Source organism: Klebsiella sp. A52, from assembly GCF_018388785.1.
GTDB lineage: Bacteria > Pseudomonadota > Gammaproteobacteria > Enterobacterales > Enterobacteriaceae > Klebsiella > Klebsiella aerogenes.
In genome coordinates this window covers 1434960-1550302 of sequence record NZ_CP074437.1, presented here as the reverse complement: position 1 = coordinate 1550302, position 115343 = coordinate 1434960, and the positions used below count along the sequence as shown (strand labels likewise).

Genomic DNA, 115343 nt, shown 5'->3' with positions numbered 1-115343 from the left:
TTAAAGCCATCTCCGACACTATCTGCGTAATACGTGACGGTCAGCATATTGGCACCCGCGACGCCAGCGGAATGAACGAAGATGACATCATCACTATGATGGTCGGGCGCGAGCTCACGGCGCTGTATCCAAACGAACCCCATAGCCATGGCGAAGAAATCTTGCGTGTCGAGCATCTCACCGCATGGCACCCGGTAAACCGCCATATTAAGCGCGTCAACGACGTCTCATTTACCCTCCGCCGCGGCGAAATCCTCGGCATCGCCGGGTTAGTCGGCGCCGGGCGCACCGAAGCCGTACAGTGCCTGTTTGGCGTCTGGCCGGGGCGCTGGCAGGGAAGCATTTTTATCGATGGCCAACCGGTGACAATTAACAATTGCCAACAGGCGATTGCCCATGGCATCGCCATGGTACCGGAAGATCGCAAAAAAGACGGCATCGTGCCGGTGATGGCAGTCGGCAAGAACATCACTCTCGCGGCGTTAAACCAGTTCACCGGCCCGGTGAGCAGTCTCGACGACGCCGCAGAGCAGCACTGCATCCAGCAGTCGATTCAGCGGCTGAAAATTAAAACGTCATCGCCGGATCTGGCGATTGGCCGCCTGAGCGGCGGCAATCAACAAAAGGCGATTCTGGCCCGCTGCCTGCTGCTCAACCCGCGCATCTTGATCCTCGATGAACCAACCCGCGGCATCGATATCGGCGCGAAATACGAAATCTACAAGCTTATCAATCAACTGGTGCAGCAAGGCATCGCCGTCATCGTCATCTCATCCGAACTGCCTGAAGTGCTCGGGCTGAGCGATAGGGTACTGGTGATGCACGAAGGCAAGCTTAAGGCCGATTTACTTAATCAAGGTCTGACCCAGGAACAGGTGATGGAAGCCGCGCTGAGGAGCGAACGCCATGTCGAAAAACACGTCGTCTGAAATCAAACTCACCCCATCCGCCCCTGCCGCTTTTCCGGCGCTGAAAGGGCTTAATCTCCAGGTTTTCGTGATGATCGCCGCGATTATCGCCATTATGCTGTTTTTTACCTGGGTTACCGACGGCGCCTATTTGAGCGCACGTAATATTTCCAACCTCCTGCGGCAAACCGCCATCACCGGCATCCTCGCCGTCGGCATGGTGTTTGTGATCATTTCGGCGGAAATTGACCTCTCCGTCGGCTCGATGATGGGTCTGCTCGGCGGGGCGGCGGCGATTTTCGACGTCTGGCTCGGCTGGCCGCTACCGCTCACCATCCTCGTTACGTTGGTTATGGGGCTACTGCTCGGCGCGTGGAACGGATGGTGGGTCGCCTATCGTAAGGTGCCCTCTTTCATTGTGACCCTTGCCGGCATGCTGGCGTTTCGCGGAATTTTAATCGGCATTACCAACGGTACCACCGTCTCGCCCACCACGCCGGCAATGTCGCAAATCGGCCAAAGTTATTTACCGGACGGCATCGGCTTTGGAATCGGCGTTATTGGCATGGCGGCTTTTATCATCTGGCAATGGCGCGGACGGATGCGCCGACAGGCGTTAGGGCTGGCGACCACCAGTTCTGGCGGCGCCGTTGGTCGTCAGACCATCACCGCGGTTATTGTGCTGGGCGCTATCTGGCTGCTCAATGACTATCGCGGCGTACCGACGCCGGTGCTCATACTCGCCGCTCTGCTGCTGGCGGGCATGTTTATGGCGACCCGCACCGCTTTTGGCCGCCGCATCTATGCCATTGGCGGCAATCTGGAAGCGGCTCGCCTCTCCGGGATTAACGTCGAGCGCACCAAGCTTGCGGTCTTCGCCATTAACGGCCTGATGGTGGCCATCGCCGGGTTGATTCTCAGCTCGCGGCTGGGAGCAGGTTCGCCTTCCGCCGGCAACATCGCCGAACTGGACGCTATCGCCGCCTGCGTGATTGGCGGCACCAGTCTGGCGGGCGGCGTCGGCAGCGTTGCTGGCGCGGTGATGGGGGCATTTATTATGTCGGCGCTGGATAATGGCATGAGCATGATGGACGTCGCCACCTTCTGGCAATACATCGTCAAAGGCGCCATTTTACTGTTGGCGGTCTGGATGGATTCGGCTACCAAACGGAGAACATAACGGTATCACTATGAAAAATGCCCGAATAACTTGCGCCACCGCCAAACTTCGCAATAAGGCGCTTGAAATAATTCGGGCATTAGCCGGTATTGTATGACCGGGGTAAGAGCAGGAATATCATCTATGTTTGAAAAGCGTCACCGCATTACGCTGTTATTCAACGCCAACAAAGCCTATGACCGTCAGGTGGTTGAAGGCGTTGGCGAATATCTGCAGGCATCACAGCTGGAATGGGATATTTTTATCGAAGAGGATTTTCGCGCGCGTATCGAAAACATCAAAGAGTGGCTGGGTGATGGCGTGATCGCCGATTACGACGACCCGGAGATTGAAAAGCTACTGGCGGATGTCAAAGTGCCGATTATCGGCGTCGGCGGCTCCTACCATAAGCCAGAATGCTATCCGCCTGTTCACTATATCGCCACCGATAATGCCGCGCTGGTCGAAAGCGCATTCCTGCATCTGAAAGAAAAAGGCGTGAACCGCTTCGCCTTTTACGGGCTACCGACCTCCAGCGGCAAGCGCTGGGCGATGGAGCGCGAACACGCCTTCAGCCAGCTAGTCGCCAAAGAAAAATACCGTGGCGTGGTCTATCAGGGGCTGGAGACCGCGCCGGAGAACTGGCAGCATGCGCAAAATCGGCTCGCCGACTGGCTACAAACGCTGCCGCCGCAAACCGGCATTATCGCCGTGACCGATGCCCGGGCACGTCACGTCCTGCAGGCCTGTGAGCTGCTGCATATTCCGGTGCCGGAAAAATTATGCGTTATCGGTATCGATAACGAAGAATTGACCCGCTATCTCTCCCGCGTCGCGCTCTCTTCCGTGGCGCAAGGTACCCGGCAAATGGGCTACCAGGCGGCGAAACTACTGCACCGTTTAATGGAAAACGAAGCGCTGCCGCTGCAGCGCCTGCTGGTGCCGCCGATGCGCGTCATTGAGCGGCGTTCCACCGATTATCGCTCACTCACCGACCCTGCGGTGATTCAGGCGATGCATTACATCCGCAACCACGCCTGCAAAGGCATTAAGGTTGAGCAGGTGCTCGACGCCGTCGGTATTTCCCGCTCTAATCTGGAGAAACGCTTTAAAGAAGAGGTCGGCGAGACCATCCACACGGTGATCCACAGCGAAAAGCTGGAAAAAGCGCGCAGCCTGCTGGTCTCCACCACGCTATCGATAAACGAAATTTCGCAGATGTGCGGTTATCCGTCGCTGCAGTATTTCTATTCGGTGTTTAAGAAAGAGTACGACGTGACGCCAAAGGAATACCGCGGCCAGCACAGTGAAGTAATGATGTAGCGGGAAAGAAAAATGCCCGGGTTTACGCACCGGGCATTGATGATTACATATGAGCGGCAATTAAGCGCTGATTGTCCTGATACATGGCGAAGAGATAGTTGTTGTAGCTCGACCCTTTTGTCGAATATCCCTTCAGCTTGTGGATCATCGCGCTGGCAGTTACTTCCTGATCCGTCTTACGCAGCTGTGCGCGAGACTTACGGAAGGATGAATAAGCCGGGTGCGTATTCAGGTTTTTTACATAAGCCTGAACCGACTGCTCGACAGATTCAAACTGGGAGTAGCCTTTCATTGCACCGCGACAGTTACCGCCGCCACACTTCATACCAAACAGGTTGTTGTTCTCACGCGCCAGCTTCGAGGTGCCCCAACCGCTTTCCGCCGCCGCCATGGTTGCCACCATGCTGTTCGGAATAATGTCGACGCGCTCAAGCAGCGAGTTCCATGGTATATGGCGAGTATTGCCAGACCACTTCACTTTATAACGTGAGGCGATGTCTTTCAGGCGCGCCTGCTCGCTCGGCGACCAACGGCCGTCGTATTGCTTAGAGACAAGCCAGTTACGATCTGCCGTGATCGCTTGATTTTGCTTTGTAATGTAAGGCATAACCGTCCGGAGAAACGCTTTTTTCCTTGGTGTCCCGGAAGGGTATTTTCGCAAATCAGGAAGTGAACTGCTCTTTACACTATTGCGAGAATACTCTTGTTTACTGCTAACCTTGATACTACTGGGCTTCTTTACTTTCTTAACTACTGAGGCTTTATGACTCTTTGTTGCTGTGTGCGTTGTCGCCAACACACTACCTGAAAATATACAGGTAAGTAACATGAGTATCGCAGCCCCATATCGTCGCATGGGAATCGATATCATTAGGTCTCCTGGTCGGATTTACTCATTCCAACACCTTGTTTTTCGCAAAAAATCGATAGTTGAATCGCGAATAGTATCAAAAATACCCAGAGAGAGCATCAAGAGAAATAGTCCAATTCCGAATCGCTGTCATCTGAAATCGGTTTCTGCACCGTCGCGAAGGTGCAGAAATGCTATCTCCGTCTCATTTATAGCTCATTTTTTGAACTAAATCACTCACCCCTTTTCATCCTCCCCGCAAATTTAGCGGCAGGATGAGTTCAACCTTATGGCGCGCAGGCACACTGTGATAAAAACCGCTAACAGGACTCCAGCATGAAACTCGCTGCGCTCGCCTCGCTACTGCTGCCCGGGATGGCTTTTGCCGCCTGGACAACCGCTGACTTTCCCGCCTTCACTGAACAGGATGCAGGCCGCTTCACGACACAAAATGAGGTGACGAAGGGTACCCGCCCTTTGCGGATAAGTTTTGACCAACAGTGCTGGCAGCCTGCGGGGGCGATAAAACTCAATCAGATGCTATCGCTGGAACCTTGTCGGGATACGCCGCCGCAGTGGCGCGTGTTCCGCGACGGGCGCTATACGCTGGAAGTCGATACCCGCTCCGGTACGCCAACGCTGATGCTGTCGCTGGCGGAACAGGAAACAGCCAGCACGCAGCCGCTGGTGCGCCAGTGTCCGAAATGGGATGGTAAACCGTTAACGTTTGATGTCGGCCAGACGTTTGCCGAGGGAAGCCAGGTCCGCGATTTTTACAGCGGTAATATCGCTACGGTGAAAGCGGGCAAAATCACGCTGCGGCCCGCCGAAGGCAGTAATGGGCTCCTGCTGCTTGAAAAAGCGGATAGCGCCGCCAGCGCGGCGTTTAACTGGCATAACGCCACGATCTATTTTGTCCTGACCGATCGCTTCGTCAACGGCAATCCGGCCAACGACAACAGCTACGGGCGCCATAAAGACGGTATGCAGGAGATAGGCACCTTCCACGGCGGCGATTTACAGGGGCTGACCAGCAAGCTGGATTATCTTCAACAGCTTGGCGTCAACGCGCTGTGGATAAGCTCGCCGCTGGAGCAAATTCACGGCTGGGTTGGCGGCGGCGCCAAAGGCGACTTCCCCCACTACGCTTATCACGGTTACTACACCCAGGACTGGACCCGTCTTGACGCCAACATGGGTGACGAAGCCGATCTTCGGCAACTGGTCGATGAAGCCCATCGGCGCGGCATGCGCGTCCTGTTTGATATCGTCATGAATCACACCGGTTACGCCACGCTCGCCGATATGCAGGAATTTCACTTCGGTTCCTTGTACCTGAAAGGCGATGAACTGAAAAAAACACTTGGCGAGCGCTGGACCGACTGGAAACCGGCGCCGGGGCAAAGTTGGCATAGCTTCAATGACTATATCAACTTCAGCGATAAAGCGGGCTGGGAACAATGGTGGGGGAAAAAATGGATCCGCACCGATATCGGCGACTACGACAATCCAGGTTTCGACGATCTCACCATGTCGCTGGCGTTCCTGCCGGATCTGAAAACCGAATCGACGCTCCCTTCTGGCTTGCCAAATTTCTACCGTCACAAGCCGGATGCCGCCGCCAAAGAGATAGCCGGCTACACGCCGCGCGACTATCTGACCCACTGGCTTAGCCAATGGGTACGCGACTATGGGATTGACGGTTTCCGCGTCGATACTGCGAAACACGTCGAACTGGACGCCTGGCAGCAGCTCAAAACGCAGGCCACGGCCGCGCTGGCAGACTGGAAAAAAGCGAATCCGCAGAAAGCGCTGGATGACGCCCCATTCTGGATGACCGGCGAGGCCTGGGGCCACGGCGTGATGCAGAGCGACTACTATCGCCACGGTTTCGACGCGATGATTAATTTCGATTATCAGGATCAAGCGGCGAAAGCAGCAAACTGTCTCGCAAACATGGACGCCACCTGGCAGCAGATGGCGGACAAGCTGCAGGATTTCAACGTGCTGAGCTATCTCTCCTCGCACGATACCCGCCTGTTCCGCGAAGGCGGAAGCCGGGCGGCGGAACTGCTATTACTCGCGCCAGGCGCCGTACAACTCTTCTATGGCGATGAATCTTCACGTCCGTTCGGCCCCACGGGTTCCGACCCGCTGCAGGGTACCCGCTCCGATATGAACTGGCAGGATGTTGTCGGTAGCGCATCCGATAACGTCGCGCACTGGCAAAAAATCGCCCAATTCCGCGCCCGCCATCCGGCCATTGGTATGGGTAAACAACAGACGCTGATGCTAGAGCAGGGCTATGGTTTCGTGCGTGAAAGCAGCGCTGATAAAGTGATGGTTGTCTGGGCCGGACAGCAATAGCAGTCGCTTACTGGGCTCCTTGCCGCTGGCGGGAGCCTTTTCAGCACAAATTACTAATATCTCCCCTATTAGCAGAACAAAAAATAGATCGCTCCCTCCTGTGCCGATTTGCACCGCGTTGACGCTGGCGTTATGGTAATTCCCTTTCCAGAAGACCAACAGAATATCCGCGATGACATTTTCACTTTTCGGCGACAAATTCACCCGTCATTCAGGCATCACCCGCCTGATGGAAGACCTCAATGACGGCCTGCGCACACCGGGCGCGATCATGCTGGGCGGCGGCAACCCCGCGCAAATCCCGGAGATGAATGAATACTTCAATAGCCTGCTGGCCGATATGCTGGATAACGGCAAAGCCCTTGATGCGCTTTGCAATTATGATGGTCCGCAAGGGAAAAGCGAGCTTCTGACCTTGCTTGCGCAAATGCTGCGCGAAGAATTAGGCTGGGAGATCGAACCACAGAATATTGCTCTGACGAATGGCAGCCAGAGCGCATTTTTCTACTTATTTAACCTGTTTGCCGGCCGCCGTGCCGACGGCACCACCCGCAAGGTGCTGTTCCCGCTGACGCCGGAATATATCGGCTACGCCGATTCCGGGCTGGAAGAGGATCTGTTTGTCGCCACCCGCCCCAACATTGAACTGCTGCCGGAAGGCCAGTTCAAATATCACGTGGACTTCGAACACCTGCAGATCACCGAAGAGACGGGAATGATCTGCGTCTCCCGGCCAACCAACCCGACCGGTAACGTCATTACCGATGAAGAGCTCATCAAACTGGATGCTCTCGCTAACCAGCATGGCGTCCCGCTGGTTATTGATAACGCCTATGGCGTACCTTTCCCCGGCATTATCTTTAGCGAAGCGCGCCCGCTGTGGAACCCGAATATTGTGCTGTGCATGAGTTTATCCAAGCTCGGACTGCCGGGCACCCGCTGCGGCATCATCATCGCCAACGAAAAAATCATCACCGCGATCAGTAATATGAACGGCATTATCAGCCTCGCCCCGGGCGGAATTGGGCCGGCGATGATGTGCGAAATGATCAAGCGCAAGGACCTGCTGCGGTTGTCCGAAACGGTAATTAAACCGTTCTATTATCAGCGTGTTCAGGAAACTATCGCTACCATTCGCCGCTATTTGCCGGAAGAACGCTGCCTGATTCATAAACCGGAAGGGGCGATTTTCCTGTGGCTGTGGTTTAAGGATCTGCCGATCTCCACCGAGCTGCTGTATCAGCGCCTGAAGCAACGCGGCGTGCTGATGGTACCGGGCGATTACTTCTTCCCGGGGCTGGACAAGCCGTGGCCGCATACGCATCAGTGCATGCGCATGAACTACGTGCCGGACCCGGAGAAAATCGAGGCGGGGGTTAAAATTCTTGCCGAAGAGATTGAGCGCGCCTGGCAGGAGCAAGACGCCTGATGATGTTCCCGGCCATCGCTGGCCGGGAACATCCAGTTACATTGCCTGCGCCGCCCAACGACGGCGCTCGGCGCTTAATCTTTCCAGCTCGGCGGGCTCAATACAGCGCAGCGCCTGAGTCGGGCAGGCCGCTACGCACGCCGGCCCCGTTTGCCGGTGCGCGCACAGGTCGCACTTCAGCGCCTGCACGCCTTCGTCGGTCAACATGACCGTCATCGCCCCATAAGGGCACGCCACCATACAGCTTTTACAACCAATGCACAGCCGTTGATCGACTCGCCAGACGTCGCCCTCATGGCGTATTGCCCCTTCCGGGCAGACGTTCGCGCAAGGGGCATCTTCGCACTGACGACACAGCGTCGCCGTTGATAACTCATCGCTCTTCACTACCCGGATCCGCGGCGCAAAGCGTCTTGCAGAAACGGTAGAACAATCCTGCCCCTGCTGATGCGACACCACGCAGGCCACCTCGCAGGTTCGGCAGCCAATACACTTTTGTGCATCGGCGATAATAAACCGGTTCATCCTCAACTCCCTTCGGGATAAAAACGCAGCGTGCCAGAAAAACCCCGCTGCGCGCTTTGATCCTGAATGGAATCAGCTGCGTTTTAGGCAAATACCCAGCAAGATCTCGCCAGTTGCCTTAGCCTTCGCGAATAACAAACCCCAGCTCGCGGGAAATCGCCTCTGCCGTTTCACGCAATGGTTTAAGCAGATTTTTCTCACCAACCTGTTTCAGGCGCGAAGTCGACAGCGAAATCGAAATGGCGTAAGGCACGCGACCGTGAATATCGAATACCGGTACCGCCAGGCACGAGACGCCGAGTTCGTTCTCTTCGCGGTCCATCGCCATATTACGTTCGCGAATCTGCGCCAGCTCGTCGTTCATCGCCGGCAGGCCGGTAATGGTGTTACGGGTCAACGGCTGAATAATATCCTGATGGCTGTCCCAGTAGCTGGCAACGTAGTCAGGATGGCCGAACGCCATGTAGATCTTACCCATCGCCGAACAGTACAGCGGCATATGCTGGCCAATATAGGCGCGGGTACGCAGCATACCGGTAGTCGGCTCCAGCTTATAAATCAGAATCGCGTGGTCGTCCTCACGGCTGGAGAAGTTCACCGTCTCGCCGGTGGCGATGTTTAAAGCTTCAAGATGCGGCGCAGCGACATGAATAATATTCAGCGACGACAGCGCCTTTTGGCCCACGGCTATAAATTTGGTGGTCAGGCGGTAACTTCCGGCGGCAGGCGCCGGCGTAACGTAGCCACAGGACTGCAGGCCCTGCAACAACCGATGCACGGTACTTTTGTTCAGGCCCGCCAGTTCAGACAGATGCGCCAACGGACAACCGTTTGGATAGTTACTGAGGATCTCAATCAGCATTAACCCGCGAAATAGACTCTGGCTTCCAGCTGGCCTCTCTTTCTCTTGCGTCATTTCACTCTCTTTTGTGCCCATCGCTTCGGCTTCCTTTTTAATCGCGCTCTGATGGTAGCGCAAAGTGTGGTTCAGTTCACGATCTGAACCGAAAAAACACAACCAACTGATTTTAATGATTTTTAAAAATAGCATCTGCCGTTGATCTGTCAAAAATTGATCGTTATATTTGAAATCATATTTCGATATGTGAAACGTGAAGATAAAAAATCACTCAAATCCTAAGGGGAACACGGGAATGAAAGTAACTTTTGCGCAGCTAAAAGAGGCGTTCAATCGGGTATTACTCTCACGCGGTATTGCGGCGGAAACCGCCGACGCCTGCGCGGAAATGTTCGCCCGCACCACGGAATCCGGCGTCTACTCACACGGAGTGAATCGCTTTCCACGTTTTATTCAGCAACTGGATAACGGCGATATCATTCCGGATGCGAAACCTCAGCGCGTCACCAGCCTTGGCGCTATTGAGCAGTGGGATGCCCGGCGTTCGATTGGCAATCTGACGGCGAAAAAGATGATGGATCGCGCCATTGAATTGGCCTCCGACCACGGCATTGGCCTGGTGGCATTACGCAACGCCAACCACTGGATGCGCGGCGGCAGCTACGGCTGGCAGGCGGCGGAAAAAGGCTATATCGGCATTTGCTGGACCAACTCCATCGCCGTCATGCCGCCGTGGGGCGCGAAAGAGTGCCGCATTGGCACCAATCCGCTGATCGTGGCAATTCCCTCCACTCCCATCACAATGGTCGATATGTCGATGTCGATGTTCTCTTACGGCATGCTGGAGGTTAATCGCCTGGCTGGCCGCACGCTGCCGGTAGATGGCGGGTTTGATGATGACGGTAATTTGACGAAAGAACCCGGCGTGATTGAGAAAAATCGCCGTATCCTGCCGATGGGCTACTGGAAGGGTTCCGGTTTATCAATTGTGCTGGATATGATAGCCACTCTGCTTTCCAACGGTTCCTCCGTTGCTGAAGTCACCCAGGACAATAGCGACGAATATGGCGTATCGCAGATTTTCATCGCCATTGAAGTCGACAAGCTCATTGATGGCAAAACTCGCGATGCCAAACTACAGCGGATCATGGACTTTATCACCACCGCCGAACGCGCCGATGAAAATGTGGCGGTCCGCCTACCGGGCCACGAGTTTACGCGATTGCTGGAAGAAAACCGCCGTAATGGGATCACCGTCGACGACAGCGTATGGGCCAAAATTCAGGCTCTATAGGGGAAACCACTATGATCTTCGGCCATATTTCACAACCGAATCCGTGCCGTCTACCGGCAGCGATTGAAAAGGCGCTCGATTTTCTTCGGACTACCGATTTTCGCCACCACCCGCCCGGCGTCGTCGAAATTGAGGGTAAGAATATTTTTGCGCAGATCATCGATCTGACCACCCGCGCGGCGACAGAAAACCGTCCGGAGGTACATCGGCGTTATTTAGATATTCAATTTCTCGCTTCCGGTGAAGAAAAAATAGGTATCGCCATCGATAGCGGAAATAACCAGATCAGCGAATCGTTATTAGAACAGCGCGATATTATTTTTTATCACGATAGTCAACACGAATCGTTTATTGAAATGATACCCGGTAGCTATGCCATATTCTTTCCACAAGATGTGCATCGCCCTGGATGCATTAAAATGACTGCCACCCCTATTAGAAAAATAGTCATCAAGGTAGCTATCGATATTCTGTAAAAGAACTAATTATCTCATTAAATTTACAGGAGCACATAATGAACATTACTACCGGTTATATTATCGGTGCGTATCCCTGTGCCCCCTCATTTCACCAAAAGAGTGAAGAGGAAGAGAAGGAATTCTGGCGACAACTTGCCGATACTCCAGATATTCGTGGCATAGAACAGCCTTGTCTTGAGCATATCCATCCTTTAGGCGATGAGTGGCTGCTGCGCCATACGCCGGATAACTGGCAAATTGTGATTACCGCCATTATGGAAACCATGCGCCGCCGCGGAGAGAACGCGGGTTTCGGTCTGGCCTCCAGCGATGAACAACAGCGTGTAGCCTGCGTTGAATACTACCGCCACCTTCATCGCAAAATTAATAAAATCAACGGTATTCAACCCGGCAAAGTCACCGCACTTGAGTTACAGGCCGCGCCGCTGGCGGGAGATCAAAACATCACCCAGGCAACGGACGCCTTTTCCCGCTCGCTCAAAGAAATCGCCAGTTGGGACTGGCGCTGCGATCTGGTGCTGGAACACTGTGACGCGATGAATGGCCCGGCGCCGCGTAAAGGCTTTCTGCCCCTGGATAATGTACTGGAAGTTATTGCCGACTATGAGATAAGCGTGTGCATTAACTGGGCGCGCTCGGCCATTGAAGGCCGCGATACCGCGCTGCCGTTGGCCCATACCCGGCAGGTTAAACAGGCCGGTAAACTGGGCGCGCTGATGTTTTCCGGCACCACCCAAACAGGCGAATATGGCGAATGGCAGGATTTACACGCGCCGTTTGCCCCCTTCTGCCCGCAAAGCCTGATGACCGCGCAGCATGCCCGCGATATTTTCGCCTGCGCCGCCGGCGCATCGTTGCAGTTCGCCGGTATTAAATTACTGGAAATAGACGCGAATGCCGATGTTAACCACCGCATAGCCATTTTGCGTGACGGTATCACCCTATTAAAAAACGCATAAGAACAACTACGTTTTCATTGTCATAATATTTACTCTACGAGAATATTAATATGAACATGACCTCTCGCCCTACAGCAAAAGATATTCCACGCCAGCGTTGGCTGAGAATTATCCCACCGATTCTTATTGCCTGTATTATTTCCTATATGGACCGCGTTAATATCGCATTTGCGATGCCGGGCGGTATGGATGCCGAACTGGGTATTTCCGCCACCATGGCGGGGCTCGCTGGCGGTATTTTCTTTATTGGTTATTTATTCTTACAAGTCCCTGGCGGAAAAATTGCCGTACACGGCAGCGGCAAGAAATTTATCGGCTGGTCGCTGGTCGCCTGGGCCATTATTTCCGTACTGACCGGTTTAATCACCAATCAATACCAACTGCTGATCCTGCGCTTCTTATTAGGGGTGGCGGAAGGCGGCATGCTGCCGGTGGTGCTAACGATGATCAGCAACTGGTTCCCGGACGCTGAACGCGGTCGCGCCAACGCCATTGTGATTATGTTTGTGCCGATTGCCGGGATTATTACCGCCCCGCTGTCAGGCTGGATCATCACCGTTCTCGACTGGCGCTGGCTATTTATTATCGAAGGCTTGCTCTCGGTGGTCGTGCTGGCGCTGTGGGCATACACCGTTTATGACCGCCCGCAGGAAGCGCGCTGGATATCCGCAGCGGAAAAAACCTACCTGGTCGAAACGCTGGCGGCGGAACAAAAGGCGATTGCCGGAACTGAAGTCAAAAATGCCTCGCTCGGCGCGGTGCTCTCTGACAAAACCATGTGGCAGCTCATCGCCCTTAACTTCTTCTACCAAACCGGGATTTACGGTTACACCCTGTGGCTGCCGACCATTCTGAAAGAGCTGACCCATAGCAGCATGGGACAAGTCGGCGTGCTCGCCATCCTGCCCTACGTTGGCGCGATTGCCGGTATGTTCCTTTTCTCTTCGCTCTCCGATCGTACCGGCAAACGCAAGCTATTCGTCTGCCTGCCGCTGATCGGCTTCGCACTGTGCATGTTCCTCTCCGTGGCGTTGAAAAATCACATCTGGCTGGCCTATGCCGCGCTGGTTGGCTGCGGATTCTTCCTGCAATCCGCCGCAGGCGTGTTCTGGACCATACCGGCACGCCTGTTCAGCGCCGAAATGGCCGGCGGCGCCCGCGGGGTGATCAACGCTCTCGGTAACCTCGGCGGCTTCTGCGGTCCTTACGCCGTGGGCGTACTGATCACCCTCTACAGCAAAGATGCCGGCGTCTATTGCCTGGCTATCTCACTGGCGCTGGCGGCCCTGATGGCGCTGCTGCTGCCGGCAAAATGCGATGCCGGCGCAGCACCCGCAAAGACGATGACTCCGCGTAACCACGCAGCTTAAAACTGTCCCGGACGGCCAGGCGTCGTCCGGAAAAACTGGAAGACTAAGATGAGTGAAAAAGAGACCTTCTGGCTGGGTATCGATTGTGGCGGTACTTATCTAAAAGCCGGTTTATATAACAGCCAGGGCGTAGAGCGGCGTATCGAGCGCTGCCCTTTACGCACCCTCAGCGCGCAGCCGGGATACGCCGAGCGGGAAATGGATCTGCTCTGGCAACGCTGCCATGAAACCATCGCCAGGCTGCTCAGCGCCGCTAACGTCAATGGTAAGCAAATCAAGGGCATCGCTATCTCCGCGCAGGGCAAAGGGCTATTTCTACTTGATAAACAGGATCGCCCGTTAGGTAACGCGATGCTCTCCTCCGATCGTCGGGCGTTGGAAATCGTTCAACGCTGGCAGCAGGATGGCATCCCTGAGCGACTGTATCCCCTTACCCGCCAGACGCTGTGGACCGGCCATCCCGCTTCATTGCTGCGGTGGCTGAAAGAAAATGAACCGCAGCGCTATGGGCAAATCGGCTGCGTCATGATGGCCCATGATTATCTTCGCTGGCGTTTAACCGGGATGAAGGGCTGCGAAGAGAGCAACATTTCTGAGTCCAATCTCTACAACATGAACAGCGGGCAATACGACCCGCGCCTGACCCAGTGGTTAGGCATAAGTGAAATTGACGAGGCGCTACCGCCGATCGTCGGCTCTGCGGAAATATGCGGGGAAATCACCGCTCAGGCGGCCGCCGTTACCGGTCTGGCGGCGGGTACGCCCGTCGTCGGCGGTCTGTTTGATGTGGTTTCTACCGCGCTCTGCGCGGGCCTCAACGATGAATCAGTGCTCAATGCGGTGATGGGGACCTGGGCGGTCACCAGCGGGATCACCCACGGACTGCGTGAGCATGAGGCTCATCCTTACGTCTATGGCCGTTTCGTCAATGACGGTGAATACATCGTCCACGAAGCGAGCCCCACCTCTTCCGGCAATCTTGAATGGTTTACCGCGCAGTGGGGCGGGCTCTCATTTACCGAGATTAATGAGGCCGTCGCCAGCCTGCCAAAAGCGGGAAGCGAGCTCTTCTTTCTGCCGTTCCTTTACGGTAGCAACGCCGGCCTGGAGATGACCGGCGGTTTTTACGGCATGCAGGCCATGCACACCCGCGCGCATTTACTACAGGCGGTGTATGAAGGGGTGGTCTTCAGCCATATGACACATCTCAACCGCATGCGCGAGCGCTTTACCCAAGTCCAGGCTCTGCGCGTCACCGGCGGTCCGGCGCATTCCGAGGTATGGATGCAAATGCTGGCGGACGTCAGCGGTCTGCGCATCGAACTGCCGCAGGTTGAAGAGACCGGTTGTTTTGGCGCCGCGCTTGCCGCCCGCGTCGGTACCGGCGTCTATCGCCACTTCCGCGAGGCCCTGAGCAGCCTGCAGCATCCGGTACGAACCCTGCTGCCTGACATGACCGCGCACCGTCTTTATCAGCGTAAATACCGCCAATACCAGCAATTGATTAGCGCACTACAGGGCTATCACGCCCGCATTAAGGAGCACACATTATGAGCCGACCATTACTACAACTGGCGCTCGACCATACCAGCCTGGAAGCCGCCCAGCGCGATGTCGCCGTACTGCGCCATCACGTTGATATCGTGGAAGCGGGCACAATTCTGTGTCTGACGGAAGGACTCAACGCGGTAAAAGCCCTGCGCGCCCAGTGTCCGGATAAAATTATCGTCGCCGACTGGAAAGTCGCCGACGCTGGCGAAACGCTGGCCCAACAGGCCTTTGCCGCAGGCGCCAACTGGATGACCATTATCTGCGCCGCGCCGCTGGCGACCGTTGAGAAAGGCCATGCCGTCGCCCAGTCCTGCGGCGGCGATATTCAGATTGAACTCTTCGGTAACTGGACGCTGGATGACGCGCGCGACTGGTACCGCATCGGCGTCCGCCAGGCGATTTATCACCGCGGCCGCGATGCACAGGCCAGCGGCCAGCAGTGGGGCGACGCCGATCTGGCGCGTATGAAAGCGCTGTCGGATATCGGCCTGCAACTGTCTATTACCGGCGGCATCACACCGGCCGACTTACCGCTGTTTAGCGATATTGACGTCAAAGCGTTTATTGCCGGACGCGCGCTGGCGGGCGCGGCGCAGCCCGCGCAGGTTGCGAGTGATTTCCAAACCCAAATCAACGCCATCTGGGGAGAACAGCATGCGTAATCATCCCTTAGGCATCTATGAGAAAGCGCTGGCGAAAAATCTTAGCTGGCCAGAACGGCTGGTGCTGGCGAAAAGCTGCGGTTTTGATTTTGTCGAAATGTCGGTCGATGAAACCGACGAACGTCTGGCGCGCCTGGAGTGGAGCGCCACCCAGCGCGCCTCTCTGGTCGCGGCGATGCTGGAGACCGGGGTAGCCATTCCGTCAATGTGCCTGTCTGCCCATCGCCGCTTCCCGTTTGGCAGCCGCGATGAGCCAACCCGACTGCGGGCGCGCGAGATCATGACCAAAGCCATTCAGCTGGCTCGCGATTTAGGGATCCGCACCATCCAACTGGCAGGTTATGACGTCTACTACGAAGAACACGATGACGGCACGCAGCAGCGTTTTGCCGAAGGGCTGGCGTGGGCGGTCGAACAGGCGGCCGCGGCGCAGGTTATGCTGGCGGTCGAAATCATGGACACCGCGTTTATGAACTCCATCAGCAAATGGAAAAAGTGGGACGAGATGCTCGCCTCGCCGTGGTTCAGCGTCTATCCGGACGTCGGCAATCTGAGCGCCTGGGGCAACGACGTCAGCGCCGAGCTTAAACTGGGCATCGACCGCATCGCCGCTATCCATCTTAAAGACGCGCTACCCGTAACCGCACAATCGCCGGGGCAGTTTCGCGACGTCCCCTTCGGCGAGGGTTGTGTCGATTTTGTCGGCATCTTCAAAACGCTGCATGAGCTGAACTATCGCGGTTCATTCTTAATTGAGATGTGGACGGAAAAAGCCAAAGAGCCGGTACTGGAAATTATACAGGCGCGCCGCTGGATAGAAGCGCGGATGCAAGAAGGAGGTTTCACATGTTAGAACAATTGAAGTCTGAGGTATTAGCCGCCAACCTGGCGCTACCTGCGCATCAGCTAGTGACGTTCACCTGGGGCAACGTGAGCGCCGTCGATGAAACGGGCAAGCTGATGGTTATCAAGCCATCCGGGGTGGAGTACGACGTCATGCGCGCTGACGACATGGTGGTCGTCGATATCGCCAGCGGCCATGTGGTTGAAGGCGCTAAAAAGCCCTCCTCCGATACGCCAACCCATCTTGCGTTGTACCGCCGCTACCCGCAAATCGGCGGTATCGTTCACACCCACTCGCGCCACGCGACGATCTGGTCGCAGGCAGGGTTGGATTTACCGGCCTGGGGCACCACGCACGCGGATTATTTTTATGGCGCGATCCCCTGTACCCGCCTGATGACTGCCGATGAAATTAATGGTGAATATGAGTATCAGACCGGCGAGGTGATCGTTAAAACCTTTGAAGCGCGCGATCTCGATCCCATGCAGGTCCCGGCAGTGCTAGTGCATTCACACGGTCCGTTTGCGTGGGGTAAAAACGCCGCCGACGCCGTGCATAATGCCGTCGTCCTCGAAGAGTGCGCTTATATGGGGCTTTTTTCCCGTCAGCTCACGCCACAGCTGGCCGATATGCAGCAAGAACTGCTCGACAAACATTATCTGCGTAAGCACGGCGCGAATGCCTATTACGGGCAAAACTAACATCACCCGGCGGCGTATCGCCGCCGGGGAGTTTTTAGGATTACATCGCGGCACGGAAAATCGCCATGATTTCTTCGTGGGTCGCCTGAATCGGATTGGTTAAACCGCAGGCATCTTTCAGCGCGTTGCTGGCCAGTAGCGGAATATCCTCTTCTTTAACGTTCAGATCGCGCAGACCGGCCGGAATGCCGACTTTACGCGCCAGCTCGCGGATGGCCGCGATGCAGGCTTCCGCGCCCTGTTTGTCATTCAGCCCGGCAACGTTCACACCCATCGCCTGCGCGCAGTCACGCAGACGCGCGGCGGCGACGCTGCAGTTATACTCCTGCACGAATGGCAGCAGGACGGCGTTGCAGACGCCGTGCGGCAGATCGTAGAAGCCGCCCAGCTGGTGCGCCATCGCGTGGACATAGCCCAGCGACGCGTTGTTGAAGGCCATCCCGGCGAGGAACTGCGCATAGGCCATTGCTTCACGCGCCTGTTCATTACCGCCATCTTCCACTGCGTGAGTTAAATTCTGTGAAATCATGGTCATCGCTTTCAACGCGCAGGCATCGGTGATCGGCGTCGCCGCGATAGAAACATAGGCTTCGATAGCGTGAGTCAGCGCGTCCATACCGGTAGCGGCGGTCAGTGATTTCGGCATCCCCATCATCAGCGAAGAGTCGTTAACCGACAGAACCGGCGTCACGTGCTTATCGACAATCGCCATTTTGATGTGGCGATCGACATCGGTGATGATGCAGAAGCGGGTCATTTCAGAAGCCGTACCGGCGGTGGTATTGATAGCGATCATCGGCAGTTGCGGTTTTGCCGAACGGTCCACCCCTTCATAGTCACGGATGTTGCCGCCGTTTGCCGCGACCAGCGCGATCCCTTTCGCGCAATCGTGCGGCGAACCGCCGCCCAGAGAAATCACGCAGTCGCAGTTATTCTCTTTCAGCAGCGCCAGGCCGTTTTCGACGTTCAGAGTCGTCGGGTTCGGGTGCACGCCGTCATACACCACGCTGAAGATATCCCGTTCCTGCAACGCCTTTTGTACTTCACCCGCCATACCTAATTTATTCAGCATCGCGTCGGTGACGATTAATGCCCGACGATATCCGTATTGCTGGATAGTATTCATCGCTTCAGTAACAGAACCAGCGCCAATAACGTTTACTGGCGGAATATAAAAAGTCGATGCAGCCATGATGATTCCTTCATTTAGGTGAATATCATGGAAGGGTACGAGGATGTCGCAATAAAAAACATGACCTGAACGCCATTTTTGGCAAGAAATTGGATGAAAAACAGTACGTTAATATTTTCATTTTTAACGTACTGTTAAACATTACCGGCTTAATTTTTCATTTGCGTTATTATTCGCCGTTTTTATTTTCAGGGAATAACAGCGCGTCGCGGAGAAGATGATCGTTACCACGACGGCGGGTAAAGCCAATGCGGTCGAAATATTCAAGAATTTGAATCGCCAGTTTACGGCCAATATTTAGCGTATCGCGAAAATCCGCTGCGCAGGTGGAACCGCGCTGCAGATCCAGGCGGCGGATCAACTGCGCAAATTCAACGATGCGATCGTTGCGATAATAACGATCTTTTACGATCGCCGTAATCATCCCCTGCTGCGCCGCCTGCCGCAGCACCGCGCGCATCAACGACTCTTCGACGTTCAGATCGCGCGCCAGGTCGCGTACCCACCATGGCTCATCGGCGAAGAGCGGTTCCACGCGCTGCCAGATGGCCTGCTGCTCATCGGTAAACCCGGCTTTATGCTCCGGCAGGTGCAGCCAGCCGTGATGGCTTTGAATGACGCCGCTGCTGCGCATCTGTTCAATCAACAGCAGCACCAGCGCTTCATCTTCCATCGGCAGCGCAATTCGCCGCAGGCGTTCACGACCGGGCCCCGGCTCATCGCGATGCTGGTCGTGATAACGGGCCAGCGCGTCGAGCAGCTTTTTCTGCCAGCGGGCGGCCAGCGGCGCGCTAAGCAGACTGTTACCGGCCTGCAGGTAATCCGGACGGTTAATTAATGCCGTCAGGCCGTCGGCGCTCAGCTGCCGCGCCCAGGCAAACTCGTCAAGACGCACCGCATCACGCTGCAGATGAATATCCAACGCCTGCGCGTCGTCTCGCGCGGCGGCGAGCAAAGAGAGCCACTGCAGATATTCCGGTTTGCGTTTACCGCGGCGCGGCGGATTCAGCGTCACCACCCGCGCGCCAGCCAGCGTCAAACGGGCGGAGATATCGCGCAACACCAGGCGATCGTTATCCGCCAGCCACAGCGGGGTATCCAGCACCAGCTCGGCCAAATTGCCTTCCAGTAGCGAAACGCGGCCGGTGATATGGCTGGCGGCATGGTGGATGTGCAGCGACTGCCACTGGCTGAGCGGCGCGTGGCAGGTCAGCTCGACAATCGCCCGCTCGCAAGGTTCTGCGGGCTGCGCCGAGAGCAGCCAGTCGCCGCGGCTGAGATCCTCTTTTTGCGCGTCGCCGACGATGTTCAGCGCGATACGCTGCCCGGCCCGCGCCTGCTCAACCGGCTGATTTTGCGCATGCAGCCCGCGGACGCGCATGGGTTTATTGGCGCCGGTCAGCCAGAGGGTATCGCCGATTTTTACCTCGCCGGATAACGCCGTTCCGGTCACCACCAGCCCCGCGCCCTTGACGGTAAAGGCGCGATCCAGCGCCAGACGAAAACGCTGCTGTCGCGGATGCTCGCGCTCAGCCAGCTGAAGCAAATGGCTGCGCAGTTCGGCAATGCCGAGATTTTCCGTCGCCGCGGTGGCGAAGAAAGCAGCGGCGTCGAACCCCAGCTCGCTCAGCGTGGATTCCACCTGCGCCCGAACTTCGGCAACGCGCGCCGCTTCCACGCGGTCCGTTTTGGTCAACGCGACGGTTAACGTCGGTTTTCCCGTCAGCTGCAGAATCGCCAGATGCTCGCGGGTTTGCGCCATCACGCCGTCATCGCAGGCCACCACCAACAGCGCGTGATCGATCCCGCCCACGCCGGCCAGCATGTTGGACAAAAACTTTTCATGCCCCGGAACATCGATAAAACCCAACACCCGGCCATCGGGCTGCGGCCAATAGGCGTAGCCGAGATCGATAGTCATCCCGCGTGATTTCTCTTCCGGCAGGCGATCGGCGTTGACGCCGGTAATCGCCTGCAGCAGCGTGGTTTTGCCGTGGTCCACATGACCGGCGGTGGCAATAATCATCTCAATAACATCTCCATAAACCGGGGTTCATCTTCAAGACAGCGCAGATCCAGCCACAGACGGCCATCATAGATTCTGCCGATCGTCGGTATCGGTAAGGCGCGCCAGCGGGCGGCCAGCGCTTCCAGCTGGCTGCCGCGACCATCGCGCGGCGTAAAGGTTAACGCGGCGCTGGGCAGTCGGTCGACCGGCAACGACCCGCTGCCAATCTGCGACAAACACGCTTCAACGCGCACCTCAAAATCGCTATAGTGCGCCGCCAGCCCAGGCTGTATGCGTTCGCCCTGCTGGCGAATATCCTCGGCGCGGCGAGTTAGCAGGCGTAGCGTCGGCAGCTCGTCGGTCAGCGCTTCCGGATGCAAATACAGCCGCAGAGTCGCCTCCAGCGCCGCCAGGGTCATTTTATCCGCCCGCAGCGCGCGCTTAAGCGGATGACTCTGTAACTTCGCGATCAGCGACCTGTCGCCGACGATAATCCCCGCCTGCGGCCCGCCGAGCAGCTTATCGCCGGAAAAGCTCACCAGGTTCACGCCCGCGGCAATCAATTCCTGCGGCATTGGTTCTTTCGGTAAACCGTACTGGCTCAAATCCACCAGCGAGCCGCTGCCGAGATCGGCCACCACCGGTACGCCATATTCGCGGCCAATTTCCGCCAGTTCCGCTTCATCAATCGCTTTGGTAAAACCTTCAATGCTGTAGTTGCTGGTATGCACTTTCATCAGCAGGGCGGTCTGCTCATTGATAGCCTGACGATAATCTTTGGCGTGGGTGCGGTTAGTGGTGCCCACTTCATGCAGCAGACAGCCGGCCTGGCGCATGACGTCGGGGATGCGAAATGCGCCGCCGATCTCGACCAGTTCGCCGCGCGAGACCACCACTTCTTTCCCGCTGGCCGTCGCCGCCAGCATCAGCAGCACCGCCGCCGCGTTGTTATTGACGATACAGGCATCTTCCGCGCCGGTAATGCGGCACAGCAGATCGGCCAATGCCCGGTCGCGATGACCGCGTCCGGCATCATCGAGATCGTATTCCAGCGTGACCGGCGCGCGCATCGCCTGCGCTACCGCCTGTACCGCGGCTTCCGCCTGGATTGCGCGCCCCAGATTGGTGTGCAGCACGGTGCCCGTGAGGTTGAATACCGGACGCAGCGCGCTCTGCTGATTAAGATTCAGCCGGCTGGCGGTCTCTTGCGGCCAGTCGTCGCACCACTCTGGCAATGCCTGCGCCTGGCGGATATGCTCCCGCGCCTCATCCAACATCTGGCGCAGCAGCGCCACGATTTGCGAATGGCCATGACGATCGAGCAGTAAAGCAAAAGCGGGATCGCGAAGTAAACGATCAATGGCCGGAAGCCGGGTATAAAGCGCGCGAGTATCGGTAGACATGAGTGAACCTGACGATAAGTTATTTTCCCCCCTCCCGACGGGAGAGGGAGTCAACAATGAGTGGCGATTGTAACGCCTGCGCGAGGAAACTGTTACCTGCCTGGGTCAACTCCCTGGCGGTTCGGTACGCGCAAAACTGGCGCGCTGAAATAAGGTCTCGACCAGTTTGACCAGTTTTGGCCGCGTCGCGCACCATCCGGGAGCCACGCGACGGAAATTCAGATAAGCAATGGCGCAGGCGGCAGTAATGGTCGCCAGATTCAGTTCACCATTACGCAAGGTACCGTCGACGGCATACCCTTCCAACATATCAAGACCGCGGGCGATTTTTTCCCGCTGGCGGAGCAGCTCGGTTTCTGACTGCTGGGCCGCCGGACGCGCTTTTTCCCGCACCAGCGCGATCGCCGCCTCCATGAGGCCGTCAGATAAGGCTTCCAGCTGGCGTATCTTCAGCGCCGCCAGAGGTTCCGCGGGCAGCATCGCCGGCGCGACGTTAAGCAGTTCCAGATATTGCGCAATAATGGGCGAATCAAACCAGCACGCGCCGTCATCGGTCAGCAGCGCCGGGACTTTACCCAGCGGGTTGTACTGCGCCACGCCGTTGACGTCGTTATAGGGGAATTCGTTCACAAACTCGAAGGGAATCGCCTTTTCCAGCAAGATGACGGAAATTTTACGTACAAAAGGACTGGTATAGCTGCCGATAAGTTTCATTGCCTGCTCCTTTCGCCAACGAAAAGATCAGTATGGTTCAGGCGCAGGCAAATGGCAGGCGCGACGTTGTCTCAACCTGCCGCCGATCGCATTAATGATCGAGATAGAGGTAGTGCATCCAGCTGGTCATGCGCAGCAGCACTTTTCTCATCACCGACACGTGGGTGAAATGGTCGGAATAGACCGCTACCTGGGCGTAGATGCCGTCGGGCAGCGCATCGACTTGCGCATCGGGATCCAGTTCAATCGTCGCCAGCACGCCATCGGTACCCGGCGTGACGCTCAGCGACTGCAGCGATCCCTGCGCCTGGTAAGTCCCCCCCGGCACCACCGGCAATACGTTTACCAGTTTACCGTGGAATACCTGCCCTGGCAGTGCGTTAAACACCGCTTCGGCATCATCGCCGGCTTCCAGCCTGAGCAACGAATTCTGGCGGAACTGGGCGACAATCAGCCGTTTTTGTTGCGGAATAAAGACCATCACCGGGCGCAGCGGCAGCGACGCGGCGTAGGTTCCCGGGCGAATCAGTACCTGGGTAATGTAGCCATCGCTCGGCGCCCGGACGGTGGTCTGATCGAGATTATATTTCGCTTCCGCCAACTGCGCGCGCAGGCTCACCACCTGCGACTGTTCGCCATTCAGCGTGCTATCCAGCTGGCTCTGAATCTGCGCCTGCTCGGCGACGGAGGCTTTCACCAATGCATCCTGGGCAAGGTAGTTTTGCCGGGCATTATCGATATCGCTTTCCGAAAACGGGTTGACCCGCGCCTGGCTGCCTTTCAAATAGCGCTGATAATCTTTATACAGCCGGTCGCGCTCGGCGGAAACGCGCACGGTGTTCGCCTGCGCTTCCTGCAGTTGGGCTTTCAGGGTGTTGATACTGTGCAATGCGGTGACCAAATCGGCCTGCAGTCGGTCGACACGCGCCTGGTAGCGCGCCGGGTCGATAGTAAATAATACCTCGCCCTTTTTCACCCGCTGGTTGGCTTTATCGGTCACGCTGCTGACAATGCCGGTAACCTGCGGCGTAATAGGAATGGAAATAACCGCTTTCTGCGCCGTAAAAGTATAAGGGTGGTTATAGTTCATCAATAAAATAAGCGCGCTAACAATAAATACGCCGCCCAGGGCCGCGGTCGGGACCGTCCATTTATTTACCGGAATACGGAATATTTTAAATACCGACCACGCAATGGCCACGTACGTCAAAATGATCAACAGGTCCATGATTATTTCTCCGTCGAGGATGGCGGCGCTGTCGGCTGCAGATGCGCGATTTTATGTTCGAGTTCAGCGATACGCTGATTGAGCTGCGCCAGCTCGCTGTCGGCATCATCAGACCCTGCTTCATTCGGCTTATGCTGCATTCCCCAGCCGCGCTCCGGCTGATAGAGGGTGGCCCAGATCCATAAAAATGGCCATATTACGTGCAGCGTAAACAGGCTGACCCACCCCGCGACGTGAATTGCGTCAGAGTGCGGATGATTACGTTTCTTCGCAATCAGGTACGGAATATCGTGCAAAATAATAATCCCGTAAAAAATAACCAGAAAAACGAAGATCAGAACGCCCAGCGCAAAATAATTGAGAAACATAATTTCCTCGATTCACGCTAATAGATTATTGGAATTGTGAGCGACCACGAAGCGGCGCCTGGCTGACAATTTGAGCATAATTCACCGTATTCATTTCCGCCATCAGCGGCAAAAAATGTTCTTCATGCAGGCGAGTTGCAAAGTTACATCGTTGGCCGCTGGGGAAGACAGAACCTGCCGCAGATCACACATGACGGAATTGAGCGCAAAATATTTTGTGACGTATATCACAAACAAATAACAAAACAGCAAAGTTATAATGTGACAAACATCACATAAATATGCGATTTATGGCCTCCCATTACGTGTTGTTGTTTTTTTACACATCATTTTTGTGATTACGATCACTACATATAAGTACCAGCCCCCTATATTCATGTGATGCACATCACATAAAAAGTCACTTGCTGGACAGCTTAACGATTCAGTGCCAGATTTCGCACTATCAATCAGGGTCCGGCTACCTCTGCCGCCACATTAACAACAAACCTCGGGCGTTCAGCCTGCGCGATAAGCAAAACAGAAGAAGGGGTGTTTTATGTCATCCGATATCAAGATCAAAGTGCAAAGCTTTGGTCGTTTCCTCAGCAATATGGTGATGCCGAATATCGGCGCGTTTATCGCGTGGGGGATTATCACCGCGTTATTTATTCCAACAGGGTGGTTGCCGAACGAGACGCTGGCGAAGCTGGTCGGCCCGATGATCACCTATCTGCTGCCGCTGCTGATCGGTTATACCGGCGGTAAGCTGGTGGGCGGCGAACGCGGCGGCGTCGTCGGCGCTATCACCACCATGGGCGTTATCGTCGGCGCGGATATGCCGATGTTCCTCGGTTCGATGATCGCCGGTCCGCTCGGCGGCTACTGCATCAAGAAATTTGACGCCTGGGTAGACGGTAAGATCAAATCCGGTTTCGAAATGCTGGTGAATAACTTCTCCGCCGGTATCATCGGGATGATCCTTGCCATTCTGGCGTTCCTCGGCATTGGCCCGGCGGTTGAAGTGCTGTCAAAACTGCTGGCGGCCGGCGTTAACTTCATGGTGGCGCACGACATGCTGCCGCTGGCGTCTATCTTTGTTGAACCGGCGAAAATCCTGTTCCTCAATAACGCGATTAACCACGGTATCTTCTCGCCGCTGGGTATTCAGCAGTCCCATGAGCTTGGCAAATCCATCTTCTTCCTGATTGAAGCTAACCCGGGTCCGGGGATGGGCGTTCTGCTGGCGTACATGTTCTTTGGCCGCGGCAGCGCGAAGCAGTCTGCGGGTGGTGCGGCAATCATTCACTTCCTGGGCGGTATTCACGAAATTTACTTCCCGTACGTGCTGATGAACCCGCGTCTGATTCTGGCCGTTATCCTCGGCGGTATGACCGGCGTCTTCACCCTGACTATCCTTAACGGTGGCCTGGTTTCTCCGGCTTCCCCAGGCTCCATTCTGGCGGTACTGGCGATGACGCCAAAAGGTGCCTACTTCGCTAACATCGCGGCCATCATTGCGGCGATGGCGGTCTCCTTTATTGTCTCTGCTATCCTGCTGAAAACCAGCAAAGTGAAAGAAGAAGACGATATCGAAGCCGCAACCCGTCGCATGCACGACATGAAAGCCGAGTCCAAAGGCGCGGCGACGCCGCTGGCCGCGGGCGACGTGGCTAACGACCTGAGCCACGTGCGTAAAATCATCGTTGCCTGCGACGCCGGTATGGGTTCCAGCGCCATGGGCGCCGGGGTACTGCGTAAGAAGGTGCAGGATGCCGGACTGAGCAACATTTCGGTCACCAACAGCGCGATTAACAATCTGCCGCCGGATGTCGACCTGGTGATCACCCACCGCGACCTGACCGAGCGCGCCATGCGCCAGGTACCGCAGGCACAGCATATTTCGCTGACCAACTTCCTCGACAGCGGCCTGTACACCAGCCTGACCGAGCGTCTGGTTGCGGCGCAGCGCCACATCGACAACGAAGTAAAGGTCACCGATAGCCTGAAAGATAGCTTTGATAATGACGACAAAAACCTGTTCCAGCTGGGCGCGGATAATATCTTCCTGGGGCGTAAAGCGGCCACCAAAGAAGAGGCGATTCGCTTCGCCGGTGAACAACTGGTGAAAGGCGGATACGTTGAGCCGGAATACGTGCAGGCGATGCTCGAGCGCGAGAAGCTGACTTCGACCTATCTTGGCGAATCCATCGCCGTACCGCACGGTACCATCGAAGCGAAAGATCGGGTGCTGAAAACCGGCGTCGTCTTCTGCCAGTATCCGGAAGGCGTGCGCTTCGGCGAAGAAGAAGATGAAGTCGCGCGTCTGGTCATCGGTATCGCCGCTCGCAACAACGAACACATTCACGTTATCACCAGCCTTACCAACGCGCTGGATGATGAAACCGTGATTGAGCGGCTGGCGAAAACCACCAGCGTCGAAGAAGTCCTGTCGTTGCTGAATAAATAACCACAACGCTCCACGCCCTCTCCCTTTGGGAGAGGGTTGGGGTGAGGGAAAAGCCTCACCCCAGCCCTCTCAGGTAAAAACATTAATTGAAGGTTAATACTATGAAAGCATTACATTTTGGCGCAGGTAATATCGGACGTGGCTTCATTGGCAAACTGCTGGCTGACGCCGGTATCACCCTCACGTTCGCCGATGTCAATCAGGTGGTCCTTGACGCCCTGAATGCCCGTCATAGCTATCAGGTTCACGTAGTGGGCGAAAACGAACAGGTTGACACCGTCTCCGGCGTGAATGCCGTCAGCAGCATTGGCGATGAAGTGGTGGATCTGATCGCCGATGTCGACCTGGTGACCACCGCCGTCGGTCCCGTCGTTCTGGAGCGTATCGCTCCGGCCATCGCCAAAGGCCTGGTGAAACGCAAAGCGCAGGGTATTGAACGCCCGCTGAATATCATCGCCTGCGAAAACATGGTGCGCGGCACCACCCAGCTGAAAGGCCATGTGTTTAACGCGCTGGCGGAAGAAGATAAATCGTGGGTTGAAGCGCATATCGGCTTCGTCGATTCCGCCGTAGACCGTATAGTGCCGCCGTCGGCTTCCGCCACCAACGATCCGCTGGAAGTCACCGTTGAAACCTTCAGCGAATGGATTGTGGATAAAACCCAGTTTAAGGGCGAGCTGCCGAACATCCCAGGAATGGAATTAACCGATAACCTGATGGCATTTGTCGAACGTAAGCTATTCACCTTAAACACCGGGCATGCTATAACCGCCTACCTCGGGAAACTGGCGGGCCATCAAACGATTCGCGACGCGATTCTTGATGAGAACATTCGCGCCGTCGTAAAAGGCGCAATGGAAGAGAGCGGCGCGGTGCTGATCAAACGCTACAGCTTTGATGCGCAGAAACACGCGGCTTATATCCAGAAAATCCTTGGTCGCTTTGAGAACCCGTATCTGAAAGATGATGTGGAGCGCGTCGGCCGCCAGCCGCTGCGTAAACTGAGCGCGGGCGATCGTTTGATCAAGCCGCTGCTTGGCACGCTGGAATACGGCCTGCCGCATCGGAACCTGGTAAAAGGGATTGCCGCGGCTATGCATTTCCGCAGCGAAGACGATCCGCAGGCGCAGGAGCTGGCGGCGCTGATTAGCGAAAAAGGCCCACAGGCCGCGCTGGCGCAGATTTCCGGCCTGGATGCGGCAAGCGCGGTAGTGGCGGAAGCCGTTAACGACTACAACGCGGTAAAATGATGTACAACCTGGCGCGGCCGATGCCGCGCCCAATACCACTCCTGTCCGATATGCAGGCAATAATGGAAGAAACACAGGCATTTGAAAACCGCGTACTTGAGCGTTTAAATGCTGGTAAGACCGTAAGAAGTTTCCTGATAGCCGCCGTCGAACTCCTGACGGAGGCGGTCAATATTCTGGTACTTCAGGTATTCCGCAAAGACGATTACGCGGTGAAATACGCAGTGGAGCCATTGCTGGACGGCAGTGGGCCGCTGGGCGACCTTTCCGTACGCCTGAAGCTTATCTACGGCCTTGGGGTGATAAGCCGCGCCGAATACGAAGATGCCGAGCTATTGATGGCGCTGCGTGAAGAGCTCAATCATGACGGTAATGAGTACACTTTCACCGATGATGAAATTCTCGGGCCGTTAGGCGAACTGCACTGCGTCGCCGCGCTTCCGCCGACGCCGCTATTTGATGAGAGCGATAGGGAACTGCTGGCAATGCAGAAACTGCGCTACCAGCAGATGGTACGTTCAACGATGGTGTTGTCTCTGACTGAGCTGATTTCTCGAATCAGCTTAAAAAAAGCCTTCCAGAAATCAACGCTCTGACTCCGTTTCTTGCTGGTCGCACGTCGGCCGGTACAGCTGCCGGTAATACTCCAGACGACTCAGGAATAGCTCCTTTTTATCCTCAGGAATATCGCGCGGTATCCGCTGTAAACGCGGGCATTTTTTCAGATATTCCATAAACGCCTGGCTCGAGGCCATGAAATCTACCGTTTTATCGATGATACGTGGTACGCCGTCGCCGATTTTCGCCATCACGCTCTCCTCTGTTCAGGGGGATCTTATTAAGGATTGGCGAAAAAAAGGGAGCAAGTTGAGGAAAACGTGCGGAATAGCCGTCAGGCTTCACAAAAATGACAAACAGCTTAATTAAAACGACAATATCATTATTTTTCAAATAATTATAATATATCGGGTCTCATGCTTATGGCCGTATAGCCGCGAGTATTTCGATAAAAAACTATCAACAAAGGCCCGCCCGGCCCATACTATGTAACGTCGAAGCCCTTTTATTCACAGATAAAATTACCATGAAAGAAGTCGAAAAGAATGAAATCAAGCGTTTGAGCGACCGTCTCGACGCCATCCGCCACCAGCAGGCCGACCTGTCGCTGGTCGAAGCCGCCGATAAATACGCGGAGCTGGAAAAAGAAAAAGCGACCCTGGAAACGGAAATCGAACGTCTGCGTTCCGTCCAGTCGCAGAAGCTGAGCAAAGAAGCGCAGAAGCTGATGAGCATGCCGCATCGTCGCGCTATTACCAAGAAAGAGCAGGCCGATATGGGCAAGCTGAAGAAAAGCGTGCGCGGACTGGTTGTCGTCCACCCGATGACCGCGCTGGGCCGCGAAATGGGCCTCAAAGAGATGACCGGCTTCGCGAAGAGCGAGTTTTAATCTTTTGCCCGCTGTGAGTTCGTCGTCTATTACCCGGTAGCCCTACCGGGCCGTGAACTCACAGCCAATTTCTCCTTCCCCACCAAATTGGCCCAACCAATTATTTCTTAAACCGTCAATCGGTTCACATATCCATCACTTTGCATCACAAACGCGTTGCCATGCCATAACATTTGGTTAACCATCAATTGTCGTTAACCCTACAATCGCAATTTGGCTGGGCCAATTTTACAAACAGTGTGATCGGCAATGGGCGCAGACCCAACCTGACGCACTGGATGTGGCCCGATGGAGACCTGCATGAACCTCTGGCAACAAAATTACGATCCGGCTGGTAATATCTGGCTATCGAGCCTTATCGCCTCACTGCCGATTCTGTTTTTCTTTTTCGCCCTGATTAAGCTCAAGCTTAAAGGCTATATCGCCGCCACCTGGACCGTTGCCATCGCGCTGCTTGTCGCCCTGCTGTTCTACAAAATGCCGGTCGATCGCGCCTTATCGTCGGTGGTATACGGCTTCTTCTACGGCCTGTGGCCTATCGCGTGGATTATTATCGCCGCGGTCTTCGTCTATAAAATCTCGGTGAAGACCGGGCAGTTCGACATTATCCGCTCGTCGATTCTTTCGATTACGCCGGATCAGCGCCTGCAGATGCTGATTGTCGGCTTCTCCTTTGGCGCCTTCCTCGAAGGGGCCGCCGGTTTCGGCGCGCCGGTGGCGATTACCGCCGCGCTGCTGGTCGGGCTCGGCTTCAATCCGCTGTACGCCGCCGGGCTGTGCCTGATTGTTAACACCGCGCCGGTGGCTTTCGGCGCCATGGGGATCCCGATTCTGGTCGCCGGCCAGGTCACCGGCATCGATAGCTTCGCCATCGGTCAGATGGTTGGCCGTCAGCTGCCGTTCCTGACCATTATCGTGCTGTTCTGGATCATGGCGATTATGGACGGCTGGCGCGGGGTGAAAGAGACGTGGCCGGCGGTGATGGTCGCGGGTGGTTCGTTCGCCATCGCGCAGTACCTCAGCTCCAACTTCCTCGGCCCGGAACTGCCGGACATCATCTCTTCGCTGGTGTCGCTGGTATGCCTGACGCTGTTCCTCAAACGCTGGCAGCCGGTACGTATCTTCCGCTTTGGCGATATGGGCGCCGCGCAGGTTGATCAAACCCTGGCGCGCACGCATTACACCGCCGGTCAGGTCATTCGCGCCTGGTCGCCGTTCCTGTTCCTCACCGCTACCGTCACCCTGTGGAGCGTGCCGCCGTTTAAAGCGCTGTTTGCGCCGGGCGGGGCGATGTATGACTTCGTGGTTAATATTTCGGTACCGTTCCTCGACAAAATGGTCGCCCGTATGCCGCCGGTGGTGAGCGCCGCGACGCCATACGCCGCGGTGTATAAATTCGACTGGCTGTCGGCGACCGGCACCGCCATTCTGTTCGCCGCTATACTGTCTATCGTCTGGCTGCGTATGAAGCCGAAGGATGCGCTGACCACCTTCGCCGGGACGCTGAAAGAGCTGGCGCTGCCGATTTACTCCATCGGCATGGTGCTGGCGTTCGCCTTTATCTCGAACTACTCCGGGCTGTCATCGACGCTGGCGTTGGCGCTGGCGCATACCGGCCACGCGTTTACCTTCTTCTCGCCGTTCCTCGGCTGGCTGGGGGTTTTCCTGACCGGTTCGGATACCTCGTCTAACGCGCTATTCGCCGCGCTGCAGGCGACGGCAGCCCAGCAAATCGGCGTCTCCGATATTCTGCTGGTCGCCGCGAATACCACCGGTGGGGTGACGGGCAAGATGATTTCGCCACAGTCGATCGCCATTGCCTGCGCCGCGGTAGGCCTGGTGGGTAAAGAGTCGGACCTGTTCCGCTTTACCGTCAAGCACAGCCTGATATTCACCTGCATGGTGGGCCTGATTACCACCCTGCAGGCGTATGTCTTAACCTGGATGATTCCGTGAAAGTAATGCCAAAACGCCTGGCTGACGACGTCGCAAATCGCGTCCGGGCGCTGATAGAAGAACAACAGATGGAGGCGGGCATGCGTTTGCCCGCCGAGCGCCAGCTTGCCGTACAGCTCGGTGTTTCACGCAATTCGCTGCGTGAAGCGCTGGCGATGCTGGTCAACGAAGGGGTGCTACTTAGCCGTCGCGGCGGCGGCACCTTCGTGCGCTGGCAGCATGAGCCCTGGTCGGAGCAAAACATCGTCCAGCCGCTGAAAACGCTGCTCGCCGACGACCCCGACTACAGTTTTGATATTCTCGAAGCCCGCCACGCTATTGAAGCCAGCACCGCCTGGCATGCGGCGATGCGGGCCACCGACGCCGAAAAAGAAAAAATCCGCCTCTGTTTTGAAGCCACCCTCAGCGATGACCCGGATCTCGCCTCACAGGCGGATGTTCGCTTCCACCTGGCGATCGCTGAAGCCTCGCATAACGTGGTGCTGCTGCAAACCATGCGCGGTTTCTTCGAGCTTCTGCAATCCTCGGTGAAGCAGAGCCGCCAGCGCATGTATCTGGTGCCGCCGGTGTTCGCGCGTCTGACCGAACAACATCAGGCGGTGATGGAAGCGATCTTCGCCGGCGACGCGGAAGGCGCGCGCCAGGCGATGATGGCCCACCTCGGTTTTGTCCACGCCACCATTAAACGTTTTGATGAAGACCAGGCCCGCCAGGCGCGCATTACCCGCCTGCCCGGTGACCACAATGAAAATTCCAGGGAGAACTCGTGATGATTATTTCCGCCGCCAGCGACTATCGCGCCGCCGCACAGCGTATCCTGCCGCCGTTTCTGTTCCACTATATCGACGGCGGCGCCTACGCCGAACACACCCTGCGCCGTAACGTTGAAGACCTCTCCGACGTGGCGCTCCGCCAGCGCATTCTGCGCAATATGTCGGATTTGAGCCTGGAAACCACGTTATTCAACGAGAAGCTGTCAATGCCGACGGCGCTGGCGCCGGTCGGGCTATGTGGCATGTACGCGCGCCGCGGCGAAGTGCAGGCGGCGGGTGCGGCAGACGACAAAGGCATCCCGTTTACCCTCTCTACCGTTTCCGTTTGCCCGATTGAAGAGGTCGCCCCGACCATCAAACGCCCGATGTGGTTCCAGCTGTACGTCCTGCGCGATCGCGGATTTATGCGCAATGCGCTGGAGCGCGCTAAAGCCGCAGGCTGCTCCACGCTGGTCTTTACCGTGGATATGCCGACCCCCGGCGCGCGCTATCGCGACGCCCATTCTGGCATGAGCGGCCCAAACGCCGCCATGCGCCGCTACTGGCAGGCCGTCACTCATCCACAGTGGGCATGGGACGTCGGCCTCAACGGACGCCCGCACGATCTGGGTAATATCTCCGCCTATCTCGGCAAACCGACCGGTCTTGAGGATTACATCGGCTGGCTGGCGAATAATTTCGATCCGTCGATTTCATGGAAAGACCTGGAGTGGATCCGCGACTTCTGGGACGGCCCGATGGTGATCAAAGGGATCCTCGACCCGGAAGACGCCCGCGACGCGGTGCGCTTCGGCGCTGACGGCATTGTCGTCTCCAACCACGGCGGCCGCCAGCTTGACGGCGTGCTCTCTTCCGCCCGCGCCCTGCCCGCCATTGCCGATGCGGTTAAAGGCGACATCACTATTCTCGCCGACAGCGGCATCCGCAACGGTCTCGACGTGGTGCGGATGATCGCCCTTGGTGCCGACAGCGTGCTGCTGGGCCGCGCGTATCTGTACGCGCTGGCGACCCACGGCAAGCAGGGGGTGGCGAATCTGCTCAATCTTATCGAGAAAGAGATGAAAGTGGCGATGACGCTGACCGGGGCGAAATCCATCAGTGAAATCAGCCGCGATTCGCTGGTGCAGAATGCCGAAGCGCTGCAGACCTTTGATGCGCTCAAGCAGGGCAACGCCGCGTAATTCCCTCACTCTCCCCCTCTCCCAAAGGGAGAGTGGATCATCCGGCTGGCATCGGTTTTCTCCCTCTCCCAAAGGGAGAGTGGATCATCCGGCTGGCATCGGTTTCCCCCTCTCCCAAAGGGAGAGAGACCATCCGGCTGGCATCGGTTTTCCCCCTCTCCCAAAGGGAGAGAGACCGTCCGGCTGGCATCGGTTTCTCCCTCTCCCAAAGGGAGAGAGACCATCCGGCTGGCATCGGTTTTCCCCCTCTCCCAAAGGGAGAGAGACCATCCGGCTGGCATCGGTTTTCCCCCTCTCCCTCTGGGAGAGGGTCGGGGTGAGGGTTCGGCAAATATCTGCTATTCTGCCCCCCGCAATTAAGGGGGCAGTATGCTGAACATCGTGTTATTCGAACCAGAAATCCCGCCGAACACCGGCAATATCATCCGCCTGTGCGCCAACACCGGCTTCAATTTACATATCATTGAGCCAATGGGCTTTACCTGGGACGATAAACGCCTGAGACGCGCCGGGTTGGATTATCACGAGTTCACCGCCGTACAGCGCCACGCGGATTATGCGGCGTTTATCGCCAGCGCGAAGCCGCAGCGCCTGTTCGCCCTCACCACCAAAGGCACGCCCGCCCACAGCGCGGTAAGCTATCAGGATGGTGATTTCTTGATGTTTGGTCCGGAAACGCGCGGCCTGCCGGCCAGCATCCTCGATGCCCTACCGGCGGAGCAAAAGATCCGTATTCCAATGATGCCGGACAGTCGCAGCATGAACCTGTCAAACGCGGTGTCGGTGGTGGTGTATGAAGCCTGGCGCCAGTTGGGATACCCGGGCGCCGTGTTACGCAGCTAACCTGAGCGGTTCCCGGATTGCGGCGCGTTGCGCCTTATCCGGGCTACCTCTCTGAGCTTCGCGGCGGCAAATGGCAATAAATCAAATCCCGTCGCCGTACTCGAAGGTATGGTGGATGCCATTAAAATGCTGATCCATATCCATCGCCGGTTTGTCGCTCTCCGGCTTACCGACGATACGCGCCGGTACGCCTGCAGCGGTGGTATGCGGCGGCACAGGTTGCAGCACCACGGAACCGGCGCCAATCTTCGCCCCGCGCCCGACTTCGATATTGCCGAGGATCTTCGCCCCGGCGCCAATCATCACGCCTTCGCGAATTTTCGGGTGACGGTCGCCGCTGGTTTTGCCGGTACCGCCGAGGGTCACGGACTGCAGAATGGATACGTCGTCTTCAATCACCGCCGTTTCACCGACCACGATACCGGTGGCGTGGTCGAGCATGATCCCACGGCCAATCTTCGCCGCCGGATGGATATCGACCTGGAACGAGACGGAGACCTGGTTCTGCAGGAAAATAGCCAGCGCGCGGCGCCCCTGATTCCACAACCAGTGGCCGATGCGGTAGGCCTGCAGCGCATGGAAGCCTTTCAGGTACAACAGCGGCGTTGAGTATTTATCGACCGCAGGGTCGCGGGTACGTACCGCCTGGATATCACAGGCGGCGGAAGCGATCATCTCAGGGTCAGCGGCATAAGCCTCTTCCACTACTTCGCGAATGGCGATAGCGGGCATAATCGGCGAGGCCAGCTTATTCGCCAGCATATAGCTCAGGGCGCTGCCCAGATTTTCGTGCTTGAGTAGCGTTGCGTGGTAAAAACTGGCGAGCATCGGCTCACAGTCGGCCAAAGCCCGGGCTTCGGCTTTAATATTGTTCCAGACGATATCCAGTTCTTCACACGGCATTGCATACTCCAGACGGTAAGAATTATGACCGGTCAGTTCTTCGCTGACCGGGTCATACAGGTAACAGACTTTCCCTGCGGCTAGTTGGCGCTGCGTTCGTCCTTGCGTGCGCGACCCAATAAGGTCAATGCTGCCTCGCGCGCAATTTTTCCGCAATACAATACCTGATAAATTTCCTCGGTTATTGGCATTTCGACGCCTAAACGCTGCGCCAGAACGCGAACCTCTTTGGTATTGCGATAGCCTTCAACCACCTGGCCAATCTTGTCCTGCGCGCTTTGCACGTCCATGCCCTGTCCGAGCATCATGCCAAAACGGCGGTTTCGCGATTGGTTATCGGTACAAGTCAGTACCAGGTCGCCCAGCCCGGCCATGCCCATGAAGGTTTCCGGATCGGCGCCCAGCGCTGCCCCGAGACGGGACATTTCCACCAGACCACGGGTGATCAACGCCGTACGGGCATTCGCGCCAAAGCCGATACCGTCAGACATCCCGGCGCCGATGGCGATAACGTTTTTCACCGCGCCGCCCAGCTGCACGCCGATAAAGTCCGGGTTGATGTAGACGCGGAAGCTTTTACCGCAGTGCAGCAGGCGCTGAAGGTCTTCCGCAAACTGCGGATCCGTCGCCGCCAGAGAAATCGCCGTCGGCAGGCCGGCGGCCAGCTCTTTGGCGAAAGTCGGACCGGAGATGACCGCTAATGGGATGTCATCGCCCAGCGCTTCACGCGCCACGTCCTGCAGCAGACGGCCGGTTTCGGCCTCCAGACCTTTCGTCGCCCACACCAGACGCGCATCTGAACGCATCAGCGGTTTAATCTGGCGCAAAACCTGACCGAAGACGTGGCTCGGCACCACCACGAGGATATCGCGGCTGGCGGCCAGCGCCGTCGCTAAATCGCTCTCAAGGCGCAGCGTGTCCGGGAAGGGCACATCGGGAAGGAACGCGGCGTTGCAGCGATCGTGTTGCAGCGTCGCGATATGTTTCGGGTCATGGCCCCAGAGGACAACCTCGTGGCCATTTCTTGCCAGGGTGATGGCAAGAGCGGTGCCGTAAGAGCCGGCACCGATCACAGTCATTGCAGCATTAAGCGCGTTCATCAGGCATCCTGATGTTGTTCAGCACCTTCGCCAGCCTGCTGTTGCAGATAGTTCATAAACAGCGCGTCAAAGTTCACCGGCGCAAGGTTGAGTTGCGGGAAGGTGCCGCGGGAAACCAGGCTGGTAACGGTCTCGCGAGCGTACGGGAACAGAATGTTCGGGCAGTACGCGCCGAGGCAGTGCGCCATTTGGTTGCCATCGATGCCGTCGATGGAGAAGATGCCGCCCTGCTGTACTTCGCACAGGAATGCGGTTTCTTCGCCCAGCGATGCCGTTACGGTGACACGCAGCACCACTTCATAAACGCCTTCAGCCAGCTGGCTGGAAGCGGTATCCAGATCAAGTTTAACTTCCGGCTGCCAATCTTTCTGGAAAACCTGCGGCGCATTTGGCGCTTCGAAGGAAACGTCTTTGGTGTAGATGCGCTGAATCTGGAAAGTCATTTCGGTGCTGTTTTGTTCTGACATAGTAAAACCCTTTCGTGTTGTCCTTAAATACGCGGCCCCTGAATGGGGAAAACGTAAAAATTAGCGCAAGAGGGGATCAAGTCCACCACGTGAATCAAGCGCATACAAGTCGTCACAGCCGCCAATGTGCTGCGCATCAATAAAAATCTGCGGAACCGTCGTCCGGCCGCTGCGCTGGATCATCTCTTCACGCTTTGCGGCATCGCCATCGATAGGCAGTTCGTTGAACGTCACGCCCTTGCTGTTCAGCAGCGCTTTGGCGCGGATGCAGAACGGGCAGGTCGCTTTGGTATAGATCTCAATATTGGCCATGACTCACTCCTGTTTTTACCCCGAGGGATTTTACGCCGCAGAGGCTCCCCGCCGCCTGAGAGGTTATCGGGGGAACCGCTGCGCCATAACGACGCGGGGGTAAATTATTTGCCGCGTACCAGCGGAAGGTTCTCGCCGCTCCAGCCTGCGATGCCTTCTTTCAGTACAAAGACTTTTTCGAATCCGGCTTTATTCAGCAGGCTGGCAGGTTCTTGCGCCTGCATGCCGGACCCATCCACAACAATAATGGGTTGTGCTTTGTGTTTTTCCAACTCGCCGACGTTATTTGCTTTGATATCGGCAGGCAGCAGGTTGATAGCGCCGGCGATATGGCCTTTACGGAAGTCGTCACGCTGACGCAGGTCGACAACAACGGCTTCTTCTTTGTTGATAAGACGCGTCGCTTCACCACGGGTGATGACTTTAACTTTCGACATCAAGCCCTTAAAGGTGGTGAACAGTACCGCACCCAGCAGCGCGATCCACGCGATGCTCAGGACCGGGTGACGGCCGATGAATTGCATAATTTCTTGCATGGGGGGTTACAACTCCCGACTAAGTGATAAAAAAACCAGGCAAGGAGTATACCTGTGCATTGCGGCAAATACAGCCAGTGAGCGCGATGTAATGTATTTTCTGCGGCCCGTCACGAAAAAAAAGCCGACTTCGCCATCGGCTCTGGCGCCGTCCCTTCCCTTTCTTTGATCTTTTACGGTGATTTGATCGATTCAGCTGTAGTAAAATTACGCAAATTTTCTGTCTTTGAGCATGAGGTTGTCGCAATGTCGGTTACTAAAAAACCTATGGTACTGGTGATTCTGGATGGCTACGGCTACCGTGAAGACCAGCAGGATAACGCCATTTATAGCGCGAAAACGCCGGTAATGGACGCACTGTGGGCAAAACGTCCGCACACCCTGATTGACGCATCCGGTCTGGAAGTCGGGCTGCCTGACCGCCAGATGGGTAACTCCGAAGTGGGTCACGTAAACCTCGGCGCGGGTCGTATCGTGTATCAGGATCTGACCCGTCTGGACGTTGAAATCAAAGAACGCACCTTCTTCGCCAACCCGGTGCTGACCGGCGCGGTCGACAAAGCCGTCGCCGCAGGTAAAGCGGTACATATCATGGGCCTGATGTCGCCTGGCGGCGTTCACAGCCACGAAGACCATATCATGGCGATGGTAGAACTGGCCGCCGAGCGCGGCGCAGAGAAAATCTATCTGCACGCTTTCCTCGATGGCCGCGACACGCCGCCGCGCAGCGCTGAAGCGACGCTGGCTAAATTCGAAGCTAAATTCACCGCGCTGGGCAAAGGCCGTATTGCCTCTATCATTGGTCGCTACTACGCCATGGACCGCGACAACCGCTGGGATCGCGTTGAACAAGCCTATGACCTGATGACGCTGGCCAAAGGCGAATTCCAGGCCGACACCGCCGTGGCGGGCCTGCAGGCAGCCTATGCCCGTGACGAAAACGACGAGTTCGTCAAAGCGACCGTTATCCGCGCCGCCGGCCAGGCCGATGCCGCGATGGAAGACGGCGACGCGCTGATCTTCATGAACTTCCGCGCTGACCGCGCGCGCGAAATCACCCGCGCCTTCGTTAACGCCGACTTCGACGGCTTCGCGCGTAAGAAAGTCGTTAACCTCGACTTCGTGATGCTGACCGAATACGCCGCCGACATCAAAGTCGCTTGCGCATATCCACCAGCTTCACTGGTTAACACTTTCGGCGAGTGGATGGCGAAGCACGACAAAACCCAGCTGCGCATCTCCGAAACCGAGAAATATGCGCACGTGACCTTCTTCTTTAACGGCGGCGTAGAAGAGCCGTTCAAAGGCGAAGACCGTATTCTGATTAACTCGCCGAAGGTCGCCACTTACGACCTGCAGCCGGAAATGAGTTCCGCCGAGCTGACCGAGAAACTGGTTGCTGCCATCAAAGGCGGCCAGTATGACACCATTATCTGTAACTACCCGAACGGCGATATGGTTGGCCATACCGGGGTGATGGAAGCGGCGGTGAAAGCGGTTGAAGCGCTGGATCACTGCATCGAACAAGTGGCCGCGGCCGTTGAATCCGTCGGTGGTCAGCTGCTGATCACCGCCGACCACGGCAACGCCGAACAGATGCGCGATCCAGCGACCGGACAGGCGCACACCGCGCATACTAACCTGCCGGTTCCGCTGATCTACGTTGGCGACAAAACCGTGAAAGTGGCCGAAGGCGGCAAGCTTTCCGACATCGCGCCAACCATGCTGTCGCTGATGGGAATGGAAATCCCGCAAGAGATGACTGGCAAGCCGCTGTTCATCGTGGAATAATCCTTCCCCATGAGGGGAAAGGCGACTTATTCAAATACATGGATCGCAACGGCTGTTCGATCCGTTCTTTACGCCAGCGCGCTTAGCGCTGGCGTATTGCTGTGCGCCGCATCCGCTCACGCCGATGACCGCGACCAGCTGAAATCCATTCAGGCCGATATCGCCGCCAAACAGCGCGCGATTCAGCAACAGCAGCAGCAACGCTCCTCTCTGCTGGCCCAGCTAAAAGCGCAGGAAGAAGCGATCTCCGCCGCCGCGCGTAAGCTGCGTGAAACTCAGGATACCCTCAACCAGCTCAATAAGCAGATCGACGAGATGAACGCGTCTATCGCTAAGCTGGAGCGCCAGCGCGCCTCCCAGGAACGTAACCTCGCCGCGCAGCTTGATGCCGCCTTCCGCCAGGGGCCGCATACCGGCATGCAGATGATCCTCAGCGGCGAAGAGGGGCAGCGCAACCAGCGCCTGCAGGCCTATTTTGGTTACTTTAACCAGGCCCGTCAGGAGACTATCGCCCAGCTCAAGCAGACGCGCGAAGAAGTCGCGGTGCAGAAATCGATGCTGGAAGAAAAACAAAGCCAGCAGCAAACGCTGGTTTACGAGCAAAAAGCGCAGCAGGCCAAGCTTGAGCAGGCGCGCAACGAGCGTAAAAAGACGCTCTCCAGCCTCGAATCCTCCATTCAGAAAGGCCAACAGCAGCTCAGCGAACTGCGCGCTAACGAATCGCGCCTGCGCGGTCGCATCGCCCAGGCGGAAGCGGCAGCCAAAGCCCGCGCCGACCGCGAGGCTCGCGATGCCCAGGCGGTACGCGACCGTCAGCAGGAAGCCTCGCGCAAAGGCACCACCTATAAACCAACCGAAAGCGAACGTTCGCTGATGTCGCGAACCGGCGGCCTCGGCGCGCCGCGCGGGCAGGCCTTCTGGCCGGTTCGCGGAACAATTCTTCATCGTTATGGCGAACAGCTGCAAGGTGAACTACGTTGGAAAGGGATGGTTATCGCTGCGTCTGAAGGCACCGAAGTCAAAGCTATTGCCGATGGTCGGGTGATCCTCGCCGACTGGCTGCAGGGCTACGGGCTGGTGGTCGTCGTTGAACACGGCAAAGGCGACATGAGTCTTTACGGCTATAACCAAAGCGCGCTGGTCAGCGTCGGTACCCAGGTCCGCGCGGGCCAGGCTATCGCGCTGGTAGGCAGTAGCGGCGGTCAGGGTCGTCCGTCGCTCTATTTCGAAATTCGCCGCCAGGGTCAGGCGGTCAATCCACAGCCGTGGTTGGGAAGATAAGTTTTGCTCCAATTTCGCATGATTGCACTTGCTGTAGCCGGTTCACTGGCTATAGCTGCGCCGGTTTTCGCCGGTAAACTCTCTATCGTTATCGATGATTTCGGCTATCGTCCACAGACGGAAAATAAGGTGCTGGCGCTGCCGCCCACCATCTCCGTTGCCGTGCTGCCGAACGCCCCCCACGCCCGGGAAATGGCCACTAAAGCGCATAATCTGGGCCACGAAGTGCTGATCCACCTGCCGATGGCGCCGCTCAGCAAGCAACCGCTGGAAAAAGACACCCTGCGCCCGGATATGAGCAGCGATGAGATCGAACGTATTATTCGTGAGGCTTACGGGAAAGTGCCTTACGCCGTCGGGCTGAACAACCACATGGGTAGCGCCATGACCTCTAACCTGTTCGGCATGCAGAAGGTGATGCAGGCGCTGGAACGCTACAATCTCTATTTTCTCGATAGTGTGACCATCGGCAACACCCAGGCCATGCGCGCCGCCCAGGGGACCGGCGTGAAGGTGATTAAACGCAAAGTGTTTCTCGACGATACCCAGAACGAGGCGGACATCCGCACCCAGTTCAATCGCGCCATCGCGCTGGCGCGGCGTAACGGTTCGGCGATCGCCATTGGTCATCCACACCCTTCAACGGTGCGGGTACTACAGCAAATGGTTTATAACCTGCCGCCGGATATCACGCTGGTGCGCCCGAGCAGCCTGCTGAACGAACCGCAGGTCGATAACTCGACGCCGAACACGCCTGCGCAACCAAACGTGCCGCAGCAGCAGAAGCCGCGTAACCCGTTCCACGGCGTGAAGTACTGCAAACCGAAGCGTCCGCTGGAGCCGGTGAACGCCAGCCGCTTCTTTAGCATTCTCAGCGAAAGCATCAGCCAGAGCGCGCTGGTCCAGTATTACCAGCTTAAATGGCAGGGCTGGGATAGCCCCACCAACTAATCTTCATCAGGGATCCGTGCGCTTCTCCGTCACGGTTCCCTGCCGCTTCCCGTCGTGAGCATACCAGGCTTTAAAATACTTCATGAAGCTGTACAAGGTGGCATACAGTCCGGTGACAGCCCCCACCTTACCGCTACGCCACGCGCCGCTGAACAAATACCACTTAAAAAACGCGCCGATGGCGCTGATAATCCCGCGACTGAGCGACGGCCTGACCTTTTGCGCCTTCACCAGCCGGGTGGTATAGCTGTTGAGCTTGTTAAACACTTCATGCAGTGAATAGAAGGTATCGTGGCGGACAAAGCCCGGCAGCCTTATCGAGGTCAGATGGCCGACCACCTGATCGTCCACCGGCCGCTGGTTAAAGCTGGCACGCTGACGGTTGAACAGGCGTACCGGGTAATCCGGCGATGAGATGGGATAAATGGTGCGCACCTGCTCGCCAAGCACGAACCAGTAGCGCGGCAGACGCCACGCGCAGCTCGGATCCGGTTCCTCTCCCGCCTTAAGCGCCAGAATCGCCGCAACCACTTCTTCATCCAGAATTTCATCGCTATCCATACATAGCACCCAGTCATGGGTCGCCAGCGAGGTCGCATAGTTCATCTGCATGCCATGGGCGGCATAGGGGTGATGGTGAACCGTTATGCCAAACTGCTGACATATCTGCAGCGTTTCATCCGTACTGCCTGAATCAACGACAATAAACTCATCCGCCACCCGCAACAGCGGCGGCAAGACTTCCCGTAATAATCGGGCCGAATTACAGGTAAGCAAGCATACTGAGAGCTTAAACATAGGGTTTATGCGATTAAACGAAGAGTAAACCAACTGTATAAACGAATAGGCAAAAGATCGATGCGGAAATAGTGCGGTAGATGCGTATTATTTTAGAAATGTTATCCAAATCTAAATAAATCTACCTTGAGATAAATTTCATCACCTTGCCCGATACCATCGGGTGTCAGTTATCGGGATTGAGATGCCCTCTCCTTATGTACCCCCGTTTTTCACTCATACGGTCAGCTTTGCTGTCATCGTAAAGAGCGGCATAGATCCAGTATTTGTTAATAGTGCGTATTTTAACCACCACGTCATCAGCCATAACGGAATATGTATTATTCGCATTATCATCTGGCCATTCTTTGAATGAAAGCTGATTCCATTCACGCTGTAAATGATATGTCGTTAACCAGGGATAGCGCCCGTCCCCGCCGCAGGGGACCTGAGCATGCATATCGTCTATCCAGGATGCAGGTTTATTTCGCGCAGGAACAAAAGAAAGCAATACGGCGCTATAATTCTCACTGTTGCATTCGGTATACTGCGCGATATTATTAACCAGCAGACTGCCCTGCTGGTTAACGTACCACTCGCGAAATCTGATAAAATTTTCCGGGATATCACTAAAGTTCTGCCGAATAAACAGCAACTGTTCTTTCAGCGTTCCCTTAACATATATATTGATGACTTTTTTAAATTTCCCCTGGTCATCCAGCCAATAATAGCGAAATCCGAGGGCCGGAACATTAATGGTAGCATTATCGCTCCATTGCGCCTTCCAGTAGGCTTGCAGCACGCCATGTTCAAGCCTTTGCTCAGCAAGAATGTTAAAACTCATTAAAAGCAGCAACGCCGGTAAGATGATATTCTTCAATTGCCAAACACGATTGATGAAAATAGGGTATGCCATATATATCATCCTTGTTATATGAAGATATGGCAGAATATAAATAAAACCGGAGCCAGTTCAATAGCGATCGTAGTAATAACAAAAACTTTATTATTAATATATATGTTGGGAATATGCTGCCCATAATCCATGGGCAGCAAGAATGGTTATTATCGTCATCCTGACGATAATTCGCTTAATCCCAGCTCAGTACCACTTTACCAGACTGACCGGAACGCATCGCGTCAAAGCCTTTCTGGAAGTCATCAATACCGAAACGATGGGTGATAATCGGCGAAAGATCGAGGCCCGACTGGATCAGCGCCGCCATCTTATACCAGGTTTCAAACATTTCGCGGCCGTAAATCCCTTTGATAAACAGCCCCTTGAAGATGACCTTGGTCCAGTCGATAGACATATCCGACGGAGGAATACCCAGCATCGCAATACGTCCGCCGTGGTTCATGGTATCAAGCATGGTGCGGAACGCAGGCGGCGCGCCGGACATCTCCAGGCCCACGTCGAAGCCTTCGGTCATCCCCAGCTCCGCCATCACATCGTTAAGATTCTCTTTCGCCACGTTGACCGCGCGGGTGACGCCCATTTTACGCGCCAGTTCCAGGCGATATTCGTTAACATCGGTAATCACCACGTTACGCGCGCCAACATGTTTCGCCACCGCCGCGGCCATCACGCCAATCGGGCCGGCGCCGGAAACCAGCACGTCTTCACCGACCAGGTCGAAGGAGAGCGCGGTATGCACCGCATTACCGAACGGGTCGAAGATGGATGCCAGGTCGTCAGAGATATTGTCCGGGATTTTGAAAGCGTTGAAGGCCGGGATCACCAGATATTCAGCGAAACAGCCCGGGCGGTTTACCCCCACGCCGATGGTATTGCGGCACAGATGCGTGCGGCCGCCGCGACAGTTACGGCAGTGTCCGCAGGTGATGTGCCCTTCGCCGGAAACGCGATCGCCGAGCTTAAAGCCGCGCACTTCCTGACCGATACCCACGACTTCACCGACATACTCGTGACCCACCACCATCGGTACCGGGATGGTTTTCTGCGACCATTCATCCCAGTTATAGATGTGCACATCGGTACCGCAAATCGCGGTCTTACGGATTTTAATCAGCAGATCGTTATGGCCGACTTCCGGTTCCGGTACGTCGGTCATCCAGATGCCTTCTTCCGCTTTCAGTTTGGATAACGCTTTCATCTCACACCCTTATTAGGCGATGACGCCCAGTTGTTTGCCGATGCGGGTAAAGGCTTCTACCGCACGTTCAATTTGTTCAGGGGTATGCGCCGCCGACATCTGGGTGCGAATACGCGCCTGGCCTTTTGGAACCACCGGATAGAAGAAACCGGTGACGTAAATACCTTCTTTTTGCAATTCGCGCGCGAACTCCTGGGCGACGGTAGCTTCACCGAGCATCACCGGGATAATCGCGTGGTCGGCGCCTGCCAGGGTAAAGCCTGCGGCGGTCATTTTTTCGCGGAACAGGCGCGCGTTAGCCCACAGGCGATCGCGCAGTTCGCTGCCCGCTTCCACCATCTCCAGCACCTTGATGGAGGCGGCGACGATGGCCGGCGCCAGGGAGTTGGAGAACAGATACGGACGAGAACGCTGGCGCAGCCACTCAACGACTTCTTTGCGTGCAGCGGTGTAACCGCCTGACGCGCCGCCAAGCGCTTTACCCAACGTGCCGGTGATGATGTCGACGCGGCCCATCACGTCGCAATATTCATGGGAACCGCGGCCGTTTTCGCCGACAAAGCCCACAGCGTGAGAATCATCGACCATCACCAGCGCATCATATTTATCCGCCAGGTCGCAGACGCCTTTCAGGTTGGCGATCACGCCGTCCATCGAGAAAACGCCATCGGTGGCGATCAGCACGTGGCGAGCGCCGGCTTCGCGCGCTTCTTTCAGACGCGCTTCCAGCTCCTGCATGTCGTTGTTGGCATAGCGGAAACGCTTAGCTTTGCACAGGCGCACGCCGTCGATGATCGACGCGTGATTCAGGGCATCAGAGATAATGGCATCTTCCGGTCCCAGCAGCGTTTCAAACAGGCCGCCGTTGGCATCAAAGCAGGAGGAGTAGAGAATCGCGTCTTCCATACCGAGGAAATCCGCCAGCTTCTTCTCGAGCTGCTTATGCGTGTCCTGGGTACCGCAGATGAAGCGCACCGAGGCCATCCCGAAGCCGTGGCTGTCCATGCCGGATTTCGCCGCGGCAATCAGTTCCGGGTGGTTCGCCAGACCCAGATAGTTATTGGCGCAGAAGTTAATCACGTGGCTGTCGCCGACGGTGATGTCCGCCTGCTGAGCCGAAGTAATGATACGCTCTTCTTTAAACAACCCTTCCGCGCGCGCGGTATCCAGGTCATTGGTTAACTGTTTGTAGAAATCACCACGCATTGCAACTCTCCAGATTCGGCAAAATTTGGCACATATTACCCAAAGCTATACGTTGATACGAGATGATGCATGCCTGAATGAATAATTTGCAGCATAAATCACGCACGGCCAGCACCTTTTCGGCGAATGGCTGAAGCCTTTCGGATGTAGTGATATGATATGAGTATTCATGTCCGGATTGTTTCCGGGCTTTCTACTTCAAAGGTACAGTTATGATCATCGTAACCGGCGGCGCAGGCTTTATCGGCAGCAACATCGTTAAAGCCCTGAATGACAAAGGCATCACCGATATTCTGGTTGTAGACAATCTGAAAGACGGCACCAAATTCGTAAACCTGGTGGATCTGGACATCGCTGACTACATGGATAAAGAAGATTTTCTGATCCAGATTATGGCCGGCGAAGAGTTCGGCGAGATCGAAGCGGTATTCCATGAAGGCGCCTGCTCTTCCACGACCGAGTGGGACGGCAAGTATGTGATGGATAACAACTATCAGTACTCCAAAGAGGTGCTGCACTACTGTCTGGAGCGCGAAATCCCGTTCCTGTACGCCTCTTCTGCCGCCACCTACGGCGGGCGCACCAGCGACTTTATCGAATCACGCGAATTTGAAAAACCGCTGAACGTCTACGGCTACTCTAAATTCCTGTTCGACGAATACGTCCGTCAGATCCTGCCGGAAGCGGATTCGCAGATCGTCGGGTTCCGTTATTTCAACGTCTACGGACCGCGCGAAGGGCACAAAGGCAGCATGGCGAGCGTGGCCTTCCACCTCAATACCCAGCTGAATAATGGCGAAAGTCCGAAACTGTTCGAAGGCAGCGACGGCTTTAAACGCGACTTCGTCTATGTCGGCGACGTCGCCGCGGTAAACCTGTGGTTCTGGGAAAATGGCGTTTCCGGTATCTTCAACCTCGGTACCGGCCGCGCGGAATCCTTCCAGGCCGTCGCCGATGCGACCCTGGCGTACCATAAGAAAGGCAGCATTGAATACATCCCGTTCCCGGACAAACTGAAAGGCCGCTATCAGGCATTCACGCAGGCCGATCTGACTAACCTGCGTAAAGCGGGCTATGACAAACCGTTCAAAACCGTTGCCGAAGGCGTAACGGAATATATGGCCTGGCTAAACCGCGACGCGTAAGAAACAAGCATGAAAATATTGGTGATAGGCCCGTCTTGGGTGGGCGACATGATGATGTCGCAAAGTCTTTATCGTACGCTCAGGGCGCGCTATCCCCAGGCGATTATCGACGTGATGGCGCCGGCATGGTGCCGTCCGTTGTTATCGCGCATGCCGGAAGTCAACGAAGCGATCGCCATGCCGCTCGGCCACGGCGCGCTGGCTATCGGCGAGCGTCGTAAACTCGGCCACAGCCTGCGCGATCGTCGCTACGATCGCGCTTACGTGCTGCCGAACTCGTTTAAATCGGCATTAGTGCCTTTCTTCGCCAACATTCCGCTGCGCACCGGCTGGCGCGGCGAGATGCGCTACGGCCTGCTTAACGACGCCCGCGTGCTGGACAAAGACGCCTGGCCGCTGATGGTGGAGCGCTACGTGGCGCTGGCCTACGACAATGGCGTCATGCGCTGCGCTAAAGACCTTCCACAACCGCTGCTGTGGCCGCAGCTGCAGGTCAACGATGGCGAAAAATCACAGGCCTGCAACGCTTTTAATCTTTCGAACGATCGGCCGATTATCGGCTTCTGCCCCGGCGCGGAATTCGGCCCGGCCAAACGCTGGCCGCATTATCACTATGCCGCGCTGGCGAAAAAGCTCATTGACGATGGTTATCAGATAGCGCTCTTCGGCTCGGCGAAAGATAACGATGCCGGCAAAGAGATCATCGCCGCGCTCAGCAGCGAGCAGCAGGCCTGGTGCCGTAACCTGGCCGGCGAAACCCAACTGGAACAGGCCGTGATTCTGATTGCCGCCTGTCAGGCTGTGGTCAGCAACGATTCGGGGCTGATGCACGTCGCCGCCGCGCTGGATCGCCCGTTGGTGGCGCTGTACGGCCCGAGCAGCCCGGACTTTACCCCGCCGCTATCGCATAAAGCGCGGGTTATTCGCCTGATTAGCGGCTACCACAAGGTGCGCAAAGGCGATGCCGCTGAGGGCTATCATCAAAGCCTGATCGACATCACTCCAGAATGCGTCCTGCAAGAGCTGAACGAACTGTTAGCGGAAAAAACCGAGCACGAGGAAGCGTAACGGATGCGGGTATTGATCGTAAAAACCTCGTCCATGGGCGACGTGCTACACACGCTGCCCGCGCTAACCGACGCCGCGCAGGCCATCCCCGGTATCCGCTTTGACTGGGTGGTTGAAGAAGGCTTCGCGCAGATCCCTTCATGGCATGCCGCCGTCGAGCGGGTGATTCCGGTGGCGATTCGCCGCTGGCGCAAAGCCTGGTTTTCCGCGCCTATCAAAGCGGAAAGAAAGGCCTTTCGCGATGCCGTAAAGGCCGTCAACTACGATGCCATTATTGATGCGCAGGGGCTGGTGAAAAGCGCCGCGCTGGTAACTCGTCTGGCGCACGGCGTCAAACATGGCATGGACTGGCAGTCCGCCCGCGAGCCGCTGGCAAGCCTGTTTTATAACCGTCGCCACCATATTGCTGTCGAGCAGCACGCAGTAGAGCGCACGCGCGAACTGTTCGCCAAAAGCCTGGGCTATGCCAGGCCGCAAACGCAGGGTGATTACGCCATCGCAAGCCACTTTATTCGCCCTGACGCGCCTGTAGCAGAGCCGTATCTGGTCTTCCTGCACGCCACCACCCGCGATGATAAACACTGGCCGGAAGCGCGCTGGCAAGCGCTTCTGGATCTGCTGGCGGCTAGCGCCGTGCGTATTAAGCTGCCGTGGGGAGCACCGCACGAAGAGGCGCGGGCAAAACGGCTAGCGGAAGGGCGCGATAACGTCGATGTACTCCCGCGCATGAGCCTTGAGCAGGTTGCGCAGATTCTGGCTGGCGCACGCGGCGTAGTTTCCGTCGACACCGGGCTGAGCCATCTGACCGCGGCGCTCGATAAACCCAATTTCACGCTCTACGGCCCAACCGATCCGGGACTGATTGGCGGATATGGCAAAAACCAGCATATCGTCCGCCCGCCGTACGGTAGCAGCACCGGCGATATTACCGCTGAGCATGTTCAGCAACTGTTGCAAGCACAGGGATTGGTTTAATGGGATCGCTATTCAAGCAAATTTATCGCTATACCCGCCCGCGCGCCTACCGCCACAATGAAAACCTGTGGCCGTGGGTAAAGATCCGCCGGGCGGAAAGCGGTGAAATTTGTGCCTTACAATACAAGGGCGAATCGGTACCGCTGTGTAGCCTAAGTGAATTAAAAGACGCTTTCTCCGGGCCAATGCTGCTCACCGCGACCGGTCCATCGATCAACGATGTCGATTTTTCAATTATCCCGTCATCGTTGCCGGTAATGGGCGTCAACGGCGCTTACTTTCTCGAAGGAAAGGTAGGGTTTTCTCTGTATCTGATCGTTGATATGGAGTTTTTTGACCGTAAACCCGAGGTTATCGCCGGTATTGTCAGCAATCCACGGATCCTCTTTTTTACCACTACCCACGGTATTGCCAAAATCATTGAGCGCATCGGGCTCAACAATATTCAGTGTCGACTCGCCCTGATTGAAGATGCCTGTTATAAGATTTACCAGCCAAAGATCCCCGGTAACGATATCGCGACGGTCTTTAGCCGCTCCCCAAGTGCGCTCCTGCACCAAAACTTAAGCCATATTGGTTTCTCAACCGATATTCGCAAAGGGATATTTGACGCGGGAACGGTGGCTTACTGGGCGCTGCAGATTATCGCCTGGCTGGGATTCAACAGAATTATTATTGCCGGTCTGGATATGAATAATTTTGAGCAACCGCGATTTTATGAAAACGGTGAGAATAAGCTTCCCTCATATCTCGCCGATAAAGTAGATGGTATGGTTTTCCCAGCCTTTGAACTCGCCAGCCGTCATTTACAGGCAAAGGGTATTACGGTAATTAATCTTTCCCTTAATAGCGCAATTCCTGAACAGGTATTTCCTAAAATGCCGTTATCTCAAGCGCTACATGAAGTGGCCTGAACGGCCACTTCATCACTCCATCACGATTCTTCCGCAGATTTTTCCGGCGATAACGCCGTGAAAACGGCTAACGCCACAATAAACATAATGATAAATCTGTCGTGGATAAACAGAGTATCGACGCAGCCAAAAAGAATCACCGGCGCGCCAATAAACGCCAATGCACATTTCAGCGTCGCCTTTCTGTAAACATAGAGCAGCATCGCGCCATACAATGCCAGCAGGAAGAGGCCGCCAATAACGCCCTGTAGCGACATGGTTTCGATCAAATCATTATGAAGATGATAAACAATGTTGCGTAACCCCTCGGGATTCCCCTGCTCTTTCTCATACATCAATTGCGAGAGGATCTGGAAACGCTGCTGCGAGCTTACGCCACCGGGATGAGCAATAATTTCATAGATCCCGGTATGCCACATACTGAGCCGGGAACCCATCGAGGTATTGTTATCGCTTTGATAGTCCGAGATCTCAGTGACCGCTTCACTCGCCCGATCTTTCAGCGAGGGAAACGCCAACTCAATCACTGCCAGGCCAGCAACCAACAGCATCAGGCACGCCAGCGCTGATTTTTTCTTCGACATCACGTTACCGGTCAGTAGGGCATAGAGCAGTACCGCCGGATAAATAAGCAGCGCCGAGCGAGTTTCAGTCAGAAAAATAATCCACAGCGAGAAAAATATCACACCGCTGGCAATATAGTTGCGATAGCGGATATTGACGCAAGCTAAAGCATATAGCGTCAATAACGAGTATATCGTATAAAGATAGGCGCTTAAGGTTGCGGAGTTATCGATTCTCAGGCGATCGCCGGAAACAAAAAAATGATAATGTAAAGCGTATAGCGTCAATACTGAAAAGCCCGCGACTAATGCGTAACTCAAGCTTTTGCCATATTGTATTGCTGTTGTCCTTAATACCGCAGGCAAGAGTAACATCATCACAGCGCCGATCATCAAATAAGCGCCTGAGCGAGGATAGCTAACATCAGCCATATAAATTTCAGCCGGATTACCCGGAAAGCGATATGACCAAATAAGCTGTGAAGCTCCTAACATCAATAGCGTCAGAGAAAGAAACATCTCCTCTTTTTTAATAGTAAGACGTTTTCTGTTAATTACCGCATAAATTAAGGTAATAACCGAAGACAGGTAAAAGAGATTTCTACCCATAATTTTCTCCGGCATCACAAAAACACATGACAATATTGCCAGAAGCAATATTGTCACTGGCGACATCACTTTACTCATAAATAATTAAGCTTTCTCAAATGGTGGCACCCAAGCTTCACCGCAGTCCCAAGGGCGTGGTTTTCCATGGAAACAGACAATTCGCGTCCCCGCAGGCACGGTGCCATCACCGGTGGCATGTTCATTCTTCTTCTTATGAATGACATGCTTTTTATAGCTAACGATCTGTCCGGGTAAAATGTCCTGCCAGATAGCGGCGTGTGGATAGATTTTGCTGATAAACTCCTGGTCACCACCGCTCTGATAGCGCGTCATGAATAGTTCCGGATAGCGCTTAAAAGCTTCCCAGACCTTGTACTTTTCCTCATGCGGAACGCGCATGATAGCGGAGTTTTTGGTTTTCTGCGGAAAGAAAAAATCACTCAGCATGGTCAGCTGTTTATTTGCCAGAATATCACTAATATCACCGACAACGACGACATCTAAATCGAGATAAAAAATATCTTCGGCAACCGAATCCGGATTAAACATCTCGATTTTTGACCACCAGCCAGGCAAATCTTCAGTTAGTTTAATGGTGTTAACGCCAGGAATAGTTAAATCGGTAAAGCACACTTTCTCGATGTCTGCTGGCAATTGTTTGTATAACCACTGCACATGGCTTTGGTTATAATCACCGCCAGAGCGTAGTACGGTTGCTATCTTCATAAAACCTCAGTATATTAATAATTCAGGCGTTAATTATTCATTCGACTGATGATATTACACCAGATTAACGCCGCACCTCTATCAGTAATGATTGTTTTATGTAAGATTTCTCTTGAAATTATAATATTCTGCTAAAGACATTCCGCGGACCTGCGGCGCAAGCCAGCTAAAGAACGCTTCCAGATCGGCATATAAACGTTCAATATCTTGTTCATTCTTAAAGGTCGGGCTACCGCCTGGCATATACTCCGATGAATGCAGCATATACTCAACATAATCATTACCCTGCGCCAGCGTCTGCTGAACTACTTTTTTCATGGTCTCGACGTTACCGCCCATCGGACGCAGCCAGTGTACGGACGGCGAACGGACTTTGCCGCGTAGCCTATCGTAGCCTTGCTTAACGCTATTCATCCATGCTGAGTGTTTGTATTGAATGCTCATAGGCACTTCCAGCAGCGGGGAATGACCTTCGCGACTGATATCATTTTCATCAAGAAAATAAGCATGTTGCGGGAAGCGACGATAATCCGTACCGCCATCGCCCTGCGGCGCGCCTTTAGCGGTTTTCCAGTTCACCCGCGGCGTCACCGAGCAATCCACCTGATAACCGTACTCCACCAGCAGGCGCGCGTAGCGCTCGTCAAACGCCCAGCGCCCGGCGCGATGGCTCACCATTTTGGTCTGGAAGGTATCTTCCAGTAGATGGGTCATATAGTCGACCTTCTCACGCATGGCGGCATCGCTGTACTCGATGAGATAAGGCTTATGACGCCAGTCATCCGCGGTCAGCGGCTCGGTCGGCGGACTGTTCCAGGCATGCAGATGCATACCGATTTCCGCCGTGCCGCGCGCGATGACATCTTTAGCAAACTCGATATAAAAAGGGTCGATGGCCATTTCATAATTGGTCAAATAGACCGGTTTGAAGCCATACTTTTCGCAAAGCTGCTGAAAACGCGGAAGATAGCGCGCATTCTCCGTGGTGATGCTGTCATGTTTTTGCCAGAGGTTGTCACCCTCTGTATCAATCGTGATGAGAAATGCGGGATTGTGCACGAAAACGTCCTCAGGCCATACGTATCGGTCCATGGTAGAGCAATACAACGCTTCTCTCAATCTGCACGATCCCCTAGAATCGGAACCCTTATCCTGGATGAAGAACAGAGTATGACGCCTGAAACCCTCTCCCCCGGCCAGCAGAACCCGGCGCGGATCCTGGTCATTAAGCTGCGCCATCATGGCGACATGTTGCTGATCACCCCGCTGATAAACGCGCTCAAACAGCAATATCCCGCCGCTCGCGTCGATGTACTGCTGTATGCTGAAACCCGCGACATGTTGGCGGCGAATCCGGAGATTAACCAGATTTACGCGATCGATCGCAGCTGGAAAAAGCAGGGCAAGCGGCATCAGCTTAAGATGGAATGGCAGCTCATCCGCAATCTGCGCCAGCAGCGCTACGACATGGTGCTCAACCTTGCCGATCAATGGCCCAGCGCGATCATCAGCAAATTAACCGGCGCGCCGACGCGCATCGGTTTCGATTTCCCTAAGCGCCGTCATCCGTTCTGGCGCTACTGCCACACCGCGCTTGCTTCTACCCAGCAGCACAATCAGCTGCATACGGTGCAGCAAAACCTCTCTATTCTGGCGCCGCTGGGGCTTGAGATAAACGATGCGCCGGCGCGGATGGGCTACAGCGAATCTGACTGGACGACCAGCCGTTCGCTGCTGCCGGACGGCTTCCAGGAGAACTACATCGTTATTCAACCGACTTCGCGCTGGTTCTTTAAATGCTGGCGCGAAGAGCGCATGAGCGCGCTGATTAATGCGCTGTCAGCAGAAGGCTACGCGGTGGTGCTTACCTCTGGCCCTGACGCCAAAGAAAAGCAGATGGTAGAGAACATCATCAGCGGCTGCCCGCAGGCGCGACTGCACTCATTAGCCGGTCAGTTGACGCTCCGCCAGCTGGCGGCGGTTATCGATCACGCCCGCCTGTTTATCGGCGTAGATTCGGTGCCGATGCATATGGCGGCAGCGCTGGGTACGCCGCTCGTCGCGCTATTTGGCCCGTCGAAACTGACCTTCTGGCGGCCGTGGCAGGCGAAAGGCGAGGTTATCTGGGCCGGCGACTTCGGCCCGCTGCCCGACCCTGACGACATCAACACCAACACCGAAGAACGCTATCTTGATTTAATCCCTACCGACGCGGTTATCGCGGCGGCGAAAAAGGTACTGGCATGAGTAAATTCCGGCTGGCTCTGGTACGGCAAAAGTATCGCCCCGACGGCGGCGCGGAGCGCTTTGTCTCCCGCGCGCTGGAAGCCCTCGACAGCAGTAATCTGGAACTGAACGTCATCACCCGCGAGTGGCAAGGGCCTGTCAAACCGGACTGGCATATTCACATCTGCAACCCGCGCAAATGGGGGCGCATCAGCCGTGAACGCGGTTTCGCCAACGCCGCGCGCGCGCTCTGGCAGAGTGAATCATTCGACCTGGTGCAAAGCCATGAGCGTATTCCGGGTTGCGATCTATACCGCGCAGGCGACGGCGTTCATCGCCGCTGGCTGCAACAGCGCTCGCGCATTTTACCGGCCTGGAAAAGCCGCCTGCTGTTCGCCGACCGCTATCACCGTTATGTGATGCAGGCGGAACGCGAGATGTATCAGGACGCGCACCTGCGTGGGGTGATTTGCAACGCGGAGATGATCAAGCAGGAAATTATCGAAGACTTCGGCCTGCCGGCGGATAAAATCCACGTCATCTATAACGCTATTGATAACCAACGTTTTCTGCCGCCAGGCGAAGAGACCTTTGCCGCATTACGCGCTAAATGGCAGTTGCCGCTACAGGCAAGCTGCCTGATTTATGTTGGCTCCGGCTTTGAACGAAAAGGGCTGGATGCGGCAATCCGCGCCATCGCCCCCACCGACCGTTATCTGTTGGTGGTCGGCAAAGACAAAGAACAGAACCGCTATCAACAGCTGGCAAAATCGCTGAACTGCGAAGATCGCGTGCGTTTCTTCGGCATGCAGTCCGAAACGCTGCCGTTCTATCAGATGGCCGACGGACTGCTGCTGCCGACGCTGTATGATCCATTCCCGAATGTAATTCTGGAAGCGATGGCCTGCGGCCTGCCGGTTATCACCACCACCGGCTGCGGCGGCGCAGAGTTCATCGTCGAAGGCAGCAATGGCTACGTCTGCGACGCGCTGGATATCGCCGCGTTACAGCAGGCGGTCATGGCGCTGCCCGCGCGCGCGCTGGGTTCGGCTGAAGGCGCACGCGCCCGCGAACGAATTATGGACTGCAACAGCGAGCGACTGTCGACGCAGCTGCTTTCTCTCTATCAGGATCTGGTGAAATAACGATGCGCATATTGTTTGTTATCGATGGCCTGCCGGGCGGCGGCGCGGAGAAAGTCGTGCTCACGCTGGCGGAACATTTTCTCAGCCAGGGCGAACAGGTATCGCTGTTTTCGCTGCGCGACGTCTGCGATTATCCGCTGCCGGAAGGGCTCGATTATCAGGTGATTGCCGACCGCTGCCGCAAACCGTGGCGCAAGCTAACGGAACTCTCCCGCCGCGCGCGCCAGCTTGATCGCGCGATTGAACAAGCAGAACAGCATGGTCGCTTCGATCTGGTACTGTCGAATCTGCACAAAACCGATCGCATCGTCGCCCGCAGCCGGGCATTGCAGGATCGCAACGTCTGGTTCTGTCTGCACGGCGTTTTCTCTACCTCTTATCTTGGCCATCGCAGCGGTTTTGACCGCTGGATGAAGCAGCAAAAAATCAAGCGCGTATACCAGGGGCGCAACGTGGTGACCGTTTCCGATGCGGTTGGAAAGGATTTGGTCGAGCAGTTCGCACTGCGCCCGGCACAGCTTAAAACCATCTATAACCCGTTCGATATCGCCGCCATTCACGCGGCGGCTGAGGAGCCGGCCGATATTCCTCAAGGGGACTATATTATCCACGTCGGCCGCTTCCATCCCGGTAAGCGCCATGACCGGCTGATTGAAGCCTACGCGCAAAGCGGTATCGAGGCGCCGCTGGTGCTGCTCGGGCAGGGCAAACCGGAGCAGGAACAGCGGCTTCGTCAACTGGCGCAGCAGCTGCAGGTCGGCGATCGGGTGCTGTTTAAAGGCTTTCAGCCCAACCCGCTGCCGTGGATTAAACATGCGCGAATGCTAACGCTCAGCTCCGACAGCGAAGGGTTTGGCAACGTCATTGTTGAAGCGCTACTGCTGAATACGCCGGTTGCCAGCACCCGCTGTCCTGGCGGGGTAAGCGAGATCCTCAGCGGCGAACTGTCCCGCGGTCTGGCCGATCTCAACAGTTCTGCGCTAGCCCAGACGATGCAAAGCATTTACCATAGCCCGCCGGCCATTGATTCCGCCGCGCTGGAAAAATTCAGCGTAGAGTCGATTTGCCAACAGTACCGTCAGCTGCGCAGCGCCTGACGTCGTTTTTTAACCAGGATCGAATGAGTTATGAGTCAAACGCCTTTATTGAGCATCGTGGCCGCCGTGTATAACGGTGAAAAATTCCTTGCGCAATTCTTTGAATGCCTCGAACAACAGCAGTTGGCAAGCTATGAGCTGATCCTGGTGAACGACGGTTCTACCGACGGTAGCCTGGCGGTTATCGACCAATGGAAAGACAGGCTGCAGAACGTCACCGTGCTGGAGCAGGAGAATCAGGGCGTCTCGGTGGCGCGTAATACCGGTATGGCGGCGGCAAGCGGTAAATACCTCGCCTTCCCGGACATTGACGATAAGTTCTATCCCGGCATGTACCGCACGCTGTTGGAAATGGCCGAGAAGGGCAATCTCGATGTCGCGACCTGTAATGGCCGCTATGTGTACGAAAGCCGCGACGATATTCACCCGATTTTCCCGCCGGAGCGCCTGCAGTCTACTGGCGTCCTGCCGGGTTACGTCTGGCTAAAGCAGGCGCTCGACTCGCGTAAGTTTCTGCACGTCACCTGGCTGAACATCTATCGCCGCGATTTTATCAACCAGCACCATTTCCACTTTGAGCCGGGCCTGCGCCATCAGGATATTCCCTGGACGACGGAAGCGTTGCTGGCAGCCGAACGCGTGCAGTACACCAGCGAGCAATTTTACGACTATTACATTCACTCGGAATCGGTCTCGCATAAGCCGGACAACGACGATACGCTGATGCGCTCAGCGCGCCATTATATGAAGATCCTCGAGATGCTCAGCGCCATCAACCAACGCTATCCGGACAAGGTACGGCACATTTCCGCCTGCCGCTGGCAGATAGCCAAAGAGGGGTTGGGGATTATTCATACCTTCGACTGCATGAAAGATGAGTCGAAAAAGCATATTATCATCAAAGAATTCTTCGAACGCGGCATCTGGCGCCTGATCTGGAGTAACGCCTGCACGTTCCGTTTACGCTGGCGTCTGGGACGCCGCTATTTGCGCATCAAGCGCTATCTCAACGCCGCATAGGTCGAAATCCCTCGGTTTCCGCCAAAGAGATAGCTTTACGCGGGTTAAATGCTTAGAATTTGCCCGCAAAAAACCTAAAACGGATAAATAGTTTGGAATTGCTTTATACCACCCTACTCTACCTCATTCAGCCGCTGGTGTGGCTGCGACTGCTGCTGCGCAGCCGTAAGGCCCCGGCATACCGTAAACGCTGGGCTGAACGTTATGGCTTCTGTCAAAACAAGGTAGTGCCGGATGGCATTCTGCTGCACTCCGTCTCCGTCGGTGAAACGCTGGCGGCAATCCCGCTGGTGCGCGCGCTACGCCATCGTTATCCATCACTGCCGATCACCGTCACGACCATGACGCCGACCGGTTCTGAACGCGCCATGTCCGCTTTCGGCAAAGATGTTCACCACGTCTATCTGCCGTATGACCTCCCCTGCGCCATGAACCGTTTCCTCAACAGCGTGCAGCCGAAACTGGTCATTGTAATGGAAACCGAGCTGTGGCCGAACATGGTCGCCGCGCTGCACAAACGTAAAATTCCGCTGGTTATTGCTAACGCACGGCTGTCAGAACGTTCCGCGAAAGGCTATGCCAAACTCGGCGGTTTTATGCGCCGCCTGCTCAGCCGTATCACGCTTATCGCCGCGCAAAATGAAGAAGACGGCAACCGCTTCCTCGCGCTCGGTCTCAAACGTAACCAACTGGCGGTCACCGGCAGCCTGAAATTCGATATCTCCGTCACCCCGGAACTGGCGGCGCGCGCCGTTACCCTGCGTCGCCAGTGGGCGCCGCACCGTAAAGTGTGGATAGCCACCAGTACTCACGACGGCGAAGAACAGATCATCCTGCAGGCGCATAAAAAACTGCTGGAAACCTTCCCCGACCTGCTGCTTATCCTCGTGCCGCGCCATCCGGAACGCTTCGGCGACGCCCGCGACATGGTGCAAAAAGCCGGGATGAGCTTCACCATGCGCAGCACCGGTGAAATTCCGTCTAACAGCACCCAGGTGGTGATTGGCGATACTATGGGCGAACTGATGCTGCTCTACGGCATTGCCGACCTGGCGTTCGTCGGCGGCAGCCTGGTTGAACGCGGCGGACACAATCCGCTCGAACCCGCCGCCCATGCTATTCCGGTGCTGATGGGTCCGCACACCTTCAACTTTAAAGATATCTGCGCCAAGCTGCAGCAGGACGATGGTCTGATCACCGTCACGGACGCCGACTCGCTGGTCAGAGAAGTTTCTACCCTGCTGACCGACGAAGATTATCGACTGTGGTACGGCCGCCACGCGGTGGAAGTGCTGCATCAAAACCAGGGCGCGCTGTCGCGTCTGCTACAGTTACTGCAACCCTACCTGCCGCAGCGGAGCCACTAATGTCGACCCGACTCTCCGTCGTGATGATCGCCAAAAACGCCGCCGACCTGCTCGCCGATTGCCTGGCGTCGGTAAGCTGGGCGGATGAAGTGGTGGTGCTGGACTCCGGCAGTACCGACAATACCGTCGAACTGGCCCGTAGCCTGGGCGCCCAGGTCTATAGCAACACCGACTGGCAAGGCTACGGCATTCAGCGCCAGCGCGCGCAAGATTACGCCACTCACGACTGGGTGCTGATGATTGATACCGACGAGCGCGTTACGCCTGAGTTGAAAGAGTCTATCCTCAAGGTACTGGATGCGCCGCAGCGCGGCGTTATCTACAGCATCGCCCGGCGTAACTACTTCCTCGGGCGCTTTATGCGCCACAGCGGCTGGTATCCCGATCGGGTGATGCGCCTGTACGAACGCGCGCGTTACCGCTATAACGATAATCTGGTGCATGAATCTCTGGATAGCCTTGGGGCCGAAGTGGTGCCGCTCAGCGGCGATCTGCTGCACCTGACCTGCCGCGACTTCTCCGGCTTCCAGCAGAAACAGCTGGCGTATGCCGCAGCCTGGGCGCTTGAGCGTCATCAGAAGGGCAAGAAGACCTCGATGGCGGGGATTTTCAGCCATACGCTGGGCGCCTTCGTCAAAACGCTGCTGCTGCGCGGCGGCGTACTGGATGGAAAACAGGGTTGGCTGCTGGCGGTAGTCAATGCGCAATACACGTTTAATAAATACACCGAGCTGTGGGCACTCAGCCGCGGCTACTCGGAGAAAGTGTAATTATGGGCACAAAAGCGATCTATCCGGGCACCTTTGACCCTATCACCAACGGCCATATCGATATCGTCACCCGCGCGGCGGGTATGTTTGATAAGGTTTTGCTGGCCATCGCCGCCAGCCCGAGCAAAAAACCGATGTTCAGCCTCGATGAACGAATTGCGCTGGCGGAGCAGGCAACGGCGCATCTGGTCAACGTTGAGGTGATTGGCTTTAGCGATTTGATGGCCAATTTCGCCCGCGCGCAGCAGGCCAATATTCTCATTCGCGGCCTGCGGGCAGTGGCGGATTTCGAATATGAAATGCAGCTGGCGCACATGAACCGCCATCTGATGCCCACCCTGGAAAGCGTGTTCCTGATGCCGTGCAAAGAGTGGTCGTTTATCTCTTCATCGCTGGTTAAGGAAGTGGCGCGCCACCAGGGCGATGTCTCCCACTTCCTGCCGCCTAACGTGCATCAGGCCTTGTTAAATAAGCTGAAGTAGTATGTCCTTCCCCCGCTCGCGCTACGCTTAGCGGGGCTACCAGCTTACCCGGACTGGCATAATCCCCAACCCTCTCCACTACTTCTGACACTGGCGGCAATAAAAGGTCGCTCGCTGCGCGTGTTTGCTGGCGATAATCGGCGTACCGCAGATCCGGCACGGCTCGCCTTTGCGGCCATAAACCTGCAGCTCCTGGGCGAAATATCCCGGTTTGCCGTCGCTTTGCAGGAAATCCTTCAGCGTCGTTCCACCTTGCTCAATTGAGCGTAGCAGCACCAGCTTAATCATCTTCACTAACCACTCGCATTCTTGATGCGAGAGCGACGAGGCCAGCCGATCGGGATGGATCCCGGCGGAAAACAGCGATTCGCTGGCGTAGATATTCCCCACGCCCACCACCAACTTGTTATCCATCAGCCAGGGTTTGATGGCGGTTTTCTTCTTCGCGCAACGCTGCTGGAGATAGTCGGCGTTGAATTCATCGCTTAGCGGCTCCGGGCCGAGATGCGCCAGCACCGGATGACCATCCAGCTCTTTAGTCCATAACCAGGCGCCGAAGCGGCGAGGATCGGTATAGCGCAGCACTTTACCGTTACTCAGCACCAGGTCGACGTGGTCGTGTTTTTCAGCCGGCTGCTCTTCACTGAGGATACGCAGGCTACCGGACATGCCAAGATGAATAATGATCCAGCCGTGGCGCAGCTCCAGCAGCAGATATTTGGCGCGTCGGCGCACGCTCAGCACCGGTTCATCGCTCAGGCGATAAATCTCTTCGGATACCGGCCAACGCAGGCGCCCGTTGCGTACTACGGCGTGCAGGATGTTAGCGCCTACCAGATGCGGCTCAATGCCGCGACGGCTGGTTTCGACTTCAGGTAATTCAGGCATTTTTTCCTCTTAACCACACAGTTTCGGGTGACAGGGAGGCAGCGGGAAGAGAGGCCGGAAGGCTTAATAAAGCAAGCGGCCAGGCTGTACGCGTGCAGCCAACGCACCTGTGCTCGAAGGGTGAAGCATAAAACAAAAAACCCCGCCGGAGCGGGGTTTTAGTACAAGGAGACTAAAATTATTTGATTTTAGCTTCTTTGTAGATAACGTGCTGACGTACAACCGGATCGTACTTTTTCAGTTCCATTTTTTCCGGTTTGGTACGCTTGTTCTTCGTGGTGGTATAGAAGTGACCAGTACCAGCGGAAGAAACCAGCTTGATTTTCTCACGAATACCTTTAGCCATGATTTATTTCCTCTAAGTACTTAGTACTTTTCGCCACGGGCACGCAGTTCAGACAGAACTGTATCGATGCCTTTCTTATCGATTACACGCATACCTTTAGCAGATACGCGCAGGGTGACAAAACGCTTCTCGCTCTCAACCCAGAAACGGTGAGAGTGCAGGTTCGGCAGGAAACGGCGTTTAGTCGCGTTCAGTGCGTGGGAACGGTTGTTACCGGTCACCGGACGCTTGCCAGTAACTTGGCAGACTCGGGACATGTCTATTCTCCAAAAATCAAATTAGCTCGAGCTTCGTATGGGGTATTGGCGCCTCGTCAGGCTTTACAGCCCGGTCATCGCATAGTTCTATTGAACTCTCGATTGCCAGGCCCAAATGCCAAACCCGAGATTCTCAAAGGTGGCGTAGTATACGCTGACTCGGCGGTGTGCTCAAGTCCCGAACAGACAAAGATCCCGATAGATCGCATGATCGGGGCTAAATCCAGCCACGTTCGGCAAAAGAGACGTACGCGCCGCGGCCAATAATCAGATGATCAAGCACGCGTATCTCCATGAATCTACAACATTTAACCACCCTGTCGGTCATCAACTTATCCGACTTACTCGGTTCAGGACTACCTGAAGGATGATTATGGGCAAGGATCACCGCGGCGGCGTTCACTTTGATTGCTTCGCGTACAATTTCTCGCGGATGCACCTCTACGTGGCTAAGAGTACCAGAAAAAAGGCGGCTATGTTTCAATACCCGGTTCTGATTATCTAAAAAGATCGCCATAAAGATCTCCCGCTCTTCATCGGCGAGCTGGCTTTGTAAAAATTCTCGCGTCATGAGCGGCGTCACCAGCGACGGTTCCTCTCTCATCCGCAAGCTAAAATAGCGCCGCGCCAGTTCGGCAATGCCTTTGAGTTGCGCATATTTCGCAATGCCGATACCGTCGATATCGGCAAATTGTTCTATCTCAGCCGACAACAGCCCGTACAGCGAACCGAAGCGCTGTAGCAAGCTATGTGAAAAAGCCAGCACATCCTGGGTACGCGTGCCGGTACGCAAAAACAACGCCAGCAGCTCAACGTCGCTCAATGTTTCAATGCCGTCGCGCAGCATTTTTTCCCGCGGCATCAATGATTCCTGTATATCCATTACCCTGTCTCCTTACCCGTCCATCCCCCATCCTGGCATAGCCTTTCCGCGCTGCCGACCGGTGATTTCAAGGTCTGCGTAGACCCTCGCAAAGTGAATACCCGGCATACGCACGATGCCACAGGGATTGTGATAAGATGCGCGGATTCTGGTGTATTTCAACAGGACAAAATCATGATGAGTCTGGCTGGTAAAAAGATCGTTCTTGGCGTGAGCGGCGGCATCGCCGCCTATAAAACGCCAGAACTGGTGCGCCGACTGCGAGAACGCGGCGCCGATGTACGCGTCGCCATGACGGAAGCCGCCAAGGCCTTTATTACCCCGTTGAGCCTGCAGGCGGTTTCCGGTTATCCGGTCTCCGATAGCCTGCTGGATCCGGCTGCCGAAGCGGCAATGGGCCATATTGAACTGGGCAAGTGGGCCGATCTGGTTATCCTTGCCCCGGCAACCGCCGATTTAATCGCCCGCGTCGCCGCCGGTATGGCGAACGATCTGGTCTCCACGATTTGCCTGGCTACGCCCTCGCCGGTGGCCGTCGTCCCGGCGATGAACCAACAGATGTATCGCGCCGCCGCCACCCAGCACAACCTTGCCACTATTGCCTCACGCGGCCTATTGGTATGGGGCCCGGATAGCGGCAGCCAGGCCTGCGGCGACGTTGGCCCGGGCCGCATGCTCGATCCGCTCACTATCGTGGAGATGGCGGCGCAGCATTTCTCGCCTGTCAAAGATTTGCAACATCTCAACATCATGATTACCGCGGGCCCAACCCGCGAGCCGCTGGATCCGGTGCGCTACATCACCAACCATAGCTCCGGCAAAATGGGCTTCGCGATTGCCGCCGCCGCCGCACAACGCGGTGCGAACGTCACGCTGGTTAGCGGCCCGGTGTCGCTGCCGACGCCGCCGTTTGTGCAGCGCATCGATGTTGGCACCGCGCTGGAAATGGAAGCGGCGGTGCAGAATGGCGTGCAACAGCAGCATATTTTCATCGGCTGCGCCGCCGTTGCCGACTACCGCGCAGCGATTGTCGCCGACGAGAAAATCAAAAAACAAGGTGATGAATTAACAATAAAAATGGTTAAAAATCCGGACATCGTCGCCGGGGTGGCCGCACTAAAAAATCACCGCCCGTACGTTGTTGGATTTGCCGCCGAAACAAATAATGTGGAAGAATACGCCCGGCAAAAACGTGCCCGCAAAAATCTCGACCTGATTTGCGCCAATGATGTTTCTCAGCAAAATCAAGGTTTTAATAGCGATAACAACGCATTACACCTTTTCTGGCAGGATGGGGATAAGCGCTTACCACTTGAGCGCAAGGAATTCCTGGGCCAATTATTACTCGACGAGATCGTTACCCGTTATGATGAAAAAAATCGACGTTAAGATTCTGGACCCGCGTGTTGGCAAGCAGTTCCCATTGCCGACTTATGCCACCTCCGGCTCGGCCGGACTTGACCTGCGCGCCTGTCTTGACGACGCCGTAGAGCTGGCGCCGGGCGCAACCACCCTGTTGCCGACTGGCCTTGCGATTCATATCGCCGATCCGTCTCTGGCGGCGGTGATTCTGCCGCGTTCTGGTCTGGGCCATAAACATGGCGTCGTGCTGGGCAACCTGGTCGGCCTTATCGACTCCGACTACCAGGGGCAGCTGATGGTGTCCGTGTGGAACCGCGGCCAGCAGAGCTTTACTATCGAGCCGGGCGAGCGCATCGCGCAGATGGTCTTTGTGCCGGTGGTACAGGCGGAATTTAATCTGGTGGAAGAGTTTGACGCCACCGACCGCGGCGAAGGCGGCTTCGGCCACTCAGGGCGCAAATAAGCCCGGCTATACGGAACCCGCATCCCAAAGCGCATAATGCAATAACATCACCGCAAACTAAGGTTTGCGGTCGCTTTGTGGATGCCTGCCTGACAAGTGCTTATTTTCAGGGGTATTTTAAAACATGGCAGAAAAACAAACTGCGAAAAGGAATCGTCGCGAAGAAATACTTCAATCTCTGGCGCTGATGCTTGAATCCAGCGATGGTAGTCAACGTATTACCACGGCGAAGCTGGCGGCCTCCGTCGGTGTTTCCGAAGCGGCGTTATACCGTCATTTTCCCAGTAAAACCCGCATGTTTGACAGCCTGATCGAGTTCATTGAAGACAGTCTGATTACGCGCATCAATTTGATTTTGAAAGATGAAAAGGACACCACGGCTCGTCTGCGCCTGATTGTTCTGCTGATTCTTGGGTTTGGCGAGCGTAATCCTGGGCTGACGCGTATCCTCACCGGCCACGCCTTAATGTTCGAACAGGACCGTCTGCAGGGTCGTATCAACCAGCTATTTGAACGTATCGAAGTTCAATTGCGTCAGGTGATGCGTGAAAAGAAAATGCGTGAGGGAGAGGGCTACACCCTCGACGAGACGCTACTGGCAAGCCAGCTGCTGGCATTTTGCGAAGGCATGCTGTCGCGTTTTGTGCGTAGCGAGTTCAAGTACCGCCCAACGGATGATTTCGATGCCCGCTGGCCGCTGGTCGCGGCGCAACTGCAGTAAAGCTCTATATGCAGCCGCAAGGCTGCATGGCTCATCATTCACCTTCTCAGCGTGCTCTGGGGCAGCCGCTGGCTGCCGGGCTCATCTTCAGACGCCGTAGGCTTCGCGGTAAGCGCGTACCGATGCCAAATGCTCAGCCATCTCAGGCTTTTCTTCCAGATAGGCGATAAGATCTTTCAGGGTGACGATAGAAATCACTTTGCAGCCGTAATCACGTTCCACTTCCTGAATCGCGGAGATCTCGCCGCGACCACGCTCCTGGCGGTCAAGCGAGATGAGCACGCCAGCCAGTTCAGCGCCGTTAGCCTGAATAATTTCCATTGATTCACGAATTGCGGTACCGGCGGTAATCACGTCGTCCACCAGCATCACGCGGCCCTGGAGCGGGCTACCGACCAGGTTGCCGCCTTCACCGTGGGTCTTGGCTTCTTTACGGTTGAAGCAGTACGGCAGGTCGCGATCATGATGCTCAGCCAGCGCGACGGCGGTAGTGGTGGCGATAGGGATACCTTTATAGGCCGGGCCGAACAGCAGGTCGAATTCGATCCCGGAATCCACCAGCGCCTCGGCGTAGAAACGGCCCAGCAGAGCCAGATCGCGCCCGGTATTAAACAGGCCGGCGTTGAAGAAATAGGGGCTTTTACGCCCGGATTTCAGCGTAAATTCGCCAAACTTAAGAACCTGCTTGCTAAGCGCAAACTCAATAAACTGGCGCTGATACGGCTTCATGGATTCGCTCCTTTTAGTACTGTCATCATTGTCGGACTACGCGCCCTATCCTTCGCAGGTGTCATGAGGGATAAAGCGCAAAAAAAAGGCGACTTCTCAGTCGCCTTAATCATTAATTTTCTAACGCCGCTTTCTGCGTCGTAATAATGGATTCGATTCCCCCTCGCGCTAACGCCAGGAGAGTGAGGAGCTCTTCATGGGTGAACGGCTCGCCTTCCGCCGTGCCCTGCACCTCAATAATGCGGCCGTCTTCGGTCATTACCACATTCATATCGGTTTCCGCGGCGGAATCTTCCACGTACTCCAGATCGCAGATGGCTTCACCATTAACGATACCAACGGAAACGGCGGCTACCATCCCCTTCATCGGGTTGGTTTTCAGTTTACCGGCAGCAACCAGCTTGTTCAGCGCATCGGCCAGCGCAACGCAGGCGCCGGTAATGGACGCGGTACGGGTACCGCCATCGGCCTGCAGCACGTCGCAATCGAGCGTAATGGTGAACTCGCCCAGCGCTTTCAGATCCACCGCGGCGCGCAGCGCGCGAGCGATCAGACGCTGAATTTCCATAGTGCGGCCGCCCTGCTTGCCTTTTGCGGCTTCGCGAGCGTTACGGGTATGGGTGGAGCGCGGCAGCATGCCATATTCGGCGGTGATCCAGCCCTGGCCCTGACCTTTCAGGAAGCGCGGCACGCCTTCGTCGATAGAGGCAGTGCACAGCACTTTGGTGTCGCCAAATTCGACCAGCACGGAGCCTTCAGCATGTTTTGTATAGTTACGGGTCAGGGTTACTGGACGCACCTGATTAGCGCTACGGCCTGCTGGACGCATGATTACTCTCCGGCTTGAAACGAATGTGGCTGCGCATTATACACAAATTCGGCCAAGTTGCATCGCGACGACGCGCGCCTGCCAATGTGGATAATGCGCGCTTATTCCTATCCTGAAAGGGCCTCGAAAGCTATAATCCTCCCCACTCTCCTTAAAAAACAGGAACGTCTATGATCCGCAGTATGACCGCCTATGCCCGGCGTGAAATCAAGGGTGACTGGGGTAGCGCCGCGTGGGAACTGCGCTCGGTAAACCAACGCTATCTGGAAACCTACTTCCGCCTGCCGGAACAGTTCCGGAGCCTGGAGCCCGTGGTTCGCGAGCGCATCCGCGCTCGCCTGACTCGCGGCAAAATCGAATGTACCCTGCGTTTTGAGCAGGATCCCAGCGCCCAGGGTGAGCTGATTCTTAACGAAAACCTGGCCAAGCAGCTGGTTAACGCCGCTAACTGGGTAAAAATGCAGAGCGATGAAGGCGAAATCAATCCGGTTGATATCCTGCGCTGGCCTGGCGTTATGGCCGCTCAGGAGCAAGACCTTGATGCCATCGCCGCTGAAATCCTCAACGCCCTGAATGGCGCGCTGGACGATTTTATCGTCGCTCGCGAGACCGAAGGCCAGGCATTGAAAACGCTGATCGAACAGCGTCTGGAAGGCGTCAGCGCCGAAGTCAGCAAAGTCCGCGCCCATATGCCGGAAATCCTGCAGTGGCAGCGCGAGCGCCTGGTCGCCAAGCTTGAAGACGCCGAAGTGCAGCTGGAAAACAACCGTCTCGAGCAAGAGCTGGTATTAATGGCGCAGCGTATCGACGTCGCCGAAGAGCTCGATCGCCTGGAAGCGCACGTTAAAGAGACCTACAACATTCTGAAGAAGAAAGAAGCCGTGGGTCGCCGCCTCGACTTCATGATGCAGGAATTCAACCGCGAGTCGAACACTCTGGCCTCCAAATCCATTAATGCCGAAGTGACCAATTCAGCGATTGAGCTGAAGGTGCTGATCGAGCAGATGCGCGAGCAGATCCAGAATATCGAGTAATCTCTTCCCCGGCTGGCCTGCCCCCGCGGGCCAGCATTACTTTTTCTTATTCATTTTTGAAAAGTAAAAGCCAAATCCCCCACAGTGATTGACCATATCAATCATTCAGCATTAGCTTTTTTCATGAAAATCAGCTCACTTTAGAAAAACTCAATCGTGATCTGTCGCACAAATCGCTACCCTTTGCCCATCATTGTGGGGGATTTATGCTGCTTCATGTTCTTTATCTGATTGGTATTACGGCGGAAGCGATGACCGGCGCCTTAGCGGCCGGGCGTCGCCGGATGGACACTTTTGGGGTGATTATTATCGCTACCGCCACCGCGCTCGGCGGGGGATCCGTGCGTGATATCCTGCTCGGCCATTATCCGCTCGGTTGGGTGAAGCACCCGGAATACGTCATCATTGTGGCGGTTGCCGCCGTTCTCACTACCATCGCCGCGCCGGTAATGCCGCACCTGCGCCGCCTGTTTCTGGTGCTGGATGCCCTGGGCCTGATTGTATTCTCGATTATTGGCGCGCAAATCGCGCTGGATATGGGCGAAGGACCGATAATCGCGTCTATTGCCGCCGTGATCACCGGCGTCTTTGGCGGCGTGCTGCGCGATATGTTCTGTAAACGTATCCCGCTGGTGTTTCAGAAAGAACTGTACGCTGGCATCTCTTTTGCCGCCGCGGTGCTCTATATCGCCTTACAGCACTACGTCAGCAGCCACGACGTCGTGGTCATCGCCACGCTGCTCTTCGGCTTTACCGCGCGTATGCTCGCCCTGCGCTGGAAGCTCGGCCTGCCGGTCTTCTACTACAAGCACGACGCACATTGATTCCTCAAAAACCCGGGATATGTTGCCCGTTGAGCCACTGCGCCAGCGCGGCAATATCCGGGTTTTGCAAAAAGGCGACCAGCTGACGCGCCCTTTCCTGCCCCACCCCCGGTAATTGCCGCCACTGGGACTCATTGCGCTCCTGCAATTGCTGCCAGTTTTCTGACGCAACGCTCGCTTGCGCGGACTGAGGTATCGGTACCCCCAGCGCCAGCACCCAACGAATAAACGGCTGCTCGCGGGTCAAATTGAACTGATGCCACAGCCGCAGGCCACGCTTGCTGGTAATGCCTGGCACGCTCTGTAGTTGTTCAGGCGTCAAAGCCAGCCATGAAAACAGATGTGCCATGCGGCGATCGTCTATTAGCGTGCGCCATAGCGCCTCTCCTGCTCCCCCCATATCCAGAACTGGCTTAGACGATAGCCAAACAAGCCGGGAGAGAAACTGCCCGGCGCACTCGGACGACGCAAAATAACAGGTTAAGGAATGAAAACGGGGCGAAGGCGGTTGTGGCGCATCGCGGTGGCTGGCCCGCCAGACCACGCTATCCAGACGCGGGATCCCCTGTCCAGCCAGGCTTATTAGCACCTGGTCTCCGGCGACGATGTCTAACTGCCGCCAGCGGGCCACCGAGCCAATATTGACCCGACGCACCAGTTTATCGTCCAGTTTTACCGGTTCGAGATGCGCCACAACGGCTATCTTGCCGCTGCGCCCGACAGTGAACTGGATTGTGGTCACTTCCGCCACCTGCGAAAACGGCTGATATTTCCAGGCCGCCACCCAGTGTCCCTGTCCTGGAAGCCAACGGCCCCCGGCTGGTTCTTTTTCCGCACGGATCACAATGCCATCGGTGACAAAGGGCAGCGGCGAGGCGAACCAGCGCTCGCGCCAGACGGCGGTCTCCTGCCAGTCTTTCACCGGATGGGAATAGCGCTGCGCCAGAGGAAACCCGCCGTCGGCAAGCAGCGCCAGGCGGGTGGACATCCGGGCCGGACCGTCGGGCCAGGCCCAGATAAACACCCCCAGCGTATTCAGCGTTGCCGATGGCGCTTTGCGCATCAGTATCCCGGCGACTTTCGCCCGTGAATTCATACCGCCCGCCTGTTTTTGTATGTGCCCCTCTTGCAGCTGAAAAATCTCGCCCTGTAGCACGCTATTTGCCAGCGCTCCTGCGGTAGTTTGCGGTAGGCCGGGGATCCGGCGCACTTTTACCGTCCAGTCTTCCCCCGCCAGACCGTCGCCGCGGCTAATCGCCTGTATTAACCTCCCCCCGCGATAAACCAGCGTTACCGCCACCCCGTCAACTTTCGGCTGTACCCACACATTGGGTTTCTCGCGCATCCAGCGGCCGACGCTTGCGGCATCAGGCAGTTTACGCACGCCGGTATGCGCGATGGGATGTTTGACTTCGCCGCGCGGCGGCGGCAGCTCGTCTTCAGGCGTCTCCTGACCGAAGCAGCGCCGCCACTGCGCCAACCGGGCAGATAGCATGTCGTAGACCTCGTCGCTGACCTCGCTGCGGCCCTGCTGCCAGTAGGCCGCTTTCCAGTCGGCAATCTGCTGGCTCAGGCGATCTATCTCCTGCCCGGCTTGTTGCAAAGACCACGCCGGGCAGGCCGCCGTTGCCATTGCCGCCGCCATCCATAACGCTGTCGCTATCAGCCATCTGCACATGCCTTTACCTCCTTGTTCTACCTTGCGGCATCGTGCGCTAAAGACCGAAGCCGCGGCGACAGGCAAATCATTACGTTGCGAGCGGCTTTCCAGGATTTACACCTTGTTGCTGCAACTGCTTAAGAAATCAGGAAAGCGGCAGGCAAAATGAAAGAAACAGCGGCAAAAAGTGTGACAATGACTGCGTCACGCGGCGGCGGCGTGTATAATAGGCTCGTATGTAGGATCTCTTTCGACAATCACATACAAAAGACACTCATGGCTCAAGGCACGCTTTATATTGTTTCCGCCCCTAGCGGCGCGGGTAAATCCAGCCTGATTCAGGCTTTATTGAAAACCCAACCGTTGTACGATTCCCAGGTTTCTGTTTCGCATACCACGCGCAATCCGCGCCCGGGCGAAGTTCACGGTGAACACTATTTCTTTGTCGATCACGATAAATTCAGGTCGATGATTAGCGAAGACGCTTTCCTTGAGCACGCTGAGGTTTTTGGCAATTATTACGGGACCTCTCGTGAAGCTATCGAGCAGGTCCTGGCGACCGGCGTTGATGTTTTTCTTGATATCGACTGGCAGGGCGCCCAACAAATCCGTAATAAAATGCCCGGCGCGCGCAGCATCTTTATTCTGCCGCCGTCAAAAGACGAACTTGACCGCCGCCTGCGCGGCCGCGGCCAGGACAGCGAAGAAGTCATCGCAAAACGTATGGCGCAGGCAGTTGCAGAAATGAGCCATTACGCGGAATATGATTACCTTATTGTGAATGATGATTTTGATACCGCTTTAGGCGATCTGAAAAACATTATCCGCGCTGAACGTCTGCGCATGAGCCGCCAAAAGCAGCGACATGGCGCTTTAATCACCAAACTATTGGCAGACTGAACCCACATTCAGTATCATGCCCAGTCATTTCTTCACCTGTGGAGCATTTTAAGTATGGCACGCGTAACTGTTCAGGACGCTGTAGAGAAAATTGGTAACCGTTTTGACCTGGTACTGGTCGCCGCGCGTCGCGCTCGTCAGATGCAGGTAGGCGGAAAGGATCCGCTGGTACCGGAAGAAAACGATAAAACCACCGTTATCGCACTGCGCGAAATCGAAGAAGGTCTGATCAACAACCAGATCCTCGACGTACGTGAGCGCCAGGAACAGCAAGAGCAGGAAGCCGCTGAATTACAAGCCGTTACCGCGATTGCTGAAGGTCGTCGTTAATCACACAGCGGGTCGCCCTTGTATCTGTTTGAAAGCCTGAATCAGCTGATTCAAAACTACCTGCCGGAAGAGCAAATCAAGCGCCTTCGGCAGGCGTATCTCGTTGCACGTGACGCTCACGAGGGTCAGACACGTTCAAGCGGTGAACCCTATATCACGCACCCGGTAGCGGTGGCCTGCATTCTGGCCGAGATGAAACTCGACTACGAAACGCTGATGGCCGCGCTGCTGCATGATGTGATTGAAGATACCCCTGCCACCTACCAGGACATGGAACAGCTTTTTGGTAAAAGCGTCGCCGAACTGGTAGAGGGGGTGTCGAAACTTGATAAGCTCAAGTTCCGCGATAAGAAAGAGGCGCAAGCCGAAAACTTCCGCAAAATGATCATGGCGATGGTGCAGGATATCCGCGTCATCCTCATCAAGCTTGCCGACCGCACCCACAACATGCGCACCCTGGGCTCGCTACGCCCGGATAAACGCCGTCGCATCGCCCGCGAAACGCTGGAAATTTATAGCCCTCTGGCGCACCGTTTAGGTATCCATCACATTAAAACCGAGCTCGAAGAGCTGGGCTTTGAAGCGCTGTACCCTAACCGCTACCGCGTCATTAAAGAAGTGGTCAAAGCGGCGCGCGGCAACCGAAAAGAGATGATTCAGAAAATCCTCTCTGAGATCGAAGGGCGTTTACAGGAAGCGGGGATCCCCTGCCGCGTTAGCGGTCGCGAAAAGCATCTGTACTCTATTTACTGCAAAATGGTGCTCAAAGAGCAGCGTTTTCACTCGATTATGGACATCTACGCCTTCCGCGTTATCGTTCACGATCCCGATATCTGCTATCGCGTGCTGGGCCAAATGCACAGCCTCTACAAGCCGCGTCCAGGTCGTTTCAAAGATTACATCGCCATTCCGAAAGCGAACGGCTATCAATCTTTGCACACCTCGATGATTGGCCCCCACGGCGTCCCGGTCGAGGTACAAATCCGTACCGAAGATATGGATCAGATGGCGGAGATGGGGGTTGCGGCGCACTGGGCTTATAAAGAGCACGGGGGCGAAAGCAGCACGACCGCGCAAATCCGCGCTCAGCGCTGGATGCAAAGCCTGCTGGAACTGCAGCAGAGCGCCGGTAGCTCGTTTGAATTTATCGAGAGCGTTAAATCCGATCTGTTCCCGGATGAGATTTACGTTTTCACCCCGGAAGGGCGCATTGTCGAACTGCCTGCCGGCGCCACGCCGGTGGACTTCGCCTACGCGGTGCATACCGATATCGGCCATGCCTGCGTCGGCGCGCGCGTCGACCGTCAGCCCTATCCGCTGTCGCAGCCGCTCTCCAGCGGCCAGACTGTCGAAATCATTACCGCGCCGGGCGCGCGTCCGAATGCCGCATGGCTGAACTTTGTCGTCAGCTCGAAAGCGCGCGCCAAGATCCGCCAACTGCTGAAGAACCTTAAGCGCGACGATTCCGTCAGCCTTGGCCGCCGATTGCTCAACCACGCGTTAGGCGGCAGCCGCAAGCTGGCAGAAATCCCGCCGGAGAACATCCAGCGCGAACTTGACCGCATGAAGCTTGCCACGCTTGACGATCTGCTGGCGGAAATCGGTCTCGGTAACGCAATGAGCGTGGTGGTGGCGAAAAACCTGCAGCAGGGCGAAGCCTCTGCCGCACCGGTGCCGGCCAACGCGTCGAATCACGGCCATCTGCCGATCAAGGGCGCCGATGGCGTGCTGATTACTTTCGCCAAGTGCTGTCGTCCGATTCCGGGCGATCCGATCATCGCCCACGTCAGCCCAGGCAAAGGGTTGGTTATCCACCATGAATCCTGTCGTAACATCCGCGGCTACCAGAAAGAGCCTGAGAAGTTTATGGCGGTCGAATGGGATAAAGAAACTGCGCAGGAATTTATCGCCGAAATTAAGGTGGATATGTTCAACCACCAGGGCGCGCTGGCTAACCTGACGGCCGCAATCAACACCGCGTCTTCCAATATTCAGAGCCTGAATACGGAAGAAAAAGATGGCCGCGTATACAGCGCCTTTATCCGCCTGACCGCGCGCGACCGCGTGCATCTGGCGAATATCATGCGCAAAATTCGCGTCATGCCGGACGTGATTAAAGTCACTCGTAACCGAAATTAGCTTTTACAAAAATCGAATCCCCAGGAAGGTACTGAAGTACGTGACTGGGGTGAGTGAGTGCAGCTAACGCCGAGGCAGTTCGAAGGATTAAGTAGAATGAATTCACAGCGTTATGCGCGTATCTGCGAGATGCTCGCCAGGCGTCAGCCTGATCTGACGGTCTGCATGGAGCAGGTCCATAAACCCCATAACGTCTCTGCGGTCATCCGCACCGCAGACGCCATCGGCGTACACGAAGTACACGCCATCTGGCCTGGCAGTCGTATGCGCACCATGGCCTCTGCCGCCGCCGGCAGCAATAGTTGGGTGCAGGTGAAAACACACCGCACGATCGGCGATGCCGTCAGCCACTTAAAAGGCCGGGGCATGCAAATCCTCGCGACGCACCTTTCCGACAAAGCCATCGATTTTCGCGAAATCGACTATACGCGCCCGACCTGCATCCTGATGGGCCAGGAGAAAACCGGCATCACCCAGGAAGCGCTGGCGCTGGCAGACCAGGACATCATTATTCCAATGGTCGGTATGGTGCAGTCGCTGAACGTCTCCGTCGCCTCCGCGCTGATCCTTTACGAAGCGCAGCGTCAGCGGCAGAACGCCGGAATGTACCAACGCGCCAATAGCATGCTGCCGCCTGAAGAGCAGCAGCGGCTGCTATTTGAAGGCGGGTACCCGGTGCTGGCACGCGTCGCCAGGCAAAAAGGTCTGCCTTATCCCCACGTCAACGAGCAGGGCGAAGTCGAAGCCGATGCCGAGTGGTGGGCAACGATGCAGGCGGCGAGGTAAATCCGATGTCAGGCCGCCTGTTAGATGCCGTACCGCTCAACTCGCTGACCGGCGTTGGCGCCGCACAGAGCAGCAAACTGGCGAAAATCGGTCTGCATACGGTTCAGGACCTGCTACTACACCTGCCGCTACGCTATGAAGACCGGACTCACCTGTACCAAATCGGCGAACTGCTGCCGGGCGTCTACGCAACCGTAGAGGGTGAAGTGCTCAACAGCAATATCACCTTCGGCGGCCGCCGGATGATGACCTGTCAAATCAGCGACGGCTCCGGCATCCTGACCATGCGTTTTTTCAACTTCAATGCGGCGATGAAAAACAGCCTGGCGACCGGTCGTCGCGTGCTGGCCTACGGCGAAGCTAAACGCGGCAAGTTCGGCGCCGAGATGATCCACCCGGAATATCGCGTGCAGGGCGATATGAGCACCCCGGAGCTGCAGGAAACCCTGACTCCAGTCTACCCGACCACTGAAGGCATTAAGCAGGCGACGCTGCGCAAACTCACCGATCAGGCGCTTGAGCTGCTGGAAACCTGCGCGATTAGCGAACTGCTGCCGCCGGAGCTGGCGCAGGGGATGATGAGTCTGCCGGAGGCGCTGCGTACGCTGCACCGCCCGCCGCCGTCGCTACAGCTCAGCGAGCTGGAGAGCGGTAAACATCCGGCACAGCAGCGTCTTATCCTGGAAGAGTTGCTGGCGCATAATCTCAGCATGCTGGCGCTCCGCGCCGGCGCCCAGCGCTACCATGCGCTGCCGCTCAGCGCCAACGACACGCTGAAAACCCAGCTTCTGGCTTCTCTACCCTTTAAACCAACGGGCGCGCAGGCGCGCGTCACCGCGGAGATCGAGCGCGATATGGCGCTGGACGTGCCGATGATGCGCCTGGTGCAGGGCGACGTCGGATCTGGTAAAACGCTGGTCGCCGCGCTGGCCGCCCTGCGCGCTATCGCCCATGGTAAGCAGGTGGCGCTGATGGCGCCGACCGAACTGCTGGCCGAGCAGCACGCCAATAATTTCCGCAGCTGGTTCGCGCCGCTGGGCATTGAAGTCGGCTGGCTGGCTGGCAAACAGAAAGGCAAAGCGCGCCAGGCGCAGCAGGAAGCCATTGCCAACGGCGAAGTGCAGATGATTGTCGGCACCCACGCCATTTTCCAGGAGCAGGTACAGTTTAACGGCCTGGCGCTGGTGATTATCGACGAACAACATCGCTTTGGCGTTCATCAACGCCTGGCGCTGTGGGAAAAGGGCCAGCAGCAGGGCTTCCACCCGCATCAGCTGATCATGACCGCGACGCCTATCCCGCGCACCCTGGCGATGACCGCCTATGCCGATCTCGATACCTCGGTTATCGACGAGCTGCCGCCGGGCCGTACCCCGGTCACTACCGTCGCTATCCCGGATACGCGCCGCAGCGACATTATCGACCGCGTGCGCAACGCCTGCACCCAGGAAGGTCGCCAGGCCTATTGGGTCTGTACACTGATTGAAGAGTCCGATCTGCTGGAAGCCCAGGCGGCGGAAGCCACCTGGGAAGAGCTCAAGCTGGCGCTGCCGGAACTTAACATCGGTCTCGTTCACGGGCGAATGAAACCAGCGGAGAAACAGGCCGTGATGCAGGCCTTCAAGCAGGGCGAGATGCACCTGCTGGTCGCCACCACGGTGATTGAAGTCGGCGTTGACGTCCCTAACTCAAGCCTGATGATTATCGAAAACCCGGAGCGTCTGGGTCTGGCGCAGCTGCACCAGCTACGCGGGCGCGTCGGGCGCGGCGCCGTCGCCTCCCACTGCGTGCTACTCTATAAATCGCCGCTCTCCAAAACGGCGCAGAAGCGCCTGCAGGTGCTGCGCGACAGCAACGACGGTTTCGTCATCGCCCAGAAAGACCTTGAAATCCGCGGCCCCGGCGAGCTTCTCGGCACCCGCCAGACCGGCAACGCCGAATTTAAAGTAGCGGACTTGCTGCGCGATCAGGCCATGATCCCCGAGGTTCAGCGCATTGCTCGCCATATTCACGAACGCTATCCGCTGCAGGCGCAGGCGCTGATTGAGCGCTGGATGCCGGAAACCGAACGCTATTCCAACGCGTAGCGCGTCCTTTTTGCCGCGCTACGGGCAACTTTTCTACACAATGAGTGGATTATGAAACGAGAACTGGCCATCGAATTTTCGCGTGTCACCGAAGCCGCCGCGCTGGCGGGCTATAAATGGCTGGGCCGCGGCGATAAAAATACCGCCGACGGCGCAGCGGTTAACGCCATGCGCATTATGCTTAACCTCGTCAATATCGACGGCACCATCGTCATCGGCGAGGGCGAAATCGATGAAGCGCCGATGCTCTATATCGGCGAAAAAGTGGGTACCGGCAAAGGCGACGCGGTAGATATCGCCGTCGACCCAATTGAAGGCACCCGCATGACGGCCATGGGCCAGGCCAACGCGCTGGCAGTGATGGCGGTCGGCGATAAAGGCTGCTTCCTCAACGCGCCGGATATGTATATGGAAAAGCTGATTGTCGGCCCCGGCGCTAAAGGCGCTATCGATCTCAATCTGCCGCTGGAAGATAATTTGCGCAACATCGCCCGCGCGTTGAATAAACCGCTCGCTGAACTGACCGTAACCGTGCTGGCGAAACCCCGCCACGACGCGGTCATTGCGCAACTGCAGCAGTTGGGCGTGCGCGTGTTCGCGATCCCCGATGGCGACGTGGCGGCCTCTATCCTTACCTGCATGCCGGATAGCGAAGTCGACGTGCTGTACGGCATCGGCGGCGCGCCGGAAGGCGTGGTTTCGGCGGCGGTGATCCGCGCGCTGGACGGCGATATGCAGGGCCGCCTGCTGGCTCGTCACCACGTGAAGGGCGACAGCGAAGAGAACCGCCGTATCGGTGAAAACGAACTGGCGCGCTGCAAAACCATGGGCATCGAAGCGGGCAAAGTGCTGCGTCTTGATGAAATGGCGCGCAGCGATAACGTCATCTTCTCCGCCACCGGGATTACCAAAGGCGATCTACTGGACGGCATTACCCGCAAGGGCAATATGGCGACTACTGAAACGCTGCTGATCCGCGGTAAATCGCGGACTATCCGCCGTATTCAGTCGATTCATTACCTCGACCGAAAAGACCCGGACGTCCAGCAACACATCCTGTAAAACATTTGATCAATCGAGCTTTCCAGCTTTTTCGGGCTGGAAATCTTCTCCCGTCGCGGTGAAGATAGACTGACGAGATTGAAAGGAGAGACGCAATGGCAAACTGGGTTACAGGTAAAGTTGTAAAAGTGCAAAACTGGACCGATGCACTGTTTAGCCTCACCATTCACGCGCCCGTTGAGCCGTTCACCGCAGGGCAGTTTGCTAAACTGGGCCTGGATGTTGACGGCGAGCGCGTGCAGCGCGCCTACTCCTACGTCAACGCCCCCAGCAATCCCGATCTCGAGTTCTACCTGGTCACCGTTCCGGAGGGTAAACTCAGCCCGCGACTGGCCGCGCTGAAACCCGGCGACGACGTTCAGATTGTCAGCGAAGCCGCCGGTTTCTTCGTGCTGGAAGAGGTGCCGGACTGCGACACGTTGTGGATGCTCGCCACCGGTACGGCGATCGGCCCCTATCTGTCGATTCTGGAAGAAGGGAAAGACCTGGATCGCTTCAAGAATCTGGTGCTGGTGCATGCGGCGCGCTATGCCGCCGACCTCAGCTATTTACCGCAAATGCGCGAGCTGGAGCAGCGCTATGCCGGCAAATTACGTATCCAGACCGTGGTCAGCCGCGAGACAGCGGAAGGTTCGCTGACGGGCCGGGTGCCGTTCCTGATTGAAACCGGCGCGCTGGAAGAGGCGGTCGGCCTGCCGATGACCGCCGATACCAGCCACGTGATGCTGTGCGGCAACCCGCAGATGGTGCGTGATACCCAGCAGTTGCTGAAAGAGACCCGGCAGATGACCAAACATCTGCGTCGCCGACCGGGCCATATGACGGCAGAGCACTACTGGTAATCAGACGTCCGCTTTCCAGCGGACATCCTGCGTCTCTTTGCCAAACTTATTTTCGCCCTGGGTGCCGACAAACGCGCCCAGGTCGATCAACATCATGACGATAATCAGCGTCGGTACAAAGCGCCCGACGCCCCACTGCCAGACCTGCGGCAACATCGCCCAGTTGCCCGCCAGCAGCATCCACGCCAGAATCATCAGCAGCGCCCAGAGGCCGGATCTCCCGCGATCGTGCAGACGCTTCACCACTACCGCCGCCGTCGGCCAGAGCAGGCAGACGAGAATAAACGCCGCGGTCTGCAAACTCAGCAAATTGCTGCCCGCGAGGGTAAACAGCGCGCTCATGGTCAACACCCAGATAACGATCCAAATCCAGAAATCCCGGCGGCCAATACGGCCTTTAATTGAGAATAACCACTGCTGTAGGGTCATGTTTTATTCCTTATCATCATCATTCGCGTAGTTTACCCTGAAGGCGTCACTTTTTGACAAGCGTGACGGTTCCCGTTTTAATCGTCGGCAGGCAAAAAAAGGAAAGATGGGCATGAAGAAGTGGGCAATCTTAAGTTTGATTGGGCTGACAGCGTTATCTGTCGGCCCGATGGCGTTGTCCGCAGAAACGGAATCCGCCGCCACCGCCCCCTATCTTTTACCCAGCGCGCCGATTTTTGATGTCAGCATCAGCGAGTTCCGCGAGAAATTTAATGCCGATAATCCGAAACTGCCGCTTAACGAGTTTCGTTCTATCGCCTCCAGCCGCGATAAAGCCAACCTGACCCGCGCCGCCACCAAGATTAACGAGAATCTGTATGCCTCTACCGCGCTGGAGCGCGGTACGCTAAAGATTAAATCGATGCAGATAACCTGGCTGCCGATTCAGGGGCCGGAGCAAAAAGCGGCGAAAGCGAAAGCGCAGGAGTATATGAGCGCTATTCTTCGCGCTTTTGTACCGACGCTAAGTCCACTGCAGAGCCAGCAAAAGCTGCAAAAACTGCTGACCGCCGGCAAAGGCAAACGCTACTACACCGAAACCGAAGGCGCGGTGCGCTATGTAGTGGCAGATCACGGGGAAAAAGGGCTAACTTTCGCCATTGAACCGATTAAGCTGGCGCTATCTGAAACGCTGGAAGACAACAATAAATGACAAAAAGCAAAGCCTTTCCAGTGACGAGTCTCTATACTGTTTCACAGACCATGCTGCCCTCTGGGGCGGCTATATTCCTTAATTCGCTTAGTAGCGTGGAGAATTAAAATGCGACATCCTTTAGTGATGGGTAACTGGAAACTGAACGGCAGCCGCCACATGGTAAACGAACTGGTTGCTAACCTGCGTACTGAACTGGCCGGCGTAAGCGGCTGTGCAGTGGCAATCGCGCCGCCGGAAATGTATCTCGACCTGGCTAAGCGTGCGGCAGAAGGCAGCCACATTCACCTGGGCGCGCAGAACGTTGACGTGAACCTGTCCGGCGCATTCACCGGTGAAACCTCCGCCGAAATGCTGAAAGATATCGGCGCGCAGTACATCATCATCGGCCACTCCGAACGCCGTACCTACCACAAAGAATCTGACGAACTGATCGCGAAGAAATTCGCTGTACTGAAAGAGCAGGGCCTGACGCCGGTTCTGTGCATCGGTGAAACCGAAGCTGAAAACGAAGCGGGCAAAACTGAAGAAGTTTGCGCACGTCAGATCGACGCGGTTCTGAAAACTCAGGGCGCAGCCGCTTTTGAAGGCGTGGTTATCGCGTACGAACCAGTATGGGCTATCGGTACCGGTAAATCCGCTACCCCAGCGCAGGCTCAGGCGGTACACAAATTCATCCGTGACCACATTGCTAAAGCTGACGCTAAAATCGCTGAGCAGGTCATCATCCAGTACGGCGGTTCCGTTAACGCTGGCAACGCCGCAGAGCTGTTCACCCAGCCGGACATCGACGGCGCGCTGGTTGGCGGCGCATCCCTGAAAGCAGACGCTTTCGCGGTGATCGTTAAAGCTGCAGAAGCGGCGAAAAAAGCGTAATTCGCTTTCCCGGTGGTGAAACGCCGCCGGAGTTGCTGACAAATTCGCACGAGTCATAACCCGGCTTAGCGCAGCGCGAGCCGGGTTTTATATTATCGCTACAATTTCCCCAATAGCTGATACCACGCGTAATCCAGCGGCAGCAAAATCAAATAGCTCACCGCCGCCAGCGCCAGACATAGCAACATCCCCGCTCTCGCCGGGACTTTACCTAATCCCATCGCCACCACGATCGGCGACGCCTGGTACGGCAGCAGCGGCGTGGAATAACCCAGCACCTGAATCATAATCACGCTCAGCAGCGGAAAGCCGGTCGCGTCGGCAAAGCTCTGCGCAAAAGTCGTATACAGCGCCGGGACGCCGTTGGCGGTCATAATAAAATTCAGCGCGCTGGTAATTCCGGTCAGCGCCAGGAAGCTGGTGAACGGATTATCTTTATCCAGCGGCATCACCTGCAGCAGCGCGTTACCCACCGCGCCGCCAATCCCGGTTTGGGTCACGGTAATCGCCAGTCCCAAAATGCCGGCAACATAAATGCAGGTGCGCATATTCACCCCGCTGGCGAACTCCTCGCCGCTGATAAATCCCACTCGCGGCAGCAGCGTGACCACCGCCGCCGCCAGGCCGGTCCACGCCGGGCCGACGCCGTGCCAGCTCTCTGTCACCCATAACGTCAACACCACCGCCAGCAGCCACGCCAGACGCTTTTCGTCGCGGCTCATAGGCGCCAGCGGCGCCAGCTCGCGCGGCGGATGCGGTTTGCCGGGAAACAGCCAGCAGATCAGCGCCACCAGCACCGCCCCTTTCAGCCAGCCAAGTACCGGCGTATGCAGCAGTAAATAGGGAACGTAATTCAGATGGATCCCGTAAGAGCCTTCCGCCGCGCCGCTCATCACCAGATTCGGCACGTTAGCGGGCAAAATGGTCGCAGATAGCTGGAAGGTGCCAAAGCCCACCGCCAGCGCCAGGCCGTACCAGCCGCGCGTGCCGTCGGCTATCCCCGCGCGCCGGGCCATCGCCGCCACGATCGGCATTAACAGCGCGATGCGCCCCATATTTGATGGCATCACGAACGCCAACGCATAACTCAGTAATACCACGCTGCCGACCATCCGCGGCCAGGAGTCGGTGAGCCGCGCCGATAGCGCCTGCGCCGCTCTATCCGCCAGTCCGGTTTTTCGAATGGCGATCCCCAACACAAAGCCGCTGAACACCAGCCAGAACGCCGAGGAAGCAAAACCGCCGAAGATCACCTCCGGCGGAGCGATTTTGGTCATCATCGCCGCCGCGAAGAACAGCAGCGCGGTGATAAATTCCGGTAACAGCGAAGTCGCCCAGAGCACAATGGTGATGCCGACGATCAGCGAAGGGAGGAACAGCGGGTGGGTTAGCCAGAGCGACATGCCTGTCTCCTGTCGTTTTTTTCAGCAAGAATACGACGACAGGAAAGACAGGTAAACGCCAGAACTAGTGGTTTGCGTTAAGAATTGCGCAGCTATGATCCTGAATTTCTTCCGCCGAAGCACGGTTGAGAGTCAGCAGGTTACGCTCTGTCGCCAACAGCACCAGCGAGCCGTCGCTTTGCCGCGCCATCGCTAACGCATAACGCCCCATATGTTCGCGCGCTTCCGGTACCTCTTCCGCCAGCATCAGGAACGGGCTGCGCTGAGCCAGCTCGGTTTCCGTTACCCGACGCGCCAGATATTGATGGCCCTGCAGACCGCCCGGCAAGGGTAGCCAGCGGCTGCTAATCGTCGCCGCATCATTATCTAACTGCGCGCGGACATCGGGACGCAGGCAGGAGATATGAATATGGAAGTGGTTTTGCGTGCGCCCGCTGCGCGAGTTAATCGCCAGCGATACCGCGTTATCATCAATTGGCGCGCCGCGGCGCTGGCTCATAATTTCGCGCCCCTGCCAGGCCTGCCAGAAGAAATTCGGCGTTAGCGGATCCAACAACAGCGGACTTTCGGTACCGTTAATACGGTAGGTCGGCATTAGCAGATATTGCAGCGGGCCGTTGCGATCTTTAAACAATACGTAGCCGCCTTTCAGGTTCACTTCCGCGCACGGCGACGGGTTCTGATGTTGCTGCTGATTGGGTACGCACTGCTGCAGGACAATATGACGTAACGCGTTCGGGTTGCCGGAATGCAGCCAATAGTAGCCGCCGGCCAAAGCCGCCAGAATAACCACCAGCAGCGCCCATAAAAAGTATCTTACTCTTCTCATTATCGTTCCCTGTTAAGCCTGAACCGGAAGAGTAACGTAATTTGATGACTAAATGAAAACAGATGGTCGGCGAGGAGTTATCCCGGGTAACGGCTGGCGCCTTACCGGGCTACCGGACGACGCAGAACTGTAGCTCTGCTTAACGTAGCGCAAGCAGGGACTCCCGGGTAGCGGCTGGCGCCTTACCCGGACTACCGGACGGCGCAGAACTGTAGCCCTGCTAAGCGTAGCGCCAGCAGGGACTTCCGGGTAGCGGCTGGCGCCTTACCCGGGCTACCGGACGGCGCAGAATAGTAGCCCTGCTAAGCGTAGCGCCAGCAGGGACAAGAGGATTAACGCTGGCTAATCTGGTCGAAGGTACCGCCGTTGGAGAAGTGCTCCTTCTGCGCTTTCGTCCAGCCGCCGAACTCCTGATCGATGGTAAACAGCTTCAGTTTCGGGAACTCGTTGGCATATTTCTTCGCCACATCAGGATCGCGCGGACGATAGAAATTCTTCGCCGCAATCTCCTGGCCTTCCGGCGAGTAGAGATACTTCAGGTACGCTTCCGCCACCTGACGTGTGCCTTTCTTATCCACCACTTTATCGACGACGGAAACCGTCGGCTCGGCCAGAATGGACTCGCTCGGCGTCACGATTTCAAACTTGTCCTTGCCCAGCTCTTTCGTCGCCAGCAGCGCTTCGTTCTCCCAGGCAATCAGCACGTCGCCGATCCCGCGTTCCACGAAGGTGTTGGTGGAACCACGCGCGCCGGAATCCAGCACTTCCACGTTTTTATACAGCGCCTTCACGAACTCCTGCGCTTTAGCCTGATCGCCGTGATTCTGATGCAGGGCATAGCCCCAGGCCGCCAGATAGTTCCAGCGGGCGCCGCCGGAGCTTTTCGGGTTCGGGGTGATGACCGATACGCCTGGTTTAATCAGGTCGTTCCAGTCATGGATCTGTTTTGGGTTGCCCTTACGGACGAGGAACACGATGGTTGAGGTATACGGCGCGGAGTTATCCGGCAGGCGTTTCAGCCAGTTTTTATCGATACGACCGCGTTCGGCAATGGCGTCTACGTCGTAGGCCAGCGCCAGGGTGACGACATCCGCTTCAATCCCGTTGATAACCGACGTCGCCTGTTTGCCGGAGCCGCCGTGCGACTGACGGATCACCACGTTATCGCCGGTTTCCTGCTTCCAGTGCGCGCTAAACGCTTTATTGTACTGTTCGTACAGCTCGCGCGTCGGATCGTACGAGACGTTCAACAGCTGATAATCTTTTGCCAGCACGCTGGCGGATGCCAGCAACAGAGTTAACCCTACGCCCCACTTATTCATCGCACCGCTCTCTTTATGTGTGTTGTGATGAACTTAGCCTGCCAGAAAGCGAATCAATGATTAAAGAATAAAAAAAGATTGGCTATAACCTGGAGATATAAAGCGGGGGATAGAGAAAACCCCCTCCCGGGCGGGAAGGGGCGGGAAGCGATTAGACTTCTTCCATGCGACCCAGCAGCGCCTGCAGACGATCCTGCCAGCCCTGCTGTTGTTCTCTCAGCTGGCTATTTTCACGCTCCAGCTCTTCACGGCCGTGCTGCGCGCTCTGCACTTCCTGCGCCAGCGTGGTGTTCTTTTCTTTCAGCTCTTCGATTTCCATCTGCAACAGAGTGATGGTATCAATCGCCTGCTGAACTTTTGATTCTAATTTCTCAAACACTTCTAATGACATCGTCATACCTCTCCTGATCTTGCAAGGCGTTGATAGAAACTCGTGTTTCGTATACGCGGTCCCGCCTTAACGAATTAGCGCACAATAGCGGTGTTGTCGTCGATTGTATGAATCCCCGCCTCACCTGTCCAGCGACAACCCGCGCAGATTGCGGTTTGCAACACTTTTCAGTCTTTACCTGGTGCGTTCGCGGCAATTGCCCCGAACTTCTCTGGCGATTGTTAATCAATGAGATAACAAAATACGCAGAAAAAGGTGGGTAAATGTGCCGCAACACGCGTTTATGGCGCGAAAACGCTCATTTTCTTGACGAGGGACACAAATTTAAATTTCGATATTTCTCGTTTATGCTCGTTAACGATAAATTAACACTATGCCTACAAGGCACCGTGGTCGTCCGCGACCAACATACTTACAATAATCACTTCGCTTCAGGATCCGATTATGAGCCAGACATCAACATTAAAAGGCCAGTGCATCGCAGAGTTTCTCGGTACCGGGTTGTTGATCTTTTTCGGCGTTGGGTGCGTAGCTGCGCTCAAAGTCGCAGGAGCCAGCTTCGGTCAGTGGGAAATCAGCATCATCTGGGGTCTGGGGGTGGCTATGGCTATCTACCTGACCGCGGGCGTATCCGGTGCACACCTTAATCCGGCAGTCACCATCGCCTTATGGTTATTCGCCTGCTTTGATGGGCGCAAAGTTGTTCCTTTTATTATTTCGCAATTCGCCGGCGCCTTTTGCGCTGCGGCATTAGTTTACGGGCTTTATTACAATCTTTTCTTCGATTTCGAACACACCCACAACATGGTACGCGGCAGCGTGGAAAGCCTTGAGCTCGCCGGTATCTTCTCGACCTACCCTAACCCGCATATCAATTTTGTGCAGGCCTTCGCGGTAGAAATGGTGATTACCGCTATTCTGATGGGCGTGATTTTAGCACTGACCGACGACGGCAACGGCGTGCCGCGCGGCCCGCTGGCGCCGCTGCTGATTGGCCTGCTGATTGCTGTTATCGGCGCCTCCATGGGCCCACTGACCGGCTTCGCGATGAACCCGGCGCGTGATATCGGACCGAAAGCCTTCGCCTGGCTGGCAGGCTGGGGCAACGTCGCCTTCACCGGCGGCAAAGATATTCCTTATTTCCTGGTGCCGCTGTGCGCACCGGTGGTCGGCGCGGCGCTGGGCGCATTCAGCTACCGCAAATTCATTGGCCGCCATCTGCCTTGCGACACCTGCGTCGAGGAAGAAAAAGAATCCGCTTCTTCCGCGTCGCAACAAAAAGCTTCGCTGTAATCTGACTACGGGACACCAATTATGACCGAGAAAAAATATATCGTTGCGCTCGACCAGGGCACTACCAGCTCCCGCGCCGTCGTGATGGATCACGACGCCAATATCGTCAGCGTGTCACAGCGTGAATTCGAACAAATTTATCCGAAGCCAGGCTGGGTTGAGCACGACCCGATGGAAATTTGGGCCTCGCAGAGCTCTACGCTGGTCGAAGTGTTGGCGAAAGCCGACATCAACTCCGACGAAATTGCCGCCATCGGCATCACCAACCAGCGTGAAACCGCCATCGTATGGGAGCGTGAGACCGGCAAGCCTATTTATAACGCTATCGTCTGGCAGTGTCGCCGTACCGCGGATATCTGCGAGCAGCTCAAGCGCGACGGCATGGAAGAGTACATCCGTAAAGCCACCGGCCTGGTGGTGGACCCGTACTTCTCCGGCACCAAAGTGAAGTGGATCCTTGACCACGTCGAAGGCGCCCGCGAGCGCGCCAAGCGCGGCGAGCTGCTGTTCGGTACCGTTGATACCTGGCTTATCTGGAAAATGACCCAGGGGCGCGTGCACGTCACCGACTACACCAACGCCTCGCGTACCATGTTGTTCAACATCCATGAACTGGACTGGGACGACAAAATGCTCGACGCGCTGGATATCCCGCGCGCCATGCTGCCGGAAGTACGTAAGTCTTCTGAAGTGTACGGCCAGACCAACATCGGCGGCAAAGGCGGCACCCGTATTCCTATCTCCGGCATCGCCGGCGACCAGCAGGCGGCGCTGTTTGGCCAGCTGTGCGTGAAAGAAGGGATGGCGAAAAATACCTACGGTACCGGCTGCTTCATGTTGATGAACACCGGTGAAAAGGCGGTGACCTCAACCCACGGCCTGCTGACCACCATCGCCTGCGGCCCGACCGGCGAAGTGAACTACGCGCTGGAAGGCGCGGTGTTTATGGCCGGGGCGTCGATTCAGTGGCTGCGTGATGAAATGAAACTCATCAACGATGCTTTCGATTCTGAATACTTCGCCACTAAGGTGAAGGACACCAACGGCGTGTATGTGGTGCCGGCCTTTACCGGTCTTGGCGCGCCGTACTGGGATCCGTATGCCCGCGGCGCGATTTTCGGCCTGACCCGCGGGGTGAACGCCAACCATATTATCCGCGCCACGCTGGAATCTATCGCCTATCAGACGCGTGACGTTCTGGAAGCGATGCAGGCCGACTCCGGTATTCGTCTGCACGCCCTGCGCGTGGACGGCGGCGCGGTCGCCAACAACTTCCTGATGCAGTTCCAGTCCGATATTCTCGGCACCCGCGTGGAACGCCCGGAAGTGCGTGAAGTCACGGCGCTGGGCGCCGCCTATCTGGCAGGTCTGGCGGTCGGCTTCTGGCAAAACCTCGACGAGCTGCAGGAGAAAGCGGTGATTGAACGTGAATTCCGCCCGGGTATTGAAACCACCGAGCGTAATTTCCGCTACAGCGGCTGGAAGAAAGCGGTGAAACGCGCGTTAGCGTGGGAAGAGCACGACGAAGCGTAAGATTGTGGAGGTATTCCCGGCTTGCGGCGTAAACGCCTTAGCCGGGCTACAAAATCCCAAACAGCACGATCTTGTAGCCCGGACAGGTGCGCAGCACCGCCTCCGGGTTTTTTATCAGCCAAATATCGGCAGCAACAGGTACAGCTTAATCACCAGCGCGTTGACGATGTCGATAAAGAACGCCCCCACCATCGGCACCACCAGGAAAGCCATATGCGACGGGCCAAAACGGTCGGTAATCGCCTGCATATTGGCAATCGCCGTCGGCGTCGCGCCAAGCCCGAACCCGCAATGACCGGCTGCCAGCACGGCGGCATCATAGTTCTTGCCCATCATCCGGTAAGTCACAAACACCGCATACAGCGCCATCGCCACCGCCTGCACCGCCAGAATAACAATCATCGGCAGCGCCAGCGACGCCAGTTCCCACAGCTTGAGGCTCATCAGCGCCATCGCGAGGAACAGCGACAGGCTGACGTTGCCCAGTACCGATACCGCGCGGTCAAACACGCGATACAGCCCAGCCAGCGCCAGGCCGTTGCTGAGGATCACGCCGATAAACAGCACGCAGACGAAGGTCGGCAATTCAAACACGGTGCCTGCCAGCAGTTGCGCAACCACCTTCCCTACCGTCAGGCAGATAGCGATTAACGCAATACTTTCAATCAGCACCAGCGAGGTGATCATGCGGCCCATATCCGGCTTCTCAAACGCCGTCGGCGCCAGCTGGTCGTCCGGCGTACCGTCCGGCGAGGAAGAGTGCTTCACCAGATAACGCGCCACCGGCCCGCCGATTAGGCCGCCGAGCACCAGGCCGAAGGTTGCGCAAGCCATGGCGACCTCGGTGGCGTTGGCAAATCCGTAACGCTCAACGAACAATTTACTCCACGCCGCCCCGGTGCCGTGACCACCGGAAAGCGTAATAGAACCGGCCAGCAGGCCCATCAGCGGATCCAGCCCCAGCAGCTTCGCCATGCCGATACCGAGCGCGTTCTGCAGCAGCAGCAGGCCTACCACCACAATCAGGAAAGTGCCCAGCACTTTGCCGCCCGCCCGCAGGCTGGCAAGGTTAGCGTTAAGGCCGATAGTGGCGAAGAATGCCAGCATCAGCGGGTCCTTCAGGCTCATATCGAAATCAATTTCGATATCCATGCTTTTTTTCAAAACCAGCAGCGCCAGCGCCACCAGCAGGCCGCCGGCGACGGGTTCAGGAATGGTATATTTTTTGAGGAATGGGACGTTCTGAACGAGCTTTCGCCCTAAAAGCAACACCATGGTTGCGGCAACGAGCGTCGATAAGGTATCGAGATGCAACATAAAAAAGAGCTCCTTATGGGCGCATGATTCATTCACACGCGACGGTATTCCCGGTGTCGATTACTTCTCATCTTGAGGAGTCGGAGAGCGATTTTAAGCAGAAGTGCGTAAAAAATGACAGAAAAAGATATTTTGTATTAGTGTTGATGCGATCAAGCATACAAAATGTTAATTAATTTGTTACATCTATTCAGTGAGGATATTTTTTGCGCCAAATCGTGGCAAACGTTTGCTTTTGGTCTACAGTCCGATAAAATTCCCGCTTTGCCACCTTGGGATTGTTTGTGATGTCCGTTACGACCGCAGAGTCAGAAAATGCGCAACCGGTTGCGCATAAACCAGCCAGCGAATTAATCTATCGCCTCGAAGACCGCCCGCCGCTTCCGCAAACGCTGTTTGCCGCATTCCAGCACCTGCTGGCGATGTTTGTCGCGGTCATCACCCCGGCGCTGCTTATCTGTCAGGCGCTCGGCCTTCCGGCCGAAGATACGCAACACATCATCAGCATGTCGCTGTTCGCCTCCGGCGTGGCATCCATTATCCAGATTAAAGCCTGGGGACCAGTAGGCTCCGGCCTGCTCTCCATCCAGGGCACCAGCTTCAACTTCGTCGCCCCGCTGATTATGGGCGGCACCGCGCTGAAAACCGGCGGCGCCGACGTGCCGACGATGATGGCCGCGCTGTTCGGCACCCTGATGCTGGCGAGCTGCACCGAAATGGTCCTCTCGCGGGTTCTGCATCTGGCGCGCCGCATTATTACGCCGCTGGTCTCCGGCGTGGTGGTGATGATTATCGGCCTGTCGCTGATTCAGGTTGGCCTGACTTCTATCGGCGGCGGCTATGCGGCGATGGCCGACCACACCTTCGGCGCGCCGAAAAACCTGCTGCTGGCGGGCATCGTGCTGGCGCTGATCATTATCCTCAACCGCCAGCGCAACCCGTACCTGCGCATCGCCTCGCTGGTCATCGCGATGGCTGCCGGTTATCTGGCGGCGTGGTTCCTCGATATGCTGCCGGCTAACACCGCGCCTACCAACAGCAGCCTGATCACTATCCCTACGCCGCTCTATTACGGCCTGGGCATCGACTGGAGCCTGCTGCTGCCGCTGATGCTGGTCTTTATGATCACCTCGCTGGAAACGATCGGCGATATCACCGCCACCTCCGACGTCTCTGAACAACCGGTCTCCGGCCCGCTGTATATGAAACGCCTGAAAGGCGGCGTACTGGCGAACGGCCTGAACTCATTTGTTTCCGCCGTTTTCAATACCTTCCCGAACTCCTGCTTCGGCCAGAACAACGGCGTGATCCAGCTGACCGGCGTCGCCAGCCGCTATGTGGGCTTTGTGGTGGCGCTGATGCTGATTGTGCTCGGCCTGTTCCCGGCGGTAAGCGGCTTTGTGCAGCATATTCCTGAGCCGGTACTTGGCGGCGCGACGCTGGTGATGTTCGGTACCATTGCCGCATCCGGCGTGCGCATCGTCTCCCGCGAGCCGCTGAATCGCCGCGCCATTCTGATTATCGCCCTCTCTCTGGCGGTGGGTCTCGGCGTATCGCAGCAGCCGCTGATCCTGCAGTTCGCGCCAGACTGGCTGAAAAACCTGCTCTCCTCCGGTATTGCCGCTGGCGGTATCACGGCGATTGTTCTGAATTTAATCTTCCCACCTGAGAAGAACTAACGCATTGAAGTTGCGCTCCCCGGTATCGCCACAGCGACCAGGGAGCGCGGCGGCTGTAACATCTCTTCACCTCACTTCATCTCATTTCACTATTCCTGCCTTGAGGATTGCGCATAAATCGTGCATAACACGGTGATGTGTACTTATCAGGATGGAAGATCATGAAATTTCTTGGAAAGCTGATTCTCTGGCTGCTGATCGCCCTGCTGGTCGTTATTGTCGCCGCTTACTTTGCGCTGCAAACCCGCTGGGGGGCGCGCCAGGCGAGCAGTTGGTTAAGCGAAAGCACCGGCTGGAAAATCGCCTTCGATAAGATGGCGCATGACTTCTCTTCCCCACTGCATCTGCAGTTGCAAAATGTCACCTTTGGCCGCGACGGCAAGCCGCCGACGCTGGTCGCCAGAACGGTGGATATCGGTTTTAGCACCCGCCAGTTCAGCGACCCGCTGCACGCCGATGAAATCGTCCTCAGCGACGGCACGCTGAATCTCTCTCCGGCTTCCGCCTCGATGCCGTTTGCCGCCGACCGCCTGCAGCTACGCGATATGGCCTTTAACAGCCCGGACAGCGAGTGGAACCTGAGCGCGCAGCGGGTGACCGGCGGCGTGATGCCGTGGCAGCCGGAAGCGGGCGACGTGCTGGGCAGAAAAGCGCAAATTCAGATGAGCGCGGGCTCGATGAATATTAACGGCGTCGAAGCCAGCAACGTCCTGATCCAGGGGGCAATTGATAACGGCGAGGTGACTCTGAACACCCTTGGCGCCGATATCGCGCGCGGCACGCTGACCGGCAACGCCAAACGCCGCGCCGACGGTAGCTGGCTGGTTGATAACCTGCGCCTGAATGAAATTCGGCTACAGAGCACCAAACCGCTGAATGAGTTCCTTGCGCCGCTCACCTCGGTGCCGTCGCTGCAGATTGGCCGGCTGGATGTGACCGATGCTCGTTTGCAGGGGCCAGGCTGGGCGGTGACCGACCTCGACCTCAACTTGCGCAATCTGACTTTGAGCCATAACGGCTGGCAGAGCGACGACGGGACGCTATCGATGAACGCCAGCGAGTTTATCTACGGTTCGTTGAATTTCCTCGATCCCATCGTCAATGCCGAATTCTCGCCGCAGGGCATTGCGCTGCGCCAGTTCAGCTCCCGCTGGGAGGGCGGCATGGTGCGTACCTCCGGCAACTGGCTGCGCGCCGGTAATGCGCTGGTGCTCGACGATGCCGTCTTCGCCGGGCTGGAATATACGCTGCCGTCCAACTGGAAACAGCTGTGGATGGAGCCGATGCCGGGCTGGCTGCAAAGCCTGACGCTGAAGAAATTCAGCGCCAGCCGAAATCTGATTATCGATATCGACCCGGCCTTCCCGTGGCAGATCACCGCGCTGGACGGTTACGGCGGTGAACTACAGCTGGTGAAAGATGGCCAGTGGGGCGTGTGGAACGGTAGCGCCACCCTCAATGCCGCCGCCGCGACCTTCAACCGCATCGACGTACGCCGCCCGTCGCTGAAGCTGAGCGCGAACGCTTCGACGGTCAACATTAGCGAGCTGAGCGCTTTTACCGAGCGCGGCATTCTGCAGGCGACCGCCGCGGTGTCACAATTGCCGCAACGCCAGGTTAATCTGAGCTTGAACGGCCGCGGCGTGCCGCTGAATATTCTGCAGGCCTGGGGCTGGCCTGCGCTGCCGATTAGCGGCGACGGCAACTTCCAGCTAACCGCGAACGGTAGCGTGCAGGCCAATGCGCCGCTGAAACCGAGCGTCAACGGCCAGCTCAGCGCCGCCAATATGGATAAGCAGCAGGCGGCGCAGGTGATGCGCAACGGCGAGGTTAGCAACGCGCCCGCCGCGCCGCAGTAAAGTCCCCCTCTCCCTGCCCTCTCCCCGCAAAACTCAGCTCTGACCGCTCCCTCTCCCTTTTAGGGAGAGGGTTGGGGTGAGGGTTCTGAAACCTGTGCGCAATGAGCGGCTATTTGTACCTATTTCCCGCAACAGGTTCCTTTCAAATATCAGAATTGCTATAACCAAAATACTGGAAGTTGATAAAAATAATGATCCCCTGTACCTACAAAAATAAAAGGAACAACCATGTCTGTAATACGTCAACGTATTCTGGAGAATATGCAAAAATTCTCCAGGGCCATGATCGGCGCAGTATTGTTCTTGCCGGTCATTGGATTAATTCTGGCTCTCAGTTCCGTCTTAACTAACCCAACTCTTATTGCTGAAACCAGTTTCCTTCATCAATTAGGGCAACTACTTGGCGATACCTTCTGGCCATTATTCGGCAACCTTGGATTATTGTTTTGCGTGGGAATAAGTTACGGCCTGGCAAAAGATAAAAAAACGGAAGTCGCGCTTGTCTCGGTGATGTGTTTTATCATGTTTCTCGGCGCCAACCATTCATGGCTGGAACATACTCATGCGGTGGCGGAAAAAATTAACGGCGAATATTACGGCACCGGGCAAACGCAGCTATTAGGCTTTGTGGTCGTCGATATGGGAGTATTCCTCGGAATCATCCTTGGCTGCACCATTGCCTGGGTACATAATAAAGTCTCCAATATTGAGCTGCCCGGCGCGCTATCGATGTATGGCGGGGCGAAGCTGACGCTGGTCGCGATGACGCCAGTCATTATCTGCTACGCCATTGCTTTTACCTGGATTTGGCCGTTTATGACCCACGGTATTAGCGCGCTGACCGGGTTTATGAAGAACGCCGGCGTCGCGGGAGTGTTTGTCTACGGCTTCTTTGAAAAATTCCTTATTCCCACCGGCTTGCACCATTTCGTGTGGTCGCCTTTCCAGCTCACGCAAATCGGCGGCACGCTGAATGTCGATGGCCAGGTGGTCTCCGGCACCCAGGCGATTTTCCTCGCCTATATGCGCCATCCAGACCTGACCCCGGTGATGAACGACGCGTTGCGTTTCTCGCAACAGGGGATGACCACCATCTTTGGCCTGGCGGGCGCATCGCTGGCGTTTTATCACACCGCGAAGCCGGAGAAGAAAGCGATGGCGAAGGCGATTCTGCTGCCGGCGATTATCACCTCGATACTAACCGGCATCACCGAACCCATTGAGTTCACCTTCTTATTTGTCTCGCCGCTGCTGTGGGTGATCCATGCGACCTTAACCGCCGCTTCACAGGCAATTTGCGACATCTTCACCGTGCGACCGTGGGGCGCCTCCGGCCTGATTGAATTTCTGATCTACAACCTGCCGCTGCCAGTGTCGTTAACCCGCTGGCCTGGGTACGTGCTGATCGGTATTGGCCAATTTATCGTTTATTACGCGATATTCCGCACGCTGGTCGTGAAGTTAAATCTGAAAACGCCGGGCCGCGAGGATGACGATAACGTCAAATTATACAGTAAGGCGGACTACCGTAAAAAAGTTAGCGGCCCGCAGTCAATGACGGATGAAATTATTAATGGTTTAGGCGGTAAAGCCAATATTATCTCCGTTGATAACTGTTTCACGCGCCTGAGGGTGGCCGTCCATAATATGGCATTAGTTGATGATGAAATATTAAAAAGCACCGGCGCAAATGGCGTAGTACGCAATCGTAATGAAGTTCAGGTTATTTATGGCGTCAAAGTCGGGCAAGTCCGTTCCCGGGTTGATAGCTGGCTAGCAGAAAATTAATTGGGAGTAATATATGAAATTAACCGTATTAGGCGGGGGCGGCGTACGCTCTGCATTTCTGGCGAAGTCGCTGGCTTATAACGCGCACCGCATTGGTTTAACGGAAGTGGTATTTCAGGATAGCTCAGCGGAGAATTTATCGCTATTTGGTGAAATCGCCCGCTATGTATTTAATACCATTCGCCCGGATATTCATTTTACTACCACCAGCGATCCGATAGCCGCGCTGCAGGGTACCCATTACGTGATTACCACGCTGCGCGTCGGCGGCGATGAGAGCCGCATCCGCGACGAGCGGATTGCGCTGGAGCATAACACGCTGGGCCAGGAGACCACCGGCGCGGGCGGTTTTGCCATGGCGATGCGCTCGATCCCGGCGATCCTGCGCTACTGTCAGTTGATCGAGGAACACGCCGACAAAGACGCGATCCTGTTTAACTTTACCAATCCGTCCGGGCTGGTTACCGAGGCGATTATCAAATCCGGTTTCAAACGCCGGGTGTACGGGATTTGCGATGCGCCGTCGGAGCTCATCCGCGAGCTGCCGGAGATCCTCAGCTGCGACCCGCACGACCTGAGCGTGGAATGCTACGGCTTAAACCACTTTTCCTGGTTTACGCATTTCACCGTGCGCGGGGAAGATGTTACCGCCCAGTTGGTCGCCAACCCGGATTTGTATCGCAAAACGGCGATGCAGTACTTCTCGCCGGAGCTGGTCAAACTGTGCGATAACCAGTTGCTCAACGAGTATCTCTATTACTACTACTATCGCGAAGTGGCGCTACGAGCGATTCAACAGGCGCCGGAGACCCGCGGCGAGCAGATTGCCCGTATCAACCACGATATGCGTCAGGAGCTAAGCGGCGTGGATGTTAAAGCGGATCCGCAGGCGGCCTTTACCATCTGGATGAAGCACTACCTGCGCCGCGAAAACAGCTATATGCAGAACGAGTCGCAGCAGGAAAAATTCCATACTCGCGAGCCGTTAACGTTGCGGCAGTTTATCGAAGAGCCGGATACCGGCGGCTACGCCGGGGTGGCGCTGGATATTCTGGAGGCGGTCAACAGCACCACCACCAAACGCATTGTGGTGTCGATACAGAATAACGACACGCTCGATTTTTTACGCCCCGACGATGTAATTGAAATCAGCTGCGATCTGAGCAAAGAGGGTCTTAAGCCAGTGACGCCGGTTAAGGTACCGACGGCGCAGAAAAATATGATTGCCAGCGTGAAGGAGTATGAACGGCTGGCGGTGGCGGCGATTCTGCAGCAGGACAAATCGCTGGCGGTAAGGGCGTTAATGGCTCATCCGCTGGTCGGTTCATATTCGCTGGCGAAGAGGCTGGTTGCGGCCTATCTCGACGATGAACAGTTCGCCGGGTGGCGGTAACGAGTTCACGCTCGATTGAGTAGATACTGTTATCGATTTGCAACTTTTTCGCTTGAGAAAACGTTTATCGCATGTCGCTTCAGAGGACATTGCGCTCCCGGTTGATTTTTATGCAATATGTTTTCCGTGGCGCAGTGAGCGCACAGGGGGCGGCCAGTCGCCGCCGCCCCCTGTACCCCCGGGCTTTGGCCGCCAAAATCGCCGCTACGCGGTCCCCTCGACTTATCCCTGCAGGCTTCGGGTCGGGCCGAGGCTGCGTCCCTGCAAATCACGGCCCTCAGCCCGCATCCATGCGGGCTACCCCGGCCTTCCGGGAACGTCTCAGCGATTTTGAGGCCATCAGCACTGGCAGTTTCAGCCAGCGTGGTGAAGACATTAAAGGCAGGTCACACGGACTGTAGGCCGGGTAAGGCGTAGCCGCCACCCGGCGCAAAAGCGGCTCCTTATCCGCGGATATTGCCCGGTGGCGCTACGCTTAGCGGGGCTACCTATTGCTACGTACGCTGGTAAACCACATTTTTAACAACCGCTCAAAGCCCAATATGCAGTAGCCAAAAAACGGGTTGCTCCAGTAAATATCATCGTCGAACTTCTGCGGGTCGTGAATAATAAACGCCGTATTCGCGGCCTGCGCCAGCGGGCTTTGATAATCGCCGGTAAAGCAAACCAGGTTTATCTCCTTACCTTCCAGCGCCTTAACCCAATTTAACGCCGAACTGCTGCGTCCGGATTTCGAAATGATCCAGATAGAATCAAAGCGGGCAGCGTTTTTTTGCTCAAGGATTTCGTAATCGGGCCACAGCGCCAGGCTAGCGTTCACGCCGGTAACGAGAAACTTATTATAAATATACTGGGCGATCAGCTGCGAAAAGCCGCTGCCGTGGATCAAAATACGCTGCTGCTCAAGGCCTGCCAGCAGCGGCGTCAGCGCTTCTGCTGGCTGAATGCTCATATAATCAATATCGTTGGTGACATCGAGTTTTGGCATGGTGATATTGAACTTGATGAAATAGACCAGCTCCAGCCAGCCGCTGAACTTAAGCTTCTTCGCCAGCCGCACCAGCGAAGAAGGATTACTGTAGCAGCGCTCCGCGACGGTGCGGATCCCTTCACGGATACACAGCTGCGGGTCATTCTGAATAAAACGCAGCACGGTCATTTCGGTTTTACTCAACTTCACGTCACGAAAGATATTTTCTAAGTCCATTACGGGCTCCTCTCAGCGGCAGATTACGCTACCACCGGAGGGCAAATCGGTCTGTGGGATGGCTCTCAACGTCACTGCCGGTATTCACTGCACAGCAGCCATCTTGCAGGTTCATCTTCCTCAATGGAGGGAAAGCGCCCGCCCGCTTCGAGAAAACGATTATCCGTATGGTCGTCATTAACCATTGAAATCTCCCAACCCATCACTATCCCTTTTTCGGCCCAGAAGCGATGATAGAGGCCCACCGGTAGACAGACGCTCTGCCCCGGATGCAGCACCAGCGTCTCAGCGGGTTTCAGCGTACGCTGGCAGCCATCGATCATCACGCTAACATGGCGCTGTTGGTCTAACTGTTCGTCCTGCGTCGCCCAGGCCAGTTGCATGCAGAGGTCGCCGCCGCCGCGGTTAATGATGTCCTCCATTTTGTGGTAATGGAAATGCCAGGGGGTTTGCTGATCTTGCTGAATCTGCAACATTTTTTCCGCATAGGGTTTGGTATAACGCGGGTCGGATAAGGAACCGTTGCGTAACGTCAACAGCGTAAGGCCCGTTTCGCGAAAGCAACCGCTGGCGAAATCCGTCACATCCCATCCAAGCTGTAGATCCTGGACTTCATGCCAACCTTCATGCCGCTTCTGCGGCCAGATTGATGCCGTAAAGTGGGCAAATTCCGGCAGGCTGATGCGAAAAGTTTCGGCCATCGCCAGCGCTTTATCTATCGCATAGTTAATCTGGGAACGTTTCATGGTTTAACTCCGCTTCGCACGGCAAGCCAGGCAGCGCCGCGCATACCGCTACTGTCACCATGCCGCGCAGAAATGATAGGGGTAGAAAAATGGTCGGTGAAGACCAACGGGGCGACCGCCGATGGTAAATCCGCTACCAGCTGCGGCGCGTTGGATAAACCGCCGCCCAACACAATCACGCCGGGATCGATGATATTGACAATAGTCGCCAGCGTCCGCGCCAACTGTTGACGAAAGCGATGGATCTGATGGCAAGCGGCGGATTCTCCCGCCTGCGCGCGGGCGAGAATCTGCTCGCTCGACAAACGCTCTCCGCTGAGCTGTCGATAGCGTTCACGTAGCCCCGTTGCGGAAATAAAAGACTCCACACAGTTAAATCTGCCGCAATAACAACGTGTCGGCGGCCCATCCTCCTCAGGAGAATAGCCGGGCAAGGCGATATGCCCGCACTCTGCGGCAATACCTGAGGCGCCGACGAAAGGCTGCCGCTCCAGGGTAATACCACCTCCGCAGCCGGTCCCTAACGTCATGCCGAAAACCGATGAAAACCCTTCTCCGGCGCCATCGCATGCTTCTGATAAGGCGAAACAATTGCCATCGTTGGCTAACACCACCGGCTGACCGAGCGCCTGTTCAAGCGCATCCTGTAAACGATAGCCGTTAATTACCTGAATGTTGGCGTTACGAATGGCGCCATGCTGTGGCGAAACGCTACCCGGCAACGCGATGCCAATAGCCATCGGCGATCCCATCCGCGCGCGAATATCGGCAACGAAATCCACGATGCACGATATAAATGCCTGACGGTTTTCTTTCCGTGTTGCGCGGCGGTAACGCCCCCGCTCCCGTCCCTGCTCATCCATCACGACGGCGGCGATTTTCGTCCCACCGACATCCAGTCCGAGGTAATTCATCTTTGCCTCCTGCCGATTGGAAGGCGGGCGTGCCCGCCTTCCGAATGGGTCAATACAAGCTTGCTTTGCCGGTGGAACCAAACAACTTCATTTTGTGGCGAATAACTTCACGTGCGGCATTAATCGGTTCCGGATAAATCACATTTGGATCCCACCAGCTCTCTTTACTTAAAATTTCACGTACTTTCAGGAAGTAGGCGTGTTTCATATCGCTGGAGATATTGATTTTCCCGACTCCGAGCGTGACCGCCTCGGCAATTTCCGCATCCGGATTGGCGGAGCCGCCGTGCAACACCAGCGGAATCGACACTCGTCCGGCAATATCGCGCAGGATGTGCATCTGCAGTTCAGGCTGCATCCCTTTTGGATAGATGCCGTGCGCGGTACCAATCGCCACCGCCAGAGTGTCGACGCCGGTACGCGTGACAAAATCCTGCGCCTGCGCCGGGTCGGTATAAGTCACTTTCGACACTCCGCCCTCTACAGACGTTCCCGTTTGGCCGATGGTCCCCAGTTCACCTTCGACAGAGACGCCAACCGCATGCGCCAGCCTGACCACTTCCCGAGTTAGAGCGACGTTTTCTTCATAGGGCAGCAGCGACCCATCGATCATCACCGAGGTAAAACCGCACTGGATCGCACGCAGAACATGCTCCACCGAGGCGCCATGATCGAGATGTAATGTAAACGGCACCCGGCTACGCTGGGTGATATCCCGCACGTAGCTAAAAAAGGAATCGCCGACAAAGTCGTGCTCGCTGGGGTGAATTGAAATGATGGCGGGAGTATTTGTCGCTTCCGCCTCTTCCACGACGGCGCGAATAAAGCAGCTGTCCGCAACGTTAAATGCGCCGATAGCAAAGCCGTGTTCACGAGTCGGTTTAAGTATTTCTTGCATGGAAACTAACATGGTCTTCTCCAGTTTCAGGGTGTAGTTCGCCCTGCCAGGGCGAATATGCGCTGGCATAGAGGGCGTGACTGATAAGTGAATCAGGCGCGGTTTATCGCGCCGGATGCTTGTAAGTAAGGGACGATAGCTTCAGCGCTGGCGTGTTCCATCACCGCCATGGCATCGGCCAGTTCAATAGAGCTGTCATGGCAAAGGGTATGGAGTAGTGCGGCTTTACCTGCCTCAAACACCGCCGCGCCGACATTAATCTTCGCCACGCCAAATGCCGGGCAGCAGGCGAGCTGATCAAATGGCGTACCGCTGCCGCCGTGCAGGGCCAAGGGCACCGAAGAGGCTCGCTGCACCTGAGCCAGACGGTCAAAGTCCAGCGCGGGCGTGACCCCAGGCGCATACATGCCGTGGGCCGTGCCGACGGAGACCGCCAGTAAGTCGATACCGGTTTGCTCGATAAACGGGGCGACGTCCTCAGGTTGCGTCATCAGGTCGGCGTTCGTCGCAGAGTCATAGCGCGGAGCATCCGCCAGATGCCCCAATTCCCCTTCAACACACAGCCCGATGCTGGCAGCCAGAGTGGTGACTTCGCGGGTCTGGCGGATATTTTCCGCAAGTGGAAATGCAGAAGCATCAATCATCAACCCGCTGAATCCAGCGCGAAAAGCCTGACGGATCTTCACCGGTTCTTTCCCATGATCGAGACTCAAGGTCACGGGAACGCTGGCCTCTTCGGCAAGGGTCCTGACCACCGCCATCGCCGTCGCTGGAGGGAAATGCGCCAGATGGCCCTGATAGAGATTGAGAATAATCGGCGCGCGGTATTTTTCCGCCACGCGTACCGCGGCGCGGGCACTCTCCAGATTCATACAGTTAATCGCCAGCAGGGCATACTGTTCACGCCAGGCTTTCTCAACCATCTGCTTCATATCGGCAAACATAGGGCCTCCGTTTACTCAAGGGTAAAGGTGATTTCATCATCGGCGACTTTTTGGTCGCTCAGTTCATCAAACTCTTCATCACGCTCCGTGACCGGTTTTTTCCATAGCGACAACATCACGCCGCAGATAACCGTCCCAATCGCCAGCGCCAGACAAAACAGCAGTGGATGGGTGAATAGCGGCACCACAAACATACCGCCATGTGGCACCGGGCTTTCCACGCCCCAGGTCATAATCAAACCGCCTGCCACCGCTGAAGCCACGACGCAGGATCCCACCACCCGCAGCAGATCGCGGGCCGCGATAGGGATCACCCCTTCGGTGATCATGCAAATACCCATCGGGAAGGCGGCCTTTAACGCTTCACTTTCGGCACGGGTATATTTATGGCGGGTCAGAAGGAAGGACAACGTAATACCGAACGGCGGGATCATGGAGCCGACAAACTTGACCGCCTCCGGCCCATAGACCCCGCTCACCAGCAAGCCATCGGCGAATAACGACATGGTTTTATTCACCGGCCCGCCAAAATCAAAGGTGGCCATCGCGCCAAGAATGGCCCCCAACAGGAATCGTGAACCGCCCTGCATCGACTCCAACAGATGAATCAAGGCCTCCTGCAGCCAGGCAATCGGCTTGCCTATCAGGGTCATCATCAACAGACCGCTGATAATGGTGCTTAATACCGGCAACACCATAATGGGCATCAGCCCTTGCATCGATTTTGGCAATCGAACGTAATGCTTTAACAGCAGCACCGTATAACCCACCAGGAAACCGCCCAGCATCCCGCCGATGAAACCGGTGTGGATTTGCCCGCAGACAAACCCAACTATCAGACCTGGGGCAAAACCGGGTCTGTCGGCGATTGAATATGCAATCGCCGCGCAGATGAGCGGGACGATGAGCCCCATCCCCCAACCGCCGATTTGATTCAACATCCACGGAATGGTGCCGACTTTCTCGGCGACATTGGTACCGCCCAGGACCTGACCGAGGGCAATGCAGATCCCGGCGGCAACAATCAGCGGTATCATCCATGAAATACCCGTTAATAAATGCTTTTTAATTTCCTGCGAAACAGGTGGTTTATTCTCACTCATGGTAGATCCCTCCAGAATAAGGATCAGGCATTAGCTAAGGATTTCTCGACCTTTTCGATAAACTGAATCGGTGATTTAATAACGACCTCCGTTTTCACGCGGACAATTCGTTTGTTTTTAAAACGCTCTTCGCCTTTAATTTTCACATCAACGGCAAGAATAACGACATCGGCGGCAGCGATATCTTCAGTTGTCAGTTCATTCTCAGTACCTATTGTTCCCTGAGTTTCAACTTTGACATTGTGGCCCAGCGCTTTCGCGCCTTTCATTAACTTCTCACGTGCGATATAAGTATGAGCAATACCCGCCGTACAGGCGGCAACACAGACAATATTCATCTCAGACTCCAATAGTTATTGTTAGTAAACATCCGATTCAGCATATTGACTAAAGAGATCAATAATCTTCTGCGGACTGGTTTCTTCGAGCAATTGCGCAATAATGTCATCATCGGCCAACGCTCCAGCGACCTGGGAGAGTAAGCGGATATGGGTGGTATTTTGATCTTCCAGACGGACGGCAAATAAAATAATGCAACGAACCTGGCTTCCATCGAGCGTTTCCCAGGCAATATCCTGGCGAGTACGACCAATGGCGAGCGTAGTATTCAGCACCGCGGATGATTTCCCATGAGGAATAGCGATGTGATTTTCAAATCCGGTCGAACCTTCCGATTCACGCTGCCAAACGTCCTTAATAAACGTTTCGCGACAGCTTATGGCCCCATCTTTCTGCAGCAGATCGGTTAATTCTTCAATAACTTCACTTTTAGTCGTGGCCTTCATATCCAGCAATACACGCTTAGTATTTAAAATCCGGCTGATGTCCATATTATTTACCTCATGGATATAAAATTTCATTGCTGGCAGTTGATGTTGCAGCATGGTGTAATTTCTCGGTGATAACTTTTTCTGTCACCCGCTTAATATCGGCATCGTTAAAAAAAGCCGTGACATAGACTACCGGTAACGCAATCTCCGGCAGATGAATGGTTGAAATGACCAGTTCAATATCATCCTGTCGCTGTAGCGTATGTAGACTACCCGCAGGCAGTACGCCGACGATGGTCCAGTCGGGAAAGGCCCTGAGGACCCGGCTTTTCAACAGATGCGAAGTACCAATCCCGGTCGAACACACCAACAGAACCCGCTTTCTGGCCACCTGCCTCTCCATCGCGGCCTGGAAATGCACGGTTAAATAACCCACTTCATCTTCCGAAACCGCGTTCTCGCCCCAGGCGGCAAATACCTGATTCACCACCCGCAGAGTTAATGGCCACACCTCTGTTAATTCCCCCTTGATATCTTCCAGCAGCGGATTACGGATATAGATACGATAATTCAGCCGGTTAAGCAGCGGCTTAATATGAATGAGCAGCCCTTCATATAACGCGGTGTCATGCGTAAGATCGATATCAACCACCGAGGAAAACAGGGCGATCAGCCGGGAGGTGATTTGCCGGGCCTCATCGCTGGAATGTATATTGCGCAGCATGCTGACATCATCACGTTCTTCCACCAGCATGCCGGACGAAATAATGTATTGATAAATAAACCAGCTTTCGTCCTCTGGTAAAGGATGGGCAATGCGGGCCTCAATTTTTTGCAGCATATTCTGCGCGATACGAAAGATGGACTCATCAAATAACGGATGTCCCTGTTCCCGGCGCGGTAAGGCATTGCCGCGGGTTATGCGATACATCATAATCAGGATATGGGTGAAGATATTGACGTAATATGGCTCGCCCAGCGACCAACTTAATTTTCGTTCCATATCCTGAAGAAGCGACTGCACAAAGATGACATCTTCTTCACCAAAATAATGCACCAGGGCCTTATAGCTACCACTATCCAGACGGGAGTGAATAATATTTCCTGGTTCATTATGGTTAATAACACCATTAATTAATAAGGCCATAGCCTGGCGAACATGTGATTCACTCCCCTCAATATGAGTGCCGCTCTGGCTACGAATAAGCATCAGACCCAGTGGCCTAATCCATGATTCGATCACTTTTAAATCATTTACAATCGAGGCGCTGCTAATAAAATAACGTTCAGACAATTTACTGATCGATGTTTCGCGCGGCGTTTCACTTAATAACTGAGAAGCAATTTTCACACGCCGGGAATTATTCATCATGGCATCTGTATCATCACTTTCGCTACTGAGTAACTGGTCTAATTGCAACAGATCGGCGACGTTATCAGCCAATAGCATGACGCCCGCGCCGGCACGTTTATCAATACTGATTTTCCAGTCAGAGAGCCATTGTTCAAGAAAACGTAAGTCACGCTGAACTGTTTTTTCTGAAACATTTAAGTATTCAGCCATTTTTAATAACGTAACGTATTCTCGTTTAGGCAAGAGAAATTTTAATAATCTGTTCTGTCGCGAGGTAACCATTTGCATTATTTACCCTTATTGCATAGCAGATTAATGCCAATAAGATATCGCTATACGACGCGATCTCTATGAAAATCATTGAGGATAAATATAGGGAGACGGGGGGTAAACAACAATACTAAATCGTGTCCGGATATCCGGACAGAAATAAGACAAGACAGAGAAATGACCGATATTTATAAGTCAGATCACATTTCAGTCATTAATATACGTGATAACGATCTCAAATTCGCAGAAAGAATAACTCCCGCGATATGCTGCGGGAGTTGTTATTTATAGCGTAATCGTCAGCGCATTGCCCTGGGCGCTCACCACCACGCCCAGTTCGCTGCCGACCTGCGTCCCACCCTGCACTCCTGTTATCTGCGGGATATTGCGCAGACACAGCGTCCAGCCGCGGGCTTCGCCTTCGCCGCTCACGGTGATGGTGTTGCCCTGGCGCTTCGCCTTCAGAGTGAAGATCGCGGAACCGTCGGCCGCCGGAACCTGACAGACCGTTTCATTGCCATCGCCAAGCTGGAACAGCTGGAAGGCGGTGCCTTCATGCCAGGCATAATCGGGTTTCTGGTCGTTGTTGCCCAGCGCCAGCAGGGTGTTGTCACGAACATAGACCGGCAGGCTCAGCGCATTGTGACGCTGCTTATGCCAGCGGCTACCAGGCAATTCATCGTTATGCCACAGATGCGTCCAGCGCCCTTCCGGCAGATAAAACTGCACCTCGCCCGCTTCGGAGAACACCGGCGCCACCATGACCGAATCGCCCAGCATATACTGGCGGTCGAGATAGTCGCAGGCGGGATCGTCGGGGAACTCGAGCATCATCGAGCGCAACATCGGAGTGCCGAACTCGTTGGCCAGCGCCGCCTGGCGATAGAGATACGGCATCATGCGGCATTTCAACTGCGTGAAGTGGCGCACCACGTCACAGGACTCTTCGTCGTAGGCCCACGGCACACGATAGGATTTGCTGCCGTGTAGGCGGCTGTGGCTGGAGAGCAGGCCAAAGGCGCACCAGCGCTTATAAACGTGGGCTGGCGCGGTGTTTTCGAAACCGCCGATATCGTGACTCCAGAAGCCGAAGCCGGACATGCCGATCGACAGCCCGCCGCGCAGGCTTTCCGCCATTGATTCGTAGTTGGCGTAGCAGTCGCCGCCCCAGTGCACCGGGAACTGCTGTGCCCCCACCGAGGCGGAGCGGGCGAACAGCACCGCCTCCTGCTCGCCGACGGTCTCTTTCAGCACCTTCCACACCAGCTCGTTATAGATGAATGCGTAGTGGTTGTGCATTTTCTGCGGATCGGAACCGTCAAACCACTGCACGTCGGTCGGGATACGCTCGCCGAAGTCGGTCTTAAAGCAATCGACCCCCATCGCCACCAGGCCTTTTAACTTGTCGGCGTACCACTGGCAGGCTTCCGGGTTGGTGAAGTCATAAATCGCCAGCCCCGGCTGCCACTTATCCCACTGCCACAGCGAACCGTCCGGGCGCTTCAGCAGGTAGCCTTTCTCTTTGAGCTCCTTGAACACCGGCGAGCGCTGGCCGATGTAAGGGTTGATCCACACGCAGACCTTCAGCCCTTTCGCCTTCAGACGCTTGATCATCCCCTCCGGGTCCGGGAAAGTTAGCGGATCCCATTCAAAATCGCACCACTGGAAGGCCTTCATCCAGAAGCAGTCGAAGTGGAAGACGTGCAGCGGCAGATGGCGCTCGGCCATACCGTCGATAAAGCTATTTACAGTCGCTTCGTCATAGTTGGTGGTGAACGAGGTCGTCAGCCACAGACCGAACGACCATGCCGGCGGCAGCGCCGGGCGGCCGGTGAACTGGGTATAGCGGTTAAGCACCGCTTTCGGCGTCGGGCCGTCGATCACGAAGTACTCGAGGTATTCGCCCTCAACGCTGAACTGGACTTTAGAGACTTTCTCCGAGCCCACCTCGAAAGAGACGCGCTGCGGGTGATTCACCAGCACGCCATAGCCGCGGTTGGTCAGGTAGAACGGGATGTTCTTGTAGGATTGCTCGGTGCTGGTGCCGCCGTCTTCGTTCCAGGTTTCTACCGTCTGGCCGTTGCGCACCAGCGCGGTAAAGCGCTCGCCGAGGCCGTAGACGGTTTCGCCGACGCCGAGGTCGAGGCGCTCAAACATGTAGTTGCGCTGGGTCTTGCTATCCTGCACGTAGCCGTTGTTTTTCAGTTGGCTACCGGTGATACGCACGCCGTCGCGCAGAAAATCCAGCGCCCAGAATTCACCTTTAGTCACCCGCACGCTGAGGCTGCCGCTTTTCAGCTCGGCGAACTCTGCCGTATTTTCTATTTCGACATGGACGTCTTTCTGCACGCTCAGCGGATAGTGCGGACCGTTATCCAGCGCGCCCTGAAAGTGCTCCATGCGCACGCCGATTATCCCTTCCTGAGGCGAGAAAAAGCGCAGGGTGAACAATGGCGTATCCAGCTGCCAGGCGCGTTCGCGGACATCGCGCGGCGCGGCATAAACCACCATTTCATTCCCCTGCTGCTCAACCTCGTAAACCTGTACGGGTTGGATCAGGTTGAGCCCTGGTTGAATGAGCCAGTTTCCATCACTGATTTTCATTAAAACGTCCTCTTAGTTTTGCCATTCTTTGTCGATCGGGGCTGCCGTGAATTCTTGTTCGTTGCGACGCGCGCCCTGGGCCAGCTCGGCCATCATTTTTTTCAGGAACGGTGTTTTTAGCGTGTAGTAGCGTTTGGCGATTACCGCGCTCAGCAGGTAGCACACCGCCGGAACGAGGGTGAACAAGGCGATAATGATGGTGAGGGTGGCGCTGTTCTGGGTTTTAGCGGCGGCGTCATAGCCGCCGCCGGCCAGCATCCAGCCGATCAGCGCGCCGCCCAGCGCCAGCCCCAACTTGAGCACAAACAGGGTGCCGGCGAAGCTGATGCCGGTCAGGCGTTTGCCGTTGCACCATTCGCCGTAGTCGACGGTGTCGGACATCATCACCCACTGGATTGGCGTCACCAGCTGGTGCAGTACGCCAATGATGAAGATAAAGACGAACATGGTGATTTCGGCGTCCATCGGTACGAAGAACATCGCCACGCTGAGCACCGCCAGGAGGGCGTTGGTCCACCAGAAGACGCTGACTTTGCATTTCCAGTCGGTCAGCGGCTTCGCCAGCGCCGAGCCAATCAGGTTGCCGACGCAGTAGGTGGTGAGGAAGATGGTGAACAGCGCCGCCGAGCCCATGATCCAGGTGGTGTAGTACATCATCGCGCCGCCGCGAACGCAGACCGCGAGGATATTGAGGATGGTGAGTACGCCGACCACCCGCCACTGGTCATTGCGCCAGATATCGCGCAGGTCTTCACGCATCGAGGTACTGCTCGGCGGCGCTTCGACACGCTCTTTGGTGGTGAAAAAACAGAAGGCCAGCATCAGGAAGGCGACCACCGAGAGCACCGCAATGCCACCCTGGAAGCCCAGCGCTTTATTTTCGCCGCCGATAAAGTTGACCAGCGGCATCATCAGCACGGTGGAGAGCATGCCCCCCGCCGTCGCCAGCACGAAGCGCCAGGACTGCAGCGAGATGCGCTGCGTCGGGTTATCGGTGATCACGCCGCCGAGCGCGCAGTAGGGGATATTCACCACGGTGTAGAGCAGGGTCAGCAGCGTGTAGGTCACGGCGGCGTAGATCAGCTTGCCGTTGTGGCTTAAATCCGGCGAACTGTAGGCCAGCACGCAGACGAGACCGAACGGGATAGCGCCGAAGAGTATCCACGGGCGGAACTTACCCCAGCGGCTGCGGGTACGGTCGGCAAGCAGGCCCATGCACGGGTCGGAAATCGCATCCAGCGCCCGCGCCAGCAGGAACATGGTGCCGACAAAGCCGGCGGGGATACCGAAAATATCGGTGTAGAAAAACATCATGTATAACATGACGTTATCAAAAATGATGTGGCTGGCGGCGTCACCCATACCGTAGCCAATTTTCTCTTTGACGGACAGAATATGATCTTTCATTTGCGCACTATTCCCTTAGCGGCACCGCGGATTGGTACCGGTTACGATTTTTTTAAACCTTTGGCGCAGTAAGATGAATTGCGATATCTCGTTATCAAATTACGTTTCTTGTTTTCTGTGATCGCGGTAGCCCGAAAGAGTGTGAAAAAGTGTAACCCATGGATTTTGAACGGATTTGTCTCAGGCTGTTCTGCAAAGTCCAGTTTTAACAGTAAAAAAGTGCGTTTAGGTATGTGGTAAATGCCTGAAAGTAGCTATAATGCGCCCCGCCTCCATGTAGCAATCGAGGCGCGGAAGATCGTCATCTCCGGTGAGGTGGCTGGACTTCAAATCCAGTTGGGGCCGCCAGCGGTCCCGGGCAGGTTCAACTCCTGTGATCTTCCGCCAAAGTTTCTCATTCTCTATCGGCCATTCGGCATATATTAAATATTCTGCTGTTAGCCTACCCTGTTGAATACTTCCTTCTGGAAGTTGTATTTCTCACATCTAAATACAACATATCCAAACAACGATAACGCCAGCGGTCTTATCTGGAATCAAAACAGCAATAATTTATTTGTGACCTTCTTTCAGCTATTGCAAAAGATATTGGTTATGATTTTGAGCGCGTTCAGTTACAAACTGCTATCTACTCGCCAATAGCACACGGTGAAATTGAAAACGATCAATTAAAAATAAGAAAGGGTCTGGCATCCATAATCACTGATGAAGGGACTATAAAATGGAGATTGTTGGTGTTCCCAGCCGAGAGGAGAGTTAAGTTCATCGACCCCATCAGGTACTCGCAATATCTGATAAGTGCTAACCTCACCAACTATCAAGGAGTTGATTATGGCTGATTTTCATTCTACCCCAGATATCACCGCTAGCGGAACCGAGCGTCAGCTGCTGGTTGGCTATCGGCCCAATGGCCAGGATACCAGTACACTAAGTCTTACCCTTTCCGGCAAGTAGCTACGCGAAGCGGGGTTCGATACCGGGAAGCCGGTCACGGTTAAGGTGATGGATGGCTGCATTGTATTGCTGCCTCTCAGCGATAAAGAAGAGAAGCTAACAGCCGAATTACGGCATATTCAACAATCGCTGAAAAGCGTCAACAGCACGTTGCAACATGCCTGATAGCGAGCAAGCCCCCGAGTGGCGGCTAGCGCCTTACCCGGGCTACCAGACGGCGCAGAACAGTAGCCCTGCTGAGCGCAGCGCGAGCAGGGAAAATTCCCGCCTCAGAAGTAATAGCCAATATTGACGTTAGTGCGAAAGTACCATTTGCCGCTGCCCTCGGACTGGGTGCTGGTCCAGCCGGTAGCGTTCAGCGCGCCGCCCCACGGATTAACGTTCTTCGCCCAGCTGAGATCGACCCAGAACATCACCGGCAGAGCGAAGACCTGTACGCCAAGGGTGTTCATCTGCGAATCGCTCCAGCCGCTTTTATCTTTCCACAGCACGCTGTAGTCATTGTAAAAACGCAGCTTCGACACGCCGCCCCACTTCACGTCGACATCGCGGGCGACGTTCAGCGACGCGGTCGTCGCTTTCGCCGGGATCAGGTAGGCCGGCGTCAGGCCGTTGCCGCCCATCAGTATCGTATCGTCGCTGACGCCCGCTGGGTTCTTCGGATCGTACTGATAGCGAATCAGCTGCGAGGTCAGTTGCCACGGCCCGTTATGTAACATGCCGTGCACGCCTGCCGCCCAGAAGGTGCCGTCGTCGTCGGTCTCGCGGTTGTGCAACCGCGCCAACGCCAGCGAGCCGCCCAGCTCGTTATTCCAGCCGCCGCCGTGAAAATCCCGCGCAATACGCACATTCACCTGGTCGCGCTTTTCATTATGCTGCTGATGCTGAGTCGGATAGATAGTGTTTTTTAGCCGATCGTAATCGCCAACGTCCGGCGCATAGCGCAAATTCTCCGGTTCCATCCACGGGAAATAGGCCACATCCAGCGACCAGTTATTATCGTGATATTGATAGTTCACGCCGCTACCGGCGCTCACGCCAAAGCCTAAATAAAACGGAATACCGTAGGACCAGCCAAATTGCGGATAAGGTTCAAGGCCAAATGGTTTACCGGGGATCCCCAGTTGAATATTATTATTGTTGTCGAAGCGATACCCTACGTAAGCGCGGTCGATGGCGTATTTACGGTGATCCTGGAACCAGAACCCGGCATCAAAGAAATAATTATCATAGAAGCCGCTGCTGTCGATACGGAAGGTATCAAAACGCAGATGCGGCGGGTTGCGGTAATTACTGCCTTTCCAGTCCTCATAGCGATAGTTCGCCCGCAGCGCGCCGCCGAAATCCAGCCCGGCGAGATTATCCGCGCTGCGCCAGCCGATATGCGGGAACGGCTTGCCGTCGTCCGCCAGCGCCAGCCCGCTGGTCGCGGCTGCCAGCAGCAGAGAAAGGAGTATTTTACGCATAGCACATCCCTCACTTTATTTTTATAAGCGATAAAAGGCCGTCGATTAATATCGACTTATTATTTTGTCTCAGTGGTGAAACTCTTAATTAAATAGCATGATGATTTTATTTTTGTTCCAAATATGAAACTCTGTTTATTATTTGATAGAAGAAAAATCGCACGCAGGATGTCGGGCGTCAAGGTATAAACCTTGAGCCATAACGCAATATTATTATTCTTCCGGAGTGATATTAATATTTGCGACATGGAAAGGAAAAGGGTCTCAGATATGAAACAAAAAATACTTCCAGGTAATGACTATCGCTATATGGCGTACTGGTAATTAGCTAACTCTTTTACCGTCATCGGCAAGCCCTGCTTTAGCAGCATCTCCAGGAACTCATCGACGGTCATTGGAGGATGCTTGAGAGACTGCCGCTGCCTTCTCACCGCTTCCAACGCCAGTGCATGATTTAGGTCGAACAGATCCGATATGAAAACATCAGGATGAAGTGTTTCAATTTCAAATGGAAGCAATGATTCTGCTGGAAAGTCTTTATGATTTAACGTAACGATAATTTCAGCCTTCGCTCTGATTGCCGCAGCAAGGACATGCCGATCGTCAGGGTCGGGTAAAACTAGTCCGTTAATTAATCCTGCAAAACCCGTTACATTAGCATCCGGTAAAGCTGCATTCATGAGATCAACGGTACGACGCAGCGCTTCAGGTGCTATATCGGGCCGATTTATAAGGAGATTCCTGCACCATTCATCGTGAATGAAGCGGCTCCATTTTGGTTGATAAAGTCCAGCGATCCCTAAGTGCATTAATAAATCCCTGAGCCGTGCTGGATATAATACACAAGCATCTAAAATCACCGGATAAGGTGAATGTCGCATTAATACATCCCTAAGTCCTGCGCCTGATCCGCCAGCGCTTGCATCGCGTCCAGGCTTTCCTGTTCCCTACGTTTTTTATACTCCATCAGATCGGCAAACAGAACCCGCCGATGGCGTCCAGTTTTATGAAATGGAAGCTTCCTCGCTTCCAGCAGTTTAACCATATGCGGACGAGAAACATTGAGGATATTCGCTGCTTCCTGGGTGGTGAGTTCAGCATGAACAGGAACAATCTGCACCGCGTTGCCACAAGCCAATTCCCCAAGGATCTCCATCAGCATAGTCAGAGCGCTGGTTGGCAACTCAATAGTATGGGTCTTGTCATCTTCACCCACAATCGCAATACGCTGCGTTTCAAGATGAGTAGAAAGATATGCCGCCAGCTCACGCTGCCCGCGCTGGGCAAGTTCACTCTCCTGCGGATCCGGAAGGTTCAGTTTAGTCATGCGCTTGTCTCCAATGGCCATGTACAAATTATAATCGCAATATTCGAAACTCACAATATTCGAAATAAACGAAACACTCTTATGTCGCATTCGCCGATTTTCACTTTTTTTATATAACTGTTATCGCCGCCGGGCCGTTTTTCCCGACGGTAGACCGGTCTATCCTCGACGCATTCGCACCATGAATCCTCTTTGTAGATCGGAGAACCTATGAAAGCCATTGCCATTACCCAGGCCGCCGCCGACGGCAACAACATCCCCTTTTTACGCGATATCGATCTGCCGGATCCGCAGGCGCAGGGGCACGATCTGCTGGTCGAGGTCAAAGCCATTTCGGTGAACCCGGTCGACACCAAAGTGCGCGCCGGGTTTAATGCCGATAACCCGCGAGTGCTGGGCTGGGATGCGGTTGGCGTGGTGAAAGCCGTTGGCGATGCGGTGACGCTGTTCGCGCTGGGCGATGAAGTGTGGTACGCCGGCGCGCTGGGCCGCCCCGGCAGCAACAGCGAACTGCAGCTGGTTGATGAACGCATCGTGGCGCTGAAGCCGCGCTCGCTGGAGAATGCCGCCGCCGCCGCGCTGCCTCTGACCGCTATCACCGCCTGGGAATTGCTGTTCCACCGCCTTGGCGTGCAGGAAGGCGGTAACGCCGGCGATACGCTGCTGATTGTCGGCGCGGCGGGCGGCGTTGGCTCTATCCTTACCCAGTTGGCCAGCAAACTCACCAACATGACGGTAATTGGCACCGCATCGCGCCCGGAAAGCCAGAAGTGGGTACGCGAGGCCGGGGCGCATCACGTCATCGACCACAGCAAACCGCTCGGTGAAGAACTGGCGAAAATCGGCATTCATGCCGTGACCCACGTCGCCAGCCTGACCAATACCGATCAGCACTTTAACGAACTGATCGCCGCGCTCGCCCCGCAGGGTAAGCTGGCGCTGATTGATGACCCGGAGAGCCTGGACGTGGTGCCGCTGAAAGCGAAAAGCATTTCGCTGCACTGGGAATTTATGTTCACCCGCTCAATGTTTGAGACGGATGATATGATCGCCCAACATCAGCTACTGACCCGCGTCGCCGCGTTGATTGACGATAACACGCTGCGCACTACCCTTGGCGAACACTACGGCACTATCAACGCCGCCAATCTGCAAAAAGCCCACGCTAAGCTGGAAACCGGGCGCTCGGTCGGCAAAATCGTGCTGGAGGGTTTCTAAATGCGCGACGACACCATTGCGCTTATCGCGGTTCTGAAGGCGAAAGCCGGCCAAACCGAGGCCCTGCGCGACGCGCTGCAGGCGCTGCTGCTGCCAACCCGCGAGGAGCAGGGCAATCTCGACTACGCGCTGTTTCAGCTGCGCGACGCGCCGGATACCTTCTACATGCGTGAGTCCTGGCGCGACCAACAGGCGCTGGATGAGCATATCGCTCAGCCCTACTTCCAGGCCTTTATCGGCCAGATGGAGAGCCTGCTCGCCGAGCCGCTGCGGCTGGATTATCTGACACCCATCGCGCCTTGATATCACGAGCGCCTCACCTCAGTGAGGCGCCTTTTTTTAACCCTTCGAGCTGCGCTTTTCTCATCCTGCCTTAGCCAGGCTACGCTTACCCTTGCCGCGCAAAAAACGCTCACCCCTTCCGCTTGATTTATCACGCTATTGCACAAGAGGTAATGCTATGCAGATCAACGCTATAGGTACGTACTCCGCCAGCCAGCCGCTCGAATCGATGTCTATCACCCGCCGCGAACCCGGCCCACAGGATGTGCAGATCGCCATTGCATACTGCGGCGTCTGCCATTCCGATCTCCATCAGGCGCGAGCGGAATGGGCCGGGACACTGTATCCCTGCGTGCCGGGCCATGAAATCGTTGGCCGGGTGACGGCGGTCGGCGATGCCGTCTCAGGTTACGCCGTAGGCGATCTGGTGGGCGTCGGCTGTATGGTGGATAGCTGTAAACAGTGCGAGGAGTGCGCTGAAGGGCTGGAGAACTACTGCGACCATATGGTGCTGACCTATAACGGGCCGACCCAGGACGCGCCAGGGCATACGCTGGGCGGTTATTCACAGCAGATCGTGGTCAATGAACGCTACGTACTGCGGATAAATCATCCCGAAGCGCAGCTCGCCGCCGTCGCGCCGCTGTTATGCGCCGGGATCACGACCTATTCGCCGCTACGCCACTGGCACGCCGGGCCGGGCAAAAAAGTCGGCGTCGTCGGCATCGGCGGGTTGGGGCATATGGGAATCAAGTTGGCCCACGCCATGGGGGCCCACGTGGTGGCCTTTACCACCTCGGAATCCAAGCGCGACGCGGCCAGAGCGTTGGGCGCGGATGAGGTCGTAGTGTCGCGTAACGAAGACGAAATGGCGGTCCACGCCAAAAGCTTCGATTTCATCCTCAACACCGTGGCGGCGCCGCATAATCTCGATGCCTTCACCACGCTGCTAAAACGCGATGGCACCATGACGCTGGTTGGCGCCCCGGCCACGCCGCATCCGTCGCCTGAAGTGTTCAATTTGATCTTCCGCCGCCGCTCGATTGCCGGCTCGATGATCGGCGGTATCCCGGAAACCCAGGAGATGCTCGACTTCTGCGCCGAACACGGCATCGTCGCCGATATCGAGCTGATTCGCGGCGATCAGATCAACGAAGCCTGGGAAAGAATGGTCAAGGGCGACGTGAAATATCGCTTCGTGATCGACAGTTCGACCCTCGCCGGCTAAACACCGCGGCGGAAAGTCCGCCGCCACTCCGTCGGGCTGACGCCAAAACGCGCTTTAAACTGCTGGCGCCAGGTGACGGCGGAAAGATAGCCCACCGCTTCCGCCACCTGCTCGACCGGTAAATCCCCCGCTTCGAGCAGGCTCTGGCTACGGCGCAGGCGCTCGGCGGTCAACCAGTCGGCGATGCTCATCCCGGTCGCCCGGGCGAAGTGGCGGGTCAGCGTACGGCGGCTCATCGCCACCACCTCGGCCAGCGAATCAAGATTATGCGGTTCGGCAATGTGCTGCTGCAGATAATCCAGCAGACAGTTCATCCGCGCATCGCGGGTGTTGCGCGGCACCGGCTGGGCGATAAACTGCGCCTGGCCGCCCTCGCGGTGCGGCGGCACGATCATCCGCCGGGCGATCTGGTTGGCGGCGAGGCTGCCAAAACGCTGGCGAATGATATACAGGCAGCAATCTAGCGCCGCCGCGGTCCCCGCCGAGGTAATCACCTTCTGGTCATCGACGTACAGGGCGTTGATATCGAGCCGCACCTGCGGAAACAGGCGCTGGAAATCCTGCTCGAACTCCCAGTGGGTCGCCGCCCGCTTACCGTCGAGTAGCCCGGCGTAGCCAAGGACGAACGCGCCGAGGCACAGGCCGACGATTTCCGCGCCGTTATCGCGCGCTCGAACCAGACTCGCGTTCAGCGCCTGCGGCGGGCGCTGGTTGACCTCGCCCCAGTAGGGCACCACCACGATATCGGCCTGTTCCATCGCGGTAAAATCGCCGCTGGCGTACAGCGCAAAGCCGTCGCGGGCGCTGAGTAATCCCGGCTGTTCGGCGCAAATCTGCAGATTAAAACGTTTGGTTTCCGAGACCGTATCGCCAAACAGCATACAGGGGACGGCATAATGAAACGGGCTAAAGCCCTCTACGGCGACAATCGCCACGTCGGTTAATGTCATCATCCCTTCCCCTTGAGCAGATTAATAAACAACGGTTTCCCCATCCTGCGGAATACTCACTACCCCGGCAATCTGATTATCCGCGACGTACTGGCGCATCTCTTCGCGGCTCACCAGACAATGGTTAACCGCCTCCAGGTGGATGGCCATGATTTTCGCTTCCGGCAGGGCGAAATGCGCCTTCAGCAGATCCTCTTTACCCATGATGATCGGGCCAAAGCCGATAACGTGAGCGTAACCGGCGTTAAGCACCACCACATCCGGGCGCAGCTTCAGCATGTCGGCTTCGATCTCATCACGCCAGATGGTATCGCCGACCAGCCACAGCGTCTTCTCCTGCGGATGACGGAACACCACGCCGCAGGCCTCGCCCAGACGTTCAGCCATCGCCGGTACCGCGTAGGTACGGTCGCTGCCATGTTGCCCGGAAGTGGTTTTCTGCAGACTAACGCCAGCAAATTCACTGTCTGCCGACAGCAGGCGGATATCCTGAAATCCCTGGCTGCGCAGCAGCGCGGCGTCGGCCTCATGCTGGACGAAAACCGGCAGGGCTTTCGGGATCGCCGCGATCGCCGCCTCGTCCCAATGATCGTCATGGGTATGGGTGACGATAACCGCGTCAACGTCGATAATCTTTTCGCGGGAAAACGGCAGCGCCACCAGCGGATTACGTAGCTCGCTGCGCGCGGTTCCGGGAAAGCCCGGCCAGGCGCCTTTGTCCGCCAGCATGGGGTCGATCAGGAACTTTTTACCAGCGTATTCAATAATCTGTGTAGCATTGCGGATATGGGTGATGTTCATGTTAGCGTTCCTCTGTGGGGTAATCTGACGAACATCGTACTGAGTACCAGCCTGGCGCAATATGGGCGTTTGGGCAATGATCGATGAAATCGGGCCAACCTGCGACGGTTGCCAATCACAGCCGGCTATGTTGTTCTGAAGGTTAAACTTTCTACAGGAATGGCAGGATGAAGAAGAAACTAACCGCCGCCGATATGCACAACCCGCAGGTCATCGCCGAGACGCCGTGGTTCAGCATGCGCAAGGTAGGTATTGATGTCGCCCCCGGCGAGCGGCGCGACTTTTATTCCATTC

The 115343-nt window shown here is 56.0% G+C and carries 111 protein-coding genes, 1 tRNA gene and 1 pseudogene (2 of these 113 cut by a window edge); 62 read left to right on the top strand and 51 right to left on the bottom strand.

Features of this window, described 5'->3' with window-relative positions; all coding sequences use genetic code 11:
• The 3 genes from KGA69_RS07220 to xylR form a co-directional block, all read left to right on the top strand.
• On the top strand, positions 1 to 929 hold the 3' portion of the coding sequence (locus KGA69_RS07220; protein WP_213292938.1) for a xylose ABC transporter ATP-binding protein. The gene continues 613 nt to the left of window position 1, outside the view; 929 of the gene's 1542 nt are visible here — the last part of the coding sequence; its start codon lies off the left edge, out of view; the stop codon is at positions 927 to 929.
• Positions 907 to 2088, top strand: coding sequence for a xylose ABC transporter permease XylH (gene xylH / locus KGA69_RS07215; protein WP_045390712.1), 1182 nt, complete (start codon positions 907 to 909; stop codon positions 2086 to 2088). Before KGA69_RS07220 ends, xylH begins: the two co-directional genes overlap by 23 nt.
• A 123-nt stretch (positions 2089 to 2211) precedes the next feature.
• Positions 2212 to 3390, top strand: coding sequence for a D-xylose utilization transcriptional activator XylR (gene xylR, locus KGA69_RS07210; protein WP_213292937.1), 1179 nt, complete (start codon positions 2212 to 2214; stop codon positions 3388 to 3390).
• 43 nt (positions 3391 to 3433) lie between these two features.
• On the opposite strand, the gene KGA69_RS07205 is transcribed toward xylR, so the two are convergent.
• The gene (locus KGA69_RS07205) at positions 3434 to 4261 is read right to left on the bottom strand and encodes a protein bax (protein WP_063447255.1); all 828 of its coding nucleotides are present in this window, start codon (positions 4259 to 4261) and stop codon (positions 3434 to 3436) included.
• 315 nt (positions 4262 to 4576) lie between these two features.
• Between KGA69_RS07205 and KGA69_RS07200 the strand changes: the two genes are divergently transcribed.
• Both KGA69_RS07200 and avtA read left to right on the top strand, forming a co-directional pair.
• Positions 4577 to 6607, top strand: coding sequence for an alpha-amylase (locus tag KGA69_RS07200; protein ID WP_063447254.1), 2031 nt, complete (start codon positions 4577 to 4579; stop codon positions 6605 to 6607).
• Positions 6608 to 6779: 172 nt separating this feature from the next.
• Positions 6780 to 8036, top strand: a complete 1257-nt coding sequence (gene avtA, locus KGA69_RS07195) for a valine--pyruvate transaminase (protein WP_015369199.1) — start codon at positions 6780 to 6782, stop codon at positions 8034 to 8036.
• Positions 8037 to 8072: 36 nt separating this feature from the next.
• On the opposite strand, the gene KGA69_RS07190 is transcribed toward avtA, so the two are convergent.
• Both KGA69_RS07190 and yiaJ read right to left on the bottom strand, forming a co-directional pair.
• Complete coding sequence (locus KGA69_RS07190) at positions 8073 to 8561, bottom strand: 4Fe-4S binding protein (RefSeq protein WP_045390701.1); 489 nt, start codon at positions 8559 to 8561, stop codon at positions 8073 to 8075.
• Between the two features lie 118 nt (positions 8562 to 8679).
• Complete coding sequence (gene yiaJ / locus KGA69_RS07185; protein ID WP_045390824.1) at positions 8680 to 9498, bottom strand: IclR family transcriptional regulator YiaJ; 819 nt, start codon at positions 9496 to 9498, stop codon at positions 8680 to 8682.
• A 217-nt stretch (positions 9499 to 9715) separates the two neighbouring features.
• On the opposite strand from yiaJ, the gene yiaK reads away from it, so the two are divergent.
• The 8 genes from yiaK to araD are packed head-to-tail and all read left to right on the top strand — an operon-like array spanning position 9716 to position 17280.
• A complete protein-coding gene (gene yiaK / locus KGA69_RS07180) occupies positions 9716 to 10714 on the top strand; it encodes a 3-dehydro-L-gulonate 2-dehydrogenase (protein WP_045390698.1) in 999 nt (332 codons plus the stop codon).
• Positions 10715 to 10725: 11 nt separating this feature from the next.
• Positions 10726 to 11190 (top strand): YhcH/YjgK/YiaL family protein, encoded by a 465-nt coding sequence (locus KGA69_RS07175; protein ID WP_213292936.1) that lies wholly within the window; start codon positions 10726 to 10728, stop codon positions 11188 to 11190.
• A 38-nt stretch (positions 11191 to 11228) separates the two neighbouring features.
• Positions 11229 to 12152 (top strand): DUF4862 family protein, encoded by a 924-nt coding sequence (locus KGA69_RS07170; protein ID WP_213292935.1) that lies wholly within the window; start codon positions 11229 to 11231, stop codon positions 12150 to 12152.
• Between the two features lie 50 nt (positions 12153 to 12202).
• Positions 12203 to 13522 (top strand): MFS transporter, encoded by a 1320-nt coding sequence (locus KGA69_RS07165; RefSeq protein ID WP_047047711.1) that lies wholly within the window; start codon positions 12203 to 12205, stop codon positions 13520 to 13522.
• Between the two features lie 48 nt (positions 13523 to 13570).
• Positions 13571 to 15076: an FGGY-family carbohydrate kinase gene (locus KGA69_RS07160; protein ID WP_045390687.1), complete on the top strand. Its 1506-nt coding sequence runs from the start codon at positions 13571 to 13573 to the stop codon at positions 15074 to 15076.
• On the top strand, positions 15073 to 15735 hold the full coding sequence (ulaD, locus tag KGA69_RS07155) for a 3-keto-L-gulonate-6-phosphate decarboxylase UlaD (protein ID WP_045390684.1): 663 nt from the start codon (positions 15073 to 15075) through the stop codon (positions 15733 to 15735). The genes KGA69_RS07160 and ulaD overlap by 4 nt, the downstream gene beginning before the upstream one ends.
• A complete protein-coding gene (locus tag KGA69_RS07150; protein WP_213292934.1) occupies positions 15728 to 16588 on the top strand; it encodes an L-ribulose-5-phosphate 3-epimerase in 861 nt (286 codons plus the stop codon). The genes ulaD and KGA69_RS07150 overlap by 8 nt, the downstream gene beginning before the upstream one ends.
• Positions 16582 to 17280: an L-ribulose-5-phosphate 4-epimerase gene (gene araD, locus KGA69_RS07145; protein ID WP_049060720.1), complete on the top strand. Its 699-nt coding sequence runs from the start codon at positions 16582 to 16584 to the stop codon at positions 17278 to 17280. The genes KGA69_RS07150 and araD overlap by 7 nt, the downstream gene beginning before the upstream one ends.
• Positions 17281 to 17320: 40 nt before the next feature.
• On the opposite strand, the gene yiaY is transcribed toward araD, so the two are convergent.
• The 6 genes from yiaY to KGA69_RS07115 form a co-directional block, all read right to left on the bottom strand.
• Positions 17321 to 18472, bottom strand: a complete 1152-nt coding sequence (gene yiaY, locus KGA69_RS07140) for an L-threonine dehydrogenase (RefSeq protein WP_045359266.1) — start codon at positions 18470 to 18472, stop codon at positions 17321 to 17323.
• 169 nt (positions 18473 to 18641) lie between these two features.
• Positions 18642 to 20498, bottom strand: a complete 1857-nt coding sequence (gene selB / locus KGA69_RS07135) for a selenocysteine-specific translation elongation factor (RefSeq protein WP_045390675.1) — start codon at positions 20496 to 20498, stop codon at positions 18642 to 18644.
• The gene (selA, locus tag KGA69_RS07130; RefSeq protein ID WP_213292933.1) at positions 20495 to 21883 is read right to left on the bottom strand and encodes an L-seryl-tRNA(Sec) selenium transferase; all 1389 of its coding nucleotides are present in this window, start codon (positions 21881 to 21883) and stop codon (positions 20495 to 20497) included. The genes selB and selA overlap by 4 nt, the downstream gene beginning before the upstream one ends.
• A gap of 105 nt (positions 21884 to 21988) precedes the next feature.
• Positions 21989 to 22597, bottom strand: coding sequence for a glutathione S-transferase (locus KGA69_RS07125; RefSeq protein WP_213292932.1), 609 nt, complete (start codon positions 22595 to 22597; stop codon positions 21989 to 21991).
• A gap of 91 nt (positions 22598 to 22688) precedes the next feature.
• On the bottom strand, positions 22689 to 23825 hold the full coding sequence (locus KGA69_RS07120; RefSeq protein ID WP_042893612.1) for an HlyD family secretion protein: 1137 nt from the start codon (positions 23823 to 23825) through the stop codon (positions 22689 to 22691).
• A gap of 2 nt (positions 23826 to 23827) precedes the next feature.
• Entirely contained in the window at positions 23828 to 24193 is a 366-nt protein-coding gene (locus KGA69_RS07115; RefSeq protein ID WP_045390667.1) for a DUF3302 domain-containing protein, read from the bottom strand.
• 538 nt (positions 24194 to 24731) lie between these two features.
• On the opposite strand from KGA69_RS07115, the gene KGA69_RS07110 reads away from it, so the two are divergent.
• From KGA69_RS07110 to mtlR, 3 genes are all read left to right on the top strand, one after another.
• Positions 24732 to 26642 (top strand): PTS mannitol transporter subunit IICBA, encoded by a 1911-nt coding sequence (locus KGA69_RS07110; protein WP_049060718.1) that lies wholly within the window; start codon positions 24732 to 24734, stop codon positions 26640 to 26642.
• Between the two features lie 101 nt (positions 26643 to 26743).
• Complete coding sequence (gene mtlD / locus KGA69_RS07105; RefSeq protein WP_045390661.1) at positions 26744 to 27892, top strand: mannitol-1-phosphate 5-dehydrogenase; 1149 nt, start codon at positions 26744 to 26746, stop codon at positions 27890 to 27892.
• Positions 27892 to 28488, top strand: coding sequence for a mannitol operon repressor MtlR (gene mtlR, locus KGA69_RS07100; protein WP_045390658.1), 597 nt, complete (start codon positions 27892 to 27894; stop codon positions 28486 to 28488). Before mtlD ends, mtlR begins: the two co-directional genes overlap by 1 nt.
• Here mtlR and KGA69_RS07095 read toward each other — a convergent pair.
• Entirely contained in the window at positions 28477 to 28701 is a 225-nt protein-coding gene (locus KGA69_RS07095; protein WP_045390655.1) for a hypothetical protein, read from the bottom strand. The genes mtlR and KGA69_RS07095 overlap by 12 nt on opposite strands.
• A gap of 275 nt (positions 28702 to 28976) precedes the next feature.
• Here KGA69_RS07095 and KGA69_RS07090 point away from each other — a divergent pair, with 275 nt between their 5' ends.
• From KGA69_RS07090 to trmL, 5 genes are all read left to right on the top strand, one after another.
• Entirely contained in the window at positions 28977 to 29339 is a 363-nt protein-coding gene (locus tag KGA69_RS07090; protein WP_015369186.1) for a YibL family ribosome-associated protein, read from the top strand.
• Between the two features lie 300 nt (positions 29340 to 29639).
• Positions 29640 to 31295: an L-lactate permease gene (lldP, locus tag KGA69_RS07085; protein WP_042893619.1), complete on the top strand. Its 1656-nt coding sequence runs from the start codon at positions 29640 to 29642 to the stop codon at positions 31293 to 31295.
• Positions 31292 to 32065 (top strand): transcriptional regulator LldR, encoded by a 774-nt coding sequence (lldR, locus tag KGA69_RS07080; RefSeq protein ID WP_045390649.1) that lies wholly within the window; start codon positions 31292 to 31294, stop codon positions 32063 to 32065. The genes lldP and lldR overlap by 4 nt, the downstream gene beginning before the upstream one ends.
• Entirely contained in the window at positions 32065 to 33249 is a 1185-nt protein-coding gene (gene lldD, locus KGA69_RS07075) for an FMN-dependent L-lactate dehydrogenase LldD (protein ID WP_045390646.1), read from the top strand. The genes lldR and lldD overlap by 1 nt, the downstream gene beginning before the upstream one ends.
• A gap of 369 nt (positions 33250 to 33618) precedes the next feature.
• A complete protein-coding gene (trmL, locus tag KGA69_RS07070) occupies positions 33619 to 34092 on the top strand; it encodes a tRNA (uridine(34)/cytosine(34)/5-carboxymethylaminomethyluridine(34)-2'-O)-methyltransferase TrmL (protein ID WP_045359275.1) in 474 nt (157 codons plus the stop codon).
• Between the two features lie 81 nt (positions 34093 to 34173).
• On the opposite strand, the gene cysE is transcribed toward trmL, so the two are convergent.
• The 5 genes from cysE to KGA69_RS07045 form a co-directional block, all read right to left on the bottom strand.
• Positions 34174 to 34995, bottom strand: a complete 822-nt coding sequence (cysE, locus tag KGA69_RS07065) for a serine O-acetyltransferase (protein WP_004106845.1) — start codon at positions 34993 to 34995, stop codon at positions 34174 to 34176.
• An 80-nt stretch (positions 34996 to 35075) separates the two neighbouring features.
• Entirely contained in the window at positions 35076 to 36095 is a 1020-nt protein-coding gene (gpsA, locus tag KGA69_RS07060; protein ID WP_015369181.1) for an NAD(P)H-dependent glycerol-3-phosphate dehydrogenase, read from the bottom strand.
• Positions 36095 to 36562 carry a protein-export chaperone SecB gene (secB, locus tag KGA69_RS07055; protein WP_015369180.1) on the bottom strand — a complete coding sequence of 156 codons (468 nt, stop codon included), beginning with the start codon at positions 36560 to 36562 and terminating at the stop codon, positions 36095 to 36097. The genes gpsA and secB overlap by 1 nt, the downstream gene beginning before the upstream one ends.
• Positions 36563 to 36622: 60 nt before the next feature.
• On the bottom strand, positions 36623 to 36874 hold the full coding sequence (grxC, locus tag KGA69_RS07050; RefSeq protein ID WP_015369179.1) for a glutaredoxin 3: 252 nt from the start codon (positions 36872 to 36874) through the stop codon (positions 36623 to 36625).
• Positions 36875 to 36978: 104 nt separating this feature from the next.
• Complete coding sequence (locus KGA69_RS07045; protein WP_015369178.1) at positions 36979 to 37410, bottom strand: rhodanese-like domain-containing protein; 432 nt, start codon at positions 37408 to 37410, stop codon at positions 36979 to 36981.
• Between the two features lie 246 nt (positions 37411 to 37656).
• On the opposite strand from KGA69_RS07045, the gene gpmM reads away from it, so the two are divergent.
• Genes gpmM through KGA69_RS07030 form a run of 3 tightly spaced genes read left to right on the top strand, consistent with a single transcriptional unit; the run spans position 37657 to position 41433 of the window.
• Positions 37657 to 39201 (top strand): 2,3-bisphosphoglycerate-independent phosphoglycerate mutase, encoded by a 1545-nt coding sequence (gene gpmM / locus KGA69_RS07040; RefSeq protein WP_045390640.1) that lies wholly within the window; start codon positions 37657 to 37659, stop codon positions 39199 to 39201.
• A 9-nt stretch (positions 39202 to 39210) separates the two neighbouring features.
• Positions 39211 to 40482, top strand: a complete 1272-nt coding sequence (gene envC, locus KGA69_RS07035) for a murein hydrolase activator EnvC (protein ID WP_045390637.1) — start codon at positions 39211 to 39213, stop codon at positions 40480 to 40482.
• Positions 40483 to 40485: 3 nt separating this feature from the next.
• Complete coding sequence (locus KGA69_RS07030; protein WP_045390634.1) at positions 40486 to 41433, top strand: divergent polysaccharide deacetylase family protein; 948 nt, start codon at positions 40486 to 40488, stop codon at positions 41431 to 41433.
• Positions 41434 to 41439: 6 nt separating this feature from the next.
• Here KGA69_RS07030 and KGA69_RS07025 read toward each other — a convergent pair whose 3' ends face one another.
• From KGA69_RS07025 to kbl, 4 genes are all read right to left on the bottom strand, one after another.
• Positions 41440 to 42231 (bottom strand): glycosyltransferase family 2 protein, encoded by a 792-nt coding sequence (locus KGA69_RS07025; RefSeq protein ID WP_045390630.1) that lies wholly within the window; start codon positions 42229 to 42231, stop codon positions 41440 to 41442.
• A 166-nt stretch (positions 42232 to 42397) separates the two neighbouring features.
• The gene (locus tag KGA69_RS07020; RefSeq protein ID WP_049060260.1) at positions 42398 to 43126 is read right to left on the bottom strand and encodes a hypothetical protein; all 729 of its coding nucleotides are present in this window, start codon (positions 43124 to 43126) and stop codon (positions 42398 to 42400) included.
• 175 nt (positions 43127 to 43301) lie between these two features.
• Positions 43302 to 44327, bottom strand: coding sequence for an L-threonine 3-dehydrogenase (gene tdh / locus KGA69_RS07015; protein WP_015369171.1), 1026 nt, complete (start codon positions 44325 to 44327; stop codon positions 43302 to 43304).
• A gap of 12 nt (positions 44328 to 44339) precedes the next feature.
• Positions 44340 to 45533, bottom strand: a complete 1194-nt coding sequence (kbl, locus tag KGA69_RS07010; RefSeq protein ID WP_113374040.1) for a glycine C-acetyltransferase — start codon at positions 45531 to 45533, stop codon at positions 44340 to 44342.
• Between the two features lie 212 nt (positions 45534 to 45745).
• Here kbl and rfaD point away from each other — a divergent pair, with 212 nt between their 5' ends.
• Genes rfaD through KGA69_RS06990 form a run of 4 tightly spaced genes read left to right on the top strand, consistent with a single transcriptional unit; the run spans position 45746 to position 49635 of the window.
• Positions 45746 to 46678, top strand: coding sequence for an ADP-glyceromanno-heptose 6-epimerase (rfaD, locus tag KGA69_RS07005; protein WP_045390625.1), 933 nt, complete (start codon positions 45746 to 45748; stop codon positions 46676 to 46678).
• Positions 46679 to 46687: 9 nt separating this feature from the next.
• Positions 46688 to 47746 carry an ADP-heptose--LPS heptosyltransferase RfaF gene (gene rfaF / locus KGA69_RS07000; protein ID WP_213292931.1) on the top strand — a complete coding sequence of 353 codons (1059 nt, stop codon included), beginning with the start codon at positions 46688 to 46690 and terminating at the stop codon, positions 47744 to 47746.
• A 3-nt stretch (positions 47747 to 47749) separates the two neighbouring features.
• A complete protein-coding gene (gene rfaC / locus KGA69_RS06995) occupies positions 47750 to 48721 on the top strand; it encodes a lipopolysaccharide heptosyltransferase RfaC (RefSeq protein WP_045390623.1) in 972 nt (323 codons plus the stop codon).
• Positions 48721 to 49635, top strand: a complete 915-nt coding sequence (locus KGA69_RS06990; RefSeq protein WP_047047664.1) for a sugar glycosyltransferase — start codon at positions 48721 to 48723, stop codon at positions 49633 to 49635. Before rfaC ends, KGA69_RS06990 begins: the two co-directional genes overlap by 1 nt.
• Positions 49636 to 49655: 20 nt before the next feature.
• On the opposite strand, the gene KGA69_RS06985 is transcribed toward KGA69_RS06990, so the two are convergent.
• From KGA69_RS06985 to KGA69_RS06975, 3 genes are all read right to left on the bottom strand, one after another.
• A complete protein-coding gene (locus tag KGA69_RS06985) occupies positions 49656 to 50885 on the bottom strand; it encodes an O-antigen ligase family protein (RefSeq protein ID WP_080941141.1) in 1230 nt (409 codons plus the stop codon).
• 6 nt (positions 50886 to 50891) lie between these two features.
• A complete protein-coding gene (locus KGA69_RS06980; RefSeq protein ID WP_045386549.1) occupies positions 50892 to 51533 on the bottom strand; it encodes a glycosyltransferase family protein in 642 nt (213 codons plus the stop codon).
• Between the two features lie 96 nt (positions 51534 to 51629).
• Positions 51630 to 52592: a polysaccharide deacetylase family protein gene (locus KGA69_RS06975; protein WP_045390617.1), complete on the bottom strand. Its 963-nt coding sequence runs from the start codon at positions 52590 to 52592 to the stop codon at positions 51630 to 51632.
• A gap of 111 nt (positions 52593 to 52703) precedes the next feature.
• On the opposite strand from KGA69_RS06975, the gene rfaQ reads away from it, so the two are divergent.
• The 7 genes from rfaQ to coaD all read left to right on the top strand — a co-directional run bounded on the left by rfaQ (position 52704) and on the right by coaD (position 59640).
• Complete coding sequence (rfaQ, locus tag KGA69_RS06970; RefSeq protein WP_045390611.1) at positions 52704 to 53780, top strand: putative lipopolysaccharide heptosyltransferase III; 1077 nt, start codon at positions 52704 to 52706, stop codon at positions 53778 to 53780.
• Positions 53777 to 54904: a glycosyltransferase family 4 protein gene (locus KGA69_RS06965; protein WP_045390608.1), complete on the top strand. Its 1128-nt coding sequence runs from the start codon at positions 53777 to 53779 to the stop codon at positions 54902 to 54904. Before rfaQ ends, KGA69_RS06965 begins: the two co-directional genes overlap by 4 nt.
• Before the next feature lie 2 nt (positions 54905 to 54906).
• Entirely contained in the window at positions 54907 to 56001 is a 1095-nt protein-coding gene (locus KGA69_RS06960; protein WP_047047653.1) for a glycosyltransferase, read from the top strand.
• 30 nt (positions 56002 to 56031) lie between these two features.
• Positions 56032 to 57021: a glycosyltransferase gene (locus tag KGA69_RS06955; RefSeq protein ID WP_047066655.1), complete on the top strand. Its 990-nt coding sequence runs from the start codon at positions 56032 to 56034 to the stop codon at positions 57019 to 57021.
• 92 nt (positions 57022 to 57113) lie between these two features.
• Complete coding sequence (gene waaA, locus KGA69_RS06950) at positions 57114 to 58388, top strand: lipid IV(A) 3-deoxy-D-manno-octulosonic acid transferase (RefSeq protein ID WP_015369159.1); 1275 nt, start codon at positions 57114 to 57116, stop codon at positions 58386 to 58388.
• Complete coding sequence (locus tag KGA69_RS06945; protein WP_032713074.1) at positions 58388 to 59158, top strand: glycosyltransferase family 2 protein; 771 nt, start codon at positions 58388 to 58390, stop codon at positions 59156 to 59158. The genes waaA and KGA69_RS06945 overlap by 1 nt, the downstream gene beginning before the upstream one ends.
• A 2-nt stretch (positions 59159 to 59160) precedes the next feature.
• Positions 59161 to 59640, top strand: a complete 480-nt coding sequence (gene coaD / locus KGA69_RS06940) for a pantetheine-phosphate adenylyltransferase (protein WP_015703808.1) — start codon at positions 59161 to 59163, stop codon at positions 59638 to 59640.
• Between the two features lie 78 nt (positions 59641 to 59718).
• Here the strand turns inward: coaD and mutM are convergent, their stop codons facing one another.
• The 4 genes from mutM to radC form a co-directional block, all read right to left on the bottom strand.
• Complete coding sequence (gene mutM, locus KGA69_RS06935) at positions 59719 to 60528, bottom strand: bifunctional DNA-formamidopyrimidine glycosylase/DNA-(apurinic or apyrimidinic site) lyase (protein ID WP_015369156.1); 810 nt, start codon at positions 60526 to 60528, stop codon at positions 59719 to 59721.
• A 178-nt stretch (positions 60529 to 60706) separates the two neighbouring features.
• The gene (rpmG, locus tag KGA69_RS06930; RefSeq protein WP_002922510.1) at positions 60707 to 60874 is read right to left on the bottom strand and encodes a 50S ribosomal protein L33; all 168 of its coding nucleotides are present in this window, start codon (positions 60872 to 60874) and stop codon (positions 60707 to 60709) included.
• A 20-nt stretch (positions 60875 to 60894) separates the two neighbouring features.
• A complete protein-coding gene (rpmB, locus tag KGA69_RS06925; RefSeq protein WP_002436699.1) occupies positions 60895 to 61131 on the bottom strand; it encodes a 50S ribosomal protein L28 in 237 nt (78 codons plus the stop codon).
• Positions 61132 to 61348: 217 nt separating this feature from the next.
• Entirely contained in the window at positions 61349 to 62014 is a 666-nt protein-coding gene (gene radC / locus KGA69_RS06920) for a RadC family protein (RefSeq protein ID WP_045390599.1), read from the bottom strand.
• Positions 62015 to 62191: 177 nt separating this feature from the next.
• Here radC and coaBC point away from each other — a divergent pair, with 177 nt between their 5' ends.
• The 3 genes from coaBC (at position 62192) to slmA (ending at position 64560) form a co-directional block, all read left to right on the top strand.
• Entirely contained in the window at positions 62192 to 63403 is a 1212-nt protein-coding gene (gene coaBC / locus KGA69_RS06915; protein ID WP_213293132.1) for a bifunctional phosphopantothenoylcysteine decarboxylase/phosphopantothenate--cysteine ligase CoaBC, read from the top strand.
• Positions 63381 to 63839, top strand: coding sequence for a dUTP diphosphatase (gene dut, locus KGA69_RS06910; RefSeq protein ID WP_020077682.1), 459 nt, complete (start codon positions 63381 to 63383; stop codon positions 63837 to 63839). Before coaBC ends, dut begins: the two co-directional genes overlap by 23 nt.
• Before the next feature lie 124 nt (positions 63840 to 63963).
• A complete protein-coding gene (slmA, locus tag KGA69_RS06905; RefSeq protein ID WP_015369151.1) occupies positions 63964 to 64560 on the top strand; it encodes a nucleoid occlusion factor SlmA in 597 nt (198 codons plus the stop codon).
• Positions 64561 to 64647: 87 nt separating this feature from the next.
• Here the strand turns inward: slmA and pyrE are convergent, their stop codons facing one another.
• Positions 64648 to 65289, bottom strand: a complete 642-nt coding sequence (pyrE, locus tag KGA69_RS06900) for an orotate phosphoribosyltransferase (RefSeq protein ID WP_015703811.1) — start codon at positions 65287 to 65289, stop codon at positions 64648 to 64650.
• A gap of 112 nt (positions 65290 to 65401) precedes the next feature.
• Positions 65402 to 66118 (bottom strand): ribonuclease PH, encoded by a 717-nt coding sequence (gene rph / locus KGA69_RS06895; protein WP_045390593.1) that lies wholly within the window; start codon positions 66116 to 66118, stop codon positions 65402 to 65404.
• A gap of 170 nt (positions 66119 to 66288) precedes the next feature.
• Between rph and KGA69_RS06890 the strand changes: the two genes are divergently transcribed.
• Both KGA69_RS06890 and KGA69_RS06885 read left to right on the top strand, forming a co-directional pair.
• Positions 66289 to 67152: a YicC/YloC family endoribonuclease gene (locus KGA69_RS06890; RefSeq protein ID WP_047047649.1), complete on the top strand. Its 864-nt coding sequence runs from the start codon at positions 66289 to 66291 to the stop codon at positions 67150 to 67152.
• Positions 67153 to 67358: 206 nt separating this feature from the next.
• Entirely contained in the window at positions 67359 to 67976 is a 618-nt protein-coding gene (locus KGA69_RS06885; RefSeq protein ID WP_015703812.1) for a trimeric intracellular cation channel family protein, read from the top strand.
• 4 nt (positions 67977 to 67980) lie between these two features.
• Here KGA69_RS06885 and ligB read toward each other — a convergent pair whose 3' ends face one another.
• Positions 67981 to 69654, bottom strand: a complete 1674-nt coding sequence (gene ligB / locus KGA69_RS06880) for an NAD-dependent DNA ligase LigB (protein WP_213292930.1) — start codon at positions 69652 to 69654, stop codon at positions 67981 to 67983.
• A 258-nt stretch (positions 69655 to 69912) separates the two neighbouring features.
• Between ligB and gmk the strand changes: the two genes are divergently transcribed.
• From gmk to fpr, 7 genes are all read left to right on the top strand, one after another.
• Positions 69913 to 70536, top strand: coding sequence for a guanylate kinase (gmk, locus tag KGA69_RS06875; RefSeq protein ID WP_015369144.1), 624 nt, complete (start codon positions 69913 to 69915; stop codon positions 70534 to 70536).
• Between the two features lie 54 nt (positions 70537 to 70590).
• The gene (gene rpoZ, locus KGA69_RS06870) at positions 70591 to 70866 is read left to right on the top strand and encodes a DNA-directed RNA polymerase subunit omega (RefSeq protein ID WP_000135058.1); all 276 of its coding nucleotides are present in this window, start codon (positions 70591 to 70593) and stop codon (positions 70864 to 70866) included.
• Positions 70867 to 70884: 18 nt separating this feature from the next.
• On the top strand, positions 70885 to 73005 hold the full coding sequence (spoT, locus tag KGA69_RS06865; RefSeq protein ID WP_015369143.1) for a bifunctional GTP diphosphokinase/guanosine-3',5'-bis pyrophosphate 3'-pyrophosphohydrolase: 2121 nt from the start codon (positions 70885 to 70887) through the stop codon (positions 73003 to 73005).
• 96 nt (positions 73006 to 73101) lie between these two features.
• On the top strand, positions 73102 to 73791 hold the full coding sequence (gene trmH, locus KGA69_RS06860; RefSeq protein ID WP_047047644.1) for a tRNA (guanosine(18)-2'-O)-methyltransferase TrmH: 690 nt from the start codon (positions 73102 to 73104) through the stop codon (positions 73789 to 73791).
• A 5-nt stretch (positions 73792 to 73796) separates the two neighbouring features.
• Positions 73797 to 75878 (top strand): ATP-dependent DNA helicase RecG, encoded by a 2082-nt coding sequence (gene recG / locus KGA69_RS06855; RefSeq protein ID WP_020077678.1) that lies wholly within the window; start codon positions 73797 to 73799, stop codon positions 75876 to 75878.
• 51 nt (positions 75879 to 75929) lie between these two features.
• Positions 75930 to 76940 carry a class II fructose-bisphosphatase gene (gene glpX, locus KGA69_RS06850; RefSeq protein ID WP_045390580.1) on the top strand — a complete coding sequence of 337 codons (1011 nt, stop codon included), beginning with the start codon at positions 75930 to 75932 and terminating at the stop codon, positions 76938 to 76940.
• Positions 76941 to 77035: 95 nt separating this feature from the next.
• Positions 77036 to 77782 (top strand): ferredoxin--NADP(+) reductase, encoded by a 747-nt coding sequence (fpr, locus tag KGA69_RS06845; protein ID WP_032709404.1) that lies wholly within the window; start codon positions 77036 to 77038, stop codon positions 77780 to 77782.
• On the opposite strand, the gene KGA69_RS06840 is transcribed toward fpr, so the two are convergent.
• Entirely contained in the window at positions 77783 to 78211 is a 429-nt protein-coding gene (locus KGA69_RS06840; protein ID WP_045390577.1) for a DUF805 domain-containing protein, read from the bottom strand. It lies immediately after the preceding gene.
• A 112-nt stretch (positions 78212 to 78323) separates the two neighbouring features.
• On the opposite strand from KGA69_RS06840, the gene KGA69_RS06835 reads away from it, so the two are divergent.
• Together KGA69_RS06835 and tpiA are read left to right on the top strand one after the other, a co-directional pair.
• The gene (locus KGA69_RS06835; RefSeq protein ID WP_015369137.1) at positions 78324 to 78923 is read left to right on the top strand and encodes a DUF1454 family protein; all 600 of its coding nucleotides are present in this window, start codon (positions 78324 to 78326) and stop codon (positions 78921 to 78923) included.
• 108 nt (positions 78924 to 79031) lie between these two features.
• Positions 79032 to 79799 carry a triose-phosphate isomerase gene (gene tpiA / locus KGA69_RS06830; RefSeq protein WP_002922909.1) on the top strand — a complete coding sequence of 256 codons (768 nt, stop codon included), beginning with the start codon at positions 79032 to 79034 and terminating at the stop codon, positions 79797 to 79799.
• 98 nt (positions 79800 to 79897) lie between these two features.
• Here tpiA and KGA69_RS06825 read toward each other — a convergent pair whose 3' ends face one another.
• From KGA69_RS06825 to zapB, 4 genes are all read right to left on the bottom strand, one after another.
• A complete protein-coding gene (locus tag KGA69_RS06825) occupies positions 79898 to 81202 on the bottom strand; it encodes an SLC13 family permease (protein ID WP_015369136.1) in 1305 nt (434 codons plus the stop codon).
• Between the two features lie 64 nt (positions 81203 to 81266).
• On the bottom strand, positions 81267 to 82031 hold the full coding sequence (locus KGA69_RS06820) for a CDP-diacylglycerol diphosphatase (RefSeq protein WP_047047638.1): 765 nt from the start codon (positions 82029 to 82031) through the stop codon (positions 81267 to 81269).
• Between the two features lie 332 nt (positions 82032 to 82363).
• Positions 82364 to 83353 carry a sulfate ABC transporter substrate-binding protein gene (locus tag KGA69_RS06815; protein WP_015369134.1) on the bottom strand — a complete coding sequence of 330 codons (990 nt, stop codon included), beginning with the start codon at positions 83351 to 83353 and terminating at the stop codon, positions 82364 to 82366.
• 151 nt (positions 83354 to 83504) lie between these two features.
• Positions 83505 to 83750: a septal ring assembly protein ZapB gene (zapB, locus tag KGA69_RS06810; RefSeq protein ID WP_020077673.1), complete on the bottom strand. Its 246-nt coding sequence runs from the start codon at positions 83748 to 83750 to the stop codon at positions 83505 to 83507.
• Between the two features lie 438 nt (positions 83751 to 84188).
• Here zapB and KGA69_RS06805 point away from each other — a divergent pair, with 438 nt between their 5' ends.
• Together KGA69_RS06805 and glpK are read left to right on the top strand one after the other, a co-directional pair.
• Entirely contained in the window at positions 84189 to 85037 is an 849-nt protein-coding gene (locus KGA69_RS06805; protein ID WP_015369132.1) for an MIP/aquaporin family protein, read from the top strand.
• Between the two features lie 21 nt (positions 85038 to 85058).
• Positions 85059 to 86570, top strand: coding sequence for a glycerol kinase GlpK (glpK, locus tag KGA69_RS06800; RefSeq protein WP_015369131.1), 1512 nt, complete (start codon positions 85059 to 85061; stop codon positions 86568 to 86570).
• Positions 86571 to 86684: 114 nt separating this feature from the next.
• Here glpK and gltS read toward each other — a convergent pair whose 3' ends face one another.
• A complete protein-coding gene (gltS, locus tag KGA69_RS06795; protein ID WP_045390568.1) occupies positions 86685 to 87887 on the bottom strand; it encodes a sodium/glutamate symporter in 1203 nt (400 codons plus the stop codon).
• A 287-nt stretch (positions 87888 to 88174) separates the two neighbouring features.
• Here gltS and KGA69_RS06790 point away from each other — a divergent pair, with 287 nt between their 5' ends.
• From KGA69_RS06790 to KGA69_RS06775, 4 genes are all read left to right on the top strand, one after another.
• Positions 88175 to 89566, top strand: a complete 1392-nt coding sequence (locus KGA69_RS06790; RefSeq protein ID WP_015369129.1) for a nucleobase:cation symporter-2 family protein — start codon at positions 88175 to 88177, stop codon at positions 89564 to 89566.
• A 161-nt stretch (positions 89567 to 89727) separates the two neighbouring features.
• The gene (locus KGA69_RS06785) at positions 89728 to 91425 is read left to right on the top strand and encodes an AsmA family protein (protein ID WP_045390565.1); all 1698 of its coding nucleotides are present in this window, start codon (positions 89728 to 89730) and stop codon (positions 91423 to 91425) included.
• 228 nt (positions 91426 to 91653) lie between these two features.
• The gene (locus KGA69_RS06780) at positions 91654 to 93213 is read left to right on the top strand and encodes a PTS transporter subunit EIIC (protein WP_213292929.1); all 1560 of its coding nucleotides are present in this window, start codon (positions 91654 to 91656) and stop codon (positions 93211 to 93213) included.
• 13 nt (positions 93214 to 93226) lie between these two features.
• On the top strand, positions 93227 to 94606 hold the full coding sequence (locus tag KGA69_RS06775) for a family 4 glycosyl hydrolase (protein WP_045390560.1): 1380 nt from the start codon (positions 93227 to 93229) through the stop codon (positions 94604 to 94606).
• A gap of 484 nt (positions 94607 to 95090) precedes the next feature.
• Here KGA69_RS06775 and KGA69_RS06770 read toward each other — a convergent pair whose 3' ends face one another.
• From KGA69_RS06770 to KGA69_RS06720, 11 genes are all read right to left on the bottom strand, one after another.
• Positions 95091 to 95813, bottom strand: a complete 723-nt coding sequence (locus tag KGA69_RS06770; RefSeq protein WP_015369125.1) for a MurR/RpiR family transcriptional regulator — start codon at positions 95811 to 95813, stop codon at positions 95091 to 95093.
• A gap of 71 nt (positions 95814 to 95884) precedes the next feature.
• Positions 95885 to 96559: a D-lyxose/D-mannose family sugar isomerase gene (locus tag KGA69_RS06765; RefSeq protein ID WP_047078202.1), complete on the bottom strand. Its 675-nt coding sequence runs from the start codon at positions 96557 to 96559 to the stop codon at positions 95885 to 95887.
• Complete coding sequence (locus tag KGA69_RS06760; RefSeq protein ID WP_213292928.1) at positions 96556 to 97473, bottom strand: ROK family protein; 918 nt, start codon at positions 97471 to 97473, stop codon at positions 96556 to 96558. Before KGA69_RS06760 ends, KGA69_RS06765 begins: the two co-directional genes overlap by 4 nt.
• A 49-nt stretch (positions 97474 to 97522) precedes the next feature.
• Positions 97523 to 98383 (bottom strand): ketose-bisphosphate aldolase, encoded by an 861-nt coding sequence (locus tag KGA69_RS06755; protein WP_045386571.1) that lies wholly within the window; start codon positions 98381 to 98383, stop codon positions 97523 to 97525.
• Positions 98384 to 98463: 80 nt separating this feature from the next.
• Positions 98464 to 99315: a class II fructose-bisphosphate aldolase gene (locus KGA69_RS06750; protein WP_047078204.1), complete on the bottom strand. Its 852-nt coding sequence runs from the start codon at positions 99313 to 99315 to the stop codon at positions 98464 to 98466.
• A gap of 11 nt (positions 99316 to 99326) precedes the next feature.
• Positions 99327 to 100418, bottom strand: a complete 1092-nt coding sequence (locus tag KGA69_RS06745; protein WP_015369120.1) for a PTS fructose transporter subunit IIC — start codon at positions 100416 to 100418, stop codon at positions 99327 to 99329.
• Positions 100419 to 100441: 23 nt separating this feature from the next.
• Entirely contained in the window at positions 100442 to 100756 is a 315-nt protein-coding gene (locus KGA69_RS06740; RefSeq protein ID WP_015369119.1) for a PTS fructose transporter subunit IIB, read from the bottom strand.
• 21 nt (positions 100757 to 100777) lie between these two features.
• On the bottom strand, positions 100778 to 101248 hold the full coding sequence (locus KGA69_RS06735; RefSeq protein ID WP_213293131.1) for a PTS sugar transporter subunit IIA: 471 nt from the start codon (positions 101246 to 101248) through the stop codon (positions 100778 to 100780).
• Positions 101249 to 101258: 10 nt separating this feature from the next.
• On the bottom strand, positions 101259 to 102830 hold the full coding sequence (locus tag KGA69_RS06730; RefSeq protein ID WP_047078207.1) for a BglG family transcription antiterminator: 1572 nt from the start codon (positions 102828 to 102830) through the stop codon (positions 101259 to 101261).
• Between the two features lie 267 nt (positions 102831 to 103097).
• A complete protein-coding gene (yicI, locus tag KGA69_RS06725) occupies positions 103098 to 105416 on the bottom strand; it encodes an alpha-xylosidase (protein WP_213292927.1) in 2319 nt (772 codons plus the stop codon).
• Positions 105417 to 105428: 12 nt separating this feature from the next.
• The gene (locus tag KGA69_RS06720) at positions 105429 to 106823 is read right to left on the bottom strand and encodes a glycoside-pentoside-hexuronide family transporter (protein WP_045390552.1); all 1395 of its coding nucleotides are present in this window, start codon (positions 106821 to 106823) and stop codon (positions 105429 to 105431) included.
• A gap of 292 nt (positions 106824 to 107115) precedes the next feature.
• Between KGA69_RS06720 and KGA69_RS06715 the strand changes: the two genes are divergently transcribed.
• The 3 genes and pseudogenes from KGA69_RS06715 (at position 107116) to KGA69_RS06710 (ending at position 107942) form a co-directional block, all read left to right on the top strand.
• A tRNA-Sec gene (locus KGA69_RS06715) sits at positions 107116 to 107210 on the top strand.
• A 167-nt stretch (positions 107211 to 107377) separates the two neighbouring features.
• The gene (locus tag KGA69_RS24270) at positions 107378 to 107662 is read left to right on the top strand and encodes a DUF6680 family protein (RefSeq protein WP_317852636.1); all 285 of its coding nucleotides are present in this window, start codon (positions 107378 to 107380) and stop codon (positions 107660 to 107662) included.
• Positions 107655 to 107942: pseudogene (locus KGA69_RS06710) on the top strand (SymE family type I addiction module toxin). Before KGA69_RS24270 ends, KGA69_RS06710 begins: the two are co-directional and overlap by 8 nt.
• A 104-nt stretch (positions 107943 to 108046) precedes the next feature.
• Here the strand turns inward: KGA69_RS06710 and KGA69_RS06705 are convergent.
• From KGA69_RS06705 to KGA69_RS06695, 3 genes are all read right to left on the bottom strand, one after another.
• Positions 108047 to 109243, bottom strand: coding sequence for a porin family protein (locus KGA69_RS06705; RefSeq protein ID WP_015703847.1), 1197 nt, complete (start codon positions 109241 to 109243; stop codon positions 108047 to 108049).
• A gap of 305 nt (positions 109244 to 109548) precedes the next feature.
• Positions 109549 to 110124: a PIN domain-containing protein gene (locus KGA69_RS06700; protein ID WP_032706547.1), complete on the bottom strand. Its 576-nt coding sequence runs from the start codon at positions 110122 to 110124 to the stop codon at positions 109549 to 109551.
• On the bottom strand, positions 110124 to 110570 hold the full coding sequence (locus tag KGA69_RS06695) for a helix-turn-helix domain-containing protein (protein WP_213292926.1): 447 nt from the start codon (positions 110568 to 110570) through the stop codon (positions 110124 to 110126). The genes KGA69_RS06700 and KGA69_RS06695 overlap by 1 nt, the downstream gene beginning before the upstream one ends.
• 210 nt (positions 110571 to 110780) lie before the next feature.
• Between KGA69_RS06695 and KGA69_RS06690 the strand changes: the two genes are divergently transcribed.
• The 3 genes from KGA69_RS06690 to KGA69_RS06680 all read left to right on the top strand — a co-directional run bounded on the left by KGA69_RS06690 (position 110781) and on the right by KGA69_RS06680 (position 113298).
• Complete coding sequence (locus KGA69_RS06690) at positions 110781 to 111788, top strand: zinc-binding alcohol dehydrogenase family protein (RefSeq protein WP_045390550.1); 1008 nt, start codon at positions 110781 to 110783, stop codon at positions 111786 to 111788.
• The gene (locus KGA69_RS06685; RefSeq protein WP_045390549.1) at positions 111789 to 112091 is read left to right on the top strand and encodes a putative quinol monooxygenase; all 303 of its coding nucleotides are present in this window, start codon (positions 111789 to 111791) and stop codon (positions 112089 to 112091) included.
• Between the two features lie 157 nt (positions 112092 to 112248).
• Positions 112249 to 113298, top strand: a complete 1050-nt coding sequence (locus tag KGA69_RS06680) for an NAD(P)-dependent alcohol dehydrogenase (protein WP_045390547.1) — start codon at positions 112249 to 112251, stop codon at positions 113296 to 113298.
• Here KGA69_RS06680 and KGA69_RS06675 read toward each other — a convergent pair.
• Both KGA69_RS06675 and KGA69_RS06670 read right to left on the bottom strand, forming a co-directional pair.
• On the bottom strand, positions 113295 to 114248 hold the full coding sequence (locus KGA69_RS06675) for a GlxA family transcriptional regulator (RefSeq protein WP_045390821.1): 954 nt from the start codon (positions 114246 to 114248) through the stop codon (positions 113295 to 113297). The two genes, KGA69_RS06680 and KGA69_RS06675, sit on opposite strands and share 4 nt — an antisense overlap.
• Positions 114249 to 114269: 21 nt before the next feature.
• The gene (locus tag KGA69_RS06670) at positions 114270 to 115049 is read right to left on the bottom strand and encodes an MBL fold metallo-hydrolase (protein WP_045390545.1); all 780 of its coding nucleotides are present in this window, start codon (positions 115047 to 115049) and stop codon (positions 114270 to 114272) included.
• Between the two features lie 167 nt (positions 115050 to 115216).
• Between KGA69_RS06670 and KGA69_RS06665 the strand changes: the two genes are divergently transcribed.
• Positions 115217 to 115343, top strand: the beginning of a protein-coding gene (locus tag KGA69_RS06665; protein ID WP_045390543.1) for an NUDIX domain-containing protein. The gene runs 416 nt beyond the window's last position; the window shows 127 of its 543 coding nt (coding positions 1-127); it begins with the start codon at positions 115217 to 115219; its stop codon lies off the right edge, out of view.

Coding starts and splice junctions, on each gene's coding strand:
- xylH (WP_045390712.1), top strand. CDS start 907: ATGTCGAAAAACACGTCGTCTGAAATCAAACTCACCCCATCCGCCCCT.
- xylR (WP_213292937.1), top strand. CDS start 2,212: ATGTTTGAAAAGCGTCACCGCATTACGCTGTTATTCAACGCCAACAAA.
- KGA69_RS07205 (WP_063447255.1), bottom strand. CDS start 4,261: ATGATATCGATTCCCATGCGACGATATGGGGCTGCGATACTCATGTTA.
- KGA69_RS07200 (WP_063447254.1), top strand. CDS start 4,577: ATGAAACTCGCTGCGCTCGCCTCGCTACTGCTGCCCGGGATGGCTTTT.
- avtA (WP_015369199.1), top strand. CDS start 6,780: ATGACATTTTCACTTTTCGGCGACAAATTCACCCGTCATTCAGGCATC.
- KGA69_RS07190 (WP_045390701.1), bottom strand. CDS start 8,561: ATGAACCGGTTTATTATCGCCGATGCACAAAAGTGTATTGGCTGCCGA.
- yiaJ (WP_045390824.1), bottom strand. CDS start 9,498: ATGGGCACAAAAGAGAGTGAAATGACGCAAGAGAAAGAGAGGCCAGCT.
- yiaK (WP_045390698.1), top strand. CDS start 9,716: ATGAAAGTAACTTTTGCGCAGCTAAAAGAGGCGTTCAATCGGGTATTA.
- KGA69_RS07175 (WP_213292936.1), top strand. CDS start 10,726: ATGATCTTCGGCCATATTTCACAACCGAATCCGTGCCGTCTACCGGCA.
- KGA69_RS07170 (WP_213292935.1), top strand. CDS start 11,229: ATGAACATTACTACCGGTTATATTATCGGTGCGTATCCCTGTGCCCCC.
- KGA69_RS07165 (WP_047047711.1), top strand. CDS start 12,203: ATGAACATGACCTCTCGCCCTACAGCAAAAGATATTCCACGCCAGCGT.
- KGA69_RS07160 (WP_045390687.1), top strand. CDS start 13,571: ATGAGTGAAAAAGAGACCTTCTGGCTGGGTATCGATTGTGGCGGTACT.
- ulaD (WP_045390684.1), top strand. CDS start 15,073: ATGAGCCGACCATTACTACAACTGGCGCTCGACCATACCAGCCTGGAA.
- KGA69_RS07150 (WP_213292934.1), top strand. CDS start 15,728: ATGCGTAATCATCCCTTAGGCATCTATGAGAAAGCGCTGGCGAAAAAT.
- araD (WP_049060720.1), top strand. CDS start 16,582: ATGTTAGAACAATTGAAGTCTGAGGTATTAGCCGCCAACCTGGCGCTA.
- yiaY (WP_045359266.1), bottom strand. CDS start 18,472: ATGGCTGCATCGACTTTTTATATTCCGCCAGTAAACGTTATTGGCGCT.
- selB (WP_045390675.1), bottom strand. CDS start 20,498: ATGATTATTGCCACCGCCGGTCATGTGGACCACGGCAAAACCACGCTG.
- selA (WP_213292933.1), bottom strand. CDS start 21,883: ATGTCTACCGATACTCGCGCGCTTTATACCCGGCTTCCGGCCATTGAT.
- KGA69_RS07125 (WP_213292932.1), bottom strand. CDS start 22,597: ATGAAACTTATCGGCAGCTATACCAGTCCTTTTGTACGTAAAATTTCC.
- KGA69_RS07120 (WP_042893612.1), bottom strand. CDS start 23,825: ATGGACCTGTTGATCATTTTGACGTACGTGGCCATTGCGTGGTCGGTA.
- KGA69_RS07115 (WP_045390667.1), bottom strand. CDS start 24,193: ATGTTTCTCAATTATTTTGCGCTGGGCGTTCTGATCTTCGTTTTTCTG.
- KGA69_RS07110 (WP_049060718.1), top strand. CDS start 24,732: ATGTCATCCGATATCAAGATCAAAGTGCAAAGCTTTGGTCGTTTCCTC.
- mtlD (WP_045390661.1), top strand. CDS start 26,744: ATGAAAGCATTACATTTTGGCGCAGGTAATATCGGACGTGGCTTCATT.
- mtlR (WP_045390658.1), top strand. CDS start 27,892: ATGTACAACCTGGCGCGGCCGATGCCGCGCCCAATACCACTCCTGTCC.
- KGA69_RS07095 (WP_045390655.1), bottom strand. CDS start 28,701: ATGGCGAAAATCGGCGACGGCGTACCACGTATCATCGATAAAACGGTA.
- KGA69_RS07090 (WP_015369186.1), top strand. CDS start 28,977: ATGAAAGAAGTCGAAAAGAATGAAATCAAGCGTTTGAGCGACCGTCTC.
- lldP (WP_042893619.1), top strand. CDS start 29,640: ATGAACCTCTGGCAACAAAATTACGATCCGGCTGGTAATATCTGGCTA.
- lldD (WP_045390646.1), top strand. CDS start 32,065: ATGATTATTTCCGCCGCCAGCGACTATCGCGCCGCCGCACAGCGTATC.
- trmL (WP_045359275.1), top strand. CDS start 33,619: ATGCTGAACATCGTGTTATTCGAACCAGAAATCCCGCCGAACACCGGC.
- cysE (WP_004106845.1), bottom strand. CDS start 34,995: ATGCCGTGTGAAGAACTGGATATCGTCTGGAACAATATTAAAGCCGAA.
- gpsA (WP_015369181.1), bottom strand. CDS start 36,095: ATGAACGCGCTTAATGCTGCAATGACTGTGATCGGTGCCGGCTCTTAC.
- secB (WP_015369180.1), bottom strand. CDS start 36,562: ATGTCAGAACAAAACAGCACCGAAATGACTTTCCAGATTCAGCGCATC.
- grxC (WP_015369179.1), bottom strand. CDS start 36,874: ATGGCCAATATTGAGATCTATACCAAAGCGACCTGCCCGTTCTGCATC.
- KGA69_RS07045 (WP_015369178.1), bottom strand. CDS start 37,410: ATGCAAGAAATTATGCAATTCATCGGCCGTCACCCGGTCCTGAGCATC.
- gpmM (WP_045390640.1), top strand. CDS start 37,657: ATGTCGGTTACTAAAAAACCTATGGTACTGGTGATTCTGGATGGCTAC.
- envC (WP_045390637.1), top strand. CDS start 39,211: ATGAGGGGAAAGGCGACTTATTCAAATACATGGATCGCAACGGCTGTT.
- KGA69_RS07025 (WP_045390630.1), bottom strand. CDS start 42,231: ATGTTTAAGCTCTCAGTATGCTTGCTTACCTGTAATTCGGCCCGATTA.
- KGA69_RS07020 (WP_049060260.1), bottom strand. CDS start 43,126: ATGGCATACCCTATTTTCATCAATCGTGTTTGGCAATTGAAGAATATC.
- tdh (WP_015369171.1), bottom strand. CDS start 44,327: ATGAAAGCGTTATCCAAACTGAAAGCGGAAGAAGGCATCTGGATGACC.
- kbl (WP_113374040.1), bottom strand. CDS start 45,533: ATGCGTGGTGATTTCTACAAACAGTTAACCAATGACCTGGATACCGCG.
- rfaD (WP_045390625.1), top strand. CDS start 45,746: ATGATCATCGTAACCGGCGGCGCAGGCTTTATCGGCAGCAACATCGTT.
- rfaF (WP_213292931.1), top strand. CDS start 46,688: ATGAAAATATTGGTGATAGGCCCGTCTTGGGTGGGCGACATGATGATG.
- rfaC (WP_045390623.1), top strand. CDS start 47,750: ATGCGGGTATTGATCGTAAAAACCTCGTCCATGGGCGACGTGCTACAC.
- KGA69_RS06990 (WP_047047664.1), top strand. CDS start 48,721: ATGGGATCGCTATTCAAGCAAATTTATCGCTATACCCGCCCGCGCGCC.
- KGA69_RS06985 (WP_080941141.1), bottom strand. CDS start 50,885: ATGAGTAAAGTGATGTCGCCAGTGACAATATTGCTTCTGGCAATATTG.
- KGA69_RS06980 (WP_045386549.1), bottom strand. CDS start 51,533: ATGAAGATAGCAACCGTACTACGCTCTGGCGGTGATTATAACCAAAGC.
- rfaQ (WP_045390611.1), top strand. CDS start 52,704: ATGACGCCTGAAACCCTCTCCCCCGGCCAGCAGAACCCGGCGCGGATC.
- KGA69_RS06965 (WP_045390608.1), top strand. CDS start 53,777: ATGAGTAAATTCCGGCTGGCTCTGGTACGGCAAAAGTATCGCCCCGAC.
- KGA69_RS06960 (WP_047047653.1), top strand. CDS start 54,907: ATGCGCATATTGTTTGTTATCGATGGCCTGCCGGGCGGCGGCGCGGAG.
- KGA69_RS06955 (WP_047066655.1), top strand. CDS start 56,032: ATGAGTCAAACGCCTTTATTGAGCATCGTGGCCGCCGTGTATAACGGT.
- KGA69_RS06945 (WP_032713074.1), top strand. CDS start 58,388: ATGTCGACCCGACTCTCCGTCGTGATGATCGCCAAAAACGCCGCCGAC.
- coaD (WP_015703808.1), top strand. CDS start 59,161: ATGGGCACAAAAGCGATCTATCCGGGCACCTTTGACCCTATCACCAAC.
- mutM (WP_015369156.1), bottom strand. CDS start 60,528: ATGCCTGAATTACCTGAAGTCGAAACCAGCCGTCGCGGCATTGAGCCG.
- rpmG (WP_002922510.1), bottom strand. CDS start 60,874: ATGGCTAAAGGTATTCGTGAGAAAATCAAGCTGGTTTCTTCCGCTGGT.
- rpmB (WP_002436699.1), bottom strand. CDS start 61,131: ATGTCCCGAGTCTGCCAAGTTACTGGCAAGCGTCCGGTGACCGGTAAC.
- radC (WP_045390599.1), bottom strand. CDS start 62,014: ATGGATATACAGGAATCATTGATGCCGCGGGAAAAAATGCTGCGCGAC.
- coaBC (WP_213293132.1), top strand. CDS start 62,192: ATGAGTCTGGCTGGTAAAAAGATCGTTCTTGGCGTGAGCGGCGGCATC.
- dut (WP_020077682.1), top strand. CDS start 63,381: ATGATGAAAAAAATCGACGTTAAGATTCTGGACCCGCGTGTTGGCAAG.
- slmA (WP_015369151.1), top strand. CDS start 63,964: ATGGCAGAAAAACAAACTGCGAAAAGGAATCGTCGCGAAGAAATACTT.
- pyrE (WP_015703811.1), bottom strand. CDS start 65,289: ATGAAGCCGTATCAGCGCCAGTTTATTGAGTTTGCGCTTAGCAAGCAG.
- rph (WP_045390593.1), bottom strand. CDS start 66,118: ATGCGTCCAGCAGGCCGTAGCGCTAATCAGGTGCGTCCAGTAACCCTG.
- KGA69_RS06890 (WP_047047649.1), top strand. CDS start 66,289: ATGATCCGCAGTATGACCGCCTATGCCCGGCGTGAAATCAAGGGTGAC.
- KGA69_RS06885 (WP_015703812.1), top strand. CDS start 67,359: ATGCTGCTTCATGTTCTTTATCTGATTGGTATTACGGCGGAAGCGATG.
- ligB (WP_213292930.1), bottom strand. CDS start 69,654: ATGTGCAGATGGCTGATAGCGACAGCGTTATGGATGGCGGCGGCAATG.
- gmk (WP_015369144.1), top strand. CDS start 69,913: ATGGCTCAAGGCACGCTTTATATTGTTTCCGCCCCTAGCGGCGCGGGT.
- rpoZ (WP_000135058.1), top strand. CDS start 70,591: ATGGCACGCGTAACTGTTCAGGACGCTGTAGAGAAAATTGGTAACCGT.
- trmH (WP_047047644.1), top strand. CDS start 73,102: ATGAATTCACAGCGTTATGCGCGTATCTGCGAGATGCTCGCCAGGCGT.
- recG (WP_020077678.1), top strand. CDS start 73,797: ATGTCAGGCCGCCTGTTAGATGCCGTACCGCTCAACTCGCTGACCGGC.
- glpX (WP_045390580.1), top strand. CDS start 75,930: ATGAAACGAGAACTGGCCATCGAATTTTCGCGTGTCACCGAAGCCGCC.
- fpr (WP_032709404.1), top strand. CDS start 77,036: ATGGCAAACTGGGTTACAGGTAAAGTTGTAAAAGTGCAAAACTGGACC.
- KGA69_RS06840 (WP_045390577.1), bottom strand. CDS start 78,211: ATGACCCTACAGCAGTGGTTATTCTCAATTAAAGGCCGTATTGGCCGC.
- KGA69_RS06835 (WP_015369137.1), top strand. CDS start 78,324: ATGAAGAAGTGGGCAATCTTAAGTTTGATTGGGCTGACAGCGTTATCT.
- tpiA (WP_002922909.1), top strand. CDS start 79,032: ATGCGACATCCTTTAGTGATGGGTAACTGGAAACTGAACGGCAGCCGC.
- KGA69_RS06825 (WP_015369136.1), bottom strand. CDS start 81,202: ATGTCGCTCTGGCTAACCCACCCGCTGTTCCTCCCTTCGCTGATCGTC.
- KGA69_RS06820 (WP_047047638.1), bottom strand. CDS start 82,031: ATGAGAAGAGTAAGATACTTTTTATGGGCGCTGCTGGTGGTTATTCTG.
- KGA69_RS06815 (WP_015369134.1), bottom strand. CDS start 83,353: ATGAATAAGTGGGGCGTAGGGTTAACTCTGTTGCTGGCATCCGCCAGC.
- zapB (WP_020077673.1), bottom strand. CDS start 83,750: ATGACGATGTCATTAGAAGTGTTTGAGAAATTAGAATCAAAAGTTCAG.
- KGA69_RS06805 (WP_015369132.1), top strand. CDS start 84,189: ATGAGCCAGACATCAACATTAAAAGGCCAGTGCATCGCAGAGTTTCTC.
- glpK (WP_015369131.1), top strand. CDS start 85,059: ATGACCGAGAAAAAATATATCGTTGCGCTCGACCAGGGCACTACCAGC.
- gltS (WP_045390568.1), bottom strand. CDS start 87,887: ATGTTGCATCTCGATACCTTATCGACGCTCGTTGCCGCAACCATGGTG.
- KGA69_RS06790 (WP_015369129.1), top strand. CDS start 88,175: ATGTCCGTTACGACCGCAGAGTCAGAAAATGCGCAACCGGTTGCGCAT.
- KGA69_RS06785 (WP_045390565.1), top strand. CDS start 89,728: ATGAAATTTCTTGGAAAGCTGATTCTCTGGCTGCTGATCGCCCTGCTG.
- KGA69_RS06780 (WP_213292929.1), top strand. CDS start 91,654: ATGTCTGTAATACGTCAACGTATTCTGGAGAATATGCAAAAATTCTCC.
- KGA69_RS06775 (WP_045390560.1), top strand. CDS start 93,227: ATGAAATTAACCGTATTAGGCGGGGGCGGCGTACGCTCTGCATTTCTG.
- KGA69_RS06770 (WP_015369125.1), bottom strand. CDS start 95,813: ATGGACTTAGAAAATATCTTTCGTGACGTGAAGTTGAGTAAAACCGAA.
- KGA69_RS06765 (WP_047078202.1), bottom strand. CDS start 96,559: ATGAAACGTTCCCAGATTAACTATGCGATAGATAAAGCGCTGGCGATG.
- KGA69_RS06760 (WP_213292928.1), bottom strand. CDS start 97,473: ATGAATTACCTCGGACTGGATGTCGGTGGGACGAAAATCGCCGCCGTC.
- KGA69_RS06755 (WP_045386571.1), bottom strand. CDS start 98,383: ATGTTAGTTTCCATGCAAGAAATACTTAAACCGACTCGTGAACACGGC.
- KGA69_RS06750 (WP_047078204.1), bottom strand. CDS start 99,315: ATGTTTGCCGATATGAAGCAGATGGTTGAGAAAGCCTGGCGTGAACAG.
- KGA69_RS06745 (WP_015369120.1), bottom strand. CDS start 100,418: ATGAGTGAGAATAAACCACCTGTTTCGCAGGAAATTAAAAAGCATTTA.
- KGA69_RS06740 (WP_015369119.1), bottom strand. CDS start 100,756: ATGAATATTGTCTGTGTTGCCGCCTGTACGGCGGGTATTGCTCATACT.
- KGA69_RS06735 (WP_213293131.1), bottom strand. CDS start 101,248: ATGGACATCAGCCGGATTTTAAATACTAAGCGTGTATTGCTGGATATG.
- KGA69_RS06730 (WP_047078207.1), bottom strand. CDS start 102,830: ATGCAAATGGTTACCTCGCGACAGAACAGATTATTAAAATTTCTCTTG.
- yicI (WP_213292927.1), bottom strand. CDS start 105,416: ATGAAAATCAGTGATGGAAACTGGCTCATTCAACCAGGGCTCAACCTG.
- KGA69_RS06720 (WP_045390552.1), bottom strand. CDS start 106,823: ATGAAAGATCATATTCTGTCCGTCAAAGAGAAAATTGGCTACGGTATG.
- KGA69_RS06705 (WP_015703847.1), bottom strand. CDS start 109,243: ATGCGTAAAATACTCCTTTCTCTGCTGCTGGCAGCCGCGACCAGCGGG.
- KGA69_RS06700 (WP_032706547.1), bottom strand. CDS start 110,124: ATGCGACATTCACCTTATCCGGTGATTTTAGATGCTTGTGTATTATAT.
- KGA69_RS06695 (WP_213292926.1), bottom strand. CDS start 110,570: ATGACTAAACTGAACCTTCCGGATCCGCAGGAGAGTGAACTTGCCCAG.
- KGA69_RS06690 (WP_045390550.1), top strand. CDS start 110,781: ATGAAAGCCATTGCCATTACCCAGGCCGCCGCCGACGGCAACAACATC.
- KGA69_RS06685 (WP_045390549.1), top strand. CDS start 111,789: ATGCGCGACGACACCATTGCGCTTATCGCGGTTCTGAAGGCGAAAGCC.
- KGA69_RS06680 (WP_045390547.1), top strand. CDS start 112,249: ATGCAGATCAACGCTATAGGTACGTACTCCGCCAGCCAGCCGCTCGAA.
- KGA69_RS06675 (WP_045390821.1), bottom strand. CDS start 114,248: ATGACATTAACCGACGTGGCGATTGTCGCCGTAGAGGGCTTTAGCCCG.
- KGA69_RS06670 (WP_045390545.1), bottom strand. CDS start 115,049: ATGAACATCACCCATATCCGCAATGCTACACAGATTATTGAATACGCT.